This is a genomic window from Nonomuraea sp. NPDC048882, from assembly GCF_040649755.1.
Taxonomy (GTDB): domain Bacteria; phylum Actinomycetota; class Actinomycetes; order Streptosporangiales; family Streptosporangiaceae; genus Nonomuraea; species Nonomuraea maheshkhaliensis.
Map to the genome: position 1 here is coordinate 57672 of NZ_JBEZGB010000003.1, position 115343 is coordinate 173014.

A 115343-nucleotide genomic window follows, 5' to 3' on the forward strand; every position below is an offset into this window, starting at 1 on the left:
AGCGGCCGGGACCGAACAGCTCGTCGGCCGTCGCGCCCACGAACGCGGCCTCGTCCTGGTCGTTCACCGTCACCGGGTAGCCCATCCCGAGCGCCGTCTCCACCTCCAGCCCGTGCGCCGCCGCCACGCCCCGCACGACCTCCTCCAGCCGCCGCTTGACCAGTGCCCGGTTCTCCTTGCTGAACGTGCGCACCGTGGCCTCGAACCTGGCCTCGTCGGGGATCACGTTGTCGGCCGACCCGCCGTGGAAGCTGCCCACCGTCACCACGACCGGGTCGAACACGTTGAACGTCCTGGTCACCATCGTCTGCATCGCGGTGACCATCTCGCAGCCCGCCTGGATCGGGTCCAGCGCCATGTGCGGGGTCGAACCGTGCCCGCCGCGCCCCTTCACCGTCACGGCGAACACGTCCGCCGCCGCCATGATCGGCCCCGGCCGCGACGCGAACAGCCCCGGCGGCAACATCGACGACACCACGTGCATGCCGTACGCCGCCACCGGCCGCGCCCCCGCCGCGTCCAGCACGCCCTCGCCGATCATCTGCTTGGCGCCGTCGTGACCCTCCTCGCCCGGCTGGAACATGAAGATCACGTCACCGGCCAGCTCGTCGCGCCGCGCGCTCAGCAGGTGCGCCGCCCCCGCCAGCATCGCGGTGTGCAGGTCGTGCCCGCAGGCGTGCATCTGACCGGGCAATTGGGAGACGTAGGGCAGGTCGTTCTTCTCGGTCACGGGCAGGGCGTCCATGTCGCCCCGCAGCAGTACCGCGGGCCCCGGCCGGCCGCCTCTCAGCACGGCGGTGACAGAGCTGAGCGCCTTCCCCGTGCTGATCTCCAAGGGCAGCCCCTCCAGCGCCGCCAGCACCTTCTCCTGCGTACGCGGCAGGTGCAGGCCGAGCTCGGGGGTGGTGTGCAAGGAGTGCCTGAGCCGGACGAGCTCGTCCCGCATGTCCTGGGCGGATTCGATGAACGACATGAAGAACATTGTTCACGTGCCGGGCGGGAAGTCGATAAGGCGCGCTCGGTACCATGGGCCGCGTGACTGAGCGTAAGCGGATCGACTCCTGGTTGTCCGACATGGACGGCGTGCTCGTCCACGAGGGACGTCCTGTCCCGGGCGCGGACGAATTCATCAAACGACTCAGCGAGTCCGGCCGGAAGTTCCGGGTCCTGACCAACAACTCGATCTACACGCAGCGCGATCTGTCGGTCCGCCTGGCCGGCGCCGGCCTCGACGTGCCCGCCGAGTCCATCTGGACCTCCGCGCTGGCCACCGCCCAGTTCCTCGACGACCAGCGGGCGGGCGGCTCGGCGTACGTCATCGGCGAGGCCGGGCTGACCACGGCGCTGCACGAGGTCGGCTACATCCTGACCGACCTCGACCCCGACTACGTGGTGCTCGGCGAGACCCGCACCTACAGCTTCACCCAGATCACCCGCGCCATCCGCCTCATCGAGGGCGGCGCCCGCTTCATCGCCACCAACCCCGACCCCGTCGGCCCCTCCACCGAGGGCTCGCTGCCCGCCTGCGGCGCGGTCGCCGCGCTCATCACCAAGGCCACCGGCGTCGAGCCCTACTTCGTCGGCAAGCCCAACCCGCGCATGATGCGCAGCGCGCTCAACGAGATCGAGGCCCACAGCGAGACCACGGCCATGATCGGCGACCGCATGGACACCGACATCGTCTCCGGCATGGAGGCGGGCCTGTTCACCATCCTCGTCCTCACCGGGGTCACCCAGCGGCACGAGATCGACCGCTTCCCCTACCGCCCCTCCTTGGTCGTCGACTCCGTGGCCGATCTCATCGACCTGATCTGACCCCGCTGTCCGACCCCGCCGGGGGAAAATCCTCTACCTCGCTGAGATGGCGGGCGGACAGATCCTCACCCGCCGTTGTCCTCCGGGTGGCAGGGGTGCTCACAGGCTGCGACGATGTCCTGACAGCATCGGAGACGGCCGGCAAAGGGCGGGGTGACGTGGACGTACGGGCTGAGCTGCTCGACTTGAAACTTCGCGTCGAGGATCTCGAGACCACCATGGAGCACGGTGGCGATCTCGAACGGCAGGTGATTCTCCTGCACGAGATCGCCGAACGGTCCATGAAGCTGCAGGCGGGGCTCGCGACGATGCAGAGCCAGATCGACCAGGCCGTGGTGGAGTTCACCGAGGAGTTCGCCGCGATGGGCATCGAGGTCGAGAGCGTGCGGAGGGCGATGACGGAGCGCCCGGACCTCATCGAGGAACTGCGGGCCCAGCTCTCCATCGAGATCGACAAGTTCAGGAAGCAGTGGCGGCGCGAGTTCGACTTCCTGCGCTCCGAGGCGATGGACATGAACATCAAGCTCGACCGGCTGCTGAAACGCACGCCCTGGGACGCGTGACGGCCACGGGGGCGGTCCAGGGCGGTCCCGGCTAGAGCGACAGCGCCGGTTCCATGACGTCCGACGGGCACAGCCGCCGGATCACGGCGCGTACCTGGTCGCGCAGGTCGGGAGCGATCAGCTGGCCGTCGTCGCCGAAGAGCGGCCAGGCGGGTGAGATCACCAGCTCGGCCCCGCTCACGACGGCGCCCGCCCCCAGCAGGTGCTTGTAGAGCTCCGCCTGCGCCCACATGGCCCCGCAGGCGCGCGCGCTCGCGCTCATCACCGCCACGTGCTTGCCCGACAGCCCGTCCCTGGCCGACATCCAGTCCAGCGTGTACGTCAGCTCCAGCGGCAGCAGGCTGTGCTCGGGAGCGGTCAGCAGCACCCCGTCACCGTCCGCGACCAGGGTGAGCAGCTCGCGTGCCGCGGCCGGCACCGGCCCGCTCCGGTACGGCGGGATCTCCTCCAGCCCGCGCCACACGTCGAACCCGACACTGTCCGGCAGTTCGCCGCCCGCTGCGTCCAACAATCTGGTGATGAATGACCCCGTGTGGAGACTGGCGGCGATCCCGATGATTTTCACCCACTGCTCCCAAGGGGTTCCGGTGTTACCGAGAACCTGCCCGATGCCTCGGATGTCCAAGACCACGGCCGGGTCAAGAGGCGCACAGTCTTTGCCGTACGTGGGGACACGCTGGTAGATCCGCCTACCGGGCGCCCTCGGGATCGCCTGCCGGGGCTCCCGGAGAAGCGCCTACCGGGCGACGCTGCGTTCGTCGGAGGCGCGGGGGCGGCGGAAGACGAGCGCCAGCACCCGCAGCCCCAGGATCGCCGAGATCACCAGCAGGTTGTAGCCGATGAGGTGGAGCAGGCTCGTCGTGCCCACCAGCGGGGTCCCGCCCTCGGTGCCGAGGAGGATGACCGCCATCAGCCCGGCCGTGGCGCCCAGCACCGTGAGCAGCACCTGGTGCAGCAGCCCCGTCACGAAGCGGCGGTCGCGCTCGTCGGCCAGCAGTCGCACGTTGACGGTGAAGCGGCCGTGCTCGGCGGCACTGGCGATCCGCTCGACCCGGCGCGGCAGGCGGCGCAGCATCGGCACCAGCGCGGTCAGCTCCTGGGTGAGCGACTCCTTGATCGTCTCGGGGGTGATCTGCTCGCTGAGATGGCGGCCGGCGAACGCGCGGGCCTCGCCGATCAGGTTGAAGCCGGGCGACAGGCGCACCAGCGTGCCCTCCAGCGTGGCCAGCGCGCGGAAGACGGCGGCCACCTCGGGCGGGATCGACAGGCCGTATTCCGAGACGATCGTGAACAGGTCGGTGAACATCCGCGCGCTGTCCATGCCGGGGCTCAGGTGCCTGGCCATGAACTGGCCGAGGGCTCGTTCGAGCGCGGGCTCGTCGATCTCCTCCGGTCTCGGCACCACCTCCAGCAGCGCGTCCGTGACGCCCAGCGGGTCCTGGCGGTTCATGGCGAGCAGGAAGCGCTGGAGCGCCGAGCGTACGGAGGCGTCGAGCCGGCCGACCGAGCCGAAGTCGAGCAGGCCCAGCGTGCCGTCGTCGAGCAGCATGAGGTTGCCCGGGTGCGGGTCGGCGTGGAAGACGCCTTCGACGAGGATCTGCCGCAACAGGCAGTCGAGCAGGTCGCGGGCCAGGCGCGGCCCTTCTTCCTGGTTCGCCGTGGTGATCGGCCGGCCCGACAGGCGCTCCATGACCAGCACCCGCTCCGAGCACATGGAACCGACCGGCGCGGGGTAGGCGACGGCCGTCCCGCCGCCTCTGGAGCCGCTCAGGAGACCGCCTGAGCCGGCTGGGCTCTCAGCGTGGCCGGGGGAGGTCCCGGCGTGGCCGGCGGCGCTCTCGGTGGTCTCGGCGGCGCGTGGGGTGCCGCGGGAGGCGGAGACGGCGGCCATGTTCGCGGCCTCGATCCGGAAGTCCAGCTCCTCCCTGATCGCCGTGGCGAACCCCTCGGCCAGGTCGCGCAGGCCGAGCGAGCGCCCCCATCGGGTCCTGCTCTCCAGCGTGGCGGCCAGCCGCCGGACGATCTCCAGGTCCTTGCCGACGACCGCCTCGATGCCGGGCCGCTGCACCTTGACCACGATGTCCGCGCCGGAGCGCAGCCGGGCCGCGTGCACCTGCCCGATCGAGGCGGCGGCCAGCGGCGTCCGGTCGAACGCGGCGAACACCTCGTCCACCGGCCCGCCCAGCTCCGCGCGCAGCACCGGCTCGATCTGCTCCCACGGGGCCGGGGCGACCTGGTCCTGCAGCCGTCCGAGCTCCTCGACGAACTCGGCGGGCAGCAGGTCACGCCGGGTCGACAGCACCTGCCCGAGCTTGACGAACGTCACCCCGCCGTCGTCGAGCGCGGCACGCAGCGACGCGGCCAGGCGCAGCTTGCCCGACCGGTCGTCCAGCCGCTCGCCCCGCCCCCGAAGGTAGGGGCCGAGGCCGTGCCTGACGGCGATCCTGGTGATCTGGGAGTAGCGCCGGCCCCGCGACAGCCGGCCGCGTACGGACCTGGCCAGCTCCAGCGGCCCCGGCAGCGAGCCGGGCGGCACCAGCGCCTCGGCCACCACCAGCACCGTCATCGGGATCAGCACCATGCACATGAGGACCAGCAGGAGCAGCCCCAGGGCGGCCGCGTCGGGCGGCTGCCCGCCGTCCATCGGGCCGATCGTGCTCAGGATCGGCTCCAGCACCGGCTGCGCGAGCACGAACGCGAGCAGCGTGGCCAGGAACGTGCGCAGCGCGCCGAACCTGACATCCAGCAGCCGCTGCGTCGCGACCGCGAGCAGCATGATGGTCAGCAGTGTGGCGATCCCGACGACCACCGCGGTGGGAAAGTGCATGGGCCAGGATCCTCCCACGCCGACACGACTGTCCGGTCGTGTTCCGTGTCAGGGAGAATCGACCGGCTCGTACCGGTATCGCCGGGCGAGGGCGCGCACGCCCGGCGTGTTCGGCTAGCCCCGGGCGGCGGCGCGGGCGCGGCGCTCCTCGCGGCGCTCGACGAACCTGGCGGCGGTGTCCTCGGTCCTGGCCAGGAACGAGGACAGCTCCTCGCGCGCCTTCTCGCCCTCGGCGTCGAGGCCGGTCTTGTCGAACACCGCCCACTGGCGCAGGACCGGCATGAGCACGTCGTCGAGGTGCAGCCGCAGGTCGTAGATGCCCTCGTTGGCGATGATCAGGGCCTTGCGGGCGAACCCGTCCATGCCCTGGCCGGGCATCTGGAAGGTGGTGACCACGTCGGTCACCGCGCGCATCGTCTGGTTGGGGTCGAGCTCGAAGGCCGCCTTGAGCAGGTTGCGGTAGAAGAGCATGTGCAGGTTCTCGTCGGCGGCGATCCTGGCCAGCAGCCGCTCGCAGCCCTCGTCGCCGGAGGCCCGGCCGGTGTTGCGGTGCGCGATGCGGGTGGCGAGCTCCTGGAAGGAGACGTACGCCAGCTGCTGCAGCATCGTGTTGTACTCGGTGACGAACCCGCTCTCCATGTGCGCCATGCGCGCCCGCTCCAGCGCCACGGGGTCGACGGCGCGGGTGACGGTGAGGTAGTCGCGGATGGCGGTGCCGTGGCGGTCCTCCTCGGCCGTCCAGCGGTGCACCCACGTGCCCCAGGCGCCGTCACGGCCGAAGGTCGTGGCGATCTCGTGGTGATAGCTGGGCAGGTTGTCCTCGGTGAGGAGGTTGACGATGAGCGACACGCGGGCCGCTTCCGGGATCTTGGAGTCGGCGTCCTGCCACGCCTCGCCGCCGTAGATGCCGTCGAAGTCGCGGCCCTGGCTCCACGGGACGTACTCGTGCGGGAACCACTCCTTGGCCATCTTCTCGTGCCGGTCGAGCTCTCCCGCGACCACGGGTTCGAGCTCGTGGAGGAGTTCCGTCTGAGTCATCGCCATCTATGATCTTCTCCTTCAGGTTACGGTACCGTAGGTTAGGCTACCCGAAGGACATACCGGTCAAATAGGGTGGATGTATGCGACCTAGTGTCCGTGGTGTCCTGCTCGATCATGACGAGCGGCTGGTCCTGTTCCGGCGGACGGTGCCGGGGCGCCCGCTCTACTGGACCGTGCCCGGCGGGCACGTCGAGCCCGAGGACGGCTCGCTGGAGGACACCCTGCACCGGGAGCTGCTGGAAGAGCTCGGCGCGACGGTGTACGCGGTGACGCCTCTGGTCAGCGTGTCGTACCCGTGGCGGGGAGAGGTCAAGACGCAGCACGTTTTCGGTTGCCGGCTCAAGACGATGGACCCGGAGCTGCGGCACGGGCCGGAGTTCGAGGACCCGGCGTACGGGCTGTACGAGGTGGAGCACGTTCCCCTGGCCCGCTCGGAGCTGCACGCCAGGAATCTGATCCCGCAGGCCGTGGCGGGCTATCTCGCCGCTCTCGTCACCCGCCTGCCCCGCCTCATCCCCTGAAAGCTCAGGGGTCGCGGCGCAGGCGCTTGACGTCGGAGCGGTGCTTCTTGGACTTGATCCGCCGCTCGACGGCGCCCCTGCTGGGCTTGGTGGCCCGGCGGCGCTTGGGCGGCGGGGCCACGGCCTCGCGCAGCCGCTGCGCCAGGCGGTGCCGGGCGGCCTCCCGGTTGCGCAGCTGGGAGCGGTATTCGGAGGCGGCGATCGTGATCGTGCCGGAGCCCAGCCGCTCGATCGCCCGCGCCTTGAGCGCCGGGGGCAGCGCGGTCGTCGCGGCCACGTCGAAGGTCAGCTCCACCCGGCTGTCGGTGGTGTTGACGCCCTGGCCGCCCGGACCTGAGGAACGGGAGAAGCGCCAGACGAGCTCGATGTCGGGGATGACGATCGAGTCGTTGACGACCAGCGGGCCGGGCATGGGTGGAGCTCCTGTTCGCGTAACGAGCGTTCTGCAGTGACATGTCACCGTATCGGGACGGCCTATGCCGCCCCCAGTGGTTTTCTCCCGCCGGAACCTGGTTGACGGCCGGGTGCAAGCGGCGTATGCCAATATCGCGCGAGAGGATCACGGGGTTGGGGAGGCGCGGATGACGGTCATCGTCGGCGTTCACGGGATCGGCAAGTACAACTATTACCTCCAGGCCGGCCGGTCCGCCACGGGCGCGGCCGAGGTGATGCGGCGCAAGTGGGACCGCTACCTGCACGCCGCGCTCGGCGGGGAGGCGCGGGCGTACTTCGCCGAGATCGCCTACTTCTCCCACCTGCTGCACGACGGTGAGGACGGCCCCGTCGACGGGGCGGACACGGCGGTGCCGCGCCGGGCGGCCGCCGCCATGGAGCTGCAGGCCCAGCAGGTGGTCATCGGCTGGGCGCGCAACCTCGGCGTGGGCGAGCACGTCACCGGCGTGCTCAAGTCGGCCACCGGCTGGCTGCTGGACCGGCTGGACGGCAGGTCGGCGGCGTTCGCCAAGCTGTTCGCGCCGGAGGTCGCCGCCTACCTCACCGACGCGGCCAAGCGGGAGAAGTCCCGGAAGGCCGTGGCCGAGGTCATCCGGCGAAACCGGCCCAAGGTGGTCATCGCCCACTCGCTCGGCAGCGTGGTGACGTACGAGGCCCTGTGGGCGAACCCCGACCTCAAGGTCGACCTGCTCATCACCCTCGGCAGCCCGCTGGGCATGCGCAACGTCGTCTTCGAGCGCCTCCTGCCCGCCCCCGTCAACGGCCGCGGCGAGCGGCCCCGAGGGGTCGGGCGCTGGGTGAACATCGCCGACAAGGACGACATCGCGGCCATCCCGCCCGCCCTGGCCGCCAGCTTCACCGGCGTGGACGTCGAAGAGCTGGTCAACCTCGACTGGATCGACTTCCACACCGCCGAGAAATACCTAGGCTGCCCGGCGCTCGACCCGTATCTGCGACCATTCGTGGCATGACGTGGATTGTCTTCGACTACGGCGGTGTCCTGTCCCTGCCCCAGCCCGAGTCCGACGCCGACGCGATGGCGCGGGCCGTGGGCGCCGAGCCGGGCCCGTTCAAGCTCGGCTACTGGGAGCACCGCCTGGAGTTCGACCGGGGCGGCCTGAGCCCGCACGCTTACTGGTCGGCCGTCCTGGGCAGGCCCGCCACCACGACCGAGGTCGCCCGGCTGGTCGCCAGGGACGTGGCGAGCTGGGCCTACCCAGACGAGGGCACGGTCGCGCTGCTCGACGACCTGCTCGCGGCCGGCCGCGACGTGGCGCTGCTGTCGAACGCGCCGATCTGCGTCGGTGACGGCCTCGACGAGCTGCCCTGGATCGCCGCGATCGGGCACCGCTTCTACAGCGGCAGGATGGGGCTGGTCAAGCCCGACCGGGCGATCTACGACCGGCTGGCCGCCGGGCTCGGGGCCGATCCGTCCGAGATCGTCTTCATCGACGACCGGGAGGAGAACGTCGAAGGCGCGCGGCGGGCGGGCATGACCGGCGTGCACTTCACCGACGCCACCGCCCTGCGCGCCGCACTCCCCGACGTGCCGGGCCCCGTCCACTGATCTTTGTCCTGCTCTGTCCATTTTGCGGATGGAACGACCGGACCGATGCTGTTCACCCACGCTTGACTCCGTTGTCACGGCGGAGTCAGCGCGGGCGGCGATACCTGATGACGTGGACCGCAGAGCCTTCCTGACAGCGGCGACAGCCGGCCTCCTCCTCCCGCAGCCCGCCGCTCCGGCGGCGGCCGCCGCGGCCTCCTCGTCCAGGACACTCAGATCCGACCCGTTCACGCTCGGCGTGGCCTCGGGCGACCCCTCGGCCGACGGCTTCGTCCTGTGGACCAGGCTCGCCACCGACCCGATGAGCGGGGACGGCCGCGGCGGCATGCCCTCCCGCGACGTCGAGGTGGACTGGCAGGTCGCCACCGACGAGCGCTTCTCCAAGATCGTCGAATCCGGTACGGCCACCGCCAGGGCGCGCGACGCCCACAGCGTCCACGTGGAGCTGAAGGGGCTGCGGCCGGGGCGCGACTACTTCTACCGGTTCAGAAGCCAGGGCCGCCTCTCACCGGCCGGCCGCACCAGGACGACGCCGGTGGGGGAGACTCCGCTCACGTTCGCCGTGGCCGCGTGCGCGCACTACGAGCACGGCTACTACACCGCCTACCGCCGCCTGGCCGAGCAGGAGCCCGACCTGGTGGTCTTCCTCGGCGACTACATGTACGAGTACGGCCCCAGCGGCTACACCGCCCTGGCCGGCCGCGTCCGCACCCACAGCCCCGGCAAGTGCCGCACGCTCGCCGACTACCGGCTGCGGCACGCCCAGTACAAGAGCGACCCCGACCTCCAGGCCGCGCACGCGGTGGCGCCGTGGCTGGTGTCGTTCGACGACCACGAGGTGGAGAACAACTGGGCCGGGCCCGTCTCCAGCACCGGCGCCCAGGGGTTCGAGCAGCGCCGGGCGCAGGCGTTCCGTGCGTACTACGAGAACATGCCGCTGCGAAAGGGCAGCCTCCAGGGCGCGGTGCTCCGTGTGAACCGGCGCGTCTCCTGGGGCACGCTGGCCCGCTTCCACCTGCTCGACACCCGGCAGTTCCGCGACGACCAGGCCTGCCTCGACGGCGTGCGGGCGGGCTGCGACGAACGGCTCTCCGACGGGCGCACACTCCTCGGCGCCGGCCAGTGGCGCTGGCTGGAGAGCGGCCTCAACGGCTCCACCACCCGCTGGAACCTGCTCGGTCAGCAGATCCTGATGGCGCAGCGGGACTTCAAGGTCGGGCCCGGGCGCGAGGTGAACCTCGACTCCTGGGACGGCTACGCGGCCGAACGCACCCGGCTGCTGGGCTCGCTGGCGCGTACCCCCAACCCGGTGGTGCTGACCGGGGACGCGCACATGCACCACCTGGCCGAGCTCAAGCCCGACTTCGACGACCCGGACTCGCCGGTGGTGGCCAGGGAACTGGTGGCGTCGTCGATCGCGAGCGACGGGGACGGGTACCGGGACCGGACGTGGATCTCGGAGGCACTTCAGGAGAATCCGCACATCTCGTACATCGATCAGCGGCGCGGGTATCTGATGGCGCGGCTGACCCAGGACGAGTTGTCGGTGGATTTCAGGACCCTGGATTACATCTCCCGCAGGGGCGCCCGTGCCAAGACGTCCCACCGGATCACGATCCCGTCCACCAGTGACACCACCGCCGCCGCGGCCCAGGCCGCCCCACCCCGCACGGGCTGAACGTCGGCTGGGAGGATGCTGAGGGTTTGCTCAACCGCTTCCGAGACCCTCCGAGGCCCTTCCGAGGTTCTTCCTGGCCCTTGGCGGGCGCTTCGGGGGTGTGGTGAGGCCCGGCCGGACTCCGGATGGCAGGTGGGGCGGAGTCCGGCCGGGAGAGAGGCCGGCCCGGGCGGGCGGGTGGTCGCCGTCCGGACCGGCCGGTTCAGGCGCCGGGCCAGCTCCCGTCGGGGAACTCGCCCGGCGTGCCGCCCGACAGGACCACCTGGTCGCTCTCGCCCAGGCCCGAGACGACCTCCACGTACTGGTCGCCGCGCACCCCGGTCCGCACCACCCTGGACGCGTCCCGCCCGCCGGACCGTACGGTGACCACCTGCGTGCCGTCGGAGCGGCTGCGCACCGCCGCGGCGGGGACGTAGATCGTGTCCCTGGCCTGGCCCGTCGTGATCGTCACCGACGCGGTCTGGCCGAGCATGAGCCCGGCCGGCGGCTCGTCGAAAGCGACCGTCACCGGGTAGCGGACGAGCCGGCCGTCGACGGTCGCGGTGGGCGCGATGGCCGTCACCGTCCCCTCGTGGCGCTCGTCACCGCGTGTGGCCAGCGTGACCACGGCCCGCTGGCCGAGCTTGAGCCGGCCCACGTCGGACTCGGTGACCATGGCCTGGACCTGCAGCTCGTCGAGGTCCCCAAGGCTGATGAAGGTGCCGGTGCCCGCCCGGTCGCCGGGTCCGCCCGCGACCGACAGGACCGTGCCCGCCGCCGGGGCCACGATCCTGGTCGCCCGTACGGCGTCGGCCGCCTGCTGGAGCGCGGCTTCGGCGCGCTCCACGTCCGCCGCTGCCTGCTCCGCACTGAGCCCGCCGGCAGCTTGCGACCCCGCGCCGCCCTCACCACCGGTGGCGTCCTTAGCGTCAGCGCTGGTGGTGCCCTTGGTGCCGGTCTCCGTACCGCCTGTGCCAGTGCCGCCTGTGCCCGTGGTTCCTGCGGCCTTGGTGGTGCTGCCGGTTCCCGTGCCGGCGGTCCCGCCGCAGGAACCCTGGGAGGGGTGGCCGGTGCCGGAGGTCGGCTTGCCGCCGCCCGTGGGCTTGCCGGTGGCCATGGGCTTCTTGGTGGACGGCTTGGCGCTGGTGGGCGTGCTGGTGGCGGGTCGGTCGGGTGGGGTGGCGGTCGTGGAGGGGTGGCTTCCTGGCTGCTCGTTCCCGCCGGTGCCGCCGTCCGATGAGCCGCCGGTCGGCCTGGCGGTGACGGTCGCCGTCACGGTGGCCGTGACGCTCTCGGTCGCGGTCGCGGTCGCGGTCACGGTGACCGTCACCGTGGGCCGGGGCTCGGGCTCCGTGGGGCCGGACGTGGGCCTGGACGTCGGGGTGGACGTCGGCGTAGGGGTCGGCGTGCGCGTGGGTCGCGGGCTTCTGCCGCGTGCCTCGCCCGTACCAGGATCCGTCTTCTCCCCATAAGGCTCCTCGGGCCCGTAACCCCCGCTGCCGCCCCCCAACGCGGTGTCCACCAGCACTCCCGCCGGGCTGTCCGATGGGCTGTTCGTCGGGACGGGCGTCGCGCCCGTGGGGACCGGTGTCGCTCGGCCCGTGCTCGCGGGCGTCGAAGCCTTCTTCCCGGGGCCGGCCGTGGGCACGCAGGTCGCGGGGGCCCGGTCGCCGCCGCCAGTCGAGGGGGCGGACGCGGCCTCGTCCCTGGACTCCTCGGCCGCCGCCACATCGGCCTTGGCCGCCTCGTACGCCTCCCGCGCCGCCCGCCCGTCGATCCTGGCCAGCACCTGGCCCTTCTTCACCTTCGCCCCGACCTTCACGTACACCTTCGTCAGCGTCCCCGAAGAGCCGAACGCCAGGTCCCGGCGCGAGCCGTCCACGGTGTCACCCGCCGCGCTCACCGCGGCCGTGACCTGCCCGCGCTGGGCGGCGGCCAGCCGTGCCTGGACGGCGGGCGGGGTGTCGTCGCGCAGAGCCAGTGCCAGGCCGGACCCGGCCACGAGCACGGCCAGGGCGAGCCCGCCCAGCGCGAAAGTCGGTCTCATGAGGGGACATCCTGGCCCAGCAGGATCGCGCCGAGCTGTCAGGACCCTCAGAGTTGCCTGAGTGCCCGCGCGGGACGCCGGCTTGTCAGCGAACGTTCAGGCTGCTCGCGGCTGCGGCGCAGCCTCGTGTGCAAGGGTCACCGCCGTGAAGGTGTCGATCAGGCGCAGAGCGCTGATTACCAACGGAGTGCTCACGGTGCTCCTCCTGGGCGGCGCCGGGCTCGCCTACGCCCAGCTCGGCGCGGGCCAGGCGTCGGGGGAGAGCGCCGTGCGGACGGTGACCGCCTCCCGCGGCTCGGTGACCGCCTCGGTGTCCGCCTCGGGCGCGGTCGAAAGCTCCCGGTCCAGGGCGCTCTCGTTCGGTACGAGCGGAACCGTGGCGAAGATCTACGTCAAGCCCGGCGACAAGGTGGCCAAGGACGACCTGCTCGCCAGGCTGGACGACACCGCCGCCCAGGAGAGCCTGTCGGCGGCCAAGGCCGCGTACGACAGCGCCCTCGACGACGGGACGGACACCGCCCGGCTCTACGCCGCCTTCGTCAAGGCCCGCAACGCCTACAGGGAGGCGCGACGCGCGGTCGCAGCCACCGTGCTGAAGGCCCCGTTCAAGGGCACGATCACGGCGGTGAACGGCTCGGTCGGCGGCACGAGCGCAGGCTCAGGCGACGGTTCAGGATCAAACTCAGCATCGAGCTCGGGCTCTGGGTCAGGCGGTACGAGCTCAGGACAGGGCACGACGTCCGGCGGCGGTTTCGTCGAGCTGGCCGACACCACCAGGCTGCGCCTCGTGGGCACCTTCACCGAGTCGGACGTCGGCCGGCTCAAGCAGGGCCAGGAGGCCACGATCACGTTCGACGCGCTGCCCGGCGTGACGGCCGCGGGCAAGGTCACCCAGATTCAGCCCGTCGCCTCGACCAGCGACAACGTGGTGCGCTACCCGGTCACGGTCACGTTCGGCGAGGTCCCCGACCAGGTCAGGCTGGGCCAGACCGCCACCGTCGAGGTCGTGGTGGGCCGGGCCGACGACGTCGTCACCGTCCCCTCGACGGCGGTGTCCACCAGCGGCGGACGCAGCACGGTCACCGTGCTCCGCGACGGCCGTCAGAGCAGAGTCGCGGTCGAGGTCGGCGTGCGGGGCACGACGCTGACGGAGATCAGGTCGGGCGTGTCGGAAGGCGACCTGATCGTGCCCCCGGCGCCCGCGAACGGCACGACAGGCGGGCAGCGCCAGTTCGGCGGCGGTGCCGGGTTCCCCGGTGGCGGGGGCGTGCCGGGCGGAGGCAGGCGATGACCGTTCAGGAGGAGAGCGCATCCGTCCCCGTGCTGCGCGTACGCGACCTCGTCAAGGAGTACGGCGAGGGCGACGCCCGGGTGCGCGCCCTGCGCGGCGTCAGCCTGGACGTCGAGCGGGGCGACTACGTGGCCGTCATGGGCGCGTCCGGCTCGGGCAAGTCCACGCTGATGAACATCCTCGGCTGCCTCGACGTCCCGACCTCGGGCACGTACCTGATCGACGGCGCCGACGCGGGCCGCCTCGACGAGCACCAGCTCGCCGTCCTGCGCAACCGCAGAGTCGGCTTCGTCTTCCAGTCGTTCAACCTGATCCCCCGCATGAGCGCGCTGGCCAACGTCGAACTGCCCCTCGTGTACGGCGGCGTCGCCCTGGCCGCGCGGCGCGCGCGGGCCCTGGCCGCGCTGGAGCAGGTCGGCCTGGCCGACCGCGTGCACCACGAGCCGAACCAGCTCTCCGGCGGCCAGCAGCAGCGCGTCGCCGTGGCCAGAGCGCTGGTCACCGCCCCCGCGCTGCTGCTGGCCGACGAGCCGACCGGCAACCTCGACACCGCCTCCACCCGCGACGTCCTGGAGATCATGGACCGGCTCAGCGCGTCCGGCCGCACGATCGTGCTGATCACGCACGAGGACGACGTGGCCGCGCACGCCAAGCGGGTGATCAGGCTGGTGGACGGCGAGGTCGTCGAGGACCGCAGACAGGCGCCGGTGGACGGCCCGCCGCCGCGGCTGCCACAGGGCGAGGACGCCGCGTGAACCGGATCGAGATCCTCCGTTTCGCCCTGCGCGGCCTGCTGGCCAACAAGCTGCGCAGCGCGTTGACCACGCTCGGCATCCTCATCGGGGTGGCCGCGGTCATCATGCTGGTCGCCGTCGGCGAGGGTTCGTCACGCAGCATCCAGCAGAACATCCAGCGCCTCGGCGCGAACACGCTCACGATCTCCCCGTCCTTCTCGGGCGGCGGCGGGGGCGTACGGGGGCCGGCCGACGGCGGGAACACCGGGCCGCGCACCCAGGCCAGGCAGCTCAGCCTCGCCGACGCCAAGGCGCTGACGGACAGGACGCTCGCCCCGTCGGTCAAGAGCGTCTCGCCGGTCGTCAACGCCCCCTCGGCCACCGCCGCGTACGGGGCCGCCAGTCACGCGATCGGGCAGTTCGTCGGCACGTACCCCAGCTACTTCGAGGCCGTGAACAAGCCCGTGGCCCAGGGCACCTACTTCTTCAACGACGACGTCCTGGCCGCCAGGAAGGTCGTGGTGCTCGGCCGGACCGTGGCCGAGGAGCTCTTCGGCGACGCCGACCCGATCGGCGGGCGGATCAGCGTGTCCGGGGTGCCGTTCACGGTGGTCGGCGTACTGAAGGCGTCGGGCTCCACCGGCATGCAGGACGCCGACGACGTGGCCATCGCGCCGTTGCCGGCCGTACAGCAGAGTTTGAGCGGGTTCGGCCCGCTCGGCCAGATCGTCGTGCAGGCCACCGGAGCCGGCACCACCACGACGGCCCAGGCCGAGGTCACGGCTATCCTCAACCAACGACACGGCATCACGAACGACAATCCCGACTACCGCATACTCAACCAGGCCACGTTGCAGGAGACCGTCAGTGAGGCGACCGGCACCTTCACCGTGCTGCTCGGCGCCGTCGCCGCGATCTCGCTGCTGGTCGGCGGCATCGGCATCACGAACATCATGCTCGTGACGGTCACCGAGCGCACCCGCGAGATCGGCATCCGCAAGGCCATCGGGGCGCCCAGGAGCGCGATCCTGGGCCAGTTCCTGATGGAGGCCACGCTGCTGAGCCTGGTGGGCGGGCTGTCCGGGGTGCTGGTGGCGTTCGTCGGGACCAGGTTCAGCGTGGCCGGCATCGAGCCGGTCCTGGTGCCGTCGTCGGTCGTGCTGGCGCTGGGCGTCTCGTTGGGGATCGGGCTGTTCTTCGGCAGTTATCCCGCCAACCGGGCGGCCAAGCTCAGGCCGATCCAGGCCTTGCGCCACGAGTAAGGAGAAGGACATGTCCCACCTGGACTCCTCGCCGTTCCCCGGCGACCTGCGGGAGGAGCTCGCCGTCCGGCCCGTCAGGGGCCCGTCGAAGCTCACGATGGCGCTGGGCGCCGGGGTGGTGCTGGTGGCCGGGATCCTCGTCGGCATCCAGGCGCAGAACCTGTTCGGCTCCGCCGGCGCCGCGGCCCAGGCGGGCGCGCAGCGCTTCGGCGCCGGCCAGCCGGGCGCGGGCCAGCCTGGCTCAGGTCAGCCGGGCTCGGGCCAGCAGCCCGGCGGACGGCAGCGCATGGGCGGCGGTGGCGGGGGAGGCACCGCCGGCACCGTGGAGAAGGTCGAGGGCGGCAAGGTCTACGTCAAGACCGCGGACGGCGCCACCGTCACGGTGAACACCACCGACCAGACCACCGTGCGGATCTCCAAGCCGGCCAAGGTCACCGACCTCAAGCAGGGCAGCACGATCGTGGTACGCGGCCAGAAGGGCGCCGACGGAGCTGTCACCGCCGACTCGATCAGCGAGGGCGGCCAGGGCTTCCAGCGCCCCCAGGGAGGAGGCCCGCGATGAACGCACCCGAGGCCAGGCTGCTGGTGGTCGACGACGAACCCAACATCAGGGAGCTGTTCTCGGCCAGCCTGCGCATGGCCGGGTTCGAGGTGCTGACCGCCGCCGACGGCAAGGAGGCGCTGCGGGTGGCCGAGGAGAGCTCGCCCGACCTGGTGATGCTCGACGTGATGCTGCCCGACCTCGACGGCATGACCGTGGCAGGCCGGCTGCACTCGCGCGGCCGGCGGGTCCCGGTGCTGTTCGTGACCGCCAAGGACACGCCGGAGGACAGGATCGCCGGGCTGGGCCTCGGTGAGGACTACGTGACCAAGCCGTTCAGCCTGGAGGAGGTCATCGCCAGGATCAGGGCCGTGCTGCGCAGAACGCGGCGCGGCACGCCGCCGCCGAACCGGATCCGGGTCGCCGACCTGGAGCTGGACGAGGAGACCCACGAGGCGTGGCGCGACGGCGTCCCCGTACGGCTGTCGCCGACGGAGTTCAGGCTGCTGCGGTACTTCATGCTCAACACCGGCAGGGTGCTGTCGAAGACCCAGATCCTCGACCATGTCTGGAACGGCGACTGGCGCACCGACGTCGGTCTCGTGGAGTCGTACGTGTCGTACCTGCGCCGCAAGGTCGACACCGGCGACCGCAAATACCTGCACACGCTGCGCGGGGTCGGCTACATCCTGCGCCCGCCGCGCCTATGAGCAAGCAGTCGTCCGCGTACCCGCGCCCTGGCAAGCAGTCGTCCGCGCACATGCGGCTCAGGAAACAGCTCTCCCGGGCGCCGCTGTGGCTGCGGCTGGTGTCGGCGACCCTCCTGCTGGTCACCCTCGCCATCACGCTGACCGGCCTGTTCGCCGTACGGCTGCTGCGCAGTTACCTCGTCGAGCGCGTCGACCAGCAACTCCGCGTGGCCGCGCTGCCGCGGGACCCGCCCCCGCCGGCCGAACCGCGTCCCGACGGGCGCACACAGCGCTTCTTCGGCCTGTTCCACGGCGTCGTGCTCAGCCCGGGCGGCGACGTGGTCCGGATCATCAGCGAGTCCACCGAGACGAACACCCCCGACCTGCCCCGCCTCACCGCCGCCGACGTGCTCGCCATGCGGGGACGCCCGTTCACGGTGGAGTCGCGCGGCGCGGACGGCCCCAGCTGGCGGGTCGTCGCCGTGCCGACGCGCGGCGGCCTGACCCGGATGACGGCCATCAGCCTCGGCGACGTGGACGCCACGGTCTCCCAGCTCGTCCTGATCGTGGCGGCGGCCGGCGGCGGCACGCTGGTCGTGCTCGGGTTCGCCTGCTTCTGGCTGGTACGCAGGAGCCTGCGCCCGCTGGGCGAGATCGCGCGTACCGCGAAGGACATCGCCGGCGGCGACCTGTCGCGCCGCGTGCCGCTCTGGGCCGGCACCACCGAGGTCGGCAAGCTCGGCCGCTCGCTCAACGCCATGCTGGCCCAGATCGAGGTGGCGGCGCGCGAGCGGGAGGAGGCCGCCGAGTCGGCGCGCGCGTCCGCCACCGCCGCCAGGCGTTCCGAGGAGGTGATGCGCCGGTTCATGGCCGACGCCTCGCACGAGCTGCGCACGCCGCTGACCTCGATCAGGGGGTTCGCGGAGCTGTTCCGGCTGGGGGAGGAGAAGGAGCTGGCCGAGGCGGTACGGCTGCTCGGCCGCATCGAGGGGCAGGCGGCCCGGATGGGGCTGCTGGTGGAGGACATGCTGCTGCTGGCCCGGCTCGACCAGCGGCGCGAACTGGCGACCGGGCCCGTTGACCTGCTCAGCCTGGCCGCCACCGCCGTGATCGACGCCCAGACGCTCGCCCCCGACCGGAGGATCGAGCTGGTCCGGCTCTTCGGCGGCGAGGGCGACGTCGTCGTGACCGGCGACGAGCCGCGCCTGGCCCAGGTGATCAACAACCTCGTCGCCAACGCGCTCACCCACACCCCGCCCGGCACCGCGTTCCAGGTGCGCGTGGGCGTGGACGGCGACCGGGCCGTGGTGGAGGTGGCCGACGAGGGGCCCGGGTTCGCGGGGGAGGTGGCGGAGCGGGTGTTCGAACGCTTCTACCGGGCGGATCCGGCGCGTGCGGCGGGCGGGTCGGGGCTGGGGCTGTCGATCGCGGCCACGCTGGTGGAGGCGCACGGCGGGATCGTCGTCGCCGAGAGCGAACCGGGCAAGGGCGCCCTGTTCCGGATCATCCTGCCCGCACGCGGCGGTGCATCTCAGCCGAAGGCGTAGCCGTACAGGCCGGTGCCCTCGCTGAGCGGGCGTACCTTGCCCAGCTCCAGCCCGGACCGGCGCCGTCCGGGAGCGTACATGACGAGCCCCTGATCCGGCGCCGCCACCACCAGCCCGTCCAGCGCGGGCCTCTTGGCCGACAACGACCGGTACCGCTCCCAGCCCGGCAGGGCGGTCACCTGGGCGCCGAAGTCCCGCCCCTTGCCCTTCACCAGCAGGTTCCCCACCCGCGTCAGCCCGCCCGCCGACCGCCCGGCCAGCACCTGGACGGCCTTCTCACCCGGCACGCCGATGGCCAGCTCGTCGTTGCCGTCGCCGTTGAAGTCCCCGGCGGCCAGCGACGCCCCGAACCGGTCGTAGTAGCGCGGCTTGCCGTCGAGCGAGTTCTGCGACCACGCCTCGGTCCTGTCGGTCCTGAGCCCGCCGGACGAGCCGTACAGCACGTCCACCGTGCCGTCGCCGTAGTCCATCGCCCGCTGGTTGGCGCTCAGCCCCTCGCCGGGCACGCCGATGGCCAGGTCGTCCTCGCCGTCGCCGTTGAAGTCGCCGGTCGCGAGGGCGGTCCCGAAGTTGTCCCACTTCTCGGAGGCTCCCTTGATCCCCGGCGTGCTCTGCGTCAGCAGCCGGGCCCGCCGGCCGCGCACGTCGATCACGGTGGCCGAGCCCTGCCCGTCCATCGTCACGCTGTCGGCCGGCGCCCCGACCACCAGCTCGTCCCTTCCGTCACCGTCGAAGTCCCCGGTCGCCAGCGACGCGCCCCACTGGTCGGTGACGGCCGCCGCCTGCCGTACCCACGACGTCTTCTGCGTGATCTGGTACGGCTTGCGGCCCTTCATCCAGTACACGGTCACCGCCCCGCCCGACCGATGGCTCGGCGCGCCCACGACCAGCTCGTCCTTGCCGTCCCCGTCAAGGTCGCCCGCCGCCAGCGCCGCCCCGAACCGGTCGCTGGACGGCTTCGCCAAGGCCAGCTCCGCGCCGGCCACGAGCCCGCCGGGGGAGCCGTCGAAGATCTGCACGACCCCGTTGCCGTCGCCGCCCGGCACCCGCTCGCCCACGAACTCCTCCGACACCCCCACCGCCAGGTCGGCACACCGGTCGCCGTTGAAGTCCCCGACGGCCAGCGCGGACCCGAACGAGTCACCCGGCTCGGCGCCTTCCTGGGTGAGCTTCACCTTCTCCCCGGAGCCGTACATGACGGTCACCGAGCCGGCCCTGGCGGAGTCGTACGGGGCGGCCACGGCGAGATCGGGACGGCCGTCGCCGTCGAAGTCGAGCGGATGGCCGCCGCAGACACGGGTGGTGGCCGGGGAGACGCCTGAGGCGAGGGGAAGAATCAGACAGGCAGCGAGCAGAGCATTCATACCGGAAGTAATGACCAGTCAGCTCGAACCACGTCTGAACAGCACGAGAACGGCCCAAGAGACCCGGATGCACATCCCATTCCTCGGTCCGCGGACGAATCTCCACCTCGCCCCTGAGGCCTCGTGGCTCCTTGATCACCACATCCGTGCCGGGCCGGCACTTGTGGCCGGGTCGCCCGGTTCTACGGGCCTTTCGAGGCCCGGGAACGTGCCAGGATAGACGGGTGGACATCGACCTCGCGGATCTGAACTTCTGGCGGAAGAGCCTCAAGGAGCGTAATGAGGCGTTCGCCCAGCTTCGGCAGTTGGAGCATCCGGTGTTCTTCCCGGAGAAGAAGGTGCCGTTCCTCCGTTCCGGCAAGGGTTTCTACGCCCTCGTCCGGCACGCGGACGTGATCGAGGCCAGCCGCAACGCCAAGATCTTCTCCAGCGAGCCCGCCGTCACCAACCCCGAGCCGCCCGGCTGGGTGAAGCAGGTGTTCGGCGAGTCGATGGTCAACATGGACGACCCCCGCCACGCCCGCCTGCGCCGCATCGTCACCCGTTCGTTCAGCCCCAAGATGCTGGCCGGCCTGCAGAGCGACATCGAGACGGCGTGCACGCGCATCGTCGACGACGCGATCAAGGACGGGCCGGGCGACTTCGTCACGCAGGTGGCGGCCCGGCTGCCCATCCATGTCATCTGCGACATGCTCGACATCCCGCAGGAGCTGCGGGAGCAGGTGCACAAGCACGTCGACATCTCCACCGCCTACACCGGCGTGCGCCCCAGCCTGGCCCGCAGCGTGCAGATGGCCGGCCAGAACATGCTGGCCCTGCTCGCTCTGCAGCGCATGGTCATCAAGCTCGGCCACGAGCGCATCGCCGAGCCCAAGGGCGACCTGGTCTCGCTGCTGGTCAACGCCAACCCCGACGGGGAGAAGCTCACCGACAAGGAGCTCGGCTCGTTCTTCGCCCTGCTGCTGGTCGCGGGCAACGAGACGGCCAGAAACACGATGGCCCACGGCATCAGGCTGCTCACCGAAAACCCGGCGCAGCGCGAGCTGCTCATGAGCGACTTCGACGCCCACATCAACAACACCATCGAGGAGATGGTCCGCTACGTGTCGCCCATCATGCAGTTCCGGCGCACGGTCACCGAGGACTACTCGCTGCGCGGCCTGGAGCTGAAGAAGGACGACAAGGTCGTGCTCTTCTACGGCTCCGCCAACCGGGACGAGTCGGTCTTCCCCGACCCCGACACGTTCGACATCACCCGCGAGACCAAGCCCCACGTCGGCTTCGGCGGCCCAGGGCCCCACTTCTGCCTCGGCGCCAACCTGGCCAGGCAGGAGATGCGCACGATGTTCCGCGAACTGCTCACCCGCCTGCCCGGCATCCGCTCGGTCGGCGAGCCCGAGCTCCTGCTGTCCAACTTCGACAACAGCGTCCGCAGCCAGCCCTACGCCTTCTGAGCCGAATCTCGCTGGTGGGGTGATCACCAGGGGACGGGCTCGCCGTGGCGGTCCAGGAACTGCAGGCCGGGCGCCCCGGTCTGCGCTTCGAGGACGTCCACGACGGCCGGGACGCTCTCCTCAGGATCGAGAGGCGCGTCCGGCCCGCCGAGCCGGGTCCGGTTGTGGCCGGGGTCGATGAGCAGCTTGGTGTGGCCGTCGTCGGCGTGGCGGGTCGCGTAGCTGCGCATCAACTGGTTGAGCGCGGCCTTGCTGGCCTTGTAGAGCTCGTAGCCGCCCTCGGTGTTGCGCGAGATCGAGCCCTGCTCGGACGACATGACCGCCACGGTCCCGCCTGGCCGGACGAGGTCGCGGAGCGCGGCGAGGGCACGTAGCGGGCTCAAGGCGTTGGTGATCATCACTTCGGTGAACATGCCGGTCGGCACCTCGTCGATCGTCAGATCGCCCCGGTCGATCGCGGCGTTCACGAAGAGCAGATCGAGCTCACGGCCGGAGAGGCGTTCCCGCAACGCGACCAGCTGTTCGGGGCTGGTCATCTCCAGAGTTTCACCTTCGATGCCGTCACCCCAGTCCGGAGCGCCCTCACGAACCGTGGCGACGACCTTCCATCCACGCCGAGCCAGCTCGTTGACAAGGACAAGGCCCAGCCCTCTGGAGGCGCCGATGACAAGGGCCTGGCGGGCGGAGGTGGTGGTCATGGTGTTCGCTCCTCACCATCATCTAGACGCAACGTTGTGTCTAGCCAACGTAGCACGCACCGCTGCGAGAACGCGCGGGGGCCAGGTCGCGGGCCAAGCCGAGGGTCTGCCATGGACTTGCCGAGGGCCTGCCGCAACCGGTCGAGGTTCGGCTGGTGGGTCTGCCGGGGGGTCGTGATCTCAGGAACGGCCGTCGCGGCCGTCGCTGTCGCGGTGGCCGTCACTGGCGCTGGACCTGCCGCTGTCAACGTCGTCGTCGTCATCGTCGGAGGCCAGGACGTTCGTTCTGATGGTGAAGAAGGTGATCAGGGCCGCTACGACCATCATCGCGGCGCTGATCAGCATGGCCATGCGGAAGCCCGCGTCGAACACCGACGGCTGCTCGAACGCGTCGCCCACCAGGCCGACCAGGGGCGGGACCGCGGCCACCGCCAGGAGGCTGCCGGTGCGGGCCACCGCGTTGTTGACGCCGCTGGCCGTGCCCGCGTAGCGCTCGTCGGCGGTGGCGAGGACGGTCGCGGTCAGCGGCGCGACCGTCGCCGACAGGCCGAGCCCGAACACGAACACCGCAGGGAGCACCTGGAACGGGTAGGACGCTCCGGGCCCGATCGTGCTCATCGCCAGGAACCCGCAGCCCGCCACCAGGATGCCGAGCGTCATGGGCCAGCGCGGGCCCAGGCGTTTGGCCAGCTCGCCGGCCCGGGCCGACAGCAGCATCATCAGGATCGTGGTCGGCAGCATCGACAGCCCGGCGGCGATGGGCGAGAACCCGGAGACCACCTGGAGCTGCACCACCAGCAGGAAGAACACCACGCCCATGGCCGCGTACATGATCAGCGTCACCACGTTGACGGCGGTGAAGACGCGGTCGCGGAACATCCCCACCGGGACCAGCGCGTCAGGCGACCTGCGGATCTCGACCACCACGAACGCCGCCCCGGCCGCCGCCCCCGCCAGCAGCGGCAGCCACGCGCCTTTCCCGATCAGCCCGTAGGTGATCCCGGCCAGCGCCAGCGCCGCCAGCGCCGCGCCGAGCACGTCGAAGCGCCCGGCCGCCTGCTCGTCCCTGCTCTCCGGCACGTGCCGCAGAGTGACGAAGACGATCAGCGCCGCGAACGGCAGGTTGATCAGGAACGCCCACCGCCATCCGGCCGTCTGCACCAGCCAGCCGCCCAGCAGCGGCCCGATCGCGCTGGCCACGCCGCCGAGCCCGGACCACACCCCCACGGCCCTCGGCCGGTCGTGCCGGACGAACGACGCCTGGATGATCGCCAGCGACCCCGGCGTCAGCAGCGCCCCGCCGATGCCCTGGAGGGCGCGGGCGGCGATGAGGAACTCGATGTTCGGCGCCAGCCCGCACAGGGCGGAGGCGACCGCGAACCAGACGGTGCCGATCAGGAAGACGGTGCGCCGACCGTAGCGGTCGCCGAGCGAGCCGCCGAGCAGGATGAGCCCCGCGAGCGTGAGCGTGTAGGCGTTGATCGTCCACTGCAGGCCGGCCATGCCCGCGTCGAGCTCGCGGCCCAGGAAGGGCAGCGCCACGTTGACCACGGTGCTGTCGAGCAGCGCCAGACCGGACCCGAGCACGGTCGTGCCGAGGATCCACCGGCCGCGCGCCGACTTGAGCTCGACGTGGTCGTGCGACGCGTCCAGGTGGTTGGTCATACGGCCCATCCTGTCACCGGCCCCTGACACTTCCACCGCAGGCCCGGTCCCGCCTGATCGCTCCGATGACGACGAGTGGCGGGGCCGGCCGCCGGGGCGGGGGAGTCGTGGCGCCGGCGGCCGGGGTCAGTCGCTGGCCAGGGCACGGAGGACGAACTCCGACACCACGGCGCCGGCCGCCTCGACCGTCACGTCGCCCCTGATCAGCGGGAGCCGCTCGGCGCCGATGACGGCCAGGATCATCCGGGCCGTGGCGGGGACGTCGAGCACCCGGAAGTCGCCGGCCTCGATGCCGCTCTCCAGGATCCCGGCCAGGATCCGCTGCATGGGCGCGACGTGCTCGGCCAGCCGCTGGTACGCGTCGGGCCCCAGGGCGGCGCTGAGGTCGGCCGCGCCCGGATGCGGATGGGCCAGCAGCCCCGCCAATTGCAGCCGGACGAACACCCGCAGCCGGTCGGCGGGCCCGGCCCCGGCGGGCATCTCCTGCTCGTAGGCGTCGATGAAGTATTGGGTCACCCGCTCGGTGAACGCCAGCAGCAGCGCCGCCTTGTCGGGGAAGTAGTTGTAGAGAACCGTGCGGGTGATGCCGGCCTCGCTCGCCACGTCGGTCATGGAGATGGCGTCGATGCCCTGCACTCTCGACAGGCGCGAGACGGCCTGGAGGATCCGGTCGCGCGTCTGGGCGCGGTGCTCGCCGATGGTGGCGGCCTGGATGCGGGGCATGCGTCAATCGTAGGCCGGGCGCGCGCCGACGTTCCCGGCAACATGGTCTTTCTGTCGGCGGGGGAGCGAGAGAGAAGCGCCGCTGAAGCCGATCCGCGTCGTGCCGTGCCGGGCCTGCCTCGCCGGTCGTAAAGCGACTGTCGATTTCTTGCGTTACTCATTTCCATTTTTGCGGCAACGGTTGTAACATCGCCTCATGCCGAGACGACTCTCCGACGTGGCCGCCTTCGCCGGGGTCAGTGTGGCCACCGTCAGCCGGGTGCTGCACGACAAGCCGGGCATCGCCCAGGCCACCCGTGACTCGGTGCTCACCGCGCTCGACGTCTTCGGCTACGAGCGCCCGCAGAAGCTGCGCAACCAGCGCGCACCGCTGATCGGGCTCGTGCTGCCCGAGCTGCAAAACCCGATCTTCCCCGCCATGGCCGAGCTGGTCGTCACCGAGCTGATCAGGCACAACCTGCTACCCGTCCTGTGCACGCGCACCGCCGACGGGCTGCCGGAGGCGCACTACGTGCAGATGTTGCTGGCCCAGAACGTCGGCGGCATCGTCTTCATCGGCAGCAGCTACGCCGACGCCGGAGCGGCGCAGGTCAAGGAGTTGCGCGCGCGGAAGCTGCCGATCGTGCTGATCAACGCGGCCGACGAGAACCTCGACGTACCCCGGGTGTGCGTGGACGACGGGGTCGCCGTGCGGCAGGCGCTCGGCCATCTGCGTGCTCTCGGGCACGAGCGCATCGGGCTGATCCTAGGGCCGGTCGGGCACGTCCCGTCCGCGCGCAAGCTCGCCGCCTTCGCCGAAGAGGCCGCTGAGCGCGAGGAGGGGACGCAGGGGGTGCGCGGCCGCTGGTCAGGCGAGCGTGGTGAGCCGGGGTGGCGCGCGCTCGTGGCGCACACGATCTTCACCATGGAGGGCGGCGCCACCGCCGCCGCGCGCCTGGTGGGCGAGGGTGCCACGGCGCTGGTGTGCGCCAGTGACGCGCTCGCGCTCGGCGCCGTCAAGTCCGTACGCAAGCAGGGCCTGCGCGTGCCGGCCGACGTGTCCGTGGTCGGGTTCGACGATTCGAGCCTGATGAGCGTCACGGACCCGCCCCTGACCACCGTGCGCCAGCCCATCGCGGCCATGGGCGGCGCGGCGGTCGCCGCGCTGATGTCGCAGATCAACGGCCATGTGGTGCCTGTCGACGAGGTGCTGTTCGACCCCGAGCTGATCGTGCGGGGATCCACGGGGATGTGTCCCGCCCGCTAGCCCAGAGCCGCTGTCAGTAAATTTCATATCACAGCAAGATTCTTGCGGCACGCTATGGACATCCGGCGAGCGCGGTCCTACGGTTCTGGCAACACCTCGGCGCCCGGAAACCTCCAGGCGACATGCCGGTCATCACCACGTGACACCAGCGCGTCCCGCTGGCGATCCGGGCTGCCCTGGTGCGGAAGTTCCCCCCACGGAAGGGATCGCTAGGGATGAAGCGCGGCAGAGCCCTCGGGCTGTCACTGGCCGTCTGCGCGACGCTGGCCTGCGCGGCATGCGGCGGCGGGGCTCCGGAGCAGGAGCCGGCGGGCGGTCCCGTGACCATCACGGTGAACGGCCTGCCTCCGGCCACCGACGAGTACAACCGGGCCGTCTTCGAGGAGAACGTCAAGGCGTTCGAGGCCCGCTACCCGGACTACCGGATCGAGGCCAAGGAGGGTTTCATGGACCCTCAGACGTTCAGCGCCAAGATCGCCGGCGGCCAGCTCGAAGACGTCTTCTACGTCTACCTCACCGACGCCCAGAACCTCATCGCCAGGCGCCAGGTCTCCGACGTCAGCCCGTACCTCGCGGACTTCCCCGTCACCAAAGACTACAAGCCGGGCCTGATGAAGGTCTTCTCCGACGACAAGGGCAAGCTGTACGGGCTGCCCGACGACAACTACTCCCTCGGCCTGCTCTACAACCGCGCCCTGTACAAGAAGGCCGGCCTCGACCCCGACAAGCCCCCGCTCACCTGGGAAGAGGTCCGCGAGAACGCCAAGAAGCTGACGGCGCTCGGCGGCGGCGTCGTCGGCTACGGCGACTACAGCAAGTCCAACACCGGCGGCTGGCACTTCACCGCCGAGATCTACTCCGTCGGCGGCGACGTCGCCGTCAAGGACGCCACCGGCGCCTGGAAGCCCGCCTTCAACAGCGACCAGGGCCGCCAGGTGCTGCGCCAGCTCAAGGACATGCGCTGGACCGACGACACGATGGGGCAGCGGCAACTGCTGGAGTACGACGACCTGGTCAAGCTCATGGCCTCGCACAAACTGGGCCAGATGATCGGCTCGACCGGCGACCTGACCAACACCGTCACCCGGTTCAAGTCCACGTACGACGACTTCGGCATGGGCCCGATCCCCGGCGGCCAGGGCACGCTCGGCGGCGGCTCCGGCTACATGTTCAAGGCCGGGCTCAGCCCGGAGCAGATCAAGGCGGGCCTGGCCTGGCTGACGTTCAGAAAGAACCCCGACCGCATCGACGCCGACAACGCGCGGGCCGCCGCCAAGGGCCTGCCCGTCGGCCTGCCCGAGCCGAACGTGTGGACCGGCGACTCCGAGCGCAAGCAGCGTGAGGCGACCGAGAAGCACGCCACCGTCCCCACGAAGAACTTCGCGCCGTTCGCCGAGGCGCTCGGCCGCGTCCCGGTCAAGCTGGAGCCGCCGAACGCGCAGCAGATCTACGCCGTGCTCGACACCGCCATGCAGAAGGTCCTCACCGACGAGAACGCCGACGTCGATGCGCTGCTGGCGAACGCCGAGAAGCAGGTCGGCCAGATCCTGGCCGCGGTCAAGTGACGGCCGTCCCCGCGCACCGCGGCCGCCGGAGGGGGGCCTGGCTGCGCCGCAACCTGCACGCCTGGGCCTTCCTGGCGGCCGGCGTCGCGTGCTTCGCCCTGTTCTCGTGGTACCCGCTGGTCAGGGGGATCGTCCTCAGCTTCCAGCAGGTCAACTTCGTCACCGACGCGGTCTGGGTGGGCTGGGACAACTTCCGCGCCCTGTTCGACGACCCGCTGTTCTTCACCGCCTGGGCCAACACGCTGGAGTTCACCGGGCTGGCGCTGCTGTTCGGGTACGCGGTGCCGTTCGTGGTGGCCATCGTGATCAACGAGTTCCGGCACCTCAAGGGCTTCTTCAGGATCGCCGTCTACACCCCGGTCATGCTGCCGCCGATCGTCAGCGTGCTGCTCTGGCAGTACTTCTACGACCCGGGCAACGGCCTGTTCAACTCGATCCTGACCGGTATCGGCCTGCCCGCCTCCGACTGGACGCAGTCGCCGAAGATGGCCATGATCTCCCTGGTCCTCGTCTCGACCTGGGCGAACATGGGCGGCGCCACGATCATGTACCTGGCCGCCCTGGCCACCATCCCGAGCGAACTGTACGAGGCCGCCGAGCTCGACGGCGCGGGCGTCCGGCAGCGCGTCAGGCACGTCGTGCTGCCGCAGATGCGCTTCATCCTGCTGGTGCTGCTCCTGCTGCAGATCGTGGCGACCATGCAGGTCTTCATCGAGCCGTACCAGCTGACCGGCACCACCAACCCGGACACGATCACGGTGCTGGTGCTCGTCTACCGCTACGCCTTCACCGTCAACAACGACTTCGGCCTGGCCGCCGCGATGAGTGTGCTGCTGTTCGTGGTGCTGGGCGCGTTCTCGGCCGCGTACCTGCGCCTGACCCGCGACAAGGACTGAGATGACCCTCACCACCGTGCGCCCGGCCGCCGTCGCCGGGCCGCCGCCAGGCCGGTCGCGGCGCGCCCGCGGTCGCCGGCGGGCGCGGCGCGAGCCCGCCGCCAGGACGTTGATCTCCGAGGCCGACCTCAACCGGGGCCACCGCCGCGTCCTCTACTGGGCCGCGCTGACGGCGATGGCCGCGCTGTTCCTGCTGATCTTCATCTTCCCCCTGTACTGGATGATCACCGGAGCCATGAAGGCGCCCGCCGAGCTGGCCGAGCCGGTGCCCACGCTGGTGCCGCGCGCGTGGCACCCCGAGACGTTCGCCGTCGCGTGGGAGCGGCTGGACCTGGGCAGGTTCCTGCTCAACACCGCCTTCTACACGGCCGGCGTCTGGCTCGTCACCCTCGTGGTGGACGTGGCGGCGGCGTACGCGCTGTCACGCCTTCGGCCCGTGCTCGGCAAGCTGGTGCTGGGCCTGATCCTGGCCAGCCTCATGCTCCCGGCCGACGCGCTGCTCGTGCCGAAATACCTGGCCGTGGTGGACGTGCCGATCTTCGGCGTCAACCTGGTCGACTCGCCGTGGGCGCTGTGGCTGCCGGCCGCGGCCAACGCCTTCAACATCTACGTGCTCAAGCGCTTCTTCGACCGGATCCCCGGCGAGCTGCTGGAGGCGGCGGCCATCGACGGGGCCGGGCGGCTGCGCACCCTGTGGAGCGTCGTGCTGCCGCTGTCGCGGCCGGTGCTCGCCGTCGTGTCGATCTTCGCGATCATCGGCTCGTGGAAGGACTTCCTCTGGCCGCTGCTGGTGCTGCGCGACCCTCAGGCGCAGACGCTCAGCGTGGCGCTGAGCCGGCTGGCCATGACGGGGTACGTGCCCCAGAACGAGATGTTCGCCGCGCTCGCCATCGCCTCCATCCCCATGATCGTCATCTTCATGATCTTCCAGCGCGGCATACTCAACGGCCTGTCGGCCGGCGCGCTCAAGGGCTGATCCACCCCTCACCCCGAGTAAGGAGCCCGGTCCGCCATGCCCGAAAACAGGCTGCCAGAAAACACGCTGCCAGAGAACACGCTGTCCGGAAGCACGCTCAGAACCCTGTTGCTCGCCCTCCTCCCCGCCATCGCCCTCGCCTTCGTGGCCCTTCCCGCCGCACAGGCCGCCACCCGCACCTACCAGGCCGAATCGGCCGCCCTGTCCGGCGGCGCGGCCGTCAGCACCGAGCACGCCGGCTACACCGGCAGCGGTTTCGTGGCCGGCTACACCGACGGCAACAAGGGCCGCGCCGCCACCACGTTCACCGTCACCGCCGCCACCTCGGGCGCGGCCACCGTCGGCCTGCGCTACGCCAACGGCACCACCGCCACGATGTCCCTGTCCGTGTACGTCAACGGCGCCAAGATCCGCCAGATCTCCCTGCCCGCCGTCGGCGTCTGGAACACCTGGGCCACCAGGGACGAGACGTTCACTCTCAACGCCGGTCAGAACACCATCGCCTACCGCTTCGACGCCACCGACCTCGGCAACGTCAACCTGGACAGCATCACGGTCGCCGATCCGGTGGCGGCGCTGCCGTACGAGATGGAGAGCGCGTTCCTGTCCGGCGGCGCGAGCGTGGCCACCTCGATCGGCGGCTACGCGGGAACGGGCTATGCCACCGGGTTCACCACGCCCGGTGCCCGCGCCATCCGCACCGTGACCATGCCCGCCGCGGGCTCGGCCGCCACGACGCTGCGCTACGCCAACGCGACCGGCGGCGCCAGGACGCTCACCGCGTACGTCAACGGGCTCAAGGCCGGCCGCCTCACCCTGCCCGCCGGCTCCGGCTGGCTCACCCTCACCCATACGCTGACCCTGCGCGCGGGCCTCAACCTCATCGGCTACCAGTACGACAGCGGCGACACCGGCGGCGTCGCCCTCGACGGCATCACCGTCGCCGGCGCCGGCACCCTCGCCGCCAGGGGCGCCACCGTCCCCTACACCGAGTACGAGGCCGAGCAGGGCACGACGAACGCCTCCGTCATCGGCCCCGACCGCGCCTACCTCACCCAGGCCGCCGAGGCGTCGGGCCGCCGCGCCGTCAAGCTCGACGCCACCGGCGAGTACGTCCAGTTCACCCTGACCAGGCCGGCGAACTCGATCGTCGTGCGCCACATCGTCCCCGACAACGCGGCGGGAACCGGGATCACCGCCCCGCTGGCCCTGTACGCCGACGGCGTCAAGCTGCAGGACCTCACGCTGAGCTCTACCTACAGCTGGGTCTACGGCGCCTACCCGTACGGCAACGACCCGGCCGGCGGCAGCCCGCACCACTTCTTCGACGAGGCCCGCGCCCGCATCCCCGCCCAGCCCGCGGGCACGGTGCTGAAGCTGCAGAAGGACGCCTCGTCCAGCGCCGCCTACTATGTCATCGACCTGATCGACACCGAGCAGGTCGCCCCCGCGCTGCCCATGCCCGCCGACCACCTGTCCATCACCTCCTACGGCGCCGTCGCGAACGACGCCGGCGACGACACCGCCGCGATCGACGCCGCCATCGCGGCCGCCCGCGCCCAGGGCAAGGGCGTGTGGATCCCGCAGGGCACGTTCGTCATCGGCGCCCGGATCAACGTGGCCGGGGTCGCGGTACGCGGCGCGGGCCAGTGGTACAGCACCGTCCGCGGCACGAACGGCAAGGGCGGCTTCTTCGCCACCGGCTCAGGCGTGCAGATCGCCGATCTGACCATCGCCGGCGACGTCCGCTACCGCGACGACGCCGCCTTCGACACCGGCATCGAGGGGAACTTCGGCACCGGCTCCCTGGTGCACAACGTCTGGATGGAGCACGTCAAGGTCGGCATGTGGATCGACTCCGGCACCGACGGCCTGTACGTCGCCGGGGTGCGCATCCGCGACACGTTCGCCGACGGCGTCAACATCCACGCGAACGTCCGCGACACCCGCTTCGACCAGAGCGTCGTCCGTAACACCGGGGACGACGGGCTGGCCATGTTCTCGCAGGGCGCGGCGGTGACGAACTGCGCGTTCACCTTCAACACGGTCACGCTGCCGATGCTGGCCAACGCCGTCGGCGTCTACGGCGGCTCCGGCAACCGGGTCGAGGACAACCTGCTGTCCGACACCGTGACCGCCTCGGCCGGCATCGCGATCAGCACCCGTTTCGCGCCGGTGCCCTTCAGCGGCACGACCTCCGTCCGGCGCAACACGCTCACCAGGACCGGCGGGTACGAGCCCAACTGGGGAGCCCAGCTCGGCGGCCTGTGGATCTACGCCGACACGGCCGACATCACCGCGGCCGTCGTGGTCCAGGACGTCACCGTCAGCGACAGCCTCCACCAGGGGCTGCTGCTGAGCTGGCAGCGCACCATCTCGGGCCTCACCCTCGACAACGTCACCATCTCCGGCGCCGGCACGTACGGCATCGAGGCCGCCGCGGCCGGCAGCGCCACCGCGAGCGGCGTCAAGGTCACCGGGGCCGCGTCCGGCGGCCTGAACAACCTCACCGGCTACACCTTCGTCCGAGGTCAGGGCAACAGCGGCTGGTGACGGCCGCACCCCGGGGACATGCGGCCGGTGACGGCCGCACCCCGGCGGACATGTGGCCGGTGACGGCCGGACCCCCGGGGGGCATCTCGCGGGATGCCCCCTTTCTCCTCCTCTTCTCTGCTTCTCCTCCTCCGTTGACAGTCAGGAGCCACGTGTCCCATCCCCAGCCGTCCGTGCCGTCCGCCGCCTGGTGGCGTACCGCCGCGATCTACCAGATCTACGTGCGCAGCTTCGCCGACGGGAACGGAGACGGCGTCGGCGACCTCGCCGGGCTCCGGCAGCGCCTGCCCTACCTGCGCGACCTGGGCGTGGACGCCCTCTGGCTCACCCCGTGGTACGTCTCCCCGATGGCCGACGCGGGCTACGACGTGGCCGACTACCGCGACATCGACCCCGTCTTCGGCACGCTCGCCGAGGCCGAGCGGCTCATCGCCGACGTGCACGCCCATGGCCTGCGCCTGCTCGTCGACCTGGTGCCCAACCACTGCTCTGCGCGGCACCCCTGGTTCGTCGAGGCGCTGGCGGGCGGGCCGGCGCGGGAGCGGTTCTGGTTCCGGCCGGGACGGGGGCGCGACGGCGAGCTGCCGCCCAACGACTGGCGCTCCTACTTCGGCGGGCCGGCGTGGACGCGGGTCGCGGACGGGCAGTGGTATCTGCACCTGTTCGCCCCCGAGCAGCCGGACCTCAACTGGGAACATCCGGAGGTGCGCGGGGAGTTCGAGGACATCCTGCGCTTCTGGCTGGATCGCGGGGTGGACGGGTTTCGCGTGGACGTGGCGCACGGGCTGGTCAAGAAGGCCGGGCTGCCGGACGTGGGAGAGGACCCGGACCCGGCGGACCTGCCGTACCAGGACGTCGACGGCGTGCACGAGATCTACCGGTCGTGGCGGCGGGTCGCCGACTCCTATCCGGGTGAGCGGGTGTTCGTCGGCGAGGTGTGGCTGCCGACTCCTGCCCAGTACGCCCGCTACCTGCGGCCCGGCGAGCTGCACTCGGCGTTCAACTTCGAGTTCCTGTGCGGCGCCTGGGAGCCGGGCCCCGTCCGCGACGTGATCACCGCCACCCTGACCACGCACGAGAGCGTCGGCGCGCCGCCCACCTGGGTGCTGTCCAACCACGACACGATCCGCCACGTCACCCGCTACGGCCGCGCCGAGACGGCCTTCGACATGGGGAACAAGCGCCACGGCGCGCCCAGTGACCTGGAGCTGGGTGTGCGCAGGGCCCGTGCGGCCGCGCTGCTCACGCTGGCGCTGCCCGGCGGCGTCTACGTCTACCAGGGCGACGAGCTCGGGCTGGCCGAGGTGGAGGACCTGCCCGATGAGCTGCTGCAGGATCCCACGTGGGAACGCTCCAGCCACACCGACCGGGGCAGGGACGGCTGCCGGGTGCCGCTGCCCTGGTCGGGCGATGAGCCCCCCTTCGGCTTCTCGCCGCCCGGCGCGGCCCGCGCTCCCTGGCTGCCGCAGCCCCTCACCTGGAAGGGCCTGACCGCCGCCGCCCAGGAGGCCGACCCCCGCTCGATGCTCTCCCTCTACCGGTCCGCGCTGGCGCTGCGCCGCGACCTGCTCGCCGGGCTGCCCCCGGCGCTGACGTGGCTGGACACGGAGCCCGGCGTGGTGGCCTTCGCCAGGGAGGAGGGATTCGCCTGCTTCGTGAACTTCACCGGCGCTCCCGTGCCGCTGCCCGGCCACGTCCTGCTCGCCAGCGCGCCGGTCGAGGACGGGCTCCTGGCCCCGGACGGCTGCGCCTGGGTACGGCTCCCGCCGCGCTGACCCCCCGCGCGGACCCGTACGGTAAAGTCGCCGGGGCTCTGAACAGGAGCGTTCGTCTCGCGCAGAAGGAACTTCTTGCCCAGCCCCGCACCCGCAGCAGTCCGCAAGCCCGTGTTCGCCCGCCCGGCCTGGCTCCACCCCAGGGTGGCCCGCACCGAGTTCCTGGCCGGGCTGGTCGTGGCCCTCGCCCTCATCCCCGAGGCGATCTCGTTCTCGATCATCGCCGGCGTCGATCCCAGCGTCGGCCTGTTCGCCTCCTTCACGATGGCGGTCGTCATCGCCGTCGCCGGCGGCCGCCCCGCGATGATCTCGGCGGCCACCGGCGCCATCGCCCTGGTGGTGGCGCCATTGGCGCGCGAGCACGGCTTCGGCTACCTGATCGCCACCGTCATCCTCGGCGGGCTCATCCAGATCGTGCTCGGGGCCCTCGGCGTGGCCAGGCTGATGCGGTTCGTCCCGCGCAGCGTGATGGTCGGCTTCGTCAACTCCCTCGCCATCCTGATCTTCATGGCGCAGGTGCCCGAGCTGATCGGCGTGCCGTGGGCGGTCTACCCGCTGCTGGCCGGCGGGCTGGCGCTGATGGTGTTCTTCCCGCGGCTGACCAGGGCCGTGCCCGCGCCGCTGGTGTCCATCGCCGCGCTCACCGCCATCACCGTCGGCGCGGGGCTGGCCGTCCCCACGGTCGGCGACCGCGGCACGCTGCCGTCGTCGCTGCCGGTGCCCGGGCTGCCCGACGTGCCCCTCACGCTGGACACGCTCACCCTGCTGGCCCCGTACGCGCTCGCCTTCGCCCTGGTCGGCCTGATGGAGTCGCTGATGACGGCCAAGCTCGTCGACGACATCACCGACACCCGCTCCAGCAAGACCCGCGAATCCATCGGCCAGGGCCTGGCCAACATCGTCACCGGCCTGTTCGGCGGCATGGGCGGCTGCGCCATGATCGGCCAGACCATGATCAACGTGAAGAACGGCGCCCGCACCCGCCTGTCCACGTTCACCGCCGGGGTCATGCTCATGGTGCTGTGCATCGTCTTCGGGCCGTGGGTGTCGCAGATCCCGATGGCCGCGCTGGTCGCGGTGATGGTGCTGGTCTCGTTCGGCACCTTCGACTGGCACTCCGTCGCCCCGGCCACGCTGCGGCGCATGCCCGCGGGCGAGATCACCGTCATGGTCGTCACCGTGGCCGTCGTGGTCGCCACGCACAACCTGGCGATCGGCGTCGTCGCCGGATCGCTGACCGGGCTGGTGATCTTCGCCCGCCGGGTCGCGCACCTCGCCCAGGTCTCGGCCGTCGTCGACCCCGACGGCGAGCAGGCCGTCTACGCCGTCACCGGACAGCTCTTCTTCGCCTCCACCGGCGACCTGGTCACCCGGTTCGACTACGCCGGCGACCCCGCACAGGTGGTCATCGACCTGTCGGGCGCGCACATCTGGGACGCCACCTCGGTCGCCGCGCTTGACGCCGTGCAGGCCAAGTACGCCGCCCGCGGCAAGAGCGTGCGGATCGTCGGCCTGAACGAGCCGAGCGCGGAGATGCACGCCAAGCTGTCCGGCGAATTGTCCGGAACAGCGCACTGACCCGCAGCCGCCGTCTGCGGCGGCCGGGCGGCAGCGCCGGCCAGGTGCGGCGGGCGGGTGGGTCAGGCGGCGGCTCTGGCCAGGTGGGCCAGGTCGCCCAGCACCTCGGTGTTGAGCTGGTAGGCCAGCTTGACCTCGCCGATCATCCGCTGTTGCTCCCGCTCCGCGAGCCCCGTGCCCAGCTCGTCGAGCCGGGAGCGGTATTCGGTCTTGAACCGCGGCAGGCTGCCCAGCTCGTCGAAGATGTAGAAGTCGACGCCGCCGCCCTTGGCGTACCCGTAGATCTTCTGCAGCTCCATCCGGATGAACTGCCCGCCCGAGAGGTCGCCCAGGTAACGGGTGTAGTGGTGGGCCACGTAGCCGGCCGGCCAGTCGGCCACCTGCTGGATGCGGGCCACGAGGGTGCGGGTCGACTTCGACGGGGTGATCCGCTCCCGCCAGCCGGAGCCGTAGATCGTCTCAAGGTCGCGCTCCAGCGCGGGCTCCCGGTAGAGCTCGGGAAAGACGAAGCGGCCGGCCACCGGGTGGTCGGCGAGTGCGCGCGAGACGCCGTCGAGCGCGGTGTAGGCGAAGTAGTGTTGAGCCACCATCTCGCCGTAGTCGTGCTCGCTCAGCCGCCCGGCCATCAACGCGGAGAGGTAACCTTCCGACTCGGCGGACTCGTGGTCGGCCCAGGTGGCGGTTCGCAGGGTCTCGGAGAACGACGCGGTCACGCGGCCCACCTCTCGTGCTGACGTTTCATGACGAAGTGTCACAAACGCCGGCATCCGGCGTCAAGCTGATGACGACACCATGTCAGCAAATCCTGCCTCTCCACTTCCGTACCCATGAACGGCGCCACCAAGAGCCGGGTTCCCGCGCCGACGCCCGGAGACCCTGTGTGATCGGCGTTCCGCCGGGCGCGGCAGCGGAAAAGCATTCGCCCGCCGCACTTATAGTGAAAGAGATCCCGTGCGCGGGAAATTAAGCGGCAAAACCTCCATTTGCCGGGGCATCCGGCAGCAAGAGATCGTTTTCGGTGGGCGTCATGAACGCGCTCCGGCCCGCACGGGCGTACACGGTCGGTGACACTGGAGAGCCCTCAATGGAGTGCCTGATGCCGATAATTCGCACTAGCATACGACCATTGCTGGCCGCCCCTAATGGAGTGATCCTTGTCCGTTCAAGCCGACACAGCCAGGCGACGCATGCAAGAACTGCTCAGGACCAATGAAGAGCAGGTCATCAGCCGCTGGGTCAAGATCGCCAAGGCGTCCTCGGAGGAGCTGTCGGAGCTCTACCGGGCGCTGCTCGCCGCACTCGACGCGGGCAAGAACGACTTCGCCGACGTCCGCGGACTGCTGGCCGAGCTCTCACGATCGCGGGCCCGCGCCGGCTTCGCGCCTTCCGACACGGCCAGGGCGGTGTTCGGGCTGAAGGAGGTCGTCTTCGAGCTCACCGAGGCCGATGCCGACTGGGCCGAGGCGGCCGGTGGGCTGGTCTGGTTCTCCCGGCTGATCGACGACCTGGGGCTCTACACGTTCGAGACGTACACCGACGCCCGCGAGAAGATCATTCTGGACCAGGCCGAGCAGCTGCTCGAACTGTCCACGCCGGTGGTCAAGATATGGGACGGCATCGTGGCGGTGCCGCTGATCGGCACCCTCGACTCCGCCCGCACCCAGGTCGTGATGGAGAAGCTGCTGCAGACGCTGGTCGACACCGGTGCCGAGCACGCGATCATCGACATCACCGGCGTCCCCGCCGTCGACACCCAGGTCGCCCAGCACCTGCTGAAGACGGTCGTCGCGGCTCGCCTGATGGGCGCGGAGTGCGTCATCTCCGGCATCCGCCCGCAGATCGCGCACACCCTCGTCACGCTCGGCGTCGAGTTCGGCGACATCGTGACGAAGGCGTCCCTGGCCGACGCGCTCGCGCACACCTTCAGGCGCGCGGGCATCGAAGTGGGCCGGGCGCGTCAGGCGCACGTCTCCATCCGGGCGGAGAACGCCTAGTGCAGCACGTTCCCGTACTCAAACTCGGTGACGTCCTCATCGTCTCCATCCAGATCGACCTGGAGGACCAGAGCGTGCTCGCCCTCCAGGAAGACCTCGCCGACGCCGTGGTGGAGCACGGCGCCAGGGGAGTGATCATCGACATCACCGCCGTGGAGATCGTCGACTCCTTCATCGGCCGGATGCTGGCCACGATCGCCGGAATGTGCCGCATGCTCGACGCGCAGACCGTGGTCGTCGGCATGCGGCCGGCCGTGGCCATCACGCTCGTCGAGCTCGGGCTGTCGCTGGGCGGCGTCCGTACCGCACTCAATCTGGAGAAGGGGGTCGCGCTGCTGGACCACATCCGGAGCGCGACGCCGTGAGCGGCGAGCGCGAGGTCGTCATCGCGAGCAGCGCCGACGTCGTCGCGGTGCGCCAGCTCGTACGGAGCGTCGCCATCGAGGTGGGCCTGTCCCTCGTCGATCAGACCAAGATCGTCACCGCGGCCAGCGAGCTGGCGCGCAACGCCCTGGTGTACGCAGGCGGCGGCGACGTGCGCATCCTGGTCGTCGAGAACGGCCCCAGACGCGGGCTCAAACTGGTCGTCACCGACGAGGGCCCCGGCATCCCCGACCTCGAACTGGCCCTGACCGACGGCTGGACCACCGGGAACGGCCTCGGGCTCGGGCTCAGCGGATCACGCCGGCTGGTCGACGAGTTCGACCTGCTGTCGGGGCCGGGGAAGGGCACGACCGTGACGGTGACCAAATGGGCCCGATGACACCGGACCCGGCGACCTGGGGCCCGGTGACCTGGGGCCCAGAAAAACGAGGCCCAGCGACACGGGGTGCGGTGACACGGGGCCCGGTGACCTGGGGTGTGGTGGCATGGGCGCGGTGACCGGTCCTCGCGTAGACGACTGGGTCCGCGCCGAGGACCCCAGCGCGGTCGGCGCGGTCCGCCGCAAGGCCGTCGGGCTGGCCGAGGCGGCCGGATTCGACCCGGTGCTCGTCGGGCAGACGGCCGTGGCCGTCAGCGAGGCCGTCTCCAATTTGGTCAAGCACGCGGTCGAGGGCACGGTCATGGTGCGCCCCCACCCCGAGGCCCCGGCCACCGTGGAGCTCATCTGCCTGGACCGCGGCCCCGGCATGGCCGACGTGGCCCGCGCGTTGCGCGACGGCTACTCCACCTCCGGCACCCTCGGCATCGGGCTGGGCGCCATCGCCCGCATCGCCTCCGGCTACGACGTTCACTCCCTGCCAGGCCGGGGAACCGTCCTGGCCATGTACTTCACCGCGGACGGCGCGGCCCCGCCGCCGCTGCTGGCCGGCGGCGTGACGCGGCCGATCGGCGAGGAGCCCGTGTCCGGTGACGGCTTCGCCATCGCCAGGTCGGGTTCGGTGACGACCGTGCTGGTCTGCGACGGGCTCGGGCACGGCCACATTGCCGCGCAGGCCGCGCAGCGGGCCGTGGAGCTGTTCCACGGCGTGAGCGACCAGGAGCCGCTGGACATCGTGGCACGCCTGCACGCCGGCATGTCCGGCACCAGGGGCGGCGCCGTGGCGGTCGCCCGCGTCGAGCCGGGCGGTGTCTCCTACTCCGGCCTGGGCAACGTCTCCGGCTGGGTCGCGCACGGGGAAGGACGGCATGGCATGGTGTCGGTTCCCGGCATCGCGGGGCATCGGGGAGGCCGGCTGCGCCAGTACTCCTACGAGCTGCCCGCGTACGCCGTCGTGGTCATGCACAGCGACGGGCTGACCGACCGCTGGGACCCGGCGGCGATCCCCGGCCTGTTCGCCCGCACCCCGGCGGTGATCGCCGCGGGGCTCCTGCGCGAGGCGGGCAGCAGGCGCGACGACGCCTGCGTGGTGACGGTGAGGCCCGGCCATGCCGGCCGCTGAGCTCGTCCGCGTCCGGCTCGACGCCGACCAGGACGTCTTCGTGCTGCGCCGCATCGGCCGCGCCGCCGCCGAGCTGGCCGGGCTCGACCAGCAGGACCAGATCCGGGTGGCGACGGCGCTCAGCGAGGCCGGCCGCGAGGTGTACGGCCCCGGGTCGAGCGCCACGGTCTCCCTCGACGACCAGTGGCTGCTCATCACCCTGGAGCACACCGGGCGCTCCGACCTGGCCGGTTCCGAGGGCCTGACACTGGCCGGCCGGCTGGTGGACTCGGTCGCGCTCGACGAGCACAGCGTGACGCTGTCCAAACGGCTGCGCGTCCTCCCACGGGCCGTACCCGTCGAGGAGATGCGCACCAGGCTCGCCCGGCTCTCGCCGGTCTCCGCGCTCGACGAGCTGCGCGAGCAGAACAAGGAGCTGGCCGGCACGCTGGAGGATGTGCTGCGGCTCAACGCCGAGCTCCAGGAGACCAACTCCGGTGTGCTGGCGATGTACAACCAGCTCTCCGACGAGCTGGAGGAGACCAACAGGGGAGTGGTCGCCCTCTACGCCGAGCTGGACGAGAGGTCGAGCCTGCTGCGCGAGACCACCGAGGCGCGCAACCGCTTCTGGGCCACCGTCAGCCACGAGCTGCGCACGCCTCTCAACTCGGTCATCGGCCTGGTCAGGCTGCTGACCGGCCCAGGAGGCGACGAGCTCACCGAGGAGCAGGAGCATCAGGTACGGCTCATCGGCAGCTCGACCGAGACGCTGCTTGAGCTGGTCAGCGAGCTGCTCGACATGGCCAAGGCGGAGTCGGGCCGCCTGGACCCGCAGCCGGCGCACGTGAACCTGGTCCAGGTCGCCGAGCAGCTGCGGGTGACGATGCGCCCGACGAGCGAGCAGGCCGGCGTCGAGCTGCGCCACGACGTGGCCACCGAGGCCGCCGAGCTGTACGCCGACGAGGGCATGCTGGTCAGGATCCTGCGCAACCTGCTGTCCAACGCGCTGAAGTTCACCGAGCGCGGCGCGGTGACGTTGCGCGCCCGCCTCGACGACGCCGAGAACGAGGCCGTCATCACGGTCAGCGACACGGGCATCGGCATCCCGCCCGACCACATCGACCGCGTGTTCGAGGACTTCTACCAGATCCCCGGCTCCTTGCAGGTGAGGTACCGGGGGACGGGGCTCGGCCTGCCGTACGCCCGCAGGCTCGCCGAGGCGCTCGGCGGCACCCTTGAGCTGGCCAGCGCGGAGGGCGAGGGCACCACGGCCACGCTGCGCCTGCCCCACTACAGCGGGCCGCCCGAGCTGGAGCGGGTGCTGGTCGCCGACGACGACGAGGTGTTCCGCGCCGCCGCCCGCCGCATGTTGTACGGCTTCGCCACACACGTCGACGAGGCCCCCGACGGGGCCGTGGCGCTGGAGCTGATGGCGGCGGCCCCGCCCGACGTGATCCTGGTCGACCTGCTCATGCCGCGCCTGGACGGCAGCGTGCTGCTCCAGCGGATGGCCGAGGACGAGCGGCTGCGCGACATCCCCGTGGTCGTGGTGACGATCTCGCCGCAGCAGGCTCCCGACACCAAGAAGGTGCTGTCCAAGCACGGTTTGAGAAGGGAACAACTGCTTCATGCCATCCGCGGCGCGAAGGGGACGAAGGATGCCTGAGACGGCGACCGTCATGGTGGTCGACGACACGCCGACGAAGCGGTACATCCTGTCGAGCTGGCTGCGCCGGGCAGGGCACACCGTGATCGAGGCGAGCGGCGGCGAGGAGGCGCTGCGGCTGCTCGCCGCGCACCACGTCGACCTGGTCGTCCTCGACGTGCGGCTGCCCGACATCCCCGGGTACGAGGTGTGCGAGCGCATCAAGGCCGACCCGGAGACCGCCGCGATCCCCGTCATCCAGGTCTCGGCCAACGCCATCACCGTGGCCGACCGGGCCGAGGGGCTGGAGCGCGGCGCGGACGCCTACCTGGCCGAGCCGATCGAGCCGGCCGAGTTCGCCGCCACGGTCGAGGCCATGCTGCGCTACTACCGGGCGCGCTGGCGGGCCGAGCTCATGGCCAGGCGCCTGGCCTTGCTGGCCGAGGTGACGCTGCGCATCAACGAGTCCGAGACGTTCGACGAGCTGCTGACGGTGGCCGTCGAGGGCTCGGCCGAGCTGCTGAACCGCTACTGCGGCACCCTGGCGCTGATGCCCGACGGACGGATCCGCCGCTACCGCGCCAAACCGGGCGAGCGGGCCGTCGCCGCCCCCGCCGGGCCCGACCTGCTCGGCCGGCTCAGCCGGATGGTGCAGCGGGAGGCGGCCCGCACCCACGTGTTCACCCTGCACGCGGACGAGTGGCGCGGTCTGGTGCCCGACGTGCGGACGGAGGGCAGCAGCACGGGCGTGCTCTGCCGGACGAAGAACTCGAAGGCGCCCATCTACCTGGGGGTGGAGGCCGAGCCGCCGCTCGACACCGACGAGGTGAACCTGCTGCGCCAGCTCGGCCAGGAGCTGGCCCTGGCGGTGGACGCGCTGCGCGCGTACGCGGAGGAGCACACGATCGCGCTCACGCTGCAGCGCAGCCTGCTGCCCACCCGCATCCCCGAGGTGCCCGGCCTTCAGGTGGCGATGCGTTACCAGCCGGCCGCGGACAACATCGAGGTGGGCGGCGACTTCTACGAGGTGCTGCCGGTCGATCACCGGGTGCTGGTGGCCATCGGCGACGTGGAGGGGCACTCGCTGCACGCCGCGACCGTGATGGCCGAGCTGCGCCACGCCATGCGGGCCTCGTTCATCGGCCAGGTGGACCTCAGCGCCTCGCTCGACCTGCTCAACCAGATGATGCGGCGCTACCACCCGCGCATGACCGCCACGCTGTGCCTGGTGCTCATCGACCCGGCCACGGGGGAGATGGAGGTGGCCAACGCCGGTCACATCCCGCCGCTGTTCTCCGGTCCCGGCTGCGCCTATCACAACCTGGGCAACCTGCTGCTCGGCGCCCTGCCGGAGTCGTACACGGTGGACCGGCTGAAGCTGCCGCCCGGCGGCACGCTGCTGCTGTTCACCGACGGGCTCGTGGAGGACCGGCACATCTCGCTGGACGAGAGCATGGAGACCGCCAGGCGGCTCGCGGAGGTCGTCGAGGACGATCTGGAGGAGTTCGCCGACCGGATGCTGGCCGCGTTCGGAGCGCGCGAGGACGACGTGGCACTCGTCGTCGTCCGCCGGGACCCGTGACTCAGAGGAGCCGCCGCCCGTGACTCAGGAGGCCCGCTCCGCGTAGTGGCAGGCGGCGTGGTGGTCGCCTCCGTCCGGCCCCGGCTCCAGCACCGGCTCCTCCTCGGCGCACCGTTCGGTGGCCTTCCAGCAGCGCGTGTGGAACCGGCACCCCGGCGGCGGCGCGACCGGGCTCGGCGGGTCCCCTGCGAGCATGATGCGCGAGCGCCCCTTCAACCGCGGCTTCGGCACGGGAGCCGCCGACAGCAGCGCCATCGTGTACGGATGCGCCGGCGCCCCGTACACCCCGGCCGCCGGTCCGGTCTCGGCCACCCGCCCGAGGTACATCACCCCCACCCGGTGCGACACGTGCCGCACCACGGCCAGGTCGTGCGCGATGAACACCAGCGCCACCCCGAGCGTGCGCTGCAACTGCGCGAACAGGTTGACCACCTGCGCCTGCACCGACATGTCCAGCGCCGAGACCGGCTCGTCGCACACGATCACGTCGGGCTCGGTGGCGAGGGCCCTGGCGATGCCGATGCGCTGCCGCTGCCCGCCGGAGAACTCGTGCGGGAACCGGTTCATCCGGTCGGGGGACAGTCCCACCAGCGTCAGCAGTTCCCCGACCCGGTCGCGCATGGCGCGCGAGCCCTGCGCCAGCCGGTGCACGCGCAGCGGCTCGGCCACGATGTCGTGCACCGTCATGCGCGGGTTGAGCGAGGTGAGCGGGTCCTGGAAGACCATCTGGACCCGCCGCCGGATGTCGCGCGGCACGCCGCCCCTGGTGAAGAAGGGCTGCCCGCGGAAGGTGACCTCGCCCTGGTCGGGGCGTTCGAGACCGACGAGCATGCGGGCCAGGGTGGACTTGCCGCAGCCGGACTCGCCGACGATGCCCAGCGTCTCACCGGCGTACAGTTCCAGGTCCACGCCCGCGACCGCGCGCACTCCGCCGCCCCTGGACAGCAGCCCGGAGCGGTAGGTCTTGTGCAGGTTCGTCGCCCGCAGCACGGGCTCCCTGACGTCAGGCGAGGGCGCCATCGAGCATCTCCTCCGAGTGGTGGCAGGCGGTGTAGCGGCCGGCGCCGGTCTCCAGCAGCGTCAGGGCGGGCCGGGTGGTCACGCACACCTCGCTCGCGCGCTCGCAGCGCGGCGCGAAGGAGCAGCCGGGCGGGGTCTCGGCGGGGCTGGGCGGGGCGCCGGGGATGGCGCGCAGCTCCGAGGCGGGGGCGTCGAGGTCGGGGATGGCGGCGAGCAGGGCCTCCGTGTACGGGTGCGCGGGCAGGTCGTAGATCTCCTCGACCTCGCCGCGTTCGACGATGCGGCCCGCGTACATCACCGCCACCCGGTCGCTGACCTCGGCGGCGACCCCGAGGTCGTGGGTGATGAGCAGCACCGCGGTGCCCAGGTCGCGCCGCAGCCGGTCGATCAGCTCCAGGATCTGCGCCTGCACGGTCACGTCGAGCGCGGTCGTCGGCTCGTCGGCGATGATCAGGTCGGGCTCCAGCGCCACCGCCATGGCGACCAGGATCCGCTGCCGCATCCCGCCGGAGAACTGGTGCGGGTAGTCGTTGATCCGCTTGGCCGCGGCCGGGATGCCGACCAGGTCCAGCATCTCGATCGAGCGGGCCTTGGCTTCCCGGCGGGACAGACCGCGGTGCACCCGGTAGAGCTCGCCGATCTGGTCGCCGATGCTGAGCACGGGGTTGAGCGCCGACAGCGCGTCCTGGAAGACGAGTGTCATCTCGCTGCCGCGCAGCGCGCGCAGCTGGTCCTCGGTCATCGCGAGCAGGTCGCGCCCGCCGAGCTTGGCGCTCTCGCAGCGCACCCGGGCGCCGGGCTGGTCGAGCAGGCCCATGACGGCCTTGGCCGTGACGGATTTTCCCGAGCCGGACTCGCCGAGCAGCGCGAGCGTCTGGCCGCGCTCGATGGTCAGGTCCACCCCGCGCACCGCGGGGATCTCGCGTCCGTGTGCGGTGAACGTGACGTGCAGGTCGCGTATCTCCAGGACCGGTGGCTCGTTCACCGCACCCCCTTCTATGATCATGACGAAACGTGGCGTTAACAAAGTCTGTGATGCCGGAAAACAACTCCAATATTGTCTTTCACGCCTGATTCTGGCAAGCTGCGGGCAATTGGACAAGAGGGGTTACCAGATGCTGGAAGCTGCGAAGAGCTACAAGGGCTACCGTTCGTACGAATACCTGGAGGAGGGCGTCGACTACCGCCGGTTCGACCTGGCGCCTGAGCTCGGCCGGGTGCCGGCCTACCAGGGGCCCGAGCTGACCTCCGAGCAGAGCGAGCGCGTACGTCGCCTGCTCACCGACAGCCTGGTCGTCTCCCTGCACGACCACCCGTCGATCTTCCCCGACGACATCAGCCAGACCGTCGACTACAACCGCACCGCCCGCCACCACACCGGCTACGAGGGCCTGTCCCGCTCCGGCATGACCGTCGTCTTCGACAACCTGATGGACGGCACCTGCTGCATCACCAGCCAGGCCGGCTGGAAGTGGAACGACGTGGTGGCCGACATCGGCATGCGCCTGTCGGACGTGGCCCACCAGGACTTCCTGATCAAGATCGAGCGCCTGGCCGACGTGCACGAGGCGCACTCCAGCGGCCGGATCGGTCTCGTGCTCGCCCTGGAGGCGGCCACGATGATCGAGAACGAGGTCGACCGGATCGACATGCTCTACGGCTTCGGCGTGCGCCAGATGGGCATCGCCTACAGCGAGGCCAACACCCTGGGCAGCGGCCTGAAGGAGCGCGGCGACGGCGGGCTGACGCTGTTCGGCGAGAAGGCCGTGCGCCGGATGAACAAGCTGGGCATCGCCATCGACGTCTCTCACTCCGGCGACCAGACCTCGCTCGACACGATCCGCCACTCCGACCGGCCGATCCTCATCACCCACGCGGGCGCCCGCTCCGTCTGGCCGACCAACCGGATGAAGCCGGACTCGGTCATCAAGGCCGCGGCCGAGCGCGGCGGCGTGATCGGGCTGGAGGCGGCCCCCCACACCACCCTGTCGCCCGACCATCCCCGGCACAGCCTGGAGTCGGTGATGGACCACTTCACGTACTGTGTAGACCTGGTCGGCATCGACCACGTGGCCTTCGGACCCGACACGCTGTTCGGCGACCACGTGGGGCTGCACGACACGTTCGCCGAGCACCTGTCGCTCAACGAGGCCCACGCGGGCCAGGCGTACGAGAAGGTCCCTTACGTGGACGGCCTGGAGAACCCGGCCGAGTGCTTCTGGAACATCATCTCGTGGCTCGTCACCCACGGTTACTCCGACGACGAGATCACCAAGGTCATCGGCGGCAACGTCATGCGCGTGCTGGAAGAGGTCTGGATCTGATGAGACGTGCGGTTCTTCTCACCGCGCTGGCCGTGGCGCTTACGGCCTGCGCTCCCAGCGTGCCCGGTTCCTCAGGCTCCTCCGGCTCCCCGGGCACTCAGGCGCCCGCCAGCGCCGACCGGCTGACCATCGGAACCACCGCCGACGTGGTCAACTACAACCCGCTGGTCGGCAACAGCCGTACGGACTCGTGGGTCACCGACCTCATGTACCCGAAGCTGACCCAGATGGACGCCACCGGCAAGCGGATCCCGTACCTGGCGACCGAATGGTCCTACTCCGACGACGGCAAGGTCGCGACCGCCAAGCTGCGTGACGACATGAAGTGGTCCGACGGCAAGCCGGTCACCGCCTCCGACGTCGTGTTCTCGGTGACCGCGGTGCAGAAGGAGAAGTTCGGCGTGGTGGCCGGGCTCATCACCGCGCTGGACAAGGCCGAGGCGGTCTCGCCGACCGAGGTGCGCTTCAAGCTCACCCGCCCCGACGGCACGTTCCTCGACAACGTGGGCTTCTGGCTGCCCGTCGTGCCCGAGCACGTCTTCTCCAAGGCGCCGAGCGTGCAGAAGTTCGCCAACGACAAGGACTGGGTCAGCGCCGGGCCGTTCAAGCTGACCAAGGTCGAGCGCGGCCAGCGCTACATCATGGACCGGGTGGACGACTTCGGGCCCGGTCAGCCCACCGTCAAGCAGGTCGTCTTCCGCGTCTTCCCCGACGTCAACACCGAGGTCCTGGCGCTGCGCAACGGCGAGATCGACATGATCGGCAACGTGCTGCCGCCGGCCACCGCGATCGAGCTGAAGAACGACCAGAAGGTCAAGCTGGAGCAGATCCCGTCGCTGGGCTGGGCGCACCTGCAGTACAACACCAAGCGCAAGCCGCTCGACGACGTCCGCGTCCGCCAGGCGCTGGCCCACGCCGTCGACTACGAGGCCATCAGGAACATCGCGCTGAAGGGCTTCGCCAAGTCCTCCAACTCCAGCGTGCTGACGCCCTCGCTGCCCCAGTGGACCGACACGGCGTCGAAGGAGTACGCCTTCGACCCCGAGCAGTCCAAGAAACTGCTGGCCGAGGCCGGGCAGACGAACCTGAGCCTGAGCATGATCTACGACCAGGCCGACCCGAACATCGCCCGCTGGGCGCCCATGGTCCGCGACGCGGCCAAGAAGGCCGGCATCACGATCGAGCTGCAGGGCCTGGAGCGCAACACGTACCTGGACAAGACCACCAAGCGGGACTTCGACATCTACGCCGGCTCGTGGGCGGTCATGGACAACCCGCCCGCCAACCTGGGGCTGGCCTTCAAGAGCGGCGGGTTCATCAACTACGCCCAGGTCGAGGACCCCAAGCTGGACGACCTGATCGACCAGGCGCAGCGGGCGCTCACCCAGGAGGAGGCCAAGACGCCGATCCAGGAGGCGGCCAGGATCATCCATGACCAGGTCTACGACAACGTCCTGTACGTCGAGACGTTCAACGTCGCCCACTCCGCCAAGTGGACCGGGTTCCAGCCGATGCCCAGCGAGCTGCTGTCCATCCTGAACCCGCTCTCCCTCGCCGCGGCGAAGCCCGCGGGCTGATCGGCATGCGCTTCATCGGCCTCCGGCTGGCCCGCGGCCTGCTCACCCTCTGGTTCGCGGTCACGGTGACGTTCTTCCTGGTGCGGTTGCTGCCAGGTGACCCGGTGCTGGCCGTGGCCGATCCGAACATGACCGAGGAACTGCGCCAGAAGCTGCTCGCCGACTTCGGCCTGGACAAGCCGCTGGCGGCGCAGTACCTCGACTATCTCGGCCAGTTGGTGCAGGGCAACCTCGGCATGTCCTTCCGGCAGTCGATCCCCGTGACGACCGTGCTCATGGAGCGGCTGCCCTGGACGCTGATCCTGACCATCTCGGCCATGGTGGTGACGATCGCGCTGGGCATCCCGCTCGGCGTGCTCGCCGCCACCAGGGCCAAGGGCTGGCTGGACCGCGTCATCCAGCTCACCGGCATCACCGCCCAGTCGCTGTTCGTGCCGAGCGTCGGCATCCTGCTCATGTACGTGCTGGGCGTCTGGCTCGGCTGGTTCCCCATCGGCGGCGCGGTCGACCTGGACGCCACCGGCCTGGGCGCCACGCTCAGCATGCTGCACCACCTGGTGCTGCCGTGCCTGTCGCTGGTCTTCATCCAGCTCGGCGGCTACGTGCTGACGATGCGGACCACGCTCATCGAGGCGCTCGGCGAGGACTACGTGTCCCTGGCCAAGGCCAAGGGCGTGCGGCCGGGGACGGTCGTGTGGAAGCACGCCCTGCGCAACGCGCTGCTGCCCACCACCACGATCGCCGGGCTGCAGCTCGGCACCCTCGTCGGCGGCGCGGTGCTGACCGAGACGATCTACGCCTATCCCGGCATCGGCCGCGCCATCTACGAGGCGGTCGGCCAGCTCGACTTCCCCGTCCTGCAAGGCGCGTTCGTGCTGCTCGCGGCGGCCGTCGTGGCGGCCAACCTGATCACCGACGTGGCTTACGGAATCCTCGACCCCAGGGTGCGTACCTCATGACGGCAGCCGCCGTGGAACTCACGCCGCGCCAGCGGACCTGGTCCTCCTTCCGCCGCAACCCCCTCGGCGTGGCCAGCGGGATCCTGCTGATCCTGCTGGCCCTGGTCGCGATCTGCGCGCCGCTGATCGCGCCGTTCCCCGAGGGGTACGGCGCCGACACCTCCCAGCCGCCCTCCGCGGCCCACTGGTTCGGCACCGACGACATCGGCCAGGACGTCTTCGCCCAGGTCGTCTGGGGCACCAGGGTCAGCATGGCGGTCGGCGTCAGCGCCTCCGTGCTGGCCATCGTCATCGGCCTGCTCATCGGCGTCTGCGCCGCCTACTTCCGGCGCCTGGACACCCCGCTCGGCGTGCTGGTGGACCTGTCGCTGTCGCTGCCCGTGCTGCCGCTGATGATCCTCGTCGCGGCGCTGGCCGGGCCCAGCGTGCGCACGCTGGCCGTGGTGATCGCGCTGTTCAGCTGGCCCGAGGTGGCCCGCGTGGTGCGCTCGCAGGCCCTGGCCATCGTGCCCATGCCGTTCGTGTCGGCGGCCAAGATCGTCGGCGGCTCGTCCCTGTGGATCGTGCGCAAGCACCTGCTGCCCGGCGTCATCCCCGTCGTCGGCGTGTCGGTCGTGCTGACCACCTCCCGGGCCGTGCTGTCGGAGGCCGGGCTGTCCTTCCTCGGGCTCGGCGATCCGAACAGCTGGTCGTGGGGCACGATCCTGCACAAGGCCCAGCAGTCCGGCGCGCTGGCCTCCGCCTGGTGGACCACCCTGTTCCCGTCGCTGGCCATCCTGCTGCTCGTCCTGTCCACGACGCTGCTCTCCGTGGCCTACAACGACGCCCGCAACCACAGGAGCGACACATGACCTTCTCCCAGCGGCTGCCCGGCGCCTTCTACGCGGGTGCGCTCGACCGGGTACGAGCGGAGATGTCCCGCGAGGGCCTGTCCGCCCTGATCCTCGACGACCCGCTCGACGTCGCCTACCTCACCGGCTTCCACCACTTCCCGAACGAGCGGCCGGTCGCCTGCTGGCTGCCGCTCGACGGCGAGCCCGTGCTGCTCGTGCCCGACCTGGAACGCGAGTACGCCCAGGACCAGCAGGCCAGGGCCGAGATCGTGGCCTACCCCGAGTTCCCCGGCGTCAGGTCGCCGTTCGCGGTCCTGGCCGCGCACGTCCCCGCTCCAGAAGCGGCCGCGTACGCGCCCTCGACCAGCGTGGGCCGGGCGGAGGCGCTGGCCGAGGCGTTCCCCTCGACCCGCTGGAGCGCCTCGGGCGCGCTCGGCCGGGTGCGGCTGCGCAAGCTGCCCGAGGAGATCACGCTGCACGAGGAGGCCGCCCGCATCGCCGACCAGATGATCGAGGCCGGCGTCGAGCTGGTCAGGTCGGCCGTCGAGGCCGGCGGCGAGCTGCCCACCGAGACCGAGCTGGCCGGGCACGTCATCTCCCACGGCTCCCGCCTCATGTACGCCAAGCACGAGGACGTCGTCGTCGTGCCCATGCTGACCGGCGGCCTCGTCTACGGCGGCCCCAACTCCGCCCAGCCGCACCGCCTGCCCGGCGGCGACCGGCTGCGCGCCGGGGAGACGTTCATGCTCTCGCTCGGCTGCGCCGTCGGCGGCCGGTTCGTGGAGAGCGAGCGCACGTTCGTCATCGGCGAGCCCACTCCCGAGCAGGCCCGTTACTACGAGGTCGTACGCGAGGCGCAGGAGCTCGGCACCGAGGCGCTCGTCCCCGGCGCCACCTGCGAGGAGGCCAACCGGCGCTGCCTGGAGGTGATCGAGCGGGCCGGGTTCGCCGAGCACATCCGCCACCGGCAGGGGCACGGCATCGGGCTCGGCTTCCACGAGCCGCCCTGGCTGTCGTACGGCGACACCACCGAGCTGGCCCCCGGGATGATCCTGTCCAGCGAGCCCGGCGTGTACGTGCCCGGCCACGCCGGATACCGCATCTCCGACACCGTCCTGGTCACCGAGTCAGGGCCGCGCCGCTTGACGGCGTACCCGCGCGAGCTCACCGACGTCATCATCTGATCATCTGCTCTATTGGAAGGACCGTTTTGTTCGTCGACATCAACGGCAACCGGCTCAACGTCGAAGTCCTCGGCGAGGGCGACGACGTCATCATCGCCCACCACGGCGCGCCGGGCCTCGGCTCGCTCGCCGAGCCCAGGAGCAGCTTCGGCCGGCTCGCGGACGCGTACAAGGTGGTCGTCTTCGACGCCCGAGGATCCGGACAGAGCGGGCAGAACGGCCCGTTCACGCACGAGCAGTGGGTCGCCGACGTCGAGGGACTGCGCCGCTGGCTCGGCGCCGAGCGCGTCGTCATCGCCGGCGGCTCCTACGGCGGCTTCATCGCCATGGAGTACGCCGCCCGCCACCCCGACCGGGTCAGCGCCGTCGTGCTGCGCGACACCTCCGCCGACAACGCCAACCAGGACCTGGCCATCCGCAACGCCGCCGCCTCCTCCCGGGTCACCATCGACCGTGCCAAGCTCGACCGGATCATGTCCGGCACCGTGCGCGACGACGACGACCTGCGCGACTGCTGGCGCGAGATCCTGCCCCTGTACGACCACGACTACGACCCCGCCGCCGTGGAGAAGCGGGTGGCCGCGACCCCGTACCACTACGCCACCCACAACTACGCCTTCGCCGTCAACCAGCCGAACTACGACATCAAGCACCTGCTGCCCGGCATCACCGCCCCCACCCTGATCACCGTCGGCCGCCACGACTGGATCACCCCGGTCGAGTGCAGCCGCACCATCGCCGGCCTGATCCCCGGCTCCGAGCTGCGGATCTTCGAGAAGTCCGGGCACTCGCCGCAGGTCGAGGAGGCGGAGCTGTGGGAGGCCACCGTGCGCGCCTTCCTGTCCGGGGTGCGCGACCGGGGCTGAACGCGCGATGATGCCCCCGATGGAAGATCTCGACGACCTAGACCGCAAGATCCTGGCCGCGCTCCACGTGAACGGCCGGGCGAGCTGGACCGACATCGCCCAGCTGCTCGGCATCTCCACCACGACGGTGGCGCGGCGGGCCCAGCACCTCATGGGCGCGGGCCTGGCCCGCGTGGCGGTGCTGCCGCACCTGGAGCACGAGGGACCCGTCCACGTGTTCCTGGTGCGGCTGACGTGCGCGCCCGGCAGCCAGCTCAGAGTGGCCGGGCTTCTGGCGAAAAATCCGGACATCCGGTACGTCACCATCGTCACCGGTGGCTACGACATCGTCTTCGAGCTGGTCGCGCCCAAGCACCGCGACCTCTACTCGATGCTGGTCGACTACGTGCACTCGGTGCCGGGGGCGCAGCAGAGCAACGCCGATCTGGTGCTGCACACGTACAAGGTGAGCTACGGCTGGAGCGTGCCCGTCCTCGGCGAGAAGGCCGCGACGTTCGCGTTGCACCGGCCCGTCCACACCTGCGAGCGTGGCCACCTCGACGACGTCGACCGCGAGGTGCTGGCCGCCATGCGCGAGGACGGCAGGGCCAGTTTCCAGTCCATCGGCCGCCGCCTCGGCATCAGCGAGAGCACCGCCAGGCGGCGGCTGGAGGCCATGCTCGACCGGGGCTGCGCCAGCGTCACCACCTTCATCCCGGCGGCGGCGCTCGGCTACGAGGCCGAGATCCTGCTGTGGCTGACGGTCGAGCCCAGCATGCAGGAGAGCGTGGCCGAGCGGCTGGCCGGCGAGCGCGGCGTCCGCATGATCGCCTCCACGCTGGGGCAGGCGTCGCTGGTCTGCGAGGTGATCGTCCCCACCACCGCCGACCTGCACCACTTCACCTCCCGCACGCTGGCCGCGGTGCCGGGGATCAACTCGTGGACGGCGGGCGTGCAGGTGCTGACGGTCAAGCGCGGCTTCCTCATGGTGCCCTGGGCGGAGTCGCGCATCGCCGCCGCCCTGACGCCCGCGGGGCTGCCCGCATAGGGCTTATCGGGTGTAGCGGTGCTTGGCGCCCGGAGGAAAGTACTCCGGGTCGCCGGCCTCGCGCAGCCGGACGAACGGCATCTGCCGCCCGGCGGGCACGTACGCGGCGAACTCGCTGTTCAGCCGGAGCAACTGGCCCAGGATCGACGCACCCACCGCCTGGGCCACCTCCTCGGACGGCCGCTCGCCCGGCGCCAGCTCCACCGTCACCGTCAGGTGCCGGTCGTGCTGCTCGTCCGTGGCCACCTCCACCACGAACTTGCCGGTGACCGACCCGCTCACCTCCGCCTGCTCCAGGCCGATCGCGATGTTCTCCGGGTAGACGTTCGCGCCGTAGTAGGACACGGTGAAGTGGCTGCGGCCGAAGACGTACACGAAGGGCCGCTCGGGGCCCTCCGCCTCGGGCTCGTAGCCGTGGGCGCGGACGAAGCCCAGCAGTTCCTCGTACGGCAGCACGCCGCCCTCGTCGGCGATGTGGTAGCGGACGAGCGGGACGCCGTTGTCGCCGGAGAACAGCAACGTGCCCTGGTGCTCCTCGAAGTAGCGGACGCCGGGGTCGTACTGGACGAGGGTGGGCAGCCTGGATTCCCCGAACAGCTCCCTGGCCAGGCCGGGGCGGGCGGCCAGGAAACGGCGGATCCCGACCGACAGCGCGGTCTCGTTGCCCAGGACGCCCGCGTCGGCGGTGCCGTACAGGGAGGCGATGCCCCGCACCGGGTCGGCGATCCCGGCCCGCTCGGCGACCAGCGTGCGCCACTCCTCGCTGAACACCTCGCCCGCCGTGACCAGCTTGACGTCCCACTCGGCCCAGGGCAGGTCCTCGCCGTCGATGACGTTCTTCAGGAACGGCGGATAGCCGAGCAGCACCACCTGGTCGAAGTACGGGGCCAGCTCGGGCAGCACCCGCGCGATCTCCCGCCGGTCGGAACCCGGGGCGACCACGGTGATCGGATAACCGCGCTCGGCCAGGTGACGGCAGCAGCCGATGGTGAACAGGCCGCCGACCCAGGTGCCGAGGGCGAAGCAGACCACGGCCAGCGTGCGGCGCTCGCGGGCCAGGAAGGAGTCCCTGAACACCTCCTCGAACCGCTCGGCGATGACCCGCTCGTCGCCCGCCGAGCGCGGCCAGAACGACGGCGTGCCGGTGGAGCCGGACGAGACGGCGATCATGTCCCCGATCACGCCGTTCCTGCACAGGTCGGGCAGCGGGTGCCGCAGGGTGTAGCTGTCCTTCGTGGTCATGGGCAGGCGGGCGAAGTCGTCCCGCGTCACGATCTTCTCCGGGTCCACCCCCTGCTCGGCGAGGAACCTGCCGTAGGCGGGAACGGTGGCCGCCACCTCGTGGAAGAGCTCAACCGGGTCCATCCGCCGACTGTACGACGGGGCCCGTTCTTGAGGCTGCGCTTACATGATTACGATCGCCGTGAGCGAACATCGGCAAGGAAGGGAACACGGCGGGGCTCCGATGAGTTGAGCCGGTATAACTCAACCCTTGGGAGTTCGTATGAGTGAGAGCTTGATCCTCCCGGTCCTGCCGCTGGACGACGAGGTCGTGCTGCCGGGCATGGTGGTTCCGCTGGACCTGTCCGACTCCGAGGTGCGCGCCGCGATCGACGCGGCCCGTGCATCCGGTGGCAACAAGCCACGGGTCCTTCTCGTTCCCCGGATCGACGGCCGCTACGGCGCGATCGGCGTTCAGGCCGTCGTCGAGCAGGTCGGGAGGCTCCCGGGAGGCGAGCCCGCCGCCGTCGTGCGCGGCGTCAACCGGGTCAGGGTGGGCACCGGCACGACCGGTCCCGGCGCCGCGCTGTGGGTCGAGGCCGACACCATCGACACCGTCGCCGTGGGCGAGCGCGCCCAGGAGCTGGCCAAGGAGTACAAGGTCCTGGCCACCACCATCCTGCAGAAGCGCGGCGCCTGGCAGGTGGTCGACCAGGTCAACCAGATCGACGACCCGTCCGTGCTGGCCGACAGCTCCGGCTACACCCCGTGGCTGACCACGGCGCAGAAGGTCGAGCTGCTGGAGGCCGCCGACCCGGCCGACCGGCTGGCCAAGCTGGTCGAGTGGTCGCGCGACCACCTCGCCGAGCTCGACGTCGCCGAGACGATCCGCAAGGACGTCCAGGAGGGCATGGAGAAGCAGCAGCGCGAGTTCCTGCTGCGCCAGCAGCTCGCCGCCGTGCGCAAGGAGCTCAAGGAGCTCAACGGCGACTCCGCCGAGACCGAGGAGGAGGACTACCGGGTCCGGGTGGAGGCCGCCGACCTGCCGGAGAAGGTGCGCGAGGCAGCCCTCAAGGAGGTCGACAAGCTGGAGCGGACCTCCGACCAGTCGCCCGAGACCGGCTGGATCCGCACCTGGCTCGACACCGTGCTCGACATCCCCTGGAACGACCGCACCGAGGACAACTACGACATCACCGGCGCCAGGGCCGTGCTCGACGCCGACCACACCGGCCTGGCCGACGTGAAGGACCGCATCATCGAGCACCTGGCGGTGCGCAAGCGCCGCCAGGACAAGGGTCTCGGCGTGGTGGGCGGCCGGCGCAGCGGCGCCGTGCTGGCCCTGGCCGGCCCTCCCGGAGTCGGCAAGACGTCCCTGGGCGAGTCCGTGGCCCGCGCGATGGGCCGCAAGTTCGTCCGGGTGGCGCTCGGCGGCGTCCGCGACGAGGCCGAGATCCGCGGCCACCGGCGCACCTACGTCGGCGCGCTGCCCGGCCGCATCGTCCGCGCGATCCGCGAGGCCGGCTCGATGAACCCGGTCGTCCTGCTCGACGAGGTCGACAAGGTCGGCGCCGACTACCGCGGCGACCCGACGGCCGCCCTGCTCGAAGTGCTCGACCCGGCGCAGAACCACACGTTCCGCGACCACTACCTCGAGGTCGAGCTCGACCTGTCCGACGTGCTCTTCCTGGCCACGGCCAACGTCCTGGAGGCCATCCCCGGGCCGCTGCTCGACCGCATGGAGATCGTCACCCTCGACGGCTACACCGAGGACGAGAAGGTCGCCATCGCCCGCGACCACCTGCTGCCCAGGCAGCTTGAGCTGGCCGGGCTGACCCCCGAGGAGGTCACGGTCGAGGACGCGGCGCTGCGCCGGCTGGCCGCCGAATACACCCGCGAGGCCGGGGTCCGCTCGCTGGAGCGCTCGATCGCGAGGATCCTGCGCAAGGTGACCGCCAAGGGCGAGCTGCCCGTCACCGTGGGCGAGGCCGACCTGGTCGACTACATCGGGCGGCCGAGGTTCGTGCCGGAGTCGTCGCTGCCCGAGGCCAAGCAGCGCACCTCCGTGCCGGGCGTGGCCACCGGGCTGGCCGTCACCGGGGCCGGGGGCGACGTGCTCTACGTGGAGGCGTCGCTGGCCGACCCGGAGACCGGCGAGACCGGGCTCACGCTGACCGGCCAGCTCGGCGACGTGATGAAGGAGTCGGCCAGGATCGCCCTGTCCTACCTACGTTCGCACGGCGCGGAGCTGGAGCTGCCGGTCACCGCGCTGAAGGACCGCTCGGTGCACGTCCACTTCCCCGCGGGCGCCGTGCCGAAGGACGGCCCCTCGGCGGGCGTGACCCTGACCACGGCGCTGGCCTCGCTGCTGTCCGGGCGGCTGGTCCGCGGCGACGTGGCCATGACCGGTGAGATCTCGCTGACCGGGCGGGTGCTGCCGATCGGCGGCGTCAAGCAGAAGCTGCTGGCGGCGCACCGGGCGGGCATCACGACCGTGCTCATCCCGGCTCGCAACGAGCCCGACCTGGACGACGTGCCCGAGGAGGTCCGCGCCGAGCTGACCATCCACCCGGTCAGCGACGTGCGCGAGGTCCTCGACATCGCGCTCGCCCCGGCCTCGGTCGCCTCGTCCTCCGTGGCCGCCTGACCGTCCGTCCCGCAGGGCCCCGTGATCGATCGTGATCACGGGGCCCTCTCTTCGGGAACTTTCGATCAAGTCGCGCGCGTTCCGCTCATGTCGCCCCCGGCACTGATGTGGAGCGATATGGGCAACATGGGCGTCCCGGAACTGCTGCAACTGGTCGTGATCGGTGTCGTGGTGTTCCTCATCGTGCGGCTGGCGATGCGCCTGCGCCGGAAGTAACGGCGCTCGTACCGTAAGGTGAAGTAGCGGAGCGTGACACAGATCACGAAACCGGTAGGGAATATCGGAAATCCCTCCGGTCGTTAGCTAGGGCGTGAACGAGGCAACCGCGACCATGAGCAGCGCCCCATACGGCGCCGCGTGTCGCCGTGCTTGTACGGGGCGAATGCCGGCCCGTTGAAGCAACCCGTCCGCCCGTTCTCCCCGAAGGTCGTCATGATCACACCTGGTTACGTGCTGCGCAGGCTGAGCCACCTGCCGTTCCACCCCGGCACCCGCTGAGGCTTACCCCGGTTCTTCTTCCAGGTGATGTACGTTCCCGCGGTCCCGCCACAGGCCGCCCTCAGTCGTGGGGATTCTCCGTGATCCAGGCTTCCGGCCTGCGCAAGCAGTACGGCGACACCGTCGCGCTCGACGGCGTCGACCTGCACGTGCGCGAAGGCGAGATCTTCGGCGTGCTCGGACAGAGCGGCGCCGGCAAGAGCACGCTCCTGCGCTGCGTCAACCTGCTCGAACGCCCCACCGCGGGCACCGTCACCGTCGCCGGCCAGAACCTGACCGCGCTCGGCAGTCGCGACCTCAACCGGGCCAGGCAGCGCATCGGCATGATCCACCAGCACTTCGCGCTGCTCTCCTCGCGCACGGTCGCCGGCAACGTCGCCTTCCCGCTGGAGGTCATGGGCGTGCCGGCGGCCGAGCGCGAGCGCCGCGTCGCCGAGCTGCTGGAGCTCGTCGGCCTGGACGGCCGCGGCAAGGACCGCCCGCACCAGCTGTCGGGCGGCCAGAAGCAGCGCGTCGGCATCGCCAGGGCGCTGGCCGGCAACCCGGCGGTGCTGCTGTCGGACGAGGCCACCTCGGCGCTCGACCCGGCCACCACGCAGTCGATCCTCGCCCTGCTCAAGCGGCTCAACACCGAGCTCGGCCTGACGATCCTGCTCATCACCCACGAGATGAACGTGGTCAAGAGCGTCTGCGACTCGGTCGCCATCATGACCCGCGGCCGGATTGAGGAGTCGGGCGCCATCGCCGACCTGATCAGGACGCCAGGATCGCGCCTGACCAGGGAGATCTTCCCGCTGCCCGAACCCGCGCCGGCCGGCTCGGTGACGCTCACGTTCACCGGTGACCCGCGCCAGCCCGTGGTCTCGGAGGTGGTGCGGAAGTTCGACGTGGACCTCAGCATCCTCGGCGGCTCCATCGAGGACCTCGCGGGGGGCTCGGTGGGCCGGTTGCGTGTCGCGCTGGAGGGCGCGGACACAGGGGCGGCGCTTTCCTACCTGCGCGAGTGCGGGTTGATCGTCGAGACGGCAGGGGAGGCCGCGTGACCTGGGAGGAGATGCTGCCGCTGCTCGGGCCGGCGACGGTCGAGACGGCGCTGATGGTCGGGTGGTCCACGCTGTTCACCCTGCTGCTCGGGCTGCCGCTGGGCGTGGCGCTGGTGGTGTTCGACCGGGGCGGGCTGCGGCCGGTCCCGGCGCTGAAGTCGTCACTCGGGTTCGTGGTGAACGTCGGGCGGTCGCTGCCGTTCATCGTGCTGATGATCGCGATCATCCCGTTCACCCGGCTCGTCGTCGGGACCACCATCGGGACGGCCGCGTTCGTGGTGCCGCTGACCGTGGGCGCGGTGCCGTTCTTCGCCCGGCTGGTCGAGACGGCGCTGCGCGAGGTCGGCGCGGACGTGGTGCAGGCCGCCCAGGCCATGGGCGCGAGCCGGGCCACGATCGTGCGCAAAGTGCTGCTGCCCGAGGCGCTGCCTGGCCTGATCGCCGGGCTCACCGTGACCGTGGTGGCGCTCATCGGCTACTCCGCCATGGCCGGCACGCTCGGCGGGGGCGGGCTGGGGGACCTGGCCGTCCGGTACGGCTACCAGCGCTTCGAGACGCTCCTGATGATCGTCACCGTTGTGCTGCTACTCGTCATCGTGCAACTGCTGCAGAGCCTGGGCGACTGGGTCGCTCGGCGCCTATCGCACAAGTAAGGAAAAAATCATGAAAATTCACCGCTTTGCAGGTGTCGTTGCGCTGGCTCTGTCGCTCGCCGCATGCGGTACGTCGCAGTCCGCCACCAACACCGCGGCCGCCGAGGGCGCCGACGCCGTGATCAAGGTCGGCGCCAACCCGGTGCCGCACGGCGAGATCCTCAACTTCGTCAAGCAGAACCTGGCCCCCGCGGCCGGGCTCAAGCTGGAGATCGTGGAGTTCACCGACTACGTGCAGCCGAACGTGCAGCTGCAGGAGGGCCAGCTCACGGCCAACTTCTTCCAGCACAGGCCGTACCTGGACGACTTCAACGCCTCCAAGGGCACCGACCTGGTCTTCGTCGCGCCGGTCCACCTGGAGCCGCTCGGCCTGTACTCCAAGAAGATCACGAACGTGACGGCGCTGGCCACCGGCGCGACCGTGGCCCTGCCGAACGACGCCACCAACCTGGGCCGCTCGCTCAAGCTGCTCGCCGACAACGGCGTGATCAAGCTCAAGGACGGCGCCGGGACGGCCGCCACCGAGCGCGACGTCGTCGACAACCCCAGGAAGCTGGAGTTCAAGCCGCTGGAGGCGGCCCAGCTGCCGCGCTCGCTCGAGGACGTGGACGCCGCCGTGATCAACGGCAACTACGCCATCGAGGCCGGGCTCAAGCCCGCCACGCAGGCGCTGGTGCTGGAGAAGACCGAGGGCAACCCGTACGTCAACGGCCTGGTCGTGCCGGCCGGGCACGAGAAGGACCCCAACATCGTCACCCTCGGCAAGCTGCTGCAGGACCAGAAGGTCAAGGACTTCATCAAGCAGAAGTACGAGGGCTCGGTCATTCCGGCGGAATGAACAATCACCGGACATGATCGGAAATATCCACTTATCCGATACTTGAGCGTATTAAGTCCCTTGTAAGTGGAACGCAATGTGGCGGGCGTACGAATGCGGTGTCAGTCAACCTCTCCCGAGGAGGCACCCAGTGAAATTCGTGTCCCGGATTTTGCTCGGCTTCACCGCCGCCGCCGTGGTCGCGATCGGCGCGCCCGTCGCGGCGAACGCGTCCGTCACATCTGCAACGCCCGCCGCTTCTTCCTACGACGGCTGGGGACCCTATTTCTCCGCCGATCACAAGGCCAAGGCCTATGGTCACGTGTCCGTCGACAGGAAGCGGTTCAAGCACTGGTACTGGAAGACGGACGTCGTCAAGAAGCGCGAGTGCCGCAAGGACCACAAGGGTCACCGGCACTGCAGGTGGGTCGAGAAGACGTTCAAGAAGAAGGTCTGGGAATGGCGCTTCGACCACTTCTACACCGTGCACAGCACGCTGCAGAACTACAAGTGGTGGGGCAGGAACAAGTGCGCGTGGGAGACGTTCAAGGTCGTGAACCACGACGGTTCCTCGTACTTCAGGACCTTCTCCCAGTGCGGCAAGCACCGCGGGCACTTCTCCTTCCACGGTAAGAACGCCGCGCACATCTACGTCAACGTGAGCCGGGGTGGCCACCACCGTCCGACCGGCCACTACTCCGGCTGGAAGGACGTGTACCACGCGGCCGTCTGACCGCCTCTCACCGGCACCCGCGAAGCCGCGGCCTCGACGAGGAGGCCGCGGCTTCCCGCATCCCCGAACGGGTTCTGGCGTGGCGGCCGATCAACCGAATACTGTTCTAATCATGTATCCGGGAGCCATCGCAGCAGTCACCCCCGACAAGCCCGCTGTGATCATGGCGGGCTCCGGGCGGGTCGTCACCTACCGCGAGCTGGACGAGGAGTCGAACCGGCTGGCCCACCTGTTCCGCTCGGCGGGGCTGCGGCCGGGTGACCACATCGCCTTCATGCTCGCCAACCACCCTCTCTTCCTGGTCGTCGCCTGGGCCGCGCACCGCGCGGGCCTGTACTACACGCCGGTCAGCTCGCGGCTGCAGACCGACGAGCTCGCCTACATCGTCGGCAACTGCGGCGCCCGGGTCTTCATCTCCAGCGCGGATCTGGCCGGCGTCGCCACCTCGATCACCGCCGCCACGCCGGGCGTCGAGCTGCGGCTCATGCTGGACGGCGTGGCCGACGGCTTCGCGTCGTACGAGGAGGCGGTGGCGGGGCAGCCGGTCACCCCGATCGAGGACGAGTGCACGGGCGTCGACATGCTCTACTCCTCGGGCACCACGGGCCGCCCGAAGGGCGTCAAGCTGGTGTCGTCGCACGGCCCGCTGGACGAGCCCGGCATGCTGTTCAAGCTGATCCAGGGCCTGTTCGCGCCGTCCGCCGAGAGCGTCTACCTCTCGCCCGCGCCGCTGTACCACGCCGCGCCGCTGCGTTACAGCCTGACGTTCCAGCGGCTCGGGGCCACGGTGGTGGTGATGGAGCGCTTCGACCCCGAGCAGTACCTGTCGCTGGTCGAGCGGTACGGCGTGACGCACACGCAGCTCGTCCCGACGATGTTCATCAGGATGCTCAAACTGCCGCCAGAAATCCGGGAAAAGTACGACATTTCCTCGCTCAAGTACGCGATCCACGCCGCCGCCCCCTGCCCCGTACCCGTCAAGGAGCAGATGATCGACTGGTGGGGCCCGATCATCCACGAGTACTACGCGGGCACCGAGGGCAACGGCTTCCTCTACGTCGGCCCCGACGACTGGCTGCGCCACAAGGGCACCGTCGGCCGTTCACTGCTCGGCGTCGTGCACATCTGCGACGAGGACGGCGAGGACGTGCCGCCCGGCGAGCGCGGCACCATCTACTTCGAGAACGGCGGCCGGTTCGAGTATCACGGCGACCCGGGCAAGACCCGCTCCGCCCAGGACCCCAGGGGTCGCGGCTGGACCACGCTGGGCGACATCGGCTACCTCGATGAGGAGGGCTTCCTGTATCTCACGGACCGCCGTTCGTACATGATCATCTCCGGCGGCGTGAACGTCTACCCGCAGGAGGCCGAGAACGTGCTGTCGGTCCACCCCAAGGTGGCCGACGTCGCGGTCTTCGGGGTGCCGGACGAGGAGATGGGCGAGCAGGTCAAGGCCGTGGTCGAGCCGATGTCCATGGATGAGGCGGGGCCAGGGCTCGAGGCGGAGCTGATCGCGTACTGCCGCGAGAATCTGGCGCACTACAAGTGCCCCAAGTCGGTGGATTTCCGGCCCGAGCTGCCCCGCCACCCGACGGGCAAGCTCTACAAGCGGCTGCTCAGAGACGAGTACTGGCCCGCCGGAAAGTAAAATCTTGAAGATTTTCCCGGGCCGGCGGCGGTCGTCCGACCTTTGCCGATAAGGCCGCCGTCAGGCGCCGCCGCCCACCGCAATCATCCCCTTAACCAGCTCTTACGCGCGACTTGACATCCTTGAATCATCGGGATTCGAGGAGATGACAGATGAACGCGAACGAGCCTCACGAGCAGGGCCCGCAGGAGAAGGGCGCCGGTGGGTGGAGCCAGTTCGGATCCGCCCCGCCGCGCGCAGGGGGCTTCCCCCGGCGCGACACGATCGCCATGGAGGTGCCGCCACCACCCCCGGCGGCGGCTCCCGTCAGACACCGGTTCACCACCGGGCAGAAGGTCGTCGCGGGGCTCGCCATGGCCGCCATGGCGATCGGCGGCGGCGCCGTGGGGGCCGTCGTCGCCACCTCGTTCCAGCCCGAGCAGGTGGCCAGCAGCAGCCCCAACGCACCGAGCCCGGTCTTCAAGTCGGCCGGCGACCCGCTCACCGTCGCCGAGGTCGCGGCCAGGGTGCAGCCCACCGTCGTGATGATCCAGGGACAGACCGGTGAGGGCTCCGGCGTGGTGCTGTCGGAGGACGGGCTCATCCTCACCAACAACCACGTGGCCGTGGGCGCGGGGCAGGGCGGCCAGATGACCGTCAAGTTCAGCGACGGCAAGACGGCCAAGGCCACCGTCGTCGGCACCGACCCCGCCACCGACCTCGCCGTCATCAGGGCGGAAGGCGTCTCGGGGCTGACCAAGGCCACGCTCGGCGACAGCGACCAGCTCAAGGTCGGCGACGCCGTGCTCGCCATCGGCAGCCCGCTCGGCCTCGACGGATCCGTGACGGCGGGCATCGTCAGCGCCCTCGACCGCACCCTCAACCTCGGCAACGACCAGCGGCAGCAGATCCCGCCCGGCTGGGGCCAGGAACAGCAGCAGCAGAGCGCGCCCACGACGATCGGCGGCGCCATCCAGACCGACGCCTCCATCAACCCGGGCAACTCCGGCGGTGCGCTGGTGAACGCCGCGGGCGAACTGGTCGGCATCAACACCGCCATCGCCTCCGACGCCGCGGGCGGCGGCGTCGGCTTCGCCATCCCCGTCAACACCGCCAAGCAGGTCTCCGACCAGCTCATCCGCAACGGCAAGGTCAGCCACGCCTTCCTCGGCGTGAGCGTCACCGACGCGACGGGCGACGTGCCGGGGGCCCTCGTCCGGCAGGTCACCGCCGGAAGCCCGGCGGAGAAGGCCGGACTGCAGCAGGGCGACCTCATCACCAAAATCGGCGACAAGGCGGTTGACGGAGGCGATACCGTTGTCGGGCAGGTCAGAGGTTTCAAACCGGGCCAACAGGTCAAGATCACCTATATGAGGGACGGCAAGACCGCCGAGGTCACCGTGACCCTCAGTGAGAACAACTAACAGGACCCCCTCATGGACGGGTGTGCCGTCGAGATCGCTGCGGACTCGGCGGCACACCCCCCCATTTCAAGAGGCGTTTCCGGCTTTCAGAAGAAGCGCGGACTTTCAGGAGAAGCGCCGGCCCTCGTCGCGGCGGTAGGCCCAGCCCGCCGCCACCGCCGCCAGCACGGTCCACACCGCCAGCGAGATCAGCGCCACCGGATCGGGCGTCGTCTGCGCCGTGACCGCCCAGATCAGCTCGGCCACGCCCCTGGTGGGGGTGAACGGCGAGACGACCTGGATGAAGTCCGGCAGGATCGCGGGCGGCAGCAGCAGCCCGCCCAGGATCGCCAGCGGGAAGAACAGCACCTGCGACACCGCGATCGCGCCCTTGGCCGCCATCAGGTAGCCGATGAGCAGGCCCAGCAGCATGAACGGAACGGTGCCCGCGACCACCACGCTCACCGCCGCCAGCAGCCGCGGCGCCGTGAACGTCGCCTCGGTGAACAGCGCGCCGACCACCAGCACCGGAACCGTCGAGATCACCGTCGTGACGAGCGTGGCCAGGATCCGGCCGGTGAAGTGGGCCGCCGGCCCGGCGGGAAGCGTGCGCAGGTAAGGGTTCCACGGCTGCTCGCGGTCCTGGGCCACGGTGATGCTCAGCCCGATGAGCGCCCCCGACATCGCGCCGAAGAACATCAGCGACCCGGTCGCCATCGTGGCGGCCCGCGGATCCTGGCCCGCGAACGGCACCACGAACGCCACCATCGTGATCGCGGGGAACAGCGCGCCCGCGATCAGGCCGATGGGCACTCTGAGCTGTTCGAGCAGGAGGTAGCGGGTGTGCGCGAGGGCCAGGCTAGACATGCGCGTTCTCCTTCGTGGTCAGGGCCAGGAAGGCCTCCTCCAGGGTGGTCGGCCTGATCTCCAGGCCGGAGAACGGCGTGCCGCTCCGTACGAGCTCGACGACCAGCCGGTCGGGATCGGTGGTCACCAGGTGGGTCCGGCCGTCCACGTGCTCGCTGCCGAGCACGCCCGGCAGCTCGGGCAGGTCGCCGGCGACGAGCGAGACGCGCCGCACGCCCACCATGTCGCGCACGGCCCTGACCGTGTCGTCGGCGAGCACCCGGCCGGAGCCGATCACGACCACGCGCTGGGCCAGGGCCTCGATCTCCTCCAGGTAGTGGCTGGTCAGCAGGACGGTGCCGCCTTCCTCGTGGAAGGACCTGATGCCGTCCCACAGCGCCCGCCTGGCTTCGACGTCCAGGCCGGTGGTCGGCTCGTCGAGGAACACCAGCCGAGGCTTGCCCGCGAACGCCAGCGCCACGGCCAGCCGCCGCCGCTGCCCGCCGGACAATCCGCCGACCTGCCGCCCGGCCAGGTCGTCCAGCCCGAACCTGGCCAGCAGCTCCTTCGTGCCGGCCCGCTCGGGGAAGTGGGCCGAGACGAAGTCGACGATCTCCTTCACGCGCAACGACTCGGGCAGCCCCGTCTCCTGCGGTGTCACGCCGATGCCGCGGCGCATGACCGGGTCCAGCGGCGAGCCGCCGAACAGCTCGACCGTGCCCGACGTGGGCCGGCGCAGGCCGACGAACAGGTTGATCAGGGTGGACTTGCCCGCCCCGTTGGGGCCGAGCAGCCCGACCAGCTCGCCCGCCCCGATGTCGAGCGAGAGCCGGTCGAGAGCCAGGACCTCGCCGTAGCGGCGGGTGACCTCGTGTGCCCGGGCAAGGACCGTCATGGGTTTCCTCCAGCGTTGTCCAGCAGCGCGCGGATCGCCTTCGTGTACTCCTCGAAGGCCAGCCGCCCGCGCTTGGTGAGAGCCGCGAACGTGACGGGGGTGCGGCCCCTGTGGGTCTTGTTGATCCGGACGTATCCGGCGTCTTCCAGCTTGGTCAGGTGCACCGACAGGTTGCCCGCGGTCATGCCGAGCAGCCGCTTCATCGAGTTGAACGCCATCTCGTCCCCGTCGGGCAGGACGTTGAGCGTGGCGACCACGCGCAGCCTGGCCTGAGCGTGGATCACCGGATCGAGATCGGGCACGCCGAGATCGGGCCCGTCGGGCGCCGTCTTGCCAGGCGCGGTGTCGTCGGCCGGGGTGTCGTCGGGAGAAGCGTTGTCGTCACTCACTTGCGCCGCCTCAGCCTCAGCCACAGCCCGGCGACGATGAACCCGCCGCCCAGCAGCACGGCCGTGAGCAGCGCGTGCCAGCCCGCGCCGAGCAGCACGCCCAGCGCGTTGACGCCGGCGACCCAGGCGCCGACGAAGAACATCGGCCAGTTGCCCCAGACCGCGCCGCCGGCCATCTGCAGCACGGCCACCACCATGAGCGAGCTGCCCGCCCAGAGCAGGCCGCTCTCTTCCGGGGGGAGTAGCGGGCTGAGCCTGAGCGCGATGACCGTCATCAGGAGCATCCCGGCGAACCACGCGTACCCGTACATCGCCCCCTTCATGGAGGTGCCCCCGCGTACCAGCCGGTTCATGCGCACGATGCCGAACGCGGCGAACGACCCCGCGACGAGCTGGCCCGCCATGAGCACGCCGACGCCCTGCATCTGCGTGATCGGCGCGTAGGAGTGCCCGTCGAGCCCGTAGTGCAGGAAGAGCGCGGTGAAGCCGAACAGCCAGGCCACGCCCCAGGGCACGTAGAGCAGGACGCTGTCGGCGTAGAGCCATCGCACCGTGGCGACGTTCTGCTCCTCCATGACGCGGAGCATCTCCTCGGGACTCGGCGCGCGATCATCGTCCACCATGCAAACTCCTCGAATCAGTAAACTAGTTTGCATCATAAACCTGATTGCGCCGCCAAACGCACCGGGGTCGGGCGAATGACCCTTACCGCCGGGTGAGGACCTCGGACTCCCACAGGTCGCGGTAGTAACCGGGCACCGAGACCAGCTCGTCGTGCCGGCCTCGCTGGACGACCCGGCCCTCCTCCAGCACCACGATCTCGTCGACCAGCTCCAGCCCCTTGAGCCGGTGCGTGACCAGCAGCGTCGTACGCTCGCGGGTCACGTCGAGCAGGTCGCTCATCAGCCGGTCGGCCGCCTCCTCGTCGAGCGCCTCGGCCGGCTCGTCGAGCAGCAGCACCGGCGGGTCGTACAGCAGGGCTCTGGCCAGGGCCAGCCGCTGCAACTGGCCGCCGGACACGGTTCTGCCGTCCTCACCCAGCTCCGCGTCCCACCCCGTGCGCTCCACCCACTCGTCGAGCCGCGCGTCCCGCACGGCCTGCCACAGCCGCTCGTCGTCGGCGCCGGGCCCGGCCAGCCGCAGGTTGTCGCGCAGGCTGGCGCGGAAGATGTAAGGGTCCTGGGTGAGGCCGGTCATCAGCGTCCGCACGTCGTCACCGGCCAGGTCACGCAGGTCGGTGCCGTTGACCCTGACCGCGCCCGACTCGGGCTCGACCAGCCGCATGAGCGCGGCCAGCAGCGTGCTCTTACCGGCCCCACTGGGACCGACGATCGCGACCCGCTTCCCGGGAGTCAGCCGCAACGACACCCCATCAAGCGCGGGCCGCCCGCTCGCGCCGGCTCGTCCCACCCCACCGCCGCTTCGCGCGGACGCGCCCCCGCTCGCCGAGCCCACGTCGCCAGGAACGGACGCTTGCCGATCGGGGGAGGGAAGAGAGGGCACGTCATCGCCTCGTGAGGGGGCGCCGCCGCTCGGCGCGCGCACATCGCCGGAGGTGGACGATCGCCGGTCAGGAGCAGGCTGCGAGGGTACCTCGCCGAGGGCGGGGGAGTCTTGGCCATGGGCAGGCAGCGACGAGGCGTCACCGGAGGCGGAGGAGCGCCGGTCGAGGGCAGGTGCCGAGAGTAGGTCACCGGGGCCGGCAGGGGGGTCGCTGTCGTGGGTGGGATGGCGTACCACCAGGTTGTCGATCTCGATGGTCAGCGGGGCTTCCGGGCGGGGCGCGGGGGTGACCGGTTCGGTGGTCGCCGGGGCGGTGGCGCGTACCTCGCGCAGGCGTCTGAGCGCGGCCGTGATGCCCGCCAGCCGCTCACCCGCCGCCGCCAGCGGCAGCACGGGCTCGAAGGCGACCAGGGACGTCAGCGCGAGCACGGCCGTACCGACCGAGCCCGCCCCCGCGCCCTGCGCGATCAGCACGACGGCCGCCACCGTCAGCCCCTGCACCAGGGTGCCTCCGGCCAGGGCGGCGGCGTGCACGCGCGCCTGGCGCCGCTCCAGGGCCGCCAGGGCTCTGTCCGCGGTCAGAGCCCTGGCCAGCGCCTGCCCGTCGGCGCCGTACGCGGCCAGGTCGGCCGAGCCGTGCACCAGGTCGGCCACCCGGCCCGCCAGCGTCGCCCGCGCCGGGGCGATCCTGGCCGACCAGCGCCGGGCCGCGGCGGCCGTACCCGCGGGCAGCAGCACACCGGCCACCACCAGACCCGCCACCAGCACCAGCGCCGACACCGGCAGGATCGTCAGCCCGACGACGACGGCGGCCAGCCCCGCGATCGCCGCCGCGGCGGCCGGGAGCAGGCAGCGGACGAGCAGGTCCTGCACGGCCTCGGTGTCGTCCACCATGCGGCTCAGCAGGTCGGCGCCGCCGTGCCGGGGCCGCTGCGGCGGGATCAGGGCCTCGTACAGCCGCTCCCTGGTGCCGGCCTGGGCGCGGAGGGCGACGTCGTGGCCGGTGAGACGCTCGGCGTAGCGGAACACGCCCTTTCCGGTCGCGAACGCCCTGGTCGCCACGATCGCCACGCTCAGCGCGGCCAGCGGCGGCTGCTCGGCGGCCCGCGTGATCAGCCAGGCGGCTGCGGCGATGAGCCCGAGCCCGGCCAGATCGGCCGCCGCCCCGGCCAGCACCGCCCAGAAGAGACGCGCCCCCATACGCCGGTTCATCGCCCGCCCCTTTCCCGCCACGTCACGGTCACCCGCTCCTGCCCGCTCCCCGAAGCACCCGCCTGCATGGGGTCCGCGGGCGTCGAGCCTGTAGGTGTGGTGTCCGCCTGCATGGGGTCCGCTGGTGCCCGATCGCCAGGCGGCGGGTTCGTAGGTGCCGAGTCGGCGCGTTGCGGGTCCCTGGGTATGGTGTCCGCCTGTGTCCGGTCCGAAGGCGTTGGGTCCGCGGGTCGCGGGTCCGCGTGCGCTCGGTCCACCAGTGCCCCGTTCTCAGGCGCTGGGTCCGGAGGCGTCGAGTCCGCGTGTGCAGCGTCTCCGTGTGTGTTGTTCCCGGGTGGGGTGTCCGTAGGTGCGGCGTCCGTGGGTGTGGCGGCTGTGTCGGAGACCACGTGGCCTTGGTGGATGCGGATGACGCGGTCGGCCAGGTCGATCATGGCGGGGCGGTGGGCGACGATGATCGCCGTGCGGCCCCTGGACAGCTCGGCGGTGCCCGCCACCACGGCGGCCTCGCTGCGGCCGTCCAGGCGGGCGGTGGGCTCGTCCAGCAGCAGCACCGACGCGGCGGGGCGGCAGAACGCTCTGGCCAGGGCGATGCGCTGGCGCTGGCCCGCCGACAGGTTGGTGCCGCGTTCGCCGAGGACGGTGTCGAACCCCTCGGGCAGCTCCGCCACGAAGTCCGCGTGTGCCGCGCCGGCCGCTCGGCGTACCTCCTCCAGCGACGTCGAGGGCGCCCCCAGCCGGATGTTGTCGGCCACCGAGGTGGCGAACAGGTGCGGTCGCTGCGCCACGAACGCCAGCCGCCCCCGCCACTCCGCGAGGTCCAGCTCGCGCAGGTCGACGCCGTCCACAAAGACCCGCCCCTCCGACGGGCTGACGAAGCCGAGGACGAGGTGGAGCAGGGTGCTCTTGCCGCCGCCGCTCTCACCGACCAGGGCGACCCGCTCGCCCGCGCCGATGGTGAGCGAGACGTCCTCCAGGGCCGGCACGTCGCGCCCCGGGTAGCGCACGGTCACGTTCTCGAACCGGATCTCCGGCGTGCCCTCAAGACCTGTCCCCGGCGTGCCCTCAAGTCGGATCTCCGGCGCGCCGCCGCTGGGTGCCGGGCTGCTCTCCTGGGTGGTCGCGAGGACGCCGGTTCTGGGCGCCGGTTCGTCGGAGGCCCGATCCAGTACGGCGAAGGCCGCGTCGGCGGCGGCCACCCCCTCCATCGAGGCGTGAAAACGCGTCCCCATCGCCCGCAACGGCAGGTACGCCTCCGGCGCCAGCAGCAGCACCAGCAGCGCCGTCGTCAGGTCCAGCGACCCCCCGAGCAGCCGCAGCCCGATCGGCACCGCCACCAGCGCCAGCGACAACGACGCGCAAAGCTCCAGCACCAGCGACGACAGGAACGCCACCCGCAACGTCCGCATGGTGGCGCCCCGATGCGCGTCGGCGATCTCCTTGATGACGGTGGCCTGGTAGCGGGCCCGGCCGAAGGCGCGCAGGGTGGGCAGGCCGCGTACGACGTCGAGGAAGTGCCCGCCGAGCCGCGACAGCGCCAGGTACTGCCGCTCGGTCACCGCCTTGGTGGTCATCCCGACCAGCGCGCCGAATATCGGGATCAGCGGCAGTGTGATCAGCACGATCACCGCGCTGCCGAGGTCGGCGGCGAAGAGCCGGACCAGCACCGCCAGCGGCACCACGGCGGCCACCGCGATCGACGGCAGGTAGCCGGTCAGGTAGTCGTCGAGCCGGTCGAGGCCGCGTCCGGCCAGGGTGACGAGTTCGCCCGAGCGGTGCGCGGCGAGCCGGGCGGGCCCGAGTTCGCGCAGCCGTTCCAGCAGCCGGTGCCGCAGCGCGGACTTCACGCCCGTCGCGGTGCGCCCGCCGAAGATCCCCTGCGTCCACGCCAGCAGCGCCCGCGCGCCCACCACCGCCGCCAGCAGCGCGAGGGCTGCGGCGGTGAAGCGGCCGGACAGCACCCCGGCCAGCAGCTCGGCCTGCACCAGTACGAGCAGTCCCGCCAGCATGGCGGCGGCCATGGTGATGCCCAGGTGGCGGCGCACCGAGCGCTCGGCCCGCATGAGCGCGAGAAGATCCTTATGCACGTTCCCTCAGAAGAACGACGGGAGGAGCCGGACGGCGTCCTTGCCTGGCCGGAAAGTGCGCCATACCCATACTTGCGCGCCCAGCATGATGGGCGCGAACGGCAGGACCATGAGACTGAGCACATTCAGCGTGGCCGGCGGCGCGCTGTGCGCCAGCAGGTACGGCATGGCGCCCCCGAGCACCCCCAGCGCGGGCAGCGCCGCGACCAGAGCCGTCGCCAGCAGCACCCGCCCCGGCCTGGTGACCCCGAACACGCCCGGCAGCCGCCAGCCCAGGAACGTCCATCCGTGCAGGGCGAACAGCAGCGTCACCACCACGCCCAGCATGAGGCCCACCGGATGCACGGGGGAGGCGGCGAAGCCGGTGGCGGCCGCGTACAGGATCATGCCCCAGCCCACCGACAGTCCCAGGGAGCCGAACGCGATCGCGCCGTCCCAGAAGCCCCGCCACAGGGCGCCGTCCAGCCTGCGGCGGAACCACAGCCCGGCGTCGCGCAGGACCCAGCACAGCAGCATGGCCACGACCAGCGGATACAGCCCGAACAGCACGTGGTGCTCCAGCAGCGGGTAGACGCCGAACAGTGTCCCGGCCACCGCCACCAGCCACACCTCGTTGGCCAGCACGTACGGAGCCACGGCGGCCACCATGCGGTCCCGGTTCGCGGGCGTCCTGCCCAGCACCGGCAGTAACAGCCCGACACCCAGATCAAAGCCCTCAAGGGCGAAATATCCGGCTAGCAACAGCGCGAAGACGACGAACCAGATCACTTCCATGCTCAGCACTCCTCAGTAGCTCAGCGCGGGGGCGCGCGTCTCGTCGCCGGCGGCGCCGAGGTCGAGTCCGTACGGGCCGCGCCTGATCACCCGGGCGATGAGGACGTAGTCGACGACGGCCAGCAGCCCCAGCACCGCCGCGAACCCGATGAGCGAGCCCGTGACCATGCCGGAGGTCAGCCCAGGCGACAGGGCGTCGGCCACGGTGAGCCGCTCCCAGATCATCCAGGGCTGCCGCCCGATCTCCCTGGCCATCCAGCCCAGGATCGACAGGACGAACGGCAGCGGCGTCATCGCGATCAGGATCGGGTGCGTCCACCGCAGCCGCGGCAGGACGGAGATCATCGGCAGCATCACGAGCAGCACGACGAGCGCGAGCAACTGCCCTATCTCGATCATGAAGCCGAGCCCCACGGCGGCCAGGGGGTCGAGGCCGGGGCCGAACTTGTCCTCCGCGACGCCGCCGAACTGCGCGTACCCGAAGCCCATGGCCAGGAAGATGCCGACGGCGGCGGTGACCACGCCGGTGCGCAGGGACCGGGTGAAGAACTCCGTGTCGGGGGTGCGCCGGCGCAGCCGCCACGCGCTCGCGCCCACCAGCACCATGCCGCCGGTGAACAGCCCCGCGCCGATCACGTGCGGGAAGGCGAAGACGAGGGCCTTGTTCGCGAGCAGGGCGCCGAAGTCGGTCAGGTGCATCCGCCCGCCGCTGACCACCGCCCCGGCCGGGTTCTGCAGGAACGAGTTGGCCACCATGACGAAGAACGCGCTCGCGTACGCGGTCAGCGTGACCGCCCAGATGCAGGCCACGTGCGCCCACTTGGGCAGCCGCCCCCAGCCGAAGATCCACAGGCCCAGGAACGTGGACTCCAGGAAGAAGGCCACCAGCGTCTCCATGGCCAGCGGCGCGCCGAACACGTCGCCCGCGTACCGCGTCAGCCCGCTCCAGGCGAGGCCGAACTGGAACTCCATCACCAGCCCTGTCACGATGCCGAGCGCGTAGTTGATGACGTACACCTGCCCCCAGAACCGCGTCATGGCCTCGTGCACCGGCCGGCCCGACCGCGCCCACCGCGTGTGCATGATCGCCACCAGGGGCGCCAGGCCGAGCGTGAGCACCACGAACAGGAAGTGCAGGCTGCCCGTCACCGCGAACTGCGTGCGTGCCAGATCGACTACGTCCATCACCGCTCCGTCGTCGTACGTTCTCTTATGAGTAGACAGTCTACATGTAGTCTGTCTACATGGAGGATCGGTGTTTAGGATCGGAGTCATGAATCCCGACGCGCTTCGCGGGCACATGGACGCGCTGCTGCTCTCAGTGCTGGAGCGGGAGCCGCTGCACGGCTACGCCATCATCGAGGCGCTGCTGGAGCGCAGCGGGGGCGCGCTCAACGTGCCCACGGGCACCGTCTATCCGGCGCTGCGCCGGCTGGAGCGCATCGGCTACCTGGCCAGCGAGTGGGCCACGGTCGGCGGGCGCAAGCGCCGCACCTACCGGCTCACCGCCTCGGGCAGGAAGCAACTGGAGGGGGAGCGGTCGGCCTGGCAGGAGTTCACGAACGTGATCGGCGGCGTCCTGCGCGCCGAAGCCACCGCCCAGGGATGAGCGCCCAGGGGTGAGCGCGGAGGAACGTCAAGCGGTCTGTACGGACGCCCGCGTGATCCGCACGCACCGGGTGGCCCCGTAGATCTGCAGCCCCCACATCGCCATGGTCACCAGGTTGGCCAGCAGGGCCGGCAGCGCGGTGAGGGTGTTGGGTGAGGTGCCGGTGCCGTACGACAGCAGCAGGCTCAGGCCGACGGTGACCGGCAGCGCCGTCCAGACCAGCACGCCCAGCGACCTGGTCGCCGGCCGCGGCCGGCGGATCCAGCGCGAACCCCGGCTCAGCGCGAACGTGACGAGGCCGCCGTACACGCCGACGCCCAGCTGTACGACGTCGAGCAGCCGCGAGACCACCGACCACCAGGCCGGCTGCATCGTCCACGCCTCGTCGGTGGCCGGGTAGAGCCGCCACAGCACCGACCACATGGCCACCGTGATCGGCACGCTGACGAACAGCAGCAGGCCCAGCCGCCGCCCCGAGCAGGCGGTCAGCTCGGCCTGGTAGCCGGGCGCGATCTCGGCGACCGCCCCGAACTCCGTCACCGCCAGCCGCTCGGCCTCCGCCCGGTCGAGCCCGCCGGCCTCCAGCGCCTCGGCCGTGTCGAGCAGGCTGTCCCGCGCCTCGACGACCAGGTCCCGCTTGGGTCCGTGGGGGCCGGCGAGGGCGTCGTCGAGCTCGGCCACGTAGTCGTCGATGAGCATGCCCCCCAGTGTACGAACGCCGCCCTCGGGGTCCCATCGGGGAACCCCCTGATATTTCGGCGCTTGTCATGTAGGAAAATTCCTACATATCGTGGCTGGCATGCCGATCTCATCGATCCTCACCGTGCCCTTCAGCGACCCGTCCGGCGACCCGTCCGGCGACCCGTCCGGCGACCCGTCCGGCGACCCGTCCGGCGACGACGCGTGACGGCCGGCCACGTCTTCACGGCGCTGGCCAGCCCGGCCAGGCGGGAGCTGCTGCGGTTGCTGCTCGACGAGGGCGCCCAGCCCGCCGGGCGGCTGGCCGAGCGGTTCGACATGAGCAGGCCGAGCGTGTCGGAGCATCTCAAGGTGCTCAAGGACGCCGGGCTGGTCGCCGAGAGCCGCAGGGGCAGGGAACGCCACTACCGGCTGGAGGCGGGGCCGCTGATGGAGATCCGCGACTGGCTCGGCCCGTACGAACGGTTCTGGCGGGAACGACTCGCCGGCCTCACGACCCTGCTCGACGAGAGGGAGGACGACGATGTCCCACCCCGATGACGACAAGACACCGGTTCACCTTCACCACCACGCCCAAGAACGGAGGGCTCAGCGGGTCCAGGTGTAATGGGCGGGGGCGGACGGTAAGGCGGGTGCGCCGGTGTGGCCGGTGGCGTGGGAGGCCGTGCTCCACAGCACCGCCGCCGCGGTGATCGCCGCCACCAGCGCGCACCACGCCGCCGCCCGCCCCATCCGCATGCCGTACCCGCAGACGAGCCACGACACCGACAGCCACCACCCGTGCCCGGCCTGGCGGCGCATCTCCATGGCCGCGAACGCGAAGTCGGCCGCGGTCGCCCGGTCGGTGGGCCGCAGGCCCGCATAGAGCGCGGCCAGGCTGTCGGGCGAGGCGCCGGGGTCGTCGCCGAGGTGGCCGTGCCCGCGCTTGGTGTGCTCGTCGGCGAGCGCGCGCCGCCGCGAGAACCAGCGCAGCATCGGCCAGCGCAGCCCCACCTGGATCCCGCGCGGTGTGAGCGCGAACGTGCAGTCCTTCACCCGCACCCCCGACGGATGGGCGAGCCCGGCGAACCGGCACGACGACAGGTCCAGCCCGAACAGCCCCAGGCTGGCCGCCTCGACCTCCCGCAGCGAGGTCACCGTGGACCTGCCCCGGCCCGTCACGGTGGCGGGCCCGCGTAGCCGCGCGCCTTCCAGGTCGGCCTGCGAGTCGGTGAGCCGCACCGTCATCGGCCCCGTCACCTCCACGCCGCGCAGGTCGACGCCGCAGCGCGCGACCGCCACGTCGAGCAGCCCGTCGGCGCGGGCCCTGGCCGCCGACAGCCGGCCGGTGGCCGACAGGTACGCGTCGGCCGCGAAGTGCGCCCCGTCGAACCCGGCGTGCCCGCTGACCTTGCGGAACGACAGCGTACGGCCGAAGCGCGCGCCCCTGAAGGCGGCGCCGTCGCCGAGCCTGGCGCCGTCGAAGGTGGCGTAGCCGTCGAACCTGGCCCGCTCGCACGACAGCCCGTGCCCGAACACGGCCTGGCTGAACAGCGCGTCTCTCGACATCACGGCCCGGTCGAGCGAGACGTGGCCGCGCACGGTGACGCCGTGGAAGGACAGCTCCCGGCTGAACCGCACGCCGGCCAGCGACACGTTGCCTTCGAACCGGGCGCCGAAGAACGAGGCCAGCCGCTCGAACGTGGCGCCGTCGAGCGACACGTCGCCCCCGAACGTCACGCCCGCCAGCTTGACGTCGCCGGTGAACCTGACCCGGTCGAGCCGGGTCCTGCCGGGCCTGGCGCCGGTGGCGTCGAGCACCCGGGACAGTAGATCGCTCGTGACGGTGGTGCCGCGCAGGTCGAGCAGGCGGCCGGGGGACAGCGCGCCGAGCGCCGCGCCGAGTTGTTCTGGGGACAGATGTGCCAGGCAGAGGCCGGACGGCCGGCCGGCGATTCCGGTGCAACCAGCAGAATGCGCGCAGGTGACCCAGTCCATGCATGGGTGATACCCGCCGCGGCCGATGTCAAGGTTCGGTGATTTCATGTTCTATCCACTTTTATGTGGAAAAATGCGAGCTAAATTGGCTCTAAAGTGCGTGACATGCGAGCTTTATCCCAAGCCTCCTTGGCCGCCCTCCTCGCGGTGGCCTTGTGCGCCGGTCCCGCGGCCGCCGAACCGGCGGCGCCCTGCGACACCCCGGCCACTCACCGCATCGCCCAGGTGCAGGGTGACGGTGACGCCACTCCGCTGGCCGGCCAGACGGTACGGGTCGAGGGGATCGTCACCGGCGACTTCCAGCGCTCCGACCAGCTGAGCGGGTTCTTCCTCCAGGATCCGAGCCCCGACGCCGACCCGCGGACGTCCGAGGGGCTGTTCGCCTTCGCCAGGGACACGGTCAAGGACGTCCAGCCCGGTGACCGGGTCCTCGTGACCGGCCGGGCGATCGAGTTCAACGGCTGGACCGAGCTGTCGCCGGTCACCGCCGTGGACGTGTGCGGCACCGGCAAGGTGAGGACGCAGTCGTACCGGCTGCCCTCCGACGGGCTTGAGCCCGTCGAGAACATGCTGCTGACCTTCCCGCAGCCGCTGACCGTGAGCGAGCACTTCAACCTCGGCCGCTTCGGCGAGGTCGTGCTCTCCTCGCAGGGCCGGCTGTTCCAGCCGACCGACCGCCGCGGGGTGGACGCCGCGCGGAACGAGCGCCGCTCCCTGCTCGTCGACGACGGCTCCACCCGCGAGAACCCGGCCACCTTGCCGCCCATCGTGCGCACGGGCGCCGTGGCGGTCGGCGTGACAGGCGTGCTCGGGTACGGGTTCGGCTCCTACCGCCTGCAACCCACCAAGCCCGTCAGCTATCTGAACGCCAACCCGCGCCCGCCCAAGCCGTTCCCGGTCGTGGGCAACGTCAAGGTGGCCTCGTTCAACACGCTGAACTGGTTCACCACCCTCGGCTCCAGGGGGGCGAGCAACGCGGTGGAGCAGCAGCGCCAGCTCACCAAGCTGGTCGCCGCGCTCAAGGGGCTGAACGCCGACGCGGTGGCCCTCATGGAGGTCGAGAACAACGGACAGACCGCCTTGCAGGCGCTCGTGGACGCCGTCAACGCCGAGGTCGGAGCCGGTACGTACGCCGCGCTCGCGCACCCGTTCCCCGGCACCGACGCCATCCAGGTCGGCCTCATCTACAAGCCCGCCAAGCTGACCCCCGTCGGCGAGCCGAAGGCCTCGCAGGACGCCGTGTTCAGCCGCCCGCCGCTGATCCAGACCTTCCGCAGGAAGAGCGGCGGCCAGCCGTTCACCATGCTGGTCAACCACCTGAAGTCCAAGGGCAGCTGCCCCGCGAGCGGCCCCGACGCCGACCAGGGCGACGGGCAGAGCTGCTGGAACCCCACCCGCGTGGCCCAGGCCCAGGCGCTGCTCGGCATCGTCGCGGACCTGGACCTGCCCAACCCGATCGTGCTCGGCGACCTCAACGCCTACGGCGAGGAGGACCCGATCGACACCCTGGAGGCGGGCGGCCTGACCAGCGTCACGAAGAGGTTCGTGCCCGAGCCGCAGCGCTACAGCTACCTCTTCGACGGGCTGGCGGGTGAGCTCGACCACGCCCTCGTCGGCAAGCAGCTGCTCAAGCGGGTGACGAGCGCGACGATCTGGCACATCAACTCCGACGAGCCGCGCATCCGCGACTACAACCAGGAGTTCAACCCGCCCGGCCTCTACCAGCCGGACGCCTACCGCTCCTCCGACCACGACCCGCTGGTCATCGGCCTGACGCTGCCCGGCGGTCGCTGAACCCGCGCGCGGGCGCGGCACGCACGGGGCCGCGCCCGCCCGCCGGGCATGGAATGCTGGTGCCGGGTACGTGGTTGAAACCGATGCACTTCAGCGACAAACCGCATGACAGCGACAACGAGCGAGGAGCCACTTGTGGCGACCATCGAAGTAACAGAGAAGAACTTCAACGACATCGCCGACAAGGGGATCGTGCTGCTCGACTTCTGGGCCGAGTGGTGCCCGCCGTGCAAGAAGTTCGGGCCGATCTTCGAGCAGGCGTCCGACAAGCACGACGACATCACCTTCGGCAAGATCGACACCGACGCCGAGCAGGGGCTCGCGCAGGGATTCGACATCACCTCGATCCCCACGCTGATGGCGATCCGTGACGGCATCGTCGTCTTCGCGCAGGCCGGTGCCATCCCCGGGCCCGCGCTCGAAGACCTCATCCGCCAGGTGAAGGCGCTCGACATGGACGCGATCAGGGCCGAGCTCAGCGAAGAGCTGAAGAGCGCCCAGCAGAACTGAACTCGCGCACGCAAAAAGACCCCGCCCTCACGAGCGGGGTCTTCGTCTGTCCAGGTGCCCTCAGGGCTTGCGGCCGACTCCCACGTAGCCGAACGTGATGCCGTTCCCGGGCGCGTCCGGGTCCTCGGGACGCCAGCCGTTCGGGTACGTCAGTCCCGGCTCCGCCAGCTCGTAGCCGTCGAAGAAGCGCAGGACCTCCTCCCGCGTGCGCAGGTTGAGCGCGGCGGTGGCCCTGCGGTAGATCTCCAGGGCCTGCGGGGTGGTGTCCGGCGTGCTGTCCACGGCGTGGCTGATGACCAGGTAGCTGCCGGGCGCGCTGGCCTCGCGCAGCCTCGTCACCACGTCGTAGGCGTCGTCGTCCGGGATGAAGTGCAGGATCGCCAGCATCAGGAACGCCACGGGCTGCTCGAAGTTCACCATCGTGCCGAGCTTGTCCAGCAGCGCCTCGGGCTCGCGCACGTCGGCCTGGAGGAAGTCCACGTTGTCCCGCCTGGCCAGCAGCGCCCTGCCGTGCACGCACACCACGGAGTCGTAGTCCACGTACACCACGCGTGCCTCAGGGGCGATCTCGTGGGTGTTGCCCTGAGTGGGCAGCCCCGCGCCCAGGTCCACGATCTGCCTGACGCCCTGGTCCACCAGGTGCCGCACCGCCCGCCGCAGGAACGCCCGGTTCGCGCGGGCGCCCTCCTTGGTGTTCGGGAACGTCTGGAGGATCTGCTCCGCGGCGGCCCGGTCGGCGGCGAAGTTGTCCTTGCCGTCGAGAAAATAGTCGTACATTCGCGCGACGTTGGGGACGTTCGGGTCGACCCCCTCTGGAGCATTATCCACGGATCATCTCCCGAAAAATTGGTATCTATCGGGGCGATCATAGCCCTGGAATCCCAGGGTTCACCGAAGGTTCTTCACGTACGGCGATGAGACCTGAATCACTTTCATCTCAGGCGTTCACCCGCGCATGCCCGGCAGGGTGAGGGTCGCCGCCGGGAGCCCGGCGGCGACGGAACCTCGGCAGGTCAGCCGCGGTAGAGCTCGGCCACGCGGAAGGCCAGGTCGAGCGACTGGCTGCGGTTGAGCCTGGGGTCGCACGCCGTCTCGTAGCGGGTCGCGAGGTCGGTCTCGCCGATCTCGTGCCCGCCGCCGACACACTCGGTCACGTCGTCGCCGGTGAACTCGATGTGGATGCCTCCGGGGTGCGTGCCGAGCGAGCGGTGCACCTCGAAGAAGCCGGCCACCTCGTCCAGCACGTCGTCCACGCGGCGGGTCTTGTGCCCGCTGGGCGCCTCGAACGTGTTGCCGTGCATCGGGTCGCAGATCCAGGCCACCCGGGCGCCGGTCGCCGTGACCTCCTTGACCAGCGCGGGCAGGTGCTCGCGGATCTTGGAGGCGCCCATGCGGGTGATGAACGTGAGCCGCCCGGCCTCGTTGCCCGGATTGAGCTTGTCGATGAGCGCCAGCGCCTCGTCCGGCGTCGTCGTCGGGCCGAGCTTGACGCCGATCGGGTTACGGATCTTGGAGAAGAACTCGACGTGGGCCCCGTCGAGCTGGCGGGTGCGCTCGCCGATCCAGACCATGTGCGCCGACACGTCGTAGGGCAGGCCCGTACGCGAGTCGATGCGGGTGAGCGCCTGGTCGTAGTCGAGGATCAGAGCCTCGTGCGAGGAGTAGAACTCGACCGTGTGGAACTCCTCGGGGTCGGCCCCGCAGGCCCGCATGAACGCGAGCGCCTGGTCGATCTCCCTGGCCAGCTGCTCGTAACGCCGGCCGGCGGGCGACTCGCCCACGAAGTCCTGGTTCCAGGCGTGCACCTGGCGCAGGTCGGCGTAGCCGCCCTTGGTGAAGGCCCGGGCCAGGTTGAGCGTCACGGCCGAGGAGTGGTACGCCTTGAGCAGCCGCCACGGATCGGGCCTGCGCGCCTCGGGGGTGAAGTCGAAGCCGTTGACCATGTCACCCCGGTAGGCGGGCAGCTCGACCCCGCCCCGGGTCTCGGTGCCCTTCGAACGCGGCTTGGCGAACTGGCCCGCGACCCGGCCGATCTTGACCACCGGCACCCGGCCGGCGTAGGTCAGCACGATGGCCATCTGCAGCAAGGTCTTCAGCTTTTGGCGCACGTTGTCGGCCGTGGCGCCGGAGAAGGTCTCGGCGCAGTCGCCGCCCTGAAGGACGAACGCCTCACCGCGCGCGACGGCGGCCAGCTGCTCCTTGAGCTGGTCGCATTCGCCGGCGAAGACCAATGGGGGCAGGCCGCCGAGCTCGGCGACAACCTTGTCGAGCTCGCCGCGGTCTGGCCAGTCAGGCTGCTGCGCCGCGGGGAGGGCTCGCCAGGTATCGAGGTCCACTAGATTGCTGCTCACGAGATACGAGGGTATTCCACTGGCTCGGCCCCACCGACCCCCATGTCCACGTTGTGAGAATGCGGTTATCCGCAGACTAACCCAGAGGCAGTCAAAGTTCCTTTACCGCCACGTGCTCGGGTCTGACACCGTGGCCGATGAAGCGCGGCGCCAGCAGGCCGACCAGGGGAATTCTGGTCAGATCGCGCGGCAGCCCGGCCGGGTCGATCCGCCGCCGCAGTGCCGGGCCGATGACCCGGTTCTGCACCAGCCGCTGGGCCGCCTGGGTCACCCTGGTCGGGAGCATGCGCCGGCGTTGCAGCCGGTGCAGCGTCCGCTCGGGGATCGGCGCGCCCGCCCTGAGCGCACCCGCCAGCAGGTTGGCGGTGGCCACCGCGTCCTGCACGGCCAGGTTGATGCCGACCCCGAAGACCGGCGACATGGCGTGCGCGGCGTCCCCAATGCAGACAAACCCCGGCCGGTGCCAGCGGCGCAGCCGATCGAGCCGGACGGTCAGCACGCTGACGTCGTCGTAGCCGCCGATGTCTGAGACTCGGTCGGCCAGCCACGGCATCAGCCTGGCCACGGGCTCGCGCAGCGCGTCGATGCCCTGCCGGCGCATCTCGTCGTAGCCGCCCTTGAGCACGAGGTAGGCCAGCTGCCAGTAGCTCTCGCGGTTGATCGCGACCATCATGCGCCCGCCGGCGATGCGCAGGAACGTGTCGTCCCTGTCGGTCTCGTGGCGGGGCAGCCGGAACCAGACCACGTCCATCGGCGCGCCGAGGTTCTCGGGCACCAGGCCCGCGCGGGCGCGCAGCACCGAGTGCCGCCCGTCGGCGGCGACCGTCAGGTCCGCCCTGATCTCGTGCTCGCCTGAGTCGTCGCGGTAACGCAGCCCGCGGACGGCGCCGCCCTCGCGGATCAGGTCGTACGCGTCGGCGTTCATCAGCAGCCGGAACCCCGGGTAGCGCTCGGCCGCCGACGTGATGAGCGTGAGGAAGTCCCACTGCGGCACGAACGCGATGTACTTGTAGGCGCCGCGCAGCCCCCGCAGGTCGGCCAGCTTGACCTCACCGGCGTCGGTGACCAAGTTGAGCTCGTACGCCTTGCGGTGCGGGAGCTTCAGGAACTCCGGCGCCAGTCCCAGCTCGTCGAGCACCTGCAGCGTCGACGGGTGGATCGTGTCACCCCGGAAGTCGCGCAGGAAGTCGCCGTGCTTCTCCAGCAGCGTCACCTCGACGCCCGCTCTGGCCAGCAGCAGGGCCAGCATCGCTCCGGCGGGTCCGCCGCCGGCTATTACACACCCCATAATTCATCACCCAATGAGATTGTCTCATGTCACGGGAAAAGAGCAAGGCCGGAACCATCCGCCATGCCCGAACGGCCGAAGTACATGCGTGAGCCGCCTCTCACCGCAGGGAGTGGACGATGAAGGACGAACTCCACACCCTCTCTGGTGCCTACGCCGTGCACGCACTGCCGTACGCCGAGTGGGTGCGGTTCGAGCAGCACCTGCACGTGTGCCAGGGCTGCTCGGACGAGGTGCGATGCCTGCGCGAGACCGCCGCGAAACTGGCGGAGTCGGTGGCCGAGGCGCCGCCCACGGGGCTGCGCGGTCGCCTGCTCGCCGCCGCGCATCGGTCACGCGGCCCCGAGAGCCGTCCCGATGACGCCCGCCCCGGGCCCTGGGCGGGCGCGCCGGCCGGGCGGCACACCACCGGAACCGAGTCGCCCGCCACCGCCGGCGGGCCGCACATCGTGGCAGGTGGGCCGTACGTCACCGCCGATGCGCCGGACATCGCCGCGGGCGGGCCGTACCTGGTCGCGGACGGCGGGGTGCCGGTGCCGCGGCGGCGGACGAAGGTCATGGCGGCGCTGACGGCCGTCAGCGCGGCGGCGGCCGTGGCGCTCGGCGTGGTCGCGTTCGACGCCCGCCGCGACCTGGAGGAGGCCGCCACCAGGAACGAGCGGCTGGTCGCGGTGCTGGCCGCGCCCGACGCCGAGACGCTGCGCCGCCCGATCGCCTCCGGCGGCACGGGCATGATCGTCATCTCGCGGGACGAGGGCCGGGTGCTGTTCACCTCGTCGGGCCTGCCGGAGCTGCCCGCCACGAAGGCGTACGAGCTGTGGCTGATGGACCCGGCGGGCGCCCGCCCCGCAGGCCTGCTGCGGCGGGGCGCGGACGGGATGACCGCGCCCCTGGTGCTCGTGGCGCTGAAGCGCGACGACCGCGTCGCGCTGACCGTCGAGCCCGCCGGCGGCTCCGACCGCCCGACCACCCGCCCGATCATGCTCGCCCAACTGCCCCGCGCTTGACCGCCCGCACGCGACCGCGCCCCACCGCGCGCGCCCCACTGCCCGCACGTCGCCGCGCGTACCCCCATCGCGCGCACCCGACCGCCTGCCCCCCATCGCCGCACCCTCATCGCGCGCAGCCCACTGCGTGCAGCCCACTGCGTGCAGCCCACTGCGTGCAGCCCACTGCGTGCAGCCCACTGCGCGGACCTGAGCGCGCGACCTGATCAGGACGGGTCCGATCGGGACATATCCCGAATCGGGTGGGTTTGATGGGGTATGGGGATGGACGCGCGGGCAGCGCCGGTCCGATAGTGCTGATCATGCGTATCTTCGCGGCCCTCACTCTGGCCGCCGCCACGTTATGCCTCTCCCCGGCCGCCCCCGCGAGCGCCGCCGAGCCGGGCTCGGCCACCGTCGTGCCCGTGCAGGTCACGGGCACGACCGCCAAGCGGTTCAACCTGATCGTCATGGGCGACGGCTACACCGAGGCCGAGCAGGAGAAGTTCCGGGCCGACACCGACCGGCACCTCAACGTCATGTGGTCGATCGAGCCGTTCAAGTCCTACCGCAACTACATCAACGTCTATCGGATCGACATCGTCTCGGGGGAGTCAGGCATCAGCTGCGACCCCGGCCTCGACGCGCCGCGCAGGACGACCCCGCTGAGCATGGGCTTCTGGGGCCAGTGCAACCCGGGCAGCGTCCAGCGCCTGATCACCATGGACAACGCCGCCGCCACCCGCTACGCCAACATGGTCACCGGCACCACCTCGGCCAACCGGCAGATCCTCGCGCTCGGCAACAGCGGCACGTACGGCGGCGCGGGCGGCTCGTACGCCACCGCCTCGGGCAGCAACAGCATGTCCGCCCTGATCAGCCCGCACGAGCTGGGCCACTCCCTGGGCGGGCTGCAGGACGAGTACGACTACTACCAGCGCGGCGTCCCCGGCGGCGCGTACACAGGACCTGAGCCGTCCAGCGCCCACCACACGCTGCTCACCGAGCGCGAGATGAGCGACCAGCGCAGGAAGTGGTGGCGCTGGCTGGGCGAGCCCAGCGAGTCGGGCGGCCCGATCGGCCGCTACGAGGGCGGCATGTACGCGACCACCGGCGTGTGGCGGCCCAGCGCGCACTCGATGATGAAGACCCTCGGCTACTACTTCGACCAGGTCAGCCGCGAGGTCATGGTGCGCAGCATCACCGCCAAGACGATGGTCGTCCAGGACGCCACGCCCACGGGCGCGCCGGTCGGCGCCGACCGCGTGCTGTGGGTCGAGCCGATGCGCCCCGTCGGCCACTCCCTGGTCACCACCTGGAACGTGGACGGCCGGGACCTGCCCGGTGACCGCGACTCCCTCGACCTGCGCGAGCTCGGCCTGGCCCAGGGCCGGCACACGGTCACCGCGACCGTCTCCGACCCGACCGCGTTCGTCCGTGACCCGGACGTCAGGGCGGCGATGACCAGGTCCCGCACCTGGACGGTGGACACCGCGATCACCACCCCGCCGGACGCCACCGAGCCCGCGTTCGTCTCCTCCACCCCCACCGACCGGCCGCTCGGCCGCGACGACGTCGTGTACGTGGAGACCACCCACCCCGCCCGGACCGTCCCCCAGGTCACCTGGACGCTGAACGGCACCCGGTACGAGGGCGCCGACCTGGACCTCGGCGAGCTGGACCTGAAGCCGGGCACGCACACCCTCACCGCCGCCCTCGGCGCAAGCACGCTGACCTGGACGATCGACGCCACCGGGCCGGCCACCGCGTACGAGCTGTCGCGCCCGCTGGCCCGCTCCGGCCACACCTACGTCTACAACGGCCCCTTCACCATGCGGCTCACCGGCACCGACGACAAGGACGGCTACGTCGTGTCGGAGTCGCGGGTGGACGGCGACGGCTGGTTCAACTACTTCGGCTGGCCCACCTCGTCGGAGCTGCCGTGGACGTTCACGGAGCAGGGCACGACGATCGACTCGCTCGTGTACGGCAAGCTGCCGCGCGGCCGGCACACGATCGAGTACCGCTCGATCGACGCGGCCGGCAACTACGGCAAGCCGGACAAGTTCACCGTCACCACGATCGCCCCGCCGCCCGCCTGCACCCGCACCGTCACCGGCGTGCACCGCGGCGCGCTCGTCGTGTCCTCCGGGGTCACCTGCCTCGACGGCGCCGAGGTGACGGGGGCGGTCACGGTCAGGCCGGGCGCCTCGCTGGTCGTCACCGGCGGCCGCGTCACCGGCGCGCTCACCGCCGCGGGGGCCGAGCAGGTGCACCTGCTCGGCACGCGCGTCAGCGGCGCGCTCGCCGTGAGCGGCGCGGGCAACCTCACCGTCGTGGGCGCCGACCTGCGCGGCGCCGCGCTGCTGAGCGGCAACACCGCGCCGATCCTGTCGGGCAGCACGATCGCGGGCGCGCTCGCCTGCTCCGGCACCATGCCGGTCGACCTCGGCGTGCCGAACACAGTCAAGGGCGGCGGCGCCTGCGCCGACCTAGCCGACGGCTCCAGGGGACGCGCGTACGAGGCGGTCGAGCACATCGGTCAGTGAGGCCGTCGCGAGATCGCGGACCCTGGCGTACTCGTCCTCCGGGTACTGCCGGGGTCCGTTCTCGATCAGCAGGATGAGGTAGAGGTAGGTCCGGTAGAGGTCGAGCCGGACCATCGCGGCGGGCGTGAGCTCCAGCGGCGTCACCTCGCGGTAGCCCGCCAGCAGCGGATCGTCCTCGCTCAGCTCGCCGAAGATCGTCGGGGTGACGAACTCGGCGAGCGGGTCGCCCCAGAAGGCGCGCTCGTGGTCGATGATCGCCTCGATCCTGGGCGTGCCGCGCAGGTCGAGGAAGACGTTGCCGGCCCACACGTCGAAGTGCACCAGCCGCGGCGTCGTGACCTCGTCCAGCGCGGGCGCCGCGGCCTCGAACACCTCCATGATCCGCGCGGCCGGCAGCGGCAGCGGCGCCGGATATTGCTCGGTGTCGCCCAGCAACGCCGCCACCATGGCCAGGAACGCCTCCCGCCACGTCGCGCCCACGATGCCGGCGTGCGGATAGCCGAACACCTCGCCCGTCACCGCGTTGAACCGGGCCAGATGCGCGCCCAGCTCCCTGCGCAGCGCGGCCTCGCCCTCGGGCTTGACGTCGTTCCACGACACGCCGTCGAGCGCGTCCAGCAGCAGGTAGTCGCCGCCCAGCACCGGATCGTCGAAGCCGGCCCGCAGCAGCCCCGCCACCGGCACGCCCGCCTCCAGCGCCAGGGCGATGGCGGCGGCCTCCATGCGCAGCAGGTTGGTCTCGTAGCTGAGCTGGCGCAGCTCGGGCGGCGGCGACAGCTTGAGCACCGCCTCCCGGCCGTCCTCCAGCTTCAGCCGCCAGACGGCGTTGGCGTAGCCGTCGGTCAGCTCGGTGGCGCTGGTGACGCCCGTGCCGACCGCCCGCCGGACGAGCGCGTCGAGCTCGGCGGGTGATAACCGGCGCTTGGTCCTGCTGTCCACGGGACCCCTCTCGTGACTGTCAGGCGGACTCGCGCCGCACCAGATGGGTGTCGAGGATGACGACGGGCTGGCGCAGCTGCTCGCCGTTGATCCGGGCCACCAGGAGCTGGGCCATCTGACGGCCCATCGCCTCGGTCGGCTGGTGGACGGTGGTCAGCGGCGGGTCGGCGTGCAGCGCGGCCTTGGAGTCGTCGAACCCGATCACCGCGACGTCGCCGGGGATCACCCGGCCCTGGGCCTTGAGCACGCGCATCGCGCCCAGCGCCATCGGGTCGGACGCGGCGAAGACCGCGTCGAGGTCGGGATGATCCCGCAGCAACTCGGTCATCGCCGTGGCGCCGCTGTGCTCGGAGAAGTCGCCGTAGGCCACCAGCTCGGGCAGGCGCGAGGGCAGCAGCGCGTCACGGTATCCGGCGAGCCGGTCGACGCCCACGCCCATGTCTTGCGACCCGGCGATCGTGGCGATGGCGGTGCGGCCGAGGCCCAGCAGGTGTTTGACCGCCTGCCGGGCCCCTGCCCTGTTGTCCATGTCCACGTAGCTGTAGGGGTCGAGACCGACGGGCCGGCCGCCGAGCACGGTCGGCACGCCCATCGCCTCCAGCCGCCCCGGCAGCGGGTCGGCGCCGTGCAGCGACAGCAGCAGCACGCCGTCGACGTGCTGCCCCGTCAGGTAGTGCTCCAGCCGCGCGTGCTCCTCAGGGGTGCGCGCCATCGCCAGGATGAGCTGCAACCCGGTCTCGGCCAGCGCCGAGCCGATGCCGCGGATCGTGCCCGCGAAGTACGGCTCGTCGAAGACCCGGAACTGCGACTCGGACACCACCAGCGCCACGGTGTCCGTGCGGCGCGTGACCAGGGCACGCGCCGCACGGTTGGGTACATAGCCCAGCTCGCTGATGGCCAGCTCGACGGCCTCGCGGGCCTTGGCGCTGACGTTCGGCGAGCCGTTGATGACTCTCGACACCGTGCCCCGGCCCACGCCGGCCCGGGCAGCGACTGCCTCAAGAGTCGGTCGGTTCATGTGGCCTATTCTGCCGGATGATCTCCGCGTACCAGAGCGCGCTGTCCTTGAGCAGACGTTCCTGCGTCTCGAAGTCCACATGGACCAGGCCGAACCGCTTGCCGTAACCCCAGGCCCACTCGAAGTTGTCCATCAACGACCAGGCGAAATAGCCCTCCAGGGGCACGCCCGCCTCGATCGCCTCCTTGCACGCGCCCAGGTGCGCCTCCACGTACGCCCGCCGCTCCCGGTCGTGGACCCGGCCGTCGGTGAGCACGTCGTCGAAGGCGGCGCCGTTCTCCGAGACCACCATCGCGATCGGCGGGTAGTCCCGCATCACCCGGGTGAGCACCTCCACCAGGCCGGCCTCGTCGATCTCCCAGCCCATCGCGGTGACCGGCCGGCCCCCGTTGACGAACGACACGTGCTCGCTGCCCACCCATGGGGAGGCCGAGTCCGTGGGGGCCGCCGCCGCCGACGCCTTGCCGCCCGGAGCCCCCGAGACGGTGAAGCGGCTGTAGTAGTTGACGAGCAGCACGTCGATCGGCGCGCCGATGGTCTTCATGTCGCCAGGCTGGATGAAGTCCTCCGGCTCCACCCGCAGGTCCGCCAGCACGTCCTCCGGATAGCGGCCGGTCAGCAGGGCGTCGAGGAAGAACCGGTTCTGCAGCCCGTCGATGCGCCGGGCCGCGTCCAGGTCGCGCTCGCTGTCGGTCTCGGGGGTGACCGCGTACAGGTTCACGCAGCCGCCGACGCGGCGGGCGTTCATCGCCTGCACGGCCAGCCCGTGGGCCAGGTTGAGGTGGTGCGCGCCCCTGATCGCGTTCTGCGGCTCACGCCTGCCGGGGGCGTGCTCCCCGGAGGCGTAGCCGAGAAACGCGGCGCACCACGGCTCGTTGACGGTGCTCCACGTGTGCACCCGGTCCTGCAGCGCCTCGTGCACGGCCGCCGCGTAGTCCGCGAACCGGTAGGCCGTGTCCCGGTTCGGCCAGCCGCCCTGGTCCTCCAGCGCCTGGGGCAGGTCCCAGTGGTAGAGGGTGAGCCACGGGTCGATGCCGTGCCGCAGCAGCTCGTCGGTGAGCCGCCGGTAGAAGTCCAGGCCCTTCTGGTTGATCGCGCCGGAGCCGGTCGGCTGGATCCGCGGCCACGACACCGAGAACCGGTAGGCGGTCAGCCCCAGCTCCGCCATGATCGCGACGTCTTCCGCGAACCGGTGGTAGTGATCCATGGCAACGTCACCATGATGGCCGTTCAGCACCCTGCCCGGCGTTTTGGTGAAGGTGTCCCAGATGGAGACGCCGCGCCCGTCCTCGGAGACGGCACCCTCGATCTGGTACGCCGACGTCGCCGCGCCGAACGAGAAACCAGGAGGGAAGCACAGGTCGGAACGCGTCTGTTCCTCTTGAGTCGTCACGCCTTGACCGCACCTTCCATGAGTCCGCCGACGATCTGACGGCCGAATGCGACGAATACCGCGATGAGCGGGATGATGGACAGCGCCGTGCCCGCGAAGATCAACGTGTAGTTCGTGGAGAACCTGGCGTTGAGCGAGGTGATCGCGATCTGCACGGTCGGGTTGTCCGGGGTGAGCACGATCAGCGGCCACATGAAGTCGTTCCACATGAGCATGAACGTGTTGATGCCGAGCACGGCCATTCCTGGCCGCACGGCGGGCAGCACGACGTTCCACCAGATGCGCAGCGTGGCGGCGCCGTCCACCCGGGCGGCCTCGACCAGCTCCATCGGCACGGCCTGGCGCGTGTACTGCGTCATCAGGAACACGCCGAACCCGTTGAGCAGGTACGGCAGGATGACCGCCTTGAGCGTGCCCGTCCACTCCAGGCTCACCATGAGCCGGTAGAGCGGCACCACGCCCATCTGCTGCAGCGGCACCGCCATCGTCAGCAGCACCAGGACCAGCAGCAGGTTGCGGCCCCTGAAGTTGAGATTGGCGAACGAGAAGCCCGCCAGCGTGGAGATGATCACCACGGAGACGGTGACCACGGTCGCCACGATGAACGAGTTCGTCAGCCCCAGCAGGAACTTCGCGTCCTCGTTGTTGAGCACCGCGACGATGTTCTCGCCGAGGTTGCCGCCCGGCAGGAACGGCGGCGGCACCGCCACCGCGTCGGCGTTGGTGCGCGAGGCGATGACCAGCATCCAGTACAGCGGGAACGCCGACAGGAAGACCGCCAAGGCCAGCATCACCCTGGTGAGGATGGTCGGTGACCAGTTGGTCATTTCGTGCCCCCGATCCTGCGCACGAACAGGAAGTTGATCGCCGCTCCGATGAGAATCAGCAGGAACAGCAGCCAGGCGGCGGCCGCGGCGTAGCCGTAGTCGAACTCGCGGAAGCCCTGCTTGACGATGAACATGGCCACCGTCTGGAACTGGCCCTGCGAGCCGCCGTCGACGTTGCCGTTGTAGAACGTGGTCGGCTCGGAGAACAGCGTCAGCCCGCCGATCGTCGAGTTGAGCACCACGAAGATCATGGTCGGGCGCAGCATCGGCAGCGTGATCTGCCAGAACTGCCGGCGCCTGGACGCGCCGTCGATCGCGGCGGCCTCGTACAGGTCGCGCGGGATCGTCTGCATGCCGGCCAGGAAGATGATCGCGTTGTAGCCGGTCCAGCGCCAGTCGACCATGGTGGCGATGGCGATCCAGGACGGGATGCGCTCGGCCCGCCAGTTGGTGTTCTCCACGCCGAACGCGCCCAGGATCCAGTTGACCAGGCCCCAGTCGCGGGCGTACAGCTGCGTGAACACCACCGCGACCGCGACCACCGACGTGACGAGCGGCAGCAGCACGCTCATCCGGATCGCCAGCCGGAACCTGAAGCGCTTGTTCAGCGCGTTGGCCAGGAACAGCGCCAGCAACATCTGGGGGACGGTGGCGATGACGAACATGCCCACGGTGTTCACCACGGCACGCCAGAAGTCGTCGTCCGCCAGCAGCGCGGCGTAGTTGTCCAGCCCGGCCCACTCCGTGGTCCCGGCCAGGTCGTAGTCGTAGAGCGAGTAGTAGAGCGTGAAGGCCAACGGGAACAGCCCGAAGGCGGCGAACAGAATGAAGTAGGGAGACACCAGGGCGTACGGCATCGCCCTGACGTCCAACCTGGAACGCCAGCGGCGACCGGGCGGACGATCACGACGGTACGTCGTAGGGGTGTCGAGGCTCATACCAGACCTTTCAGCGGCGACGTGCCCGGCCCGCCGATGGCGGGCCGGGCGGGACGGTCATCAGCCCGCGGCCTTGACCGCGTCGTCGACCAGCTGCTGCCAGGCCTTGTCGTGCGGGACGGAGCCGTCGTCCATGCCCTGGATGACCGACTCGATGGCGTTCTTGACCTGGGCGTGCTTCACGCCGAGGAAGACCGGCTGGAGGCTCGACGCCGACTTGGCGAAGATCTCACCGATGGGGGCGTTGTTGAAGAACTCGTTCTTGGCGCCCTGCACCGCCGGGTCCTGCTGCGCCTTCGTGTTGCTCGGCATGTTGCCGAAGTCGGTGAAGATGCTCGCCTCGGTCTGCGCCTGCGTCAGGTAGTCCGCGACCTGCGCGGCCTCCTTCGGGTGCTTCGACTGCTTCGGCACGGCCAGCCAGGAGCCGCCCCAGTTCCCGCCACCGCCGGGCACCGAGGCCACGTCCCACTTGCCCGCGCCCGCGTCGCCCGCGTTGCCGCTGACCACGCCGAGCATCCAGGACGGGCAGCCGACCGTGGCGAACGCGCCCTTCTGGGTGCCCGCCGCCCACTCGTCGGTGAAGTTGCGCAGCTTGGCGGTCAGGCCCTGCTGGCTCATCTTCGAGGCGAAGTCGAAGCCCGCCTTCACCGCCGGGTTCTTGTCGACGATGAGGTTGTTGTCCTTGTCGAAGTAGGTGACGTTGCCGTTCTTGGCCGCCTCCTGATACAGGACCACCTGGTAGAGGGTGTTGGTGCCGTCAGCCCACTTGGTGTCCTTGACCTTCGCCTGGAACTGCTGGCCCACCTTCATGAACTCGTCCCACGTCGGCCACAGCGCGCCGACCTCCTCACGGTCCGTGGCCAGGCCGGCCTTCTTGAACAGGTCCGTGCGGTAGCAGATGCTCATGCCGCCGATGTCGGTGCCCAGGCCGAACAGCTTGCCGTCGGCGGCGACGCCGTTCTCCCACTTCCACGCGGGGAAGTCGGCCTTGCGCGACTCCAGGCCGAACTCCTTCAGGTCGGCCCACCACTCCGGGTGCGCCTTGGCCAGGCCCATGCCGCCCTCGTCGATGCCGACCACGTCACCGGCGCCGTTGCCCGCCTGCAGCCACTGGATCATCTGCGGCCAGTACTGCTGCTCGAACTGGTCGGTGAGGTGCTCTTCCTTGATCTGGATGTCCTTATGCTCGGCGTTCCACTTCGTGATGGCGTTCTTGTAGCCGAAGTTGGTGCCGCCGCCGAAGGTCTGCACGCGGATCGTGACGGGCTCAGCGGCCGCCGACGAAGCTGGAGCGCTGGACTCCGGGGTGCTGCCGGAGCCGCAGGACGCGACGGTGAGCGCCGCCGCGGCCAGGGCCGAGGCCACGGCAAGACCGCCGCGACGCTTGCTGATCATCATGGTGGACCCCTTCTCGGGTGACTGGGTTGGGGGAGTGCACCGCGGTACCCCGCTCCGCCGCGGTGGGAGTCTTTGGGAGCGCTCCCACAAAGGGTGCACTTAGCGGCTCTGCCCGTCAATCCCGCGAAACGGAACCGTTACCAATGGGGCGGTTTAGTCGCTTTGAATAGGACTTATGGGCATAAACCTCGCAAAGGCCCGTTTGGGAGCGCTCCCATCTCAAGAGGCACCATTCGTGTCACATCCAGGGCAATGTCACCCAGAGTGAGCCTCAGCCGCGTCGGCGAGCGGCGCCTTGGGGGTGGCCTTCCAGGTTCTAGGAGGTGGCATCTCGGGAAGCGGCGGCGGCGCGCTCCTCCAGCAGGGCACGCTCACGCGCGTTACGGGTCATGCCCGCCGCCCGCTCGAACTCCACCCGCGCTTCCGCCATCCGCCCCAGCTTGACCAGCAGATCCCCGCGTACGCTCGGCAGCAGGTGGTAGCCCTTCAGCGCCGGCTCGTCCACGATCTGGTCGAGCAGCCCGAGCCCGACCGCCGGCCCGTACGCCATCGACAGCGCCACCGCCCGGTTGAGCTCGACGACGGGGGAGCGGGAGAGGCGGGCCAGCGCCTCGTACAGGCTCGCGATGCGCACCCAGTCGGTCTCCTCGGGGGCGCTCGCCCGCGCATGACAGGCGGCGATGGCCGCCTGCAGTGTGTACGGCCCCAGCACTGTGCCGACTTCCCCAATCCCACCTGGACCTGCCGCTGTACCCGATCCTCCGGCCGCGCCCGCCCCTTGCCCCGTTTCCCCGGCGGCGCCCGGACCTGCGATGGCTTCCCCGGTTTGCATACCCGCAGCCTTGGACAGCTCCTCGGCCCGGTCGAGCGCGGCCAGGCCCCGGTTGATGAGCAGCCGATCCCACTTCGCCCGGTTCTGCTCCAGCAGCAGGATCGGCTCACCCGAAGGACCCACGCGGGCCGCCGACCGGGACGCCTGGATCTCCATGAGCGCGACCAGCCCGTGCACCTCGGGTTCTTTCGGCATCAGACCGGCCAGCACCCGCCCTAGCCGCAGCGCGTCGGCGCAGAGGCCGGGCCGCATCCAGTCGTCACCGGCGGTCGCCGAGTAGCCCTCGTTGAAGATGAGGTAGATGACCTCCAGCACGGACGACAGCCGACCGGCCAGCTCAGCGCCCTGCGGTACCTCGAACGGGATCTTCCTGTCGGCGAGCGTGCGCTTGGCCCGGACGATGCGCTGCGCCACGGTCGCCTCCGGCACCAGGAACGCCCGCGCGATCTCGTCGGTGGTCAGCCCGCCGAGCACCCGCAGCGTCATCGCCACCCGCGCCTCCACCGACAGCGCCGGATGGCAGGCGGTGAACGCCAGCCGCAGCAGGTCGTCCTCGATCTCGTCGACCTCCGGCGGCTCCTCCTCCAGGTCGAGGCGGTGGCCGAGCTCGACGAGGTTGCGCTGGAGCCGTTCGTTGCGGCGGATCAGGTCGATGGCGCGCCGCTTGGAGACCGTCATCAGCCAGGCGCCCGGATTGCGCGGCACGCCGGACTCCGGCCACTGCTCCAAGGCTGCGACCAGCGCGTCCTGCGCCAGCTCCTCGGCCAGGCCGACATCGCGCACCAGCCCGGCGAGCCCGGCGATGAGCCGGGCCGCCTCGATGCGCCAGACCGCCTCGATGGCGCGGTGGGTGTCCGTAGCCGTCACCGGCCCATGAGACCAGCCCGCCCCACACCCTCGCAACCCGCCTCAACGGTGCTCAGCCGCCGACCCGGTCACCCGCAGCGGTCAGGCGCCCGACCGACCCACCCGTTCTGACCAGGATCAGGCGTTGGGGTGGCCCTGGCCCTGGTCCGCGCCGAGTCGTTCCCGCAGCGCTTCCTCACGCTCACGCTCCTCGGCCGGCATCGAGTCGTCCGGTACGTCCGAGGCGTCGAACACCCGCCACACATCCAGCCCGATCCCGTCGTGCCCCGGCGGCACCGGCACCCGCAGCGCCCACTCGAGGGCCTCCTCACGCGACTTGACCTGAATCAGCCAGAACCCGGCGATCAGCTCCTTGGCCTCCGCGAACGGTCCGTCGATCACACTCGCCTTGCCCCCGCTGTAGGCGATCTGCGCGCCGTGCGAGCTGGGGTAGAGACCCTCGGCCGCCAGCAGCACCCCGGCCCTGGCCAGCGACTCGTTGTAGGCGTGCATGTTGTCCACGAGCTCCTGACTGGGCAACTCCCCGGCTTCGGACTCGGGACTGGCCTTGCCCACGATCATGAACTTCATCGGTCTGTTCTCCTTCGCTCGTGACGGGCGGTCGCGCGGCGCCGCCTCCCATCAACGCGTCGAACGGCACCCGGTCGGATCGACAGCCCAGGCGAACATTTTCCCGCCACCCTCACCCCGCGACGCCGCCCAGAACCTATTCGAACCTGGCCACCCGGTCACCGGCGGAAGGCGTCGGATACACATTCCAAGCTGGCCACATCGGTTTGACTGATCCGGTGTCGCCGAGTTACGGTCACGCCCATGGCAGACCAATACGGTCACATCGGATTGCAATGACGAGATACGCCAGGCTGCTGCCGCTGGCCGGGGCGCGTAACCTGCTGCCGTTCATGCTGCTCAGCGTGGGCGCGGCGACGCTCGGCCCGCTCAGCACGGTGCCCCTCGGCCTCCTCATCTCCCACGGAGGCGCCGCGCCGCTGATCACCCTGCTGCTCGTACTGCTCGCCCAGGAGCTCTGCACGGCTCTGCGCGAACCGGCCGGAACCGCCGCGGCCCGCCGAATCGACGGCGTCCTCCGCACACGCGTACGTGCCGCCGCCTCGAACCTGCCGCTCGCCCTCCTGGAGACACCGGCGACACAGGCGGACCTACGGCTGGCCCTGCACGGCCACCGAGGCAGGACACCGGGCACGGCAGCAGTAGCCGCGGCCGGCGAGGCGGGCCGCCTGGCCTCCGCCCTGCTGGGCGCGTCGATCCTGGCCCTGCACGTGTGGTGGCCGGCCGTCCTGGCCCTGTCACTCTCCCTGCTCCAGAACCACCGCATCGCCACCATGCTGGTCGGCCCCGGCGGAGCCGACACCCTGGCCGACAGCCCCGACCAGGCACGCCGCCGACGCCGCGCCGACTACTTGGCCGAGGTCGCGGGAGGCCCGGCCGCCGCCAAGGAACTGCGCGTCTTCTCCCTCCAGCCCTTCTTCATCGACCGGTACGTGGCCGCGATGCGCGCATTCCTCACCCCGCAGTCACGCGGCCGGCGCGCTGTGGTGCGCGGATACGGGACAGTGCTGTCCCTGCAGTTGCTCTCCGCCGCCGGCACGTTCGCCATCCTCGCCTGGCACACCGGAACGGGCCTGCTCGGTCCCGGCGAGCTGGCGCAGTGCGTACTGGCGGCCCTGCTGGTGTTCGCGTACGGCGCAGGCAGCCACCAGATGTTCGAGATAGCCCACGCAAGAGAGCCCCACCACGCCACCCAACGCCTCCTCACCCCACCCCTGTCCACCCCCGCCCCCACCACAGCCACCCGCCCGGCAAAGAACGGGGACACGCTCGCATCGGGAGGCGTCTCGTCCGCCCGCCCGGTGGAGGACGAAGACGCGCCTACACCGAAAGATGTGTCGTTCGCCGACCCGGCGGAGAACGTGGATGCACCAGCCCCGGGAAGCGCCTCGCTTGCCCACTTGGCGACAGATGAGGAGGCGCCCGCACCGACTCGCGCCTCGTTCGCCCGTGACGGAAGCGTCCTCGCGCTAGAGGGAGTCACCTTCGCCTATCCCGGTGCCGAGACCCCGCTCCTCCACGACCTCGACCTCCACATCCGCCCCGGCGAACGGCTGGCCGTCGTCGGCCGCAACGGCGCCGGCAAGACCACCCTCGCCAAGCTCCTCACCGGCCTCTACACCCCCACCACCGGCCTCGCCACCACCCCCACCACCGCAGCGGCCGTCTTCCAGGACTTCGTCCGCTACCCCCTGCCCCTCCGCGACAACATCCGCCTGGGTGATCCAACCTTCGCCGGCACCGACGCCGACGTCCTGTCCGCCCTGGAGTCCGCCGACGCGCTCGACCTCCTGGACGTCCTGCCCGCCGGCCTGGACACGCCGCTCTCACGCGCCTTCACCGGGGGCCGCGACCTGTCCGGCGGCCAGTGGCAGAAGGTGGCCCTGGCCCGAGCCATGTACGCGCTCCACCCACGCGGACGCCAGGTCCTGATCGTGGACGAACCCACCGCCCACCTGGACGCCCGCGCCGAGCGCGAGGTCTTCGAACGCCTACTGGAGCGCGCCCGAGGCCGCACCCTGGTCCTCATCTCGCATCGCTTCGCCACCGTACGCAGAGCGGACCGCATCATCGTCCTCGACCAAGGCGTCATCGCGGAGGAAGGCAGCCACACCGAGCTACTGGCCACGAACGGCCACTACGCGCACTGGTACCACCTCCAGGCAGACCTGATCACCCGGGACGCCCAATGACCACAAACCCCACCCCACCCACCCCCACGGAACCGACCTCCACCGAGCCGATCCCCACCGGGATAGCCACGACGGACGTCACCTCCACGGGAGCCATCTCCACTCCAGCCGCCTCCACCACGTGGGGCACCCTCCGCAGCCTGCTGACCCTCGCCTGGCACACGGACCGCCGCGCCGGCCTCGTCCTGACCGCCTTCCTCCTCTCCGGAGCGCTCAGCCACGGCCTGGTGGGCGTCTTCCTCCGGGAGCTGACCGACGCCGCCACCGCAGGCCACGCGTCCCCTGCCGCGCTCTGGGCCGTAGCCGCCGGAGCGTCCCTGGCGACGGGCGTCGCGCTAGGCCGCGCCGAACTGGCCCTGATGCAGGACCTGGCCGAACGCATGGGCCTGTCCGTCCAGGAGGAGATCCTCACCCTCACCTCGTCCATCCCCACCATCGAGCACCTGGAACGCCCCGCGTACCTCGACAAACTGCGGACGCTGCGCGAGGAGAGCTGGCACCTGTACTTCGCCGTGTGGGCCCTCGCCCTCGTGGCGGAGCACACGGCTCAGATCGCGTTCGGCGTGGGGCTGATGGCCGCCGTACACCCCCTCCTCCTGCTCCTGCTCGGCGCGGCCGTCCTCCCGTCCCTCCTGGTACGCGGCCGCGCGGCCCGCCACATCGACGCCGCCGCAGAACGCACCGCCGAGACCACCCGCCTGGAAGAGGCGCTGTCGGAGACGATCACGTCAGCCGGCTCGGCCAAGGAGGCCCGCCTGAGCGGCGCCGCACCCGTACTGGACACGATGGCCGACCACCGATGGGAGCAGACGTCAGCCGCACTGACCAACGCCGGGATCCGAGCCGGCCTGCTGACGTTCGCCGGCTCAGCCGCGTTCCTGGCCGGCTATGTCTCGGCACTCGGCTACGCGGCCTGGCTGGCCGGAAACCACCAAGCCACGGCGGGGGACATCGTGCTGGTGGCCACGGTCGGCGTCCAGTTCGTCACCCAGGCCTCCCGCCTGGCCTTCCACTTCGGCTCGGTCGCCTCAGGTCTACGCGCCGTCTCCCGCCTGTCCTGGCTCCGCCACTACGCCACCACCACCCGCCCGCACCCACCGAAGCCTTCCGTCCTGCAGCCCTCTCCCACACCAACAGCCCCGGACGCCGGAACGCTTCGCCCAGCCGCGCCTGGCCTCTCCACCAAGAAGCCCGCCCCCGAACCGATCACGCCGGACACCACCACCTCCTCCCAAGACGGGCAGTCGCTCGGCGACCGCCTCGATCACGGCATCACCCTGCACCGGGTGTCGTTCACCTACCCAGGCACGTCCCGCCAGGTCCTGCACGACCTCGACCTCCACCTGCCCGCCGGATCCACCGTCGCCCTGGTCGGCTCGCACGGCTCCGGCAAGACCACCCTGGCCAAACTCCTGTGCGGCCTCTACCGCGCGCACCACGGCGAGATCCTGGTGGACCACGTCCCCCTCGACCGCCTGACCCCCGACTACTGGCGTAACCGCATCAGCGCGGTCTTCCAGGACCTGGCCCGCTTCGAGCTGACCGCCGCCGAGACGGTCGGCGTCGGCGACCTGCCCCGCCTCCACGACCACACCGCCGTGAAAACCGCACTGACCCGAGCGGACGCCACCGGCCTCATGTCCGGCCTCCCGCACGGCCTGGCCACCGAACTGGGCGACACCTTCGAGCACGGCGTACGCCTGTCAGGCGGCCAGTGGCAGACACTGGCCCTGGCCCGCGCCTCGATGCGCGACGCCCCACTGCTGCTGGTGCTGGACGAGCCGACCGCCTCCCTCGACGCCCCGGCCGAGAGCGCCGTCTTCGCCCGCTACGCCGAAGCCGCCCGCCGCCACCCCGGCGCCGTCACCCTGCTGATCACCCACAGGTTCCCGACCGTACGGATGGCGGACCTGATCGTCGTGCTCGACGGCGGCCGCATCGTCCAGCAGGGCACCCACGCGGACCTCGTCACCCGCCCCGGCCCGTACGCGGACCTGCACACCATCCAACGAGACGCGTTCACCTGAGTTCAGCGACAACGCCACCCGAAACCGGCGGCGAGCGGCGCGATCCCCGAGCCCAGGCCCCGACCACGAACGCCCGGCCGGGACGCTCACAGGACGCGACGCTCAGGCCAGTTCGTCGATGCCGATCTCCTGTAAGGAGCCGTCACCCTGAGGCCGGAAGAACCGCGGCTCGCCCATCCGCTCTCGGATCGCCATCAGCTCGGCCCGGCGCTCCTCGGGAGTCGGCCCGTCGGGGTCGACGACGTTGAACCCGAGCAGAGCCACGTCCTCAGGATCGACATCGTCCGGATGAACCTCGCCCTCGATGGTGAAGCCGAACAACACATGCAAAGCCACCTCACCGAGTTCGAGAGGATGGAACGGCAGCGCGTACGGCTCCGTGCCGCCCCAGGCGGGATCGGGCTCAACGGGATGCAGCCCCTCCCAGAACGGCAGCTCGAAGGGGAAGGGCTCGCCGATGTCCTCGATGACGCCGTGGCCGGGGGAGAGGCTGAGGGACCGCACGAGCCGGCCGTCCTCCCAGACGGCGAACGCCAGCCAGTCGACCACGCTGTGCATGGCATGCAGCACAAGCCGGCGGCCCCTGCTCGCCTCGACGAGATGGGAAGGCAGAAGGGACGGATTGTCCAGCATGAAGCTGTCGGCGCAGATCAGCTCGACCCCGGGAAAGCTGGTCGCATAGGCCAGATCTTCGGGCGGCCGCACGTCATCCGAGAGATTACCCGGCTCGGCGGGGGAGACGGTCCAGTCGGGAAAAACCCGGTCGATCAGGGCGGCCGTCGCGGAGGCGTCAGGTCGGTGGAGAGTGCGGAGGAGCCCGGGCAGGTCGCCGTCGGAGTAGGCGATCAGACTGGTTTTCGCTCCCATGCTGCGGGCTCCCGTGGCTGTGTCGCGGAGGGGTTTTGAGATCACGAAACTTAGCGGGCGCGACCGACAACTTCTCGGGATCTCGGCTCGGCGTCGCCGCGCGAGCACCGCTCGGCACGGCTGGAGCGGCCGGGCCTGGACGACCGGCGTGCGCCGGGTAGCGCGACGAGCGCCGAGGTCGTCGAGCCGGCCGCGCTGGTTGTCCTGAGAGGGTGCCTTCGAACCTCGATCCTCAAATTCGATCGCGAAACACATTAGGTCGAACACGTGACCGGGCCTGAGCTGCTCTCGTGCCGCCAAATGTCCGCAGAATGTCCGGCCAGAAATCTGGTGCGATGCATTTCAGCCGCGGAGAATAAGTGCCCCCGACCTGCGGCATGTCAAATCGAGTTGGATCGAGACCACCGGAGGTAGATGTGGCGATATCAGTGCTGGACATGTCGGTATCGGTCGACGGGTACGTCGCAGGCCCGAACGACGGACCGGGCAACCCGGGAGGGGATGGATTCATCCTGCACGATTGGGCCCTCACCCCGGACGGTGATTTCCGTAGGTCGGGATCCGCCGGGAAACTGATGCACGAGATCAATGAGGCTGGGGCGGTCGTGTCGGGACGGCGTACCGCGGAACAGGTCGATCACTGGGGCGGTGTTCATCATGGTGATGGTGTCCCGGTCTTCGTGCTCAGCCATCGGCAGCCCGACCCGTCGGTCGCGGAGTATCCGTTGATCTCGTACGTGAACGACGGGATCGAAAGCGCGATGGCACAGGCCAAGGCCGCTGCCGGAGACCGGCACGTGCATGTGATCGGCGCCTATACGGCACAGCGCGCACTGGAGGCCGGCGTACTGGATGAAATACGAATCCATCAGGTGCCGGTCCTGTACGGAGGGGGCATACGGCTGTTCGAGGTCCTGGCGTCGCGGGTGACGCTGGAGATCGTCCGGGTGATCGACACGCCGGAAGCGACCCACATCCGTTACCGCGTCCGCCACTGACTCAGGCGTCGTTCGAAGGGGCCACGCGTGCGCTGCGGGTGCGGCGTCCGGAGCCGGGCCGGTACCGCGGAGAGGATACGGGTGTTGCGGCGCCGGCCTTACAAAAGGGCCTCGTCTTCGGGCCGAAAGATTAGTCGGCTGGTTTGTCACTATGAGCGCCCAGCTCGCTCCAGGCGGCACGGTCGCTACTAGCTTGTGCGTTCGCGGTGTTCCCGATCAGGTCGTTGCCGAACTTCACCCTATTCGCCCCTTTGGGGCATTGATGACCTATCATGGAAGTGTCTATTGTGATAGAAGCTTTGCCAGCAACCCCGCTGTAGTCGAAAACACGTCGCCGAATAAGTGAGCGATCAGGAGCTGATGTTAGAGCCTGTACGAAGTTCGGATCTTCAGGCCTGTCAGAGGCTTCGAATCCATAAGACGGCTCGCGTAGGTGGAGGTCGGCCAGATAGCTGTCGGACCTTTTCACGTCCGGCGGCTTCTTCGAGCGCTGCCGCCAGTTCACCGTCCAAGGCCATCCCGGCAGCATGATGGTGCGCGCGAGCGGTGGTGGAGTCCACACTGACCAGGTCGAGGTCAGCCTGCCCGCGAGCAGCGGCCTCGGCGATCATCGTCTGCATCACCAGCTCGAACATGCCGTGCGCTCGGTCAGCCGGTTCGCCGCCACCAGGTACGCCTCCGCCTCCGCGTCGCTGCGCGAGGTCCAGCCGCGCAGGATGGGCACCAGCCACACCCCGTCGTCGCCGATCTTCACACCCTCGGGTGGCGACTTGCTCTCGCCGGCCATCTCCTCCAGGACGTGTAGCCGCCCATGCCCAGCGACGAGGCGGCCGGTGCGCTCGTCGAGTTCGCCGGCGAGGGTTCGATCGACTTCCTGATGGCCGGAAGGTCGTGCTCCTTCGGGTTCCGGACGGCGCGGGCGATCTCGGGGAGGGGCATGTGTTCGATACGGCGCATCAGGTCCTCGCAAAGGTGACGTTTCGTGAGCACCAGGAAGCCGAACCTGTACGACGAGGCCGCGTACCCGGTCGCGATCCCGCCGCTGGTGGCGTACGCACCGGAGGGCGAGTCTACGACCGCGGGGCGTTCCTGCCGGCGTGGCGGCAGACCGCGCCCGACTCGTGGGAGGGGCTGGAGACGTGGGTGGTGACGTTCCGGTCGGAGGCGGGTGAGATTCACCAGAAGCTCGTGGAGTGGGTGCCCGCTGACCAGCTCAGCCAGGTCCCGGCGGAGGCCCTGCGCGGCCGGTACAAGAAGGTGCCACGCATCAAATGATCTTGAAGCCGTGCGTGGAACGCACGAAGCGGAGACTGTCAGGAAGCCAGGAGATCGAAATGGAACCCCACAATGAACAGAACGAGAGCGATCCAGCGGGCCGGGTGCGCCGGTCGGTGACGGTCCAGCAACCATCCGATGCCTCGGCTAAGCGGTACGCAGAGGCCATAGATGAAGATCAGCCACGGTAGAAGCAGGAGTCCGACGGCGATGGCCGCGATCAGCGCCACTGGGGTTACGAACAGCGCCAGGTCCAGCTCGCCGCGTAGTTCCTTGCGTGTCTTGGTGGTGTCGTCCTGAGGCCACAGCCGCTTATGAACAACGGAGGAGAGCGCCAGGAAAGAGAAAAAGCCGAGTATCAGCAGGGGGAGCAGCCAGGGCCTCTGGTCGATCCACCGGCCGGCTGTCCAAAGCGGGGTTAAGAGCTGGGCGAAGAACCGCTCAACCGGTGCGACGAATTCGGACACGAACATCAAGACCCACAGGGCAATGTAGGCCAACAGCGTGGTAACGAAGGTGACCACGGCCACCTTCTCGGCACCGGAGGAGAAACCGCGGGCCCAGGGCACCCGGAGTAACCGCTTGCCGAAAGCACGCAGCGGTTCGGGACCGATGAGGTCGAGGATCACCGTCAGTCCAGCCATGAACTGCAGGAGCTTGCCGATCCGGGCCCAGTACGTCAGCTGGAGACCCCAGAGCTGGCTACCGGTCAGGGAGGATCCAGACCACCACTGCGACCAGAGATCCCACAGCTGTCGCATGCGAGCATGATGCCATGATGCAGCCCTATAGATGGATGGGCGAGGGCGTCAGGGAGGGACGATGCCTGCCCCGCCGTACCTGATCTTGAAACAGGTGAGGCGCTGAGAGCGAATCTCAGCGCCTCACCTCGCGAGCGAAACTGCCATAGGGCCAGGTCAGATAGGCCGCGAGCGGCCACCATGATGAGCATCCCGCGCGCGATGATCTAGACGTCCGCGGGCGATCCGGCGGTCAAGCTGCGCAGCTCGCGAGCCGCCTCCAGCGCGCGGCTCTGCTCCGGCAACGCGTCGAGGATCCGGCCGAGCGTGCGGCGCCGGATCGTGCTGACAGGCCACGCCCGCGCGGTGGTCACGGCGTGCGCGAGCCCGTCGTTGACGTGGCCGTCCCCGACGAGGGCCAGTGCGCGCACGAGCTCGTAGTGCGTGATGTTGCCGATGAACGTGGTCGGGCACAGCGAGATCGCCCGGTCCACCGCGCGGGTCGCGTCCGCGGTGTCTCCGATCAGAGCCAGCGAGTAGGCGTCCGCCCACGCGGCATCGCGTTCCACGAAGCTCCACAGCGGCGTTGTCCGGTCGCTGGTCGCGTCGTCGGGCAGCCTCTCGAACACGCCTCCCAGATCGCCCAGGGCGGCGCGGGTCGTGTGGACGTCGCCCTGCGAGGCGGAGATGAACGCCCGTGCGCGGAGTGCCTCGGCCAGGCCGGGGCTCGCCGACCTCGCTCAACTCCATGCCCATGAGTACGGCGAGTTGCGCGCCGACCCGTAGCAGACCGGTGCGAGCGGTCGCGGAGGAGGTTCGCCCGAGGAGCCGAGAGACCTCGGCCAGGTCAGCGGCCACGGCGTGGACGAGTGTTCCCGGCGCCTGGGTGTAGTAGGCGAAGCCGTGCTCCCACGCGACTTCTTGCCAATCGTCGGAGCGGACCTCGCGTTCGGCGACGGCGTTCTCGATCCCGGAGAACAACGTCTCTATAGTGCCTGGCGGTATGACCGCTCCCGCGCTCAAAGCGGCGATCAGTCTCATCGCAGCGCGCCGATGCATGTCATCATCCTCGGCAAGATTATGGGCCCTTTCAGGCGCGGCCTGGCGAAGGCGGTCAAATTCGCCGGCAAAGGCATGAAGCGCTTTTAGCCGCCCTTGTGCACCATACAAGGAATCCAGTCGCTCGATCACATCGGGCTGAACCGGCGCTTGGCCGCGTTCCCATCTTGACAGATCGCCATGGTCGCAGCGTGCCTGGGCCGCCGCGTCGCGCTGGCTGAGGCCGCGCACCTCATCGCGCCAGTAGCGCAGCTCTGAGCCCAGCAGGTGCCAGGGCGACGCGGCGGGATCGACGGCGTCAGGGCGGCGAGGCATTCAAGCCCATCTCCTCGTTGGTGGGGTTGGTGGAAACTCGCGTTCCAACATCCACCCCCTTGGATGCGCTCCCCGAATTCTCTCACTATGACACTGCGCTTCCTGCTGGAAACGCGAAACTCCTGGACGGCGCGTAAGCCCTGATCAGAAAGGCCGCCGAAGTGAATTCCGGCATAGCCCTCAATTCGGCCGACGCAATTGAGTTCGCCGGGTGGTGCCCGCAATGAGCCTCATTGATCGGGACACGACCTTCGCCCAACGAGACGCCGTGATCGGGGCGTGGCTGGAGCTCGACTTGCGTGATCGTCAGCTCGCCGTGTTGCGGCTCAGCTTTCCCCAGTGGGTGATCTCCTATGCCCTCGCTCAGGCCGGCCCTCTGCGCCCGGCGTCATCGCACCACCCACTCGAGGGAGGCACCCCCGTGACCGCGAAGAGCACAGACGAGAAGCCGGCCGCGGTCGGGCCTCCGCAACTGCGGATCAGCTTGTGGGGCATCGGGCTCCACGGCGGCGTGTCCGCTCTGATGGAAGACCTCGACGACCAGCACCACAAGGACCATAAGGCGGCGTCGTGAGAGACGTCCTGATGTGGCTGTATCCGGCCGTCCTCATCTTCGGTGCGAAGCCGGTGATCGACTTCCCGGAGCGCACCTGCGTGCCCCGAACCGAGGACCAGGACCACCCTCGGCTAGCGTCGATAACCGTACGCATGCCACCCGCCAGCGGCCGACCGGAAGACCACTATGACCGATGCTCTGCAAGACGCGTTCCCCGACCGGCCGCTGCGGATCGGGACGCGTAGCTCGCCCATGGCGCTGCACCAGGCCGGTGGCGTACGCGACCGCATCCAGAAGCGCGTGCCCGGCCTCGACATCGAGATCGTGCCCATGACCACCACGGCCGATCTCTGGCCCGGCGACCTGTCCGAGCTGGGCGGCAAGGGCCTCTACACGAAGGAGATCGACCGGGCCCTCATGGCCGGCCGGGTGGACATCGCCGTGCACTGCATGAAGGACGTTCCGGGCGACGTGCCGCTCCCGCCCGGTCTCGCGTTCGGCGCCTACCTGGAGCGTGACGACGTGCACGACGTGCTCGTCACCCGCGACGGCACGCCCCTCGACAAGCTGCCCGCGGGCTCCGTCATCGGCACCAGCAGCGTGCGCCGCCGCGCGCAGCTCCACATGGTCCGGCCCGACCTGCGCGCGGAGCGCATCCGCGGCAACGTCAACAGCCGCCTCGGCAAGCTCGACAACGATCACACGTACGCCGGCCTCATCCTGGCCCGCGCCGGCCTGCGGCGGATCGGCGCCACCGGACGGCACGTCGAGGTCCTTCCGGTGGAGTTCCATCCAGCGGACGAGGGCGTCGTGTCCATGGTGCCCGCGGTGGGCGCCGCGGTGATCGGCGTCCAGGCACGGCAGGCGGACGTCCCGATCATGCGACTGCTCGGCGAGCTCAACCACCCGGCGACGGCCGCGCACATCCTGGCCGAGCGGACGATGCTGCACATGCTGCGCGGCCACTGCAACAGCCCGATCGCCGGGTACGCCTCGACGACGGCGGACGGCCTCATGAGCTTGTCCGGGATGGTGTTCAACCGTGACGGCTCCACGTTCGTCAGGACCCACATGTGGGGTGACCCCGCGGATCCTGCCACGCTCGGCTCCCGCGTCGCCTCCGACCTGCTCCACCAGGGCGCTCGCGACTTGATCACGGCGACCCGCAAATGAGCACCTGACTTCCCGGCTCGGAACCGTCACCGCGGGAAATGAACCGCACATGCCCATGAGCGATTCCCAGTGCAGATGGTGCGCCGAGGTCTTCTTCGGCGTCAGGCCAGGCTCGAAGGCCCCTCATCACACAAATCCGGGGACGGGCAAGAAGTGCGCCGGCTCAGGCCAGAAGACCGGCGCCTATGTCGAGTAACCCGTTCGGCACATTCAGGGCCCCGCCAGTGGCCCTACTCGGTGCTGCGGGGCGCCAGCTGGCTGATGCGCTGCGGCGACAGGCCCAGGACGCCCCCGGCGTCCCGCACCGTCCACCCCTTGCCGGTGAGCAGGCGGGCCGCGCCGGCGACCGTGTTGCGCTCGGCCTGCTCGGCGTCCGCTCGGGCAGTGCGGGCGAGGGTGACCGCGTCGAGGGCGGCGACGATCTCCGGGTCGTCCGGTCGCATGGTGATGCCGACGGCGTGAGGCTGTTCGCCGAGCAGTTCGGCGACAAGCTTGTGTGTGTTCCGGTGAGCTTCGGTCCAGTGCGAACCCTGGGCCAGGACGGCGCGCCCGTCGGGCAGGTCATGGACGGTTACGGTCCACTGGTTGCCGTCGCGGGTGGCTGTGGCGGGGTATTGGGCGAACTTGACGTCGACGAACTCGTCCGGGTCGCCATCGCATTCGGGCTCGTCAAAGATCTTCTCGAAGTGTTCCATGCGGGGGATTCTAGGGGGCGATACGCGAGTCGTCTAGCGTGACTAGATGGACATCGTCTAGCGCCATTGGTTGACACTGGTCTCATCCGTTGTTTACGGTCCCTCCTCTGAGAGTGGATTCTTCTCCCAGGTCACGGCACCCGGTCACGATGACCGCCCGGAGGTGACCGCCTGGCAATCAGCGCGCCCGAGCCCTCCGGCGTGCCCATGCGATTCCTGCCAGTACGACCGCCCCAGCCAACGCGGCGATCACCATGACACCGGTCCTGTCGGGAGCGGGCGGGGGTTCGGCTTCGACCCGGACAGGGGTTCCGAGGGCGGTGATCAGTTCGGGGGTGAGCGGTCTCGCACCCTGGGTTCGGTCGGAGAGTCGCAGCGGGTGGTCGCCGACAGGTAGACGTCTGTTGCCCGAGCACAGGCTCGTGCTCAGTTCTGAGCCTCGGGTACGGGCGAACACCAGGTAGCGAGCGCCTTCCACGAACTTGTACCCGCAGGCCGGCCCCTGCGCCTTGGTGAAGACCTCGAACTCGGCGGTCGGCGCGCCCTTGTAGACGTGGTCGGCACGGAGGCTGGCGGTGACGGAGCCGCCGTTCAGCATCGATTCGCCCACGCGGACGTCCGTGACGGTAGCGGAGAAGACGGCCGTCGCCGCGCTGACCTGTTGTCGTGGCGTGAGCATCGCACACGAGCAGCCCGAAGCGGCGGTCACCGGACCGGCGGTGACCAGGAACAGGACTGTCGCGATGGAGAACGCCGCGAGCACACGCATCATCATGCCTTGATGACGTACGGCGGACGTGATCGGTTCGACCGGTCCTATCCGGGTCTCGCTGTGTCCGGTGCAGCGGCGTCCCCATACGCGTCTTCGGGTCATGATGTGCGCTGGGAGCGATTGGCTGCGGAGGAGTCCTGTTGAGCGAGACAGTGCCGGTGATCTCCGGTGACGCGATGTTCTGGGCTTATGACGTGGCGCTCGCGGTTCTCTTCATCGAAGCCGCCCGAGTCGGGGCGGAGGAGCCGGTGGACCTTCGGCCCTCGTGGTGGCCGGAGTTGGAGCAGGATCTCCGCACGCACGCGTTGGCCGGCAGCAGTTCCGCGGTCCTGCTGGACGATTTCAGCGAGGATCGGCGGCAGGTGCTCCTGCGCTGCGTCGTGGAGGCGGCTCGACGGATCGAGGCTCGCGGTGGCGTACCTCTCGCTCCGGCTGGGCGGCATTGGTACTACGGAACGCCGGCGGGGCGGATCGTGCAGGGTGGATAGGCGTGGCTGTGAAGCGTGCGTCGCGGATGGACATGGCTGCGTAGGTGCTGGTCACGGGCGTTCGTTGATACCGCCTCGCGTGTATGGGCCGATTGTTGGTCCATCTTTACTGAGAGAACGCTCGCTCGCGAACCGCCCTCTGACGACGCTCGAACGTGTCCGGTAACCAGGGCCGGGGGTTCGACGGCGAGCGGAGCGAGCGGGGGGTTTGGGGGATCGAAAGGGGGCGGCAGCCCCCTTGGGGAGCGCTGTCTGGAGTCTCGTGGCGCGAAGCGCCCCCTTGGGGAAGGCCTTGCAGTTTTCCCCGGGAGCCCCCCGAGCGGGGCCCGTACCTCCGGAAAGGCGCGAGCGCGCGCCCCCTCGTGGGGCGCGCGCTCGTGGGTGGGTTTGTCAGGCGGCGTAGTCCGGGTAGCCGTAGCCGACGACCTGCGACTTCGGACGGACGCGCTCCTCGACCCGGCCGTTGCCGGTGTTGCCTTCGATCGTGGAGATGGTGCCGTTCTGGTTGTCCTTCAGGACGAAGCCGACGTGCTGGATGTCGCTGAGGGACTTGCCGCCCTTCCAGGAGAAGAAGACCACGGCGCCGGGCTTGGCGACGTCGCCGAAGCGGTGGTTGGCCCGGAACCACTTGGCGTGGGCGACGGTGTAGGCATCCCAGCCGACCTGCGGGCGGGCGCCGGTCTGCTCGCCGACCCAGGAGACGAACATCGAGCACCAGGCGGCGTTCAGGTACGCGTTGCGGTTGCCGCCGTCGCGGGCCACGGTTTCGGCGGCGCGCTTCGAGTTGGCGTACCACTGCTGGTACTTGGTGCCGCCGCCGGAGGCGTTCTCGGAGGTGCCGATCTGGGCCTTGGCCACGGACAGGACCTGGTCGGCCGTGACGTTGACCTTGGTCTCTTCGCTCCTGTCACCGGCCTTGTGGGCGGCGGTGGCGGAGTCCGGGTGCCTGGCGGCGGTGGCCGCGGCTACTCCGGTCGCGGTGTCGGCGTTGGCCGCGAGAGGGGCGCCGAGGGCGGAGGCCAGGATGGCTCCGCCCAGGAGGGCGCGGGTGATGCCGGTTTTGGGCGCAGCAGTAAGACGGTACTTGGCCATCGAGGGGGTTACTCCTTGCTTCCATGCCGCTTACCGGGTTAGCTGACGGGTTCGGGCGTGGAAGCTGCCCTACGGCACCGGAGTGCCGATTCACCCCAAGGACATGGGTCCCCGGTTCCGTACGAAGACGGATTCAGCGGTCACAGGACGATCCTGTGATCTTTCGTGCGATGGTCAGACATAGCCGGACAAACCGGGCGTATGCCTCAAGGTGCCTCATAAGGTAATACATGAGGCAAGAGGATTACAAATCCATAAAGCGCAGTCAGGTGAGTTGTCTGCGCGCGTCGGCCAGAAGTCCCATCATGGCAAGGGATTCGTCAAGCGGCATGATCGAGGATTCGGTCCTGCCTTCGGCCGTGGCGGCACGGACTTCGCGAAGCTCCCCGGCGTATCCGTTGTCCGCCGGATCGAGAACGTGCTCTTCCGGCTCCATGGAGGGCCCGGTGAGGAGGATCCGCTTCGGCGCCCAGAACGGCGCCGGGATGTCCGCCCGCATCTGAGTACCCACAACACTGGCCATGTTCGGGTAATTCCCCAGCAACGAGGCCGCCACGAGAGCGTGCCGTCCGCCGGGGTAGAGCAACGTGCCGGCCGCCTCCGCGTCCACCCCGGTCGGGGCCAGGGAGCCGGTGAAGCTCAGGCCCGAGGGCGTGCCGAGGAGCAGCTGAGCCAGGCTGAACGGGTAGATCCCCAGGTCGAGCAGGGCGCCGCCGCCCAGCTCCGGCGCCCACAGGCGATGCGCGGGATCGTACGGGGCGGCGAAGCCGAAGGTGGCCTGCACCGAGCGGAGCTCGCCGAAGCGCGGATCGGCCGCGATCTGCTGGATGAGGGGGTTGAACCGCATCCACATCGCTTCCATCAGGAACACGCCCGCCTCGCGCGCCAGCCGCACCATCTTCTCGGCGTCGTCCACGGTGGCCGCCAGCGGCTTCTCGCAGAGCACGGCCTTACCGGCGGCGATGGCGGCCTCGGCCACCTGGAGGTGCTGGGCGTGCGGGGTGGCCACGTAGACGGCGTCGATCGCCGGATCGGCGCACAGTTGCTCGTAGGAGCCGTAGGCCGACTCCGCCTCCAGCGTCGAGGCCAGAGCCTGCGCTCTGGCCAGATCTCGTGAGCCGACGGCGCCCACCCGCATGCCCGGTTCGGCGGCTATGGCCGCCCCCACCGTACGCGCGATGCCGCCGGTCGCCGCTATTCCCCAGGTGAATTCTCGCACGCCGCAGATCGTACAGGAAAGGTAAAAATATGGTTATGTGGGGATAAATCGGGACACCCCGAAAACCTCTCCCGTCACAAAGGCGGTGAACCGCCCGTCACGCCACGTTGAACGTGTCAGGATCCGGCCCGATGCGCTGCCCCCTGTTCATCGCCCCGATGGCCGCCATCGTCTCCGGGTCGAGAATGAAGTCGAACACGTCGATGTTCTCCTTGATCCGCGCCGGCGTGACCGACTTCGGGATGACCACGTTTCCGAGCTGCAGGTGCCACCGCAGCACGATCTGCGCCGGCGTCCTGCCGCACTTGTCCGACAGCATCGTCAGCGCCGGATCGGTGAGCAGCCCCTTGCCCTGCCCGAGCGGGCTCCACGCCTCCGTGAGGATGCCGTTGGCCTCGTGGAAGGCGCGCAGCTCCCGCTGCTGCAGGTACGGGTGCAGCTCGATCTGATTGATGGCCGGCGTGATGTCGGTCTCGTCCATGAGCCGGGTGAGCGTGGCGACGGTGAAGTTCGACACGCCGATGGCCCTGACGCGCCCGTCGCGGTAGATCCGCTCCAGAGCCTTCCACGCCTGGACGTACTTGTCCTGCCGCGGCACCGGCCAGTGGATGAGGTAGAGGTCGATGTGATCGAGCCCCAGCCGGGTCAGGCTCTCGTCGAAGGCGGCCTCGGCGCGGTCGTGGTCGCCGTTCCACAGCTTGGTGGTGACGAACACCTTCTCGCGCGGCAGCCCGCTCGCGCGGACGGCCCGGCCCACTCCTTCCTCGTTGCCGTAGGCGGCGGCCGTGTCGATGTGGCGGTAGCCGGTCTGGAGCGCGATGGCGACCGCCTGCTCGGCCTCGTCGGCCGGCACCTGGAAGACGCCGTACCCGAGCTGCGGGATCTGCACGCCGTCCGTGTTGAGCAAGAGCGAGTTCATACTCTCCATTGTTCATACCGCGTTCCTGCGGGCTTAAGGCGGTGGGGCTAGCTTGAAGCGGTCGTGAACGGCCCATCACCCCGCTGGGAGGGCAAGGAGTGGTCGAACAGGCGTCGGCCTGGGTGGAGTCCCCGCTCCAGATGCTGTGCGCCGTCGAGGCCCACCACGCCGGGCTGCTCGGCCCCGCGACGGCCGTCGTGCCCCGCGCGGGCCTGCGGCCGCTGAAGGCCACGCGGCGTGAGCTGCGCGCGCTGGGGCTGCCCGACGGCCTCGAACTGGCCGAGCCGCGCGAGCGCATGCCGAGACGCGTGCAGGCGGTCGGGGACGCCTTCTCCGGACGGGTGCAACTGCGCTGGCTCGCCTCCGGCCCTGGCCGCATCGTCATCGTGGATGACGGCCTGGCCACGCTGCGGCTGCTGGAGCTGCTGGCGGCGGGCCCGCACCGGCCGCTGCTGCGCGCCCGCGCCCGTTCCACGAATGTGCGCGCCCTGCTCGGGCTGGCCGCCGCGGTGCGGCTGCGGCTGAGCGAGGTGGCGGTGTTCACCGCGCTGCCCGTGGACGAACGGCTCGAAGCGGCCGTCCGCCGCGCCGGTGTCGATCTCGTGCGCCACGACTTCGCCTGGCTGCGTGCCCAGCCGCCGAGCGCCGAAGGACCGGCCGAGCGCACGGTCGTGCTCGGCACCTCGCTGGTCCGCAACGGCCTCGTGCACCGCGACCACTACCTGCGCTGGCTGACCGACCTGGCCACCCGCGAGCCCCTGGCCTACTACCCGCACCGCCGCGAGGACCCCGTGGACGTCGCGCTGATCCGGGAGCGTCCCGGCATCACCGTCCACGACGCCGGCGCGCCGGCCGAGCTGACGCTGCGCGGCCTGGACCCCGGCCAGCGCGTGCTCAGCCTGCCCTCGACCGCGATCACTTCGCTGCGGGTGCTGCTCAGCCCGCGCGGCGTCGCCGTCGAGCCCGTGGACGTACCCGATGACTGGTGGACCAGCAGGGCGGCTCCCGCCCTGCGCTCGCATTTGACAGGAGTGTCCGGTTGAGAGTGCTGGCGGTCGCCGACTCCGACTCGTATCTGAAATGGGCGGCCTGCCTGCTCGGTGACCTGCCCGAGGGCTGCGTGACGGAGCTGGTCGTGGTGCGCACGCCGATCGCGCCCTCGCCCGAGCAGATCGCCGCGGCCGTGCGCGGCACGCGGGGCGAGGGGCGGAGCGGCAGGCGGGGAGGCGGGCCGGACGAGGGGCCGGACGAGGGGCCGGACGAGGGGCAGGGCGGCGGGCGGCCGCCGGTGTTGTCGGCGCGCTCCGTGCGGCGGCTGGCCGAGCGCACCAGGCCCGACGTGATCCTCGTCGCCTGTACGGGCCCGGTGGTCGACGTGCTGGTGGCCGAGGTGCTCGGCGGGCTGCGCCCGCGGCCGGTGTTCGTCAGCGGTCTGCCCGGCATCTCGGTGCCCGCCACCGAGAAGGCGTGGCTGTTCCGCAGCGGCTGTGACCTGTTCGTGGTGCACAGCGAGCGGGAGGTGGCCGAGTTCGCCGCGATCGCCGGCCGGCTCGGCGGGGGAGGGGCGGTGGGGCTGGCCCGGCTGCCGTTCCTGCGTCCCGAGGCGGGCACGGGCAGCGGGAACCGGGTGGTGTTCGCCACCCAGGCCAAGGTGCCGCGCGAGCGGGAGCGGCGCGAGCGGATCCTGCTGTCGCTGGCCGAGCTGGCCGAACACCGGCCCGACCTCGACGTGGTGGTCAAGCTGCGCGCGCTGGAGGGCGAGCGGCAGACGCACAACGAGCGCCACCACTACCAGCGGCTGTGGCGGGAGATGGGCGAGCCGGGCCGGCTGACGTTCGCCGCCGGGTCCATGCAGGAGCAACTGGAACGGGCGGCCGGGTTCGTCACGGTGAGCTCGACGGCGGCGCTGGAGGCCATCGCCATGGGCGTGCCGTCGCTGGTGCTGCGCGACTTCGGCGTGAGCGCCGAGATGATCAACCTGGTGTTCGAGGGCAGCGACCTGCTGGGCACGATGGAGGAGCTGGCCAAGGGCGACTTCCGCGCGGCCTCGCCCGCCTGGTGCGCGGCCAACTACTTCCATCCGGCCGAGCGTGACTCCTGGACGGGGCTGCTGGCCGGGCTGGTCGCCGGGCCGCGGACGCCCGCCAGGTCGCTGCTCGACGGCCCCGGGCACGCGGCGGCCCGGCGCCGGGCCCGGCTCCGGGTGGAGGTGCCCCCGAAGATGTTGCGGGCCGGCTACCGGGCCAAGCGCCGGATGCGCCGCTACCTCAAAGCGCTGACCTGAGCCGTACGCCAGAGCGACGGCCTCAAAGCGCTGACCTGAGCTTCCTGCGGATCCTGGTGAACGCGCTGGGCCTGGCCGCGTCGGCGAGGCCCAGCATCTCCAGCCGCCTGCGCTTGAAGTAGCGCGGATCGAACGCGATGCCGTCGGGCCGCAGGTCGGGGTAGGCGTCGGCCTGCATGCAGTAGCCCACCGCGCGCAGCAGCGTGGGCAGGTCCGGCTCGGGCGGCCGCTCGATGTGGCCCTCGGCCGACAGCCTGGGCAGCAGGGCGTCCACGATGGTGGCCGGGATCCGGTTGCTGTTCTCGTACGGGGTCAGCCGCCGCAGCACCGTTTCGGTCCCGTACGAGGCCACCGGCAGCCCGAAGTAGCGCCAGGCCGTCACCAGCCCCGTGGAGAAGCAGCCCACGACCAGCTCGGGCCGCAGCGCGGCGAAGCACACCTCGGCCGGCACGCTCTCCTGGGCCACCGTCAGCCGCACGTCCAGCGGTTTCGCGGCGGCCCGCAGTAACTGGGCGTGGCGGCGGCCGGCGGCCGGGTGCGGCTTGAAGACGACGTCGGTGTGGCCGCGCGCGACCAGGGCCTTGAGCATGGTCTCGTGCAGGCCGGCCTCCTCCTCGGGCGTGAGGAGGTCCAGCGCCGACAGGTACTGGCCGAGGATCATCGCCGGCCCGGACACTCCGGATATTTCCGAAATCTCCGACACTTCGCGCACGACTGACAGGAAGCGCTCGCCGGGCAGGATCTCGGGGGCGACGCCGTACTCGCTGAGCAGCAGCGGTTCGAGCCCCGGCACCAGGTCCAGGTGGATCAGCCGGTCGATGCGCCGGAAGATCTCGGCGGGCAGCGGATCGCGCGTCGGGCCGTAGCTCATCAGCCCGTCGGAGTAGACCGAGATCGGGCAGTCGCGCACCAGCCCCGCGATCGTCCGCGCCGGCGGCACCGCGATCGACTCCAGCACCAGCTCCTCGACGCCGTCGAGCCCCCAGTGGGAGCGGATCAGCCGCTCCGTCATCGGCACCTCGATCACCCGAGCCCGCCAGTCCGACGGATGCAGCGGCGCGATGAGCTCGTTCCAGGAACGCACCTCGTCGAAGCGCGAGCGCAGCGCGGCGAAGCCGGGCGCCTGGTCGGCCGGCATGGCCACCTCGGGGACGGCCGCGTTGTTCGACACGATCAGGACCCGGCGGCCCGTGCCGAACCGGCCGTCGTCGATGGCGGCCGCCAGCGACATCACCCCGAACAGCGTCGAGGCGTAGAAGACCTTCACGACGTCTCCTCCCGGTCACGGCGGACCCGGACGTGCGGGCTGGGGGGCAGATCGGGCACCAGGGCGCGCAGCGCGGCCTCGCGCTCGACGGACATCCGCGCCACAGACTCCGCCACCAGCTCAGGCGGCAGCGCCCGCACCATCTGCGCGCCGCGCTCCTCGAAGCGGGCGCGCAGGGCGGGCGTGAAACGGTCGGCGAGCTCCAGGTGGTGGGCGAGCAGGGCGCAGAAGTTACGCGCCGCCTTGGGCAGGAACTCCGGCTCCAGGTCCTTGAAGACCAGCTCGAACGCGTCGAAGAAGTGCAGCTGGCGCTCGTCGCCCACCTGCGTCAGCGACCCGGACACCATGCGCCGGTAGAAGACCCCGGCCAGCGACACCACCGCGAACGTGGCGGCCTCCCGGTGCAGCCGCCAGATCCACGGCCGGTCCTCCGCGGTGTGCAGCGAGCCGGGGAAGTGCAGCAGGTCGCCCAGGGAACGCCGGTAGACGCCCGCCCACGCGTACGGGTAGTCGACCATGGTCCGCACCCCGGCGGGCAGGATGGCGGCGCGAGGGTCGAGCACCGCGCCTCGCCGCGCCTGCGGGGCGCGGTGCACGACCCGTTTACGGCCCTCGACCTGCACGTGGTCGGCGCGGACGAAGTCGCAGCCGAGCCCGTCGATCGCCTCGACGAGCCGTTGCAGGTAACCGGGGGCGAGCCAGTCGTCGCCGTCCATGAACGTGACGTACCGGCCGGTCGCGGCCGCCAGGCCCGTGTTCCGCGCGTCGGCCAGCCCCACCGGGGCGGGGTTGCGCAGCACGGTCAGCCCGGGCAGGTCACCGGCGAAGTCGTCGATGATGTCGCCCGTGGCGTCCGCGGACCCGTCGTTCACGACGATGAACTCGAAGCCGGGGCGCGCGTTGCGGGACAGCGAGGTGAGCGCGTCGGCGATGAAGCGCTCGCCGTCCCGCACGGGCACGACGACCGAGAGGGTGATCAAGGGGGGTTTCTCCTGAGAGGTGACGGGATCAGACGGTCACCCGGCGCAGGCGGGCCTTGGGGGCCTCCTCGCCGGGGAAGACGCGCTTGACGCCGTCGCCCATGGCCTGCTCGATGATGCGGATGTCGCGGACGAGGTGCTCAAGCCCCGACGGCTCCAGCGAGGCGGCGTGGTCGGAGCCCCACATGGTGCGGTCGAGGGTGATGTGCCGCTCCACGCAGACGGCGCCGAGCGTGACGGCCGCCAGGGAGATCTGCAGCCCGCGCTCGTGCCCCGAGTAGCCGACGGGCACGCCGTAGCGCTCCTTCAGCGTGGTGATCGTGCGCAGGTTCGCCTCCTCGGGAGGCAGCGGGTACGTGGACGTCGCGTGCATCATGATCAGCCGCTCGGTGCCCAGGATCTCCACGGCCGCGTCGATCTCCGAGAGCGTGGACATACCGGTCGACAGGATGAGCGGCTTGCCGGTGGCGGCCAGCGCGCGCAGCAGCTCGTGGTCGGACACGCTCGCCGAGGCCACCTTGTGCACCAGGACGCCCATGTCCTCCAGGAACGCGACCGACGGCACGTCCCACGGCGAGGCGAACCAGTGCAGCCCGCGCTCGCGGCAGTGCTCGGCGATCTGGCTGTACTCCGCGCGCCCGAACTCGGTGCGCTCCTTGTACTCCAGGTACGTCATCTCGCCCCACGGCGTCTGCCTGATCTGCCCCTTCTGCTCCTCGGGCACGCAGATCGCGGGAGTGCGCTTCTGGAACTTGACCGCCTGGCAGCCGGCCTCGGCCGCCACGTCGATCAGCCGCCTGGCCAGCTCGACGTCGCCGTTGTGGTTGATGCCGATCTCGCCGATGACGTAGACGGGCTCGCCGTCGCCGACCCGGACGTCGCCGATCGCCACCGGCCCGAACTGCGGCCGGGTCCGCGCCGCGGCGGCCGCCGGCTCGGGGCGGGCGGCCACCACGCGGTCGCACAGCTCGCGCACCGCGCCGTCGCCGCCGGGCCTGGTCAGCACCACCCTGGCCGCGGCCCGCACGCGCGGGTGGGCGTCGGGGGTGGCCACCGGCCAGCCGACCTCGCTCATCGGGCCCAGGTCGTTGACGTCGTTGCCGACGTAGGCCACGCGGGCCGGGTCGAGCCCCTCGATGGTCAGCCAGTCACGCAGCACGGTGCGCTTGTCGGCCAGCCCCTGCAGCACGGGGACGCCGAGCTTGCGGGCGCGGGCGGCGACCACCGGGTTCTGCTCGGTGGACATGACCAGCACCTTCACCCCGGAACGGCGCAGCAGCGACACGCCCATCCCGTCGGAGCGGCTGACCAGCACCATCTCGCGGCCCTCCGAGTCGATGTAGGCGCGGTCGTCGGTGTGCACGCCGTCGAAGTCGGTGATGACGGCGTCCACGTCGATCGGCTCCGGCGCGTCCACGAAGGGGGCCAGCGCGCGGACGAGCTCCAGGTCCTCCGGATTGTCGATCTCGATGCCATGCTGCGCGGGCACGGGCTGCACGGCGACCGAGCCGAAGAAGCGGTGCCCGTGCTCGCGCAGGCCGGCGGTGCGCATGACGTAGAAGGCGCCGTTCTCGCGGAACTCCGGCTCGCGGTCCTGCCTGCGCGGCCTGA

General features: G+C 70.6%; 105 protein-coding genes, 1 pseudogene and 1 riboswitch (2 of these 107 cut by a window edge). Of the genes and pseudogenes, 57 read left to right on the forward strand and 49 right to left on the reverse strand.

The window, feature by feature from the left end; translation table 11 throughout:
• Positions 1–973 carry the 5' portion of a M20 family metallopeptidase gene (locus AB0C27_RS10375; RefSeq protein ID WP_357840840.1) on the reverse strand. The gene continues 215 nt to the left of window position 1, outside the view, so only the first 973 of its 1188 coding nucleotides appear in the window; the start codon lies at positions 971–973; its stop codon lies off the left edge, out of view.
• 53 nt (positions 974–1026) lie between these two features.
• Between AB0C27_RS10375 and AB0C27_RS10380 the strand changes: the two genes are divergently transcribed.
• Positions 1027–1815 carry an HAD-IIA family hydrolase gene (locus tag AB0C27_RS10380; RefSeq protein WP_357840843.1) on the forward strand — a complete coding sequence of 263 codons (789 nt, stop codon included), beginning with the start codon at positions 1027–1029 and terminating at the stop codon, positions 1813–1815.
• Positions 1816–1973: 158 nt separating this feature from the next.
• On the forward strand, positions 1974–2378 hold the full coding sequence (locus tag AB0C27_RS10385) for a hypothetical protein (protein WP_357840846.1): 405 nt from the start codon (positions 1974–1976) through the stop codon (positions 2376–2378).
• 31 nt (positions 2379–2409) lie between these two features.
• Here AB0C27_RS10385 and AB0C27_RS10390 read toward each other — a convergent pair whose 3' ends face one another.
• The 3 genes from AB0C27_RS10390 to AB0C27_RS10400 all read right to left on the reverse strand — a co-directional run bounded on the left by AB0C27_RS10390 (position 2410) and on the right by AB0C27_RS10400 (position 6249).
• Positions 2410–3009 (reverse strand): NAD(P)H-dependent oxidoreductase, encoded by a 600-nt coding sequence (locus AB0C27_RS10390; protein ID WP_357840849.1) that lies wholly within the window; start codon positions 3007–3009, stop codon positions 2410–2412.
• Positions 3010–3114: 105 nt separating this feature from the next.
• Positions 3115–5205, reverse strand: coding sequence for an AarF/UbiB family protein (locus AB0C27_RS10395; protein WP_357840851.1), 2091 nt, complete (start codon positions 5203–5205; stop codon positions 3115–3117).
• Positions 5206–5319: 114 nt separating this feature from the next.
• Positions 5320–6249, reverse strand: a complete 930-nt coding sequence (locus AB0C27_RS10400) for an acyl-ACP desaturase (protein ID WP_357840854.1) — start codon at positions 6247–6249, stop codon at positions 5320–5322.
• A gap of 77 nt (positions 6250–6326) precedes the next feature.
• On the opposite strand from AB0C27_RS10400, the gene AB0C27_RS10405 reads away from it, so the two are divergent.
• Complete coding sequence (locus tag AB0C27_RS10405; RefSeq protein WP_357840857.1) at positions 6327–6767, forward strand: NUDIX hydrolase; 441 nt, start codon at positions 6327–6329, stop codon at positions 6765–6767.
• Positions 6768–6771: 4 nt separating this feature from the next.
• Here the strand turns inward: AB0C27_RS10405 and arfB are convergent, their stop codons facing one another.
• Positions 6772–7179 (reverse strand): alternative ribosome rescue aminoacyl-tRNA hydrolase ArfB, encoded by a 408-nt coding sequence (gene arfB / locus AB0C27_RS10410; protein WP_357840860.1) that lies wholly within the window; start codon positions 7177–7179, stop codon positions 6772–6774.
• A gap of 169 nt (positions 7180–7348) precedes the next feature.
• Between arfB and AB0C27_RS10415 the strand changes: the two genes are divergently transcribed.
• From AB0C27_RS10415 to AB0C27_RS10425, 3 genes are all read left to right on the forward strand, one after another.
• On the forward strand, positions 7349–8191 hold the full coding sequence (locus tag AB0C27_RS10415) for a hypothetical protein (protein ID WP_357840863.1): 843 nt from the start codon (positions 7349–7351) through the stop codon (positions 8189–8191).
• Positions 8188–8787 carry an HAD family phosphatase gene (locus AB0C27_RS10420; RefSeq protein WP_357840867.1) on the forward strand — a complete coding sequence of 200 codons (600 nt, stop codon included), beginning with the start codon at positions 8188–8190 and terminating at the stop codon, positions 8785–8787. The genes AB0C27_RS10415 and AB0C27_RS10420 overlap by 4 nt, the downstream gene beginning before the upstream one ends.
• 112 nt (positions 8788–8899) lie before the next feature.
• Entirely contained in the window at positions 8900–10465 is a 1566-nt protein-coding gene (locus AB0C27_RS10425) for an alkaline phosphatase D family protein (RefSeq protein ID WP_357840870.1), read from the forward strand.
• Between the two features lie 202 nt (positions 10466–10667).
• Here AB0C27_RS10425 and AB0C27_RS10430 read toward each other — a convergent pair whose 3' ends face one another.
• Positions 10668–12491, reverse strand: a complete 1824-nt coding sequence (locus tag AB0C27_RS10430; RefSeq protein WP_357840873.1) for an efflux RND transporter periplasmic adaptor subunit — start codon at positions 12489–12491, stop codon at positions 10668–10670.
• A 145-nt stretch (positions 12492–12636) separates the two neighbouring features.
• Here AB0C27_RS10430 and AB0C27_RS10435 point away from each other — a divergent pair, with 145 nt between their 5' ends.
• The 6 genes from AB0C27_RS10435 to AB0C27_RS10460 are packed head-to-tail and all read left to right on the forward strand — an operon-like array spanning position 12637 to position 18555.
• Complete coding sequence (locus AB0C27_RS10435; protein ID WP_357840877.1) at positions 12637–13782, forward strand: HlyD family efflux transporter periplasmic adaptor subunit; 1146 nt, start codon at positions 12637–12639, stop codon at positions 13780–13782.
• Positions 13779–14537, forward strand: coding sequence for an ABC transporter ATP-binding protein (locus AB0C27_RS10440; protein ID WP_357840880.1), 759 nt, complete (start codon positions 13779–13781; stop codon positions 14535–14537). Before AB0C27_RS10435 ends, AB0C27_RS10440 begins: the two co-directional genes overlap by 4 nt.
• On the forward strand, positions 14534–15778 hold the full coding sequence (locus tag AB0C27_RS10445; protein ID WP_357840883.1) for an ABC transporter permease: 1245 nt from the start codon (positions 14534–14536) through the stop codon (positions 15776–15778). The genes AB0C27_RS10440 and AB0C27_RS10445 overlap by 4 nt, the downstream gene beginning before the upstream one ends.
• 10 nt (positions 15779–15788) lie before the next feature.
• Entirely contained in the window at positions 15789–16340 is a 552-nt protein-coding gene (locus tag AB0C27_RS10450) for a hypothetical protein (RefSeq protein ID WP_357840885.1), read from the forward strand.
• Entirely contained in the window at positions 16337–17029 is a 693-nt protein-coding gene (locus AB0C27_RS10455) for a response regulator transcription factor (protein ID WP_346114700.1), read from the forward strand. The genes AB0C27_RS10450 and AB0C27_RS10455 overlap by 4 nt, the downstream gene beginning before the upstream one ends.
• Positions 17026–18555 carry a HAMP domain-containing sensor histidine kinase gene (locus AB0C27_RS10460; RefSeq protein ID WP_357840888.1) on the forward strand — a complete coding sequence of 510 codons (1530 nt, stop codon included), beginning with the start codon at positions 17026–17028 and terminating at the stop codon, positions 18553–18555. Before AB0C27_RS10455 ends, AB0C27_RS10460 begins: the two co-directional genes overlap by 4 nt.
• Here the strand turns inward: AB0C27_RS10460 and AB0C27_RS10465 are convergent.
• Positions 18540–19919, reverse strand: a complete 1380-nt coding sequence (locus AB0C27_RS10465; protein ID WP_357840891.1) for an FG-GAP and VCBS repeat-containing protein — start codon at positions 19917–19919, stop codon at positions 18540–18542. The genes AB0C27_RS10460 and AB0C27_RS10465 overlap by 16 nt on opposite strands.
• A gap of 224 nt (positions 19920–20143) precedes the next feature.
• Between AB0C27_RS10465 and AB0C27_RS10470 the strand changes: the two genes are divergently transcribed.
• Positions 20144–21373: a cytochrome P450 gene (locus tag AB0C27_RS10470; protein WP_357840894.1), complete on the forward strand. Its 1230-nt coding sequence runs from the start codon at positions 20144–20146 to the stop codon at positions 21371–21373.
• 23 nt (positions 21374–21396) lie between these two features.
• Here the strand turns inward: AB0C27_RS10470 and AB0C27_RS10475 are convergent, their stop codons facing one another.
• From AB0C27_RS10475 to AB0C27_RS10485, 3 genes are all read right to left on the reverse strand, one after another.
• Positions 21397–22071, reverse strand: a complete 675-nt coding sequence (locus AB0C27_RS10475; RefSeq protein ID WP_357840896.1) for an SDR family NAD(P)-dependent oxidoreductase — start codon at positions 22069–22071, stop codon at positions 21397–21399.
• A 180-nt stretch (positions 22072–22251) separates the two neighbouring features.
• Complete coding sequence (locus AB0C27_RS10480) at positions 22252–23736, reverse strand: MFS transporter (RefSeq protein ID WP_357840899.1); 1485 nt, start codon at positions 23734–23736, stop codon at positions 22252–22254.
• A gap of 126 nt (positions 23737–23862) precedes the next feature.
• The gene (locus AB0C27_RS10485; RefSeq protein ID WP_357840902.1) at positions 23863–24459 is read right to left on the reverse strand and encodes a TetR/AcrR family transcriptional regulator; all 597 of its coding nucleotides are present in this window, start codon (positions 24457–24459) and stop codon (positions 23863–23865) included.
• A gap of 196 nt (positions 24460–24655) precedes the next feature.
• Here AB0C27_RS10485 and AB0C27_RS10490 point away from each other — a divergent pair, with 196 nt between their 5' ends.
• The 7 genes from AB0C27_RS10490 (at position 24656) to AB0C27_RS10520 (ending at position 35048) form a co-directional block, all read left to right on the forward strand.
• Positions 24656–25705 carry a LacI family DNA-binding transcriptional regulator gene (locus AB0C27_RS10490; protein ID WP_357840905.1) on the forward strand — a complete coding sequence of 350 codons (1050 nt, stop codon included), beginning with the start codon at positions 24656–24658 and terminating at the stop codon, positions 25703–25705.
• A gap of 215 nt (positions 25706–25920) precedes the next feature.
• Positions 25921–27270, forward strand: a complete 1350-nt coding sequence (locus AB0C27_RS10495; RefSeq protein ID WP_357840908.1) for an extracellular solute-binding protein — start codon at positions 25921–25923, stop codon at positions 27268–27270.
• Complete coding sequence (locus AB0C27_RS10500; protein WP_357840910.1) at positions 27267–28166, forward strand: sugar ABC transporter permease; 900 nt, start codon at positions 27267–27269, stop codon at positions 28164–28166. The genes AB0C27_RS10495 and AB0C27_RS10500 overlap by 4 nt, the downstream gene beginning before the upstream one ends.
• A 1-nt stretch (position 28167) precedes the next feature.
• Positions 28168–29142 (forward strand): carbohydrate ABC transporter permease, encoded by a 975-nt coding sequence (locus tag AB0C27_RS10505; protein WP_357840913.1) that lies wholly within the window; start codon positions 28168–28170, stop codon positions 29140–29142.
• Positions 29143–29178: 36 nt separating this feature from the next.
• Entirely contained in the window at positions 29179–31695 is a 2517-nt protein-coding gene (locus tag AB0C27_RS10510; protein ID WP_357840916.1) for a CBM35 domain-containing protein, read from the forward strand.
• A 152-nt stretch (positions 31696–31847) separates the two neighbouring features.
• A complete protein-coding gene (locus AB0C27_RS10515) occupies positions 31848–33470 on the forward strand; it encodes a glycoside hydrolase family 13 protein (protein ID WP_357840919.1) in 1623 nt (540 codons plus the stop codon).
• Between the two features lie 111 nt (positions 33471–33581).
• Positions 33582–35048: a SulP family inorganic anion transporter gene (locus tag AB0C27_RS10520; RefSeq protein ID WP_357843055.1), complete on the forward strand. Its 1467-nt coding sequence runs from the start codon at positions 33582–33584 to the stop codon at positions 35046–35048.
• Between the two features lie 62 nt (positions 35049–35110).
• Here the strand turns inward: AB0C27_RS10520 and AB0C27_RS10525 are convergent, their stop codons facing one another.
• On the reverse strand, positions 35111–35761 hold the full coding sequence (locus AB0C27_RS10525) for a biliverdin-producing heme oxygenase (protein ID WP_357840922.1): 651 nt from the start codon (positions 35759–35761) through the stop codon (positions 35111–35113).
• Between the two features lie 474 nt (positions 35762–36235).
• On the opposite strand from AB0C27_RS10525, the gene AB0C27_RS10530 reads away from it, so the two are divergent.
• From AB0C27_RS10530 to AB0C27_RS10555, 6 genes are all read left to right on the forward strand, one after another.
• On the forward strand, positions 36236–37042 hold the full coding sequence (locus AB0C27_RS10530) for an STAS domain-containing protein (RefSeq protein WP_357840925.1): 807 nt from the start codon (positions 36236–36238) through the stop codon (positions 37040–37042).
• Positions 37042–37407, forward strand: a complete 366-nt coding sequence (locus tag AB0C27_RS10535; RefSeq protein ID WP_357840928.1) for an STAS domain-containing protein — start codon at positions 37042–37044, stop codon at positions 37405–37407. The genes AB0C27_RS10530 and AB0C27_RS10535 overlap by 1 nt, the downstream gene beginning before the upstream one ends.
• Positions 37404–37805 (forward strand): anti-sigma regulatory factor, encoded by a 402-nt coding sequence (locus AB0C27_RS10540; RefSeq protein WP_357840931.1) that lies wholly within the window; start codon positions 37404–37406, stop codon positions 37803–37805. The genes AB0C27_RS10535 and AB0C27_RS10540 overlap by 4 nt, the downstream gene beginning before the upstream one ends.
• Positions 37806–37911: 106 nt before the next feature.
• Complete coding sequence (locus AB0C27_RS10545; protein WP_357840934.1) at positions 37912–38925, forward strand: ATP-binding protein; 1014 nt, start codon at positions 37912–37914, stop codon at positions 38923–38925.
• Entirely contained in the window at positions 38912–40570 is a 1659-nt protein-coding gene (locus AB0C27_RS10550) for an ATP-binding protein (protein ID WP_357840937.1), read from the forward strand. The genes AB0C27_RS10545 and AB0C27_RS10550 overlap by 14 nt, the downstream gene beginning before the upstream one ends.
• On the forward strand, positions 40563–42131 hold the full coding sequence (locus AB0C27_RS10555; RefSeq protein WP_357840939.1) for a fused response regulator/phosphatase: 1569 nt from the start codon (positions 40563–40565) through the stop codon (positions 42129–42131). The genes AB0C27_RS10550 and AB0C27_RS10555 overlap by 8 nt, the downstream gene beginning before the upstream one ends.
• A 24-nt stretch (positions 42132–42155) precedes the next feature.
• Here AB0C27_RS10555 and AB0C27_RS10560 read toward each other — a convergent pair whose 3' ends face one another.
• Both AB0C27_RS10560 and AB0C27_RS10565 read right to left on the reverse strand, forming a co-directional pair.
• On the reverse strand, positions 42156–43151 hold the full coding sequence (locus AB0C27_RS10560; protein WP_357840942.1) for an oligopeptide/dipeptide ABC transporter ATP-binding protein: 996 nt from the start codon (positions 43149–43151) through the stop codon (positions 42156–42158).
• The gene (locus AB0C27_RS10565; RefSeq protein ID WP_357840945.1) at positions 43135–44136 is read right to left on the reverse strand and encodes an ABC transporter ATP-binding protein; all 1002 of its coding nucleotides are present in this window, start codon (positions 44134–44136) and stop codon (positions 43135–43137) included. Before AB0C27_RS10565 ends, AB0C27_RS10560 begins: the two co-directional genes overlap by 17 nt.
• Positions 44137–44266: 130 nt before the next feature.
• On the opposite strand from AB0C27_RS10565, the gene AB0C27_RS10570 reads away from it, so the two are divergent.
• The 7 genes from AB0C27_RS10570 to AB0C27_RS10600 are packed head-to-tail and all read left to right on the forward strand — an operon-like array spanning position 44267 to position 51921.
• The gene (locus AB0C27_RS10570; RefSeq protein WP_357840947.1) at positions 44267–45475 is read left to right on the forward strand and encodes a membrane dipeptidase; all 1209 of its coding nucleotides are present in this window, start codon (positions 44267–44269) and stop codon (positions 45473–45475) included.
• Complete coding sequence (locus AB0C27_RS10575) at positions 45475–47052, forward strand: ABC transporter substrate-binding protein (protein ID WP_357840950.1); 1578 nt, start codon at positions 45475–45477, stop codon at positions 47050–47052. The genes AB0C27_RS10570 and AB0C27_RS10575 overlap by 1 nt, the downstream gene beginning before the upstream one ends.
• Before the next feature lie 5 nt (positions 47053–47057).
• Positions 47058–48011: an ABC transporter permease gene (locus AB0C27_RS10580; protein WP_346112439.1), complete on the forward strand. Its 954-nt coding sequence runs from the start codon at positions 47058–47060 to the stop codon at positions 48009–48011.
• A complete protein-coding gene (locus AB0C27_RS10585; protein ID WP_357840953.1) occupies positions 48008–48862 on the forward strand; it encodes an ABC transporter permease in 855 nt (284 codons plus the stop codon). The genes AB0C27_RS10580 and AB0C27_RS10585 overlap by 4 nt, the downstream gene beginning before the upstream one ends.
• Entirely contained in the window at positions 48859–50028 is a 1170-nt protein-coding gene (locus AB0C27_RS10590; RefSeq protein WP_357840956.1) for a Xaa-Pro peptidase family protein, read from the forward strand. Before AB0C27_RS10585 ends, AB0C27_RS10590 begins: the two co-directional genes overlap by 4 nt.
• Positions 50029–50054: 26 nt before the next feature.
• Positions 50055–50894 (forward strand): alpha/beta hydrolase, encoded by an 840-nt coding sequence (locus AB0C27_RS10595; RefSeq protein ID WP_357840959.1) that lies wholly within the window; start codon positions 50055–50057, stop codon positions 50892–50894.
• Between the two features lie 19 nt (positions 50895–50913).
• A complete protein-coding gene (locus AB0C27_RS10600) occupies positions 50914–51921 on the forward strand; it encodes an Lrp/AsnC family transcriptional regulator (protein WP_357840962.1) in 1008 nt (335 codons plus the stop codon).
• A 3-nt stretch (positions 51922–51924) separates the two neighbouring features.
• Here AB0C27_RS10600 and AB0C27_RS10605 read toward each other — a convergent pair whose 3' ends face one another.
• Positions 51925–53286, reverse strand: a complete 1362-nt coding sequence (locus AB0C27_RS10605) for a phenylacetate--CoA ligase family protein (RefSeq protein ID WP_357840965.1) — start codon at positions 53284–53286, stop codon at positions 51925–51927.
• A 139-nt stretch (positions 53287–53425) separates the two neighbouring features.
• Between AB0C27_RS10605 and lon the strand changes: the two genes are divergently transcribed.
• The 8 genes from lon to AB0C27_RS10645 all read left to right on the forward strand — a co-directional run bounded on the left by lon (position 53426) and on the right by AB0C27_RS10645 (position 62584).
• A complete protein-coding gene (gene lon / locus AB0C27_RS10610; protein ID WP_357840967.1) occupies positions 53426–55789 on the forward strand; it encodes an endopeptidase La in 2364 nt (787 codons plus the stop codon).
• Between the two features lie 21 nt (positions 55790–55810).
• Positions 55811–56005: a hypothetical protein gene (locus AB0C27_RS10615; RefSeq protein WP_357840969.1), complete on the forward strand. Its 195-nt coding sequence runs from the start codon at positions 55811–55813 to the stop codon at positions 56003–56005.
• 362 nt (positions 56006–56367) lie between these two features.
• Positions 56368–57330: an ATP-binding cassette domain-containing protein gene (locus AB0C27_RS10620; RefSeq protein ID WP_357840971.1), complete on the forward strand. Its 963-nt coding sequence runs from the start codon at positions 56368–56370 to the stop codon at positions 57328–57330.
• On the forward strand, positions 57327–57983 hold the full coding sequence (locus AB0C27_RS10625; protein WP_357840974.1) for a methionine ABC transporter permease: 657 nt from the start codon (positions 57327–57329) through the stop codon (positions 57981–57983). The genes AB0C27_RS10620 and AB0C27_RS10625 overlap by 4 nt, the downstream gene beginning before the upstream one ends.
• A 10-nt stretch (positions 57984–57993) precedes the next feature.
• Entirely contained in the window at positions 57994–58821 is an 828-nt protein-coding gene (locus AB0C27_RS10630; RefSeq protein WP_357840977.1) for a MetQ/NlpA family ABC transporter substrate-binding protein, read from the forward strand.
• Between the two features lie 130 nt (positions 58822–58951).
• Complete coding sequence (locus tag AB0C27_RS10635; protein ID WP_357840980.1) at positions 58952–59533, forward strand: hypothetical protein; 582 nt, start codon at positions 58952–58954, stop codon at positions 59531–59533.
• 112 nt (positions 59534–59645) lie between these two features.
• Positions 59646–61181, forward strand: a complete 1536-nt coding sequence (locus AB0C27_RS10640; RefSeq protein ID WP_357840983.1) for an AMP-binding protein — start codon at positions 59646–59648, stop codon at positions 61179–61181.
• 152 nt (positions 61182–61333) lie between these two features.
• Positions 61334–62584, forward strand: coding sequence for a trypsin-like peptidase domain-containing protein (locus AB0C27_RS10645; protein WP_357840986.1), 1251 nt, complete (start codon positions 61334–61336; stop codon positions 62582–62584).
• Between the two features lie 105 nt (positions 62585–62689).
• On the opposite strand, the gene AB0C27_RS10650 is transcribed toward AB0C27_RS10645, so the two are convergent.
• From AB0C27_RS10650 to AB0C27_RS10685, 8 genes are all read right to left on the reverse strand, one after another.
• On the reverse strand, positions 62690–63430 hold the full coding sequence (locus tag AB0C27_RS10650) for an ABC transporter permease (RefSeq protein ID WP_357840989.1): 741 nt from the start codon (positions 63428–63430) through the stop codon (positions 62690–62692).
• On the reverse strand, positions 63423–64304 hold the full coding sequence (locus AB0C27_RS10655; RefSeq protein ID WP_357840992.1) for an ABC transporter ATP-binding protein: 882 nt from the start codon (positions 64302–64304) through the stop codon (positions 63423–63425). Before AB0C27_RS10655 ends, AB0C27_RS10650 begins: the two co-directional genes overlap by 8 nt.
• Positions 64301–64693 (reverse strand): transcriptional regulator, encoded by a 393-nt coding sequence (locus tag AB0C27_RS10660; RefSeq protein WP_357840995.1) that lies wholly within the window; start codon positions 64691–64693, stop codon positions 64301–64303. The genes AB0C27_RS10655 and AB0C27_RS10660 overlap by 4 nt, the downstream gene beginning before the upstream one ends.
• Complete coding sequence (locus AB0C27_RS10665; RefSeq protein WP_357840998.1) at positions 64690–65316, reverse strand: hypothetical protein; 627 nt, start codon at positions 65314–65316, stop codon at positions 64690–64692. The genes AB0C27_RS10660 and AB0C27_RS10665 overlap by 4 nt, the downstream gene beginning before the upstream one ends.
• Before the next feature lie 82 nt (positions 65317–65398).
• Positions 65399–67408: an ATP-binding cassette domain-containing protein gene (locus tag AB0C27_RS10670; protein WP_357841001.1), complete on the reverse strand. Its 2010-nt coding sequence runs from the start codon at positions 67406–67408 to the stop codon at positions 65399–65401.
• The gene (gene cydD, locus AB0C27_RS10675; protein WP_357841004.1) at positions 67405–69495 is read right to left on the reverse strand and encodes a thiol reductant ABC exporter subunit CydD; all 2091 of its coding nucleotides are present in this window, start codon (positions 69493–69495) and stop codon (positions 67405–67407) included. The genes AB0C27_RS10670 and cydD overlap by 4 nt, the downstream gene beginning before the upstream one ends.
• A gap of 6 nt (positions 69496–69501) precedes the next feature.
• Positions 69502–70269 (reverse strand): cytochrome d ubiquinol oxidase subunit II, encoded by a 768-nt coding sequence (locus AB0C27_RS10680; protein WP_357841006.1) that lies wholly within the window; start codon positions 70267–70269, stop codon positions 69502–69504.
• Positions 70270–70281: 12 nt separating this feature from the next.
• A complete protein-coding gene (locus AB0C27_RS10685; protein ID WP_357841009.1) occupies positions 70282–71454 on the reverse strand; it encodes a cytochrome ubiquinol oxidase subunit I in 1173 nt (390 codons plus the stop codon).
• Positions 71455–71542: 88 nt separating this feature from the next.
• Between AB0C27_RS10685 and AB0C27_RS10690 the strand changes: the two genes are divergently transcribed.
• The gene (locus AB0C27_RS10690) at positions 71543–71878 is read left to right on the forward strand and encodes a helix-turn-helix transcriptional regulator (RefSeq protein ID WP_357841011.1); all 336 of its coding nucleotides are present in this window, start codon (positions 71543–71545) and stop codon (positions 71876–71878) included.
• 27 nt (positions 71879–71905) lie between these two features.
• Here AB0C27_RS10690 and AB0C27_RS10695 read toward each other — a convergent pair whose 3' ends face one another.
• Positions 71906–72577, reverse strand: a complete 672-nt coding sequence (locus AB0C27_RS10695) for a permease prefix domain 1-containing protein (protein WP_357841014.1) — start codon at positions 72575–72577, stop codon at positions 71906–71908.
• A 204-nt stretch (positions 72578–72781) separates the two neighbouring features.
• On the opposite strand from AB0C27_RS10695, the gene AB0C27_RS10700 reads away from it, so the two are divergent.
• A complete protein-coding gene (locus AB0C27_RS10700; protein ID WP_357841017.1) occupies positions 72782–73117 on the forward strand; it encodes a metalloregulator ArsR/SmtB family transcription factor in 336 nt (111 codons plus the stop codon).
• Positions 73118–73165: 48 nt separating this feature from the next.
• Here AB0C27_RS10700 and AB0C27_RS10705 read toward each other — a convergent pair whose 3' ends face one another.
• A complete protein-coding gene (locus tag AB0C27_RS10705) occupies positions 73166–74554 on the reverse strand; it encodes a pentapeptide repeat-containing protein (RefSeq protein ID WP_357841020.1) in 1389 nt (462 codons plus the stop codon).
• 105 nt (positions 74555–74659) lie between these two features.
• Between AB0C27_RS10705 and AB0C27_RS10710 the strand changes: the two genes are divergently transcribed.
• A complete protein-coding gene (locus tag AB0C27_RS10710; RefSeq protein ID WP_357841023.1) occupies positions 74660–76348 on the forward strand; it encodes an ExeM/NucH family extracellular endonuclease in 1689 nt (562 codons plus the stop codon).
• Positions 76349–76483: 135 nt separating this feature from the next.
• Positions 76484–76858 (forward strand): thioredoxin family protein, encoded by a 375-nt coding sequence (locus AB0C27_RS10715; RefSeq protein ID WP_346110244.1) that lies wholly within the window; start codon positions 76484–76486, stop codon positions 76856–76858.
• Between the two features lie 60 nt (positions 76859–76918).
• Here AB0C27_RS10715 and AB0C27_RS10720 read toward each other — a convergent pair whose 3' ends face one another.
• From AB0C27_RS10720 to AB0C27_RS10730, 3 genes are all read right to left on the reverse strand, one after another.
• Positions 76919–77686, reverse strand: a complete 768-nt coding sequence (locus AB0C27_RS10720; RefSeq protein ID WP_357841027.1) for an SAM-dependent methyltransferase — start codon at positions 77684–77686, stop codon at positions 76919–76921.
• A gap of 185 nt (positions 77687–77871) precedes the next feature.
• Positions 77872–79209 (reverse strand): class II 3-deoxy-7-phosphoheptulonate synthase, encoded by a 1338-nt coding sequence (locus AB0C27_RS10725; protein ID WP_357841030.1) that lies wholly within the window; start codon positions 79207–79209, stop codon positions 77872–77874.
• A 91-nt stretch (positions 79210–79300) separates the two neighbouring features.
• Positions 79301–80497: an FAD-dependent oxidoreductase gene (locus tag AB0C27_RS10730; protein ID WP_357841033.1), complete on the reverse strand. Its 1197-nt coding sequence runs from the start codon at positions 80495–80497 to the stop codon at positions 79301–79303.
• Between the two features lie 119 nt (positions 80498–80616).
• Between AB0C27_RS10730 and AB0C27_RS10735 the strand changes: the two genes are divergently transcribed.
• Together AB0C27_RS10735 and AB0C27_RS10740 are read left to right on the forward strand one after the other, a co-directional pair.
• Positions 80617–81504: an anti-sigma factor gene (locus AB0C27_RS10735; RefSeq protein ID WP_357841036.1), complete on the forward strand. Its 888-nt coding sequence runs from the start codon at positions 80617–80619 to the stop codon at positions 81502–81504.
• A 302-nt stretch (positions 81505–81806) separates the two neighbouring features.
• Positions 81807–84032 (forward strand): M64 family metallopeptidase, encoded by a 2226-nt coding sequence (locus tag AB0C27_RS10740; RefSeq protein WP_357841038.1) that lies wholly within the window; start codon positions 81807–81809, stop codon positions 84030–84032.
• Here the strand turns inward: AB0C27_RS10740 and AB0C27_RS10745 are convergent.
• From AB0C27_RS10745 to AB0C27_RS10780, 8 genes are all read right to left on the reverse strand, one after another.
• On the reverse strand, positions 83976–84971 hold the full coding sequence (locus AB0C27_RS10745) for an aminoglycoside phosphotransferase family protein (RefSeq protein WP_357841041.1): 996 nt from the start codon (positions 84969–84971) through the stop codon (positions 83976–83978). The two genes, AB0C27_RS10740 and AB0C27_RS10745, sit on opposite strands and share 57 nt — an antisense overlap.
• 19 nt (positions 84972–84990) lie before the next feature.
• Complete coding sequence (locus AB0C27_RS10750; protein WP_357841044.1) at positions 84991–85989, reverse strand: LacI family DNA-binding transcriptional regulator; 999 nt, start codon at positions 85987–85989, stop codon at positions 84991–84993.
• Entirely contained in the window at positions 85970–87382 is a 1413-nt protein-coding gene (locus AB0C27_RS10755) for a GH1 family beta-glucosidase (RefSeq protein WP_357841047.1), read from the reverse strand. The genes AB0C27_RS10750 and AB0C27_RS10755 overlap by 20 nt, the downstream gene beginning before the upstream one ends.
• A complete protein-coding gene (locus AB0C27_RS10760) occupies positions 87379–88209 on the reverse strand; it encodes a carbohydrate ABC transporter permease (protein WP_357841050.1) in 831 nt (276 codons plus the stop codon). The genes AB0C27_RS10755 and AB0C27_RS10760 overlap by 4 nt, the downstream gene beginning before the upstream one ends.
• On the reverse strand, positions 88206–89081 hold the full coding sequence (locus AB0C27_RS10765; RefSeq protein ID WP_357841053.1) for a sugar ABC transporter permease: 876 nt from the start codon (positions 89079–89081) through the stop codon (positions 88206–88208). Before AB0C27_RS10765 ends, AB0C27_RS10760 begins: the two co-directional genes overlap by 4 nt.
• A 126-nt stretch (positions 89082–89207) precedes the next feature.
• Positions 89208–90545: an extracellular solute-binding protein gene (locus AB0C27_RS10770; protein ID WP_357841056.1), complete on the reverse strand. Its 1338-nt coding sequence runs from the start codon at positions 90543–90545 to the stop codon at positions 89208–89210.
• A 316-nt stretch (positions 90546–90861) separates the two neighbouring features.
• Positions 90862–92244: an RNA polymerase sigma factor gene (locus tag AB0C27_RS10775; protein WP_357841059.1), complete on the reverse strand. Its 1383-nt coding sequence runs from the start codon at positions 92242–92244 to the stop codon at positions 90862–90864.
• A gap of 117 nt (positions 92245–92361) precedes the next feature.
• Complete coding sequence (locus AB0C27_RS10780) at positions 92362–92814, reverse strand: YciI family protein (protein ID WP_357841061.1); 453 nt, start codon at positions 92812–92814, stop codon at positions 92362–92364.
• A 275-nt stretch (positions 92815–93089) separates the two neighbouring features.
• Between AB0C27_RS10780 and AB0C27_RS10785 the strand changes: the two genes are divergently transcribed.
• The gene (locus AB0C27_RS10785; protein ID WP_357841064.1) at positions 93090–95006 is read left to right on the forward strand and encodes an ABC transporter ATP-binding protein; all 1917 of its coding nucleotides are present in this window, start codon (positions 93090–93092) and stop codon (positions 95004–95006) included.
• Entirely contained in the window at positions 95003–97033 is a 2031-nt protein-coding gene (locus AB0C27_RS10790) for an ABC transporter ATP-binding protein (protein WP_357841067.1), read from the forward strand. The genes AB0C27_RS10785 and AB0C27_RS10790 overlap by 4 nt, the downstream gene beginning before the upstream one ends.
• A 102-nt stretch (positions 97034–97135) precedes the next feature.
• Here the strand turns inward: AB0C27_RS10790 and AB0C27_RS10795 are convergent, their stop codons facing one another.
• On the reverse strand, positions 97136–98167 hold the full coding sequence (locus AB0C27_RS10795; protein WP_357841070.1) for a hypothetical protein: 1032 nt from the start codon (positions 98165–98167) through the stop codon (positions 97136–97138).
• 170 nt (positions 98168–98337) lie between these two features.
• Here AB0C27_RS10795 and AB0C27_RS10800 point away from each other — a divergent pair, with 170 nt between their 5' ends.
• Complete coding sequence (locus tag AB0C27_RS10800) at positions 98338–98898, forward strand: dihydrofolate reductase family protein (protein WP_357841073.1); 561 nt, start codon at positions 98338–98340, stop codon at positions 98896–98898.
• 398 nt (positions 98899–99296) lie between these two features.
• Here the strand turns inward: AB0C27_RS10800 and AB0C27_RS10805 are convergent, their stop codons facing one another.
• Positions 99297–99533 (reverse strand): hypothetical protein, encoded by a 237-nt coding sequence (locus tag AB0C27_RS10805; RefSeq protein WP_357841076.1) that lies wholly within the window; start codon positions 99531–99533, stop codon positions 99297–99299.
• The gene (locus AB0C27_RS10810; protein ID WP_357841079.1) at positions 99518–99685 is read right to left on the reverse strand and encodes a hypothetical protein; all 168 of its coding nucleotides are present in this window, start codon (positions 99683–99685) and stop codon (positions 99518–99520) included. The genes AB0C27_RS10805 and AB0C27_RS10810 overlap by 16 nt, the downstream gene beginning before the upstream one ends.
• Before the next feature lie 185 nt (positions 99686–99870).
• Between AB0C27_RS10810 and AB0C27_RS10815 the strand changes: the two genes are divergently transcribed.
• On the forward strand, positions 99871–100173 hold the full coding sequence (locus AB0C27_RS10815; protein ID WP_357841082.1) for a hypothetical protein: 303 nt from the start codon (positions 99871–99873) through the stop codon (positions 100171–100173).
• Positions 100174–100211: 38 nt separating this feature from the next.
• On the opposite strand, the gene AB0C27_RS10820 is transcribed toward AB0C27_RS10815, so the two are convergent.
• Positions 100212–100934 carry a hypothetical protein gene (locus AB0C27_RS10820; RefSeq protein WP_357841085.1) on the reverse strand — a complete coding sequence of 241 codons (723 nt, stop codon included), beginning with the start codon at positions 100932–100934 and terminating at the stop codon, positions 100212–100214.
• Positions 100935–101140: 206 nt separating this feature from the next.
• Positions 101141–101542, reverse strand: coding sequence for a hypothetical protein (locus AB0C27_RS10825; protein WP_357843106.1), 402 nt, complete (start codon positions 101540–101542; stop codon positions 101141–101143).
• Between the two features lie 274 nt (positions 101543–101816).
• Between AB0C27_RS10825 and AB0C27_RS10830 the strand changes: the two genes are divergently transcribed.
• Positions 101817–102062: a hypothetical protein gene (locus AB0C27_RS10830; protein ID WP_357843109.1), complete on the forward strand. Its 246-nt coding sequence runs from the start codon at positions 101817–101819 to the stop codon at positions 102060–102062.
• A 9-nt stretch (positions 102063–102071) separates the two neighbouring features.
• Here the strand turns inward: AB0C27_RS10830 and AB0C27_RS10835 are convergent.
• Positions 102072–102287: pseudogene (locus tag AB0C27_RS10835) on the reverse strand (helix-turn-helix transcriptional regulator); the annotation flags it as partial.
• Positions 102288–102510: 223 nt separating this feature from the next.
• On the opposite strand from AB0C27_RS10835, the gene AB0C27_RS10840 reads away from it, so the two are divergent.
• A complete protein-coding gene (locus AB0C27_RS10840) occupies positions 102511–102861 on the forward strand; it encodes a hypothetical protein (protein ID WP_357841088.1) in 351 nt (116 codons plus the stop codon).
• A 168-nt stretch (positions 102862–103029) separates the two neighbouring features.
• Complete coding sequence (gene hemC, locus AB0C27_RS10845; RefSeq protein WP_357841091.1) at positions 103030–104016, forward strand: hydroxymethylbilane synthase; 987 nt, start codon at positions 103030–103032, stop codon at positions 104014–104016.
• Between the two features lie 230 nt (positions 104017–104246).
• Here the strand turns inward: hemC and AB0C27_RS10850 are convergent, their stop codons facing one another.
• Both AB0C27_RS10850 and AB0C27_RS10855 read right to left on the reverse strand, forming a co-directional pair.
• On the reverse strand, positions 104247–104711 hold the full coding sequence (locus AB0C27_RS10850) for a type II toxin-antitoxin system HicB family antitoxin (protein ID WP_357841094.1): 465 nt from the start codon (positions 104709–104711) through the stop codon (positions 104247–104249).
• 178 nt (positions 104712–104889) lie between these two features.
• Entirely contained in the window at positions 104890–105486 is a 597-nt protein-coding gene (locus tag AB0C27_RS10855; protein ID WP_357841097.1) for a hypothetical protein, read from the reverse strand.
• Between the two features lie 137 nt (positions 105487–105623).
• Here AB0C27_RS10855 and AB0C27_RS10860 point away from each other — a divergent pair, with 137 nt between their 5' ends.
• The gene (locus tag AB0C27_RS10860) at positions 105624–105971 is read left to right on the forward strand and encodes a hypothetical protein (RefSeq protein ID WP_357841100.1); all 348 of its coding nucleotides are present in this window, start codon (positions 105624–105626) and stop codon (positions 105969–105971) included.
• A gap of 390 nt (positions 105972–106361) precedes the next feature.
• Here the strand turns inward: AB0C27_RS10860 and AB0C27_RS10865 are convergent, their stop codons facing one another.
• From AB0C27_RS10865 to AB0C27_RS10875, 3 genes are all read right to left on the reverse strand, one after another.
• Positions 106362–107063 (reverse strand): CHAP domain-containing protein, encoded by a 702-nt coding sequence (locus AB0C27_RS10865; protein WP_357841103.1) that lies wholly within the window; start codon positions 107061–107063, stop codon positions 106362–106364.
• A gap of 12 nt (positions 107064–107075) precedes the next feature.
• Positions 107076–107212, reverse strand: a riboswitch (cyclic di-AMP (ydaO/yuaA leader).
• Between the two features lie 116 nt (positions 107213–107328).
• Positions 107329–108282 (reverse strand): Gfo/Idh/MocA family oxidoreductase, encoded by a 954-nt coding sequence (locus AB0C27_RS10870; RefSeq protein ID WP_357841106.1) that lies wholly within the window; start codon positions 108280–108282, stop codon positions 107329–107331.
• Between the two features lie 97 nt (positions 108283–108379).
• Positions 108380–109201, reverse strand: coding sequence for an aldo/keto reductase (locus AB0C27_RS10875; protein WP_357841109.1), 822 nt, complete (start codon positions 109199–109201; stop codon positions 108380–108382).
• A 98-nt stretch (positions 109202–109299) separates the two neighbouring features.
• On the opposite strand from AB0C27_RS10875, the gene AB0C27_RS10880 reads away from it, so the two are divergent.
• Positions 109300–110244 carry a hypothetical protein gene (locus AB0C27_RS10880; RefSeq protein WP_357841112.1) on the forward strand — a complete coding sequence of 315 codons (945 nt, stop codon included), beginning with the start codon at positions 109300–109302 and terminating at the stop codon, positions 110242–110244.
• A 2-nt stretch (positions 110245–110246) separates the two neighbouring features.
• On the forward strand, positions 110247–111485 hold the full coding sequence (locus AB0C27_RS10885) for a DUF6716 putative glycosyltransferase (RefSeq protein WP_357843058.1): 1239 nt from the start codon (positions 110247–110249) through the stop codon (positions 111483–111485).
• A gap of 22 nt (positions 111486–111507) precedes the next feature.
• Here AB0C27_RS10885 and AB0C27_RS10890 read toward each other — a convergent pair whose 3' ends face one another.
• The 3 genes in view from AB0C27_RS10890 to AB0C27_RS10900 are tightly spaced (at most 28 nt apart) and all read right to left on the reverse strand, a layout consistent with a single transcriptional unit that may run on beyond the window.
• Positions 111508–112752 carry a polysialyltransferase family glycosyltransferase gene (locus AB0C27_RS10890; protein WP_357841115.1) on the reverse strand — a complete coding sequence of 415 codons (1245 nt, stop codon included), beginning with the start codon at positions 112750–112752 and terminating at the stop codon, positions 111508–111510.
• The gene (locus tag AB0C27_RS10895) at positions 112749–113732 is read right to left on the reverse strand and encodes a glycosyltransferase family 2 protein (RefSeq protein ID WP_357841118.1); all 984 of its coding nucleotides are present in this window, start codon (positions 113730–113732) and stop codon (positions 112749–112751) included. The genes AB0C27_RS10890 and AB0C27_RS10895 overlap by 4 nt, the downstream gene beginning before the upstream one ends.
• Before the next feature lie 28 nt (positions 113733–113760).
• Positions 113761–115343: the 3' portion of an N-acetylneuraminate synthase family protein gene (locus AB0C27_RS10900; RefSeq protein WP_357841120.1), read on the reverse strand. Its footprint extends 454 nt past the window's final position; the window shows 1583 of its 2037 coding nt (coding positions 455–2037); its start codon lies off the right edge, out of view — the gene reads right to left on this strand; it ends in the stop codon at positions 113761–113763.

Coding starts and splice junctions, on each gene's coding strand:
- AB0C27_RS10380 (WP_357840843.1), top strand. CDS start 1,027: ATGGGCCGCGTGACTGAGCGTAAGCGGATCGACTCCTGGTTGTCCGAC.
- AB0C27_RS10395 (WP_357840851.1), bottom strand. CDS start 5,205: ATGCACTTTCCCACCGCGGTGGTCGTCGGGATCGCCACACTGCTGACC.
- AB0C27_RS10400 (WP_357840854.1), bottom strand. CDS start 6,249: ATGGCGATGACTCAGACGGAACTCCTCCACGAGCTCGAACCCGTGGTC.
- AB0C27_RS10405 (WP_357840857.1), top strand. CDS start 6,327: ATGCGACCTAGTGTCCGTGGTGTCCTGCTCGATCATGACGAGCGGCTG.
- arfB (WP_357840860.1), bottom strand. CDS start 7,179: ATGCCCGGCCCGCTGGTCGTCAACGACTCGATCGTCATCCCCGACATC.
- AB0C27_RS10415 (WP_357840863.1), top strand. CDS start 7,349: ATGACGGTCATCGTCGGCGTTCACGGGATCGGCAAGTACAACTATTAC.
- AB0C27_RS10420 (WP_357840867.1), top strand. CDS start 8,188: ATGACGTGGATTGTCTTCGACTACGGCGGTGTCCTGTCCCTGCCCCAG.
- AB0C27_RS10430 (WP_357840873.1), bottom strand. CDS start 12,491: ATGAGACCGACTTTCGCGCTGGGCGGGCTCGCCCTGGCCGTGCTCGTG.
- AB0C27_RS10440 (WP_357840880.1), top strand. CDS start 13,779: ATGACCGTTCAGGAGGAGAGCGCATCCGTCCCCGTGCTGCGCGTACGC.
- AB0C27_RS10450 (WP_357840885.1), top strand. CDS start 15,789: ATGTCCCACCTGGACTCCTCGCCGTTCCCCGGCGACCTGCGGGAGGAG.
- AB0C27_RS10455 (WP_346114700.1), top strand. CDS start 16,337: ATGAACGCACCCGAGGCCAGGCTGCTGGTGGTCGACGACGAACCCAAC.
- AB0C27_RS10460 (WP_357840888.1), top strand. CDS start 17,026: ATGAGCAAGCAGTCGTCCGCGTACCCGCGCCCTGGCAAGCAGTCGTCC.
- AB0C27_RS10465 (WP_357840891.1), bottom strand. CDS start 19,919: ATGAATGCTCTGCTCGCTGCCTGTCTGATTCTTCCCCTCGCCTCAGGC.
- AB0C27_RS10475 (WP_357840896.1), bottom strand. CDS start 22,071: ATGACCACCACCTCCGCCCGCCAGGCCCTTGTCATCGGCGCCTCCAGA.
- AB0C27_RS10480 (WP_357840899.1), bottom strand. CDS start 23,736: ATGACCAACCACCTGGACGCGTCGCACGACCACGTCGAGCTCAAGTCG.
- AB0C27_RS10485 (WP_357840902.1), bottom strand. CDS start 24,459: ATGCCCCGCATCCAGGCCGCCACCATCGGCGAGCACCGCGCCCAGACG.
- AB0C27_RS10490 (WP_357840905.1), top strand. CDS start 24,656: ATGCCGAGACGACTCTCCGACGTGGCCGCCTTCGCCGGGGTCAGTGTG.
- AB0C27_RS10495 (WP_357840908.1), top strand. CDS start 25,921: ATGAAGCGCGGCAGAGCCCTCGGGCTGTCACTGGCCGTCTGCGCGACG.
- AB0C27_RS10505 (WP_357840913.1), top strand. CDS start 28,168: ATGACCCTCACCACCGTGCGCCCGGCCGCCGTCGCCGGGCCGCCGCCA.
- AB0C27_RS10510 (WP_357840916.1), top strand. CDS start 29,179: ATGCCCGAAAACAGGCTGCCAGAAAACACGCTGCCAGAGAACACGCTG.
- AB0C27_RS10530 (WP_357840925.1), top strand. CDS start 36,236: ATGCAAGAACTGCTCAGGACCAATGAAGAGCAGGTCATCAGCCGCTGG.
- AB0C27_RS10545 (WP_357840934.1), top strand. CDS start 37,912: ATGGGCGCGGTGACCGGTCCTCGCGTAGACGACTGGGTCCGCGCCGAG.
- AB0C27_RS10550 (WP_357840937.1), top strand. CDS start 38,912: ATGCCGGCCGCTGAGCTCGTCCGCGTCCGGCTCGACGCCGACCAGGAC.
- AB0C27_RS10555 (WP_357840939.1), top strand. CDS start 40,563: ATGCCTGAGACGGCGACCGTCATGGTGGTCGACGACACGCCGACGAAG.
- AB0C27_RS10560 (WP_357840942.1), bottom strand. CDS start 43,151: ATGGCGCCCTCGCCTGACGTCAGGGAGCCCGTGCTGCGGGCGACGAAC.
- AB0C27_RS10570 (WP_357840947.1), top strand. CDS start 44,267: ATGCTGGAAGCTGCGAAGAGCTACAAGGGCTACCGTTCGTACGAATAC.
- AB0C27_RS10575 (WP_357840950.1), top strand. CDS start 45,475: ATGAGACGTGCGGTTCTTCTCACCGCGCTGGCCGTGGCGCTTACGGCC.
- AB0C27_RS10580 (WP_346112439.1), top strand. CDS start 47,058: ATGCGCTTCATCGGCCTCCGGCTGGCCCGCGGCCTGCTCACCCTCTGG.
- AB0C27_RS10585 (WP_357840953.1), top strand. CDS start 48,008: ATGACGGCAGCCGCCGTGGAACTCACGCCGCGCCAGCGGACCTGGTCC.
- AB0C27_RS10590 (WP_357840956.1), top strand. CDS start 48,859: ATGACCTTCTCCCAGCGGCTGCCCGGCGCCTTCTACGCGGGTGCGCTC.
- AB0C27_RS10600 (WP_357840962.1), top strand. CDS start 50,914: ATGGAAGATCTCGACGACCTAGACCGCAAGATCCTGGCCGCGCTCCAC.
- AB0C27_RS10605 (WP_357840965.1), bottom strand. CDS start 53,286: ATGGACCCGGTTGAGCTCTTCCACGAGGTGGCGGCCACCGTTCCCGCC.
- lon (WP_357840967.1), top strand. CDS start 53,426: ATGAGTGAGAGCTTGATCCTCCCGGTCCTGCCGCTGGACGACGAGGTC.
- AB0C27_RS10630 (WP_357840977.1), top strand. CDS start 57,994: ATGAAAATTCACCGCTTTGCAGGTGTCGTTGCGCTGGCTCTGTCGCTC.
- AB0C27_RS10640 (WP_357840983.1), top strand. CDS start 59,646: ATGTATCCGGGAGCCATCGCAGCAGTCACCCCCGACAAGCCCGCTGTG.
- AB0C27_RS10645 (WP_357840986.1), top strand. CDS start 61,334: ATGAACGCGAACGAGCCTCACGAGCAGGGCCCGCAGGAGAAGGGCGCC.
- AB0C27_RS10650 (WP_357840989.1), bottom strand. CDS start 63,430: ATGTCTAGCCTGGCCCTCGCGCACACCCGCTACCTCCTGCTCGAACAG.
- AB0C27_RS10655 (WP_357840992.1), bottom strand. CDS start 64,304: ATGACGGTCCTTGCCCGGGCACACGAGGTCACCCGCCGCTACGGCGAG.
- AB0C27_RS10665 (WP_357840998.1), bottom strand. CDS start 65,316: ATGGTGGACGATGATCGCGCGCCGAGTCCCGAGGAGATGCTCCGCGTC.
- AB0C27_RS10670 (WP_357841001.1), bottom strand. CDS start 67,408: ATGAACCGGCGTATGGGGGCGCGTCTCTTCTGGGCGGTGCTGGCCGGG.
- AB0C27_RS10680 (WP_357841006.1), bottom strand. CDS start 70,269: ATGGAAGTGATCTGGTTCGTCGTCTTCGCGCTGTTGCTAGCCGGATAT.
- AB0C27_RS10685 (WP_357841009.1), bottom strand. CDS start 71,454: ATGGACGTAGTCGATCTGGCACGCACGCAGTTCGCGGTGACGGGCAGC.
- AB0C27_RS10690 (WP_357841011.1), top strand. CDS start 71,543: ATGAATCCCGACGCGCTTCGCGGGCACATGGACGCGCTGCTGCTCTCA.
- AB0C27_RS10695 (WP_357841014.1), bottom strand. CDS start 72,577: ATGCTCATCGACGACTACGTGGCCGAGCTCGACGACGCCCTCGCCGGC.
- AB0C27_RS10705 (WP_357841020.1), bottom strand. CDS start 74,554: ATGGACTGGGTCACCTGCGCGCATTCTGCTGGTTGCACCGGAATCGCC.
- AB0C27_RS10710 (WP_357841023.1), top strand. CDS start 74,660: ATGCGAGCTTTATCCCAAGCCTCCTTGGCCGCCCTCCTCGCGGTGGCC.
- AB0C27_RS10730 (WP_357841033.1), bottom strand. CDS start 80,497: ATGGGGTGTGTAATAGCCGGCGGCGGACCCGCCGGAGCGATGCTGGCC.
- AB0C27_RS10735 (WP_357841036.1), top strand. CDS start 80,617: ATGAAGGACGAACTCCACACCCTCTCTGGTGCCTACGCCGTGCACGCA.
- AB0C27_RS10740 (WP_357841038.1), top strand. CDS start 81,807: ATGCGTATCTTCGCGGCCCTCACTCTGGCCGCCGCCACGTTATGCCTC.
- AB0C27_RS10750 (WP_357841044.1), bottom strand. CDS start 85,989: ATGAACCGACCGACTCTTGAGGCAGTCGCTGCCCGGGCCGGCGTGGGC.
- AB0C27_RS10760 (WP_357841050.1), bottom strand. CDS start 88,209: ATGACCAACTGGTCACCGACCATCCTCACCAGGGTGATGCTGGCCTTG.
- AB0C27_RS10770 (WP_357841056.1), bottom strand. CDS start 90,545: ATGATGATCAGCAAGCGTCGCGGCGGTCTTGCCGTGGCCTCGGCCCTG.
- AB0C27_RS10780 (WP_357841061.1), bottom strand. CDS start 92,814: ATGAAGTTCATGATCGTGGGCAAGGCCAGTCCCGAGTCCGAAGCCGGG.
- AB0C27_RS10785 (WP_357841064.1), top strand. CDS start 93,090: ATGACGAGATACGCCAGGCTGCTGCCGCTGGCCGGGGCGCGTAACCTG.
- AB0C27_RS10790 (WP_357841067.1), top strand. CDS start 95,003: ATGACCACAAACCCCACCCCACCCACCCCCACGGAACCGACCTCCACC.
- AB0C27_RS10800 (WP_357841073.1), top strand. CDS start 98,338: ATGTCGGTATCGGTCGACGGGTACGTCGCAGGCCCGAACGACGGACCG.
- AB0C27_RS10805 (WP_357841076.1), bottom strand. CDS start 99,533: ATGTTCGAGCTGGTGATGCAGACGATGATCGCCGAGGCCGCTGCTCGC.
- AB0C27_RS10810 (WP_357841079.1), bottom strand. CDS start 99,685: ATGGCCGGCGAGAGCAAGTCGCCACCCGAGGGTGTGAAGATCGGCGAC.
- AB0C27_RS10820 (WP_357841085.1), bottom strand. CDS start 100,934: ATGCGACAGCTGTGGGATCTCTGGTCGCAGTGGTGGTCTGGATCCTCC.
- AB0C27_RS10840 (WP_357841088.1), top strand. CDS start 102,511: ATGAGCCTCATTGATCGGGACACGACCTTCGCCCAACGAGACGCCGTG.
- hemC (WP_357841091.1), top strand. CDS start 103,030: ATGACCGATGCTCTGCAAGACGCGTTCCCCGACCGGCCGCTGCGGATC.
- AB0C27_RS10850 (WP_357841094.1), bottom strand. CDS start 104,711: ATGGAACACTTCGAGAAGATCTTTGACGAGCCCGAATGCGATGGCGAC.
- AB0C27_RS10855 (WP_357841097.1), bottom strand. CDS start 105,486: ATGATGATGCGTGTGCTCGCGGCGTTCTCCATCGCGACAGTCCTGTTC.
- AB0C27_RS10865 (WP_357841103.1), bottom strand. CDS start 107,063: ATGGCCAAGTACCGTCTTACTGCTGCGCCCAAAACCGGCATCACCCGC.
- AB0C27_RS10875 (WP_357841109.1), bottom strand. CDS start 109,201: ATGAACTCGCTCTTGCTCAACACGGACGGCGTGCAGATCCCGCAGCTC.